Source organism: Streptomyces sp. NPDC031497 (genome assembly GCF_055580905.1).
Genome location: NZ_JBVIKO010000021.1, coordinates 57,405 through 172,747 on the forward strand (window position 1 = coordinate 57,405; position 115,343 = coordinate 172,747).

General features: G+C 72.9%; 70 protein-coding genes and 1 pseudogene (2 of these 71 cut by a window edge). 34 read left to right on the forward strand and 37 right to left on the reverse strand.

The features are described 5' to 3' along the window. The 10 genes and pseudogenes from ACZ5K7_RS34775 to ACZ5K7_RS34820 form a co-directional block, all read right to left on the reverse strand. Positions 1–3,931: pseudogene (locus ACZ5K7_RS34775) on the reverse strand (type I polyketide synthase); its annotated part reaches 1,454 nt to the left of the window's first position; the annotation flags it as partial. Between the two features lie 2 nt (positions 3,932–3,933). Next, positions 3,934–19,923: a type I polyketide synthase gene (locus tag ACZ5K7_RS34780; RefSeq protein WP_468919852.1), complete on the reverse strand. Its 15,990-nt coding sequence runs from the start codon at positions 19,921–19,923 to the stop codon at positions 3,934–3,936. Positions 19,924–19,936: 13 nt separating this feature from the next. Then, positions 19,937–30,244 carry an SDR family NAD(P)-dependent oxidoreductase gene (locus tag ACZ5K7_RS34785; protein WP_468919855.1) on the reverse strand — a complete coding sequence of 3,436 codons (10,308 nt, stop codon included), beginning with the start codon at positions 30,242–30,244 and terminating at the stop codon, positions 19,937–19,939. A gap of 12 nt (positions 30,245–30,256) precedes the next feature. Then, entirely contained in the window at positions 30,257–43,306 is a 13,050-nt protein-coding gene (locus ACZ5K7_RS34790) for an SDR family NAD(P)-dependent oxidoreductase (RefSeq protein WP_468919858.1), read from the reverse strand. A gap of 354 nt (positions 43,307–43,660) precedes the next feature. After that, entirely contained in the window at positions 43,661–44,965 is a 1,305-nt protein-coding gene (locus tag ACZ5K7_RS34795) for a cytochrome P450 (RefSeq protein ID WP_351702284.1), read from the reverse strand. A 308-nt stretch (positions 44,966–45,273) separates the two neighbouring features. Next, on the reverse strand, positions 45,274–46,143 hold the full coding sequence (locus ACZ5K7_RS34800) for a carbohydrate ABC transporter permease (protein WP_468919861.1): 870 nt from the start codon (positions 46,141–46,143) through the stop codon (positions 45,274–45,276). After that, positions 46,140–47,105, reverse strand: coding sequence for a carbohydrate ABC transporter permease (locus ACZ5K7_RS34805; protein ID WP_468919864.1), 966 nt, complete (start codon positions 47,103–47,105; stop codon positions 46,140–46,142). The genes ACZ5K7_RS34800 and ACZ5K7_RS34805 overlap by 4 nt, the downstream gene beginning before the upstream one ends. Beyond that, the gene (locus ACZ5K7_RS34810) at positions 47,099–48,415 is read right to left on the reverse strand and encodes an ABC transporter substrate-binding protein (protein ID WP_468919867.1); all 1,317 of its coding nucleotides are present in this window, start codon (positions 48,413–48,415) and stop codon (positions 47,099–47,101) included. The genes ACZ5K7_RS34805 and ACZ5K7_RS34810 overlap by 7 nt, the downstream gene beginning before the upstream one ends. Next, positions 48,412–49,395: a GNAT family N-acetyltransferase gene (locus ACZ5K7_RS34815; RefSeq protein WP_468919870.1), complete on the reverse strand. Its 984-nt coding sequence runs from the start codon at positions 49,393–49,395 to the stop codon at positions 48,412–48,414. Before ACZ5K7_RS34815 ends, ACZ5K7_RS34810 begins: the two co-directional genes overlap by 4 nt. Continuing rightward, on the reverse strand, positions 49,392–50,624 hold the full coding sequence (locus ACZ5K7_RS34820) for an exo-beta-N-acetylmuramidase NamZ family protein (protein WP_468919873.1): 1,233 nt from the start codon (positions 50,622–50,624) through the stop codon (positions 49,392–49,394). The genes ACZ5K7_RS34815 and ACZ5K7_RS34820 overlap by 4 nt, the downstream gene beginning before the upstream one ends. Positions 50,625–50,977: 353 nt before the next feature. On the opposite strand from ACZ5K7_RS34820, the gene ACZ5K7_RS34825 reads away from it, so the two are divergent. Together ACZ5K7_RS34825 and ACZ5K7_RS34830 are read left to right on the forward strand one after the other, a co-directional pair. After that, entirely contained in the window at positions 50,978–51,292 is a 315-nt protein-coding gene (locus ACZ5K7_RS34825; RefSeq protein WP_351702302.1) for a hypothetical protein, read from the forward strand. 563 nt (positions 51,293–51,855) lie between these two features. Continuing rightward, positions 51,856–53,301: a glyceraldehyde-3-phosphate dehydrogenase gene (locus ACZ5K7_RS34830; protein WP_351711098.1), complete on the forward strand. Its 1,446-nt coding sequence runs from the start codon at positions 51,856–51,858 to the stop codon at positions 53,299–53,301. Between the two features lie 226 nt (positions 53,302–53,527). Here ACZ5K7_RS34830 and ACZ5K7_RS34835 read toward each other — a convergent pair whose 3' ends face one another. Continuing rightward, complete coding sequence (locus ACZ5K7_RS34835; RefSeq protein ID WP_468919877.1) at positions 53,528–54,205, reverse strand: response regulator transcription factor; 678 nt, start codon at positions 54,203–54,205, stop codon at positions 53,528–53,530. Next, positions 54,202–55,452 (reverse strand): sensor histidine kinase, encoded by a 1,251-nt coding sequence (locus ACZ5K7_RS34840; protein ID WP_468919880.1) that lies wholly within the window; start codon positions 55,450–55,452, stop codon positions 54,202–54,204. The genes ACZ5K7_RS34835 and ACZ5K7_RS34840 overlap by 4 nt, the downstream gene beginning before the upstream one ends. Positions 55,453–55,576: 124 nt before the next feature. Here ACZ5K7_RS34840 and ACZ5K7_RS34845 point away from each other — a divergent pair, with 124 nt between their 5' ends. From ACZ5K7_RS34845 to ACZ5K7_RS34870, 6 genes are all read left to right on the forward strand, one after another. After that, positions 55,577–56,524: an ATP-binding cassette domain-containing protein gene (locus ACZ5K7_RS34845; protein ID WP_468919883.1), complete on the forward strand. Its 948-nt coding sequence runs from the start codon at positions 55,577–55,579 to the stop codon at positions 56,522–56,524. Then, positions 56,521–58,077, forward strand: coding sequence for a DUF1349 domain-containing protein (locus ACZ5K7_RS34850; protein ID WP_468919886.1), 1,557 nt, complete (start codon positions 56,521–56,523; stop codon positions 58,075–58,077). Before ACZ5K7_RS34845 ends, ACZ5K7_RS34850 begins: the two co-directional genes overlap by 4 nt. Continuing rightward, a complete protein-coding gene (locus ACZ5K7_RS34855) occupies positions 58,074–58,910 on the forward strand; it encodes an ABC-2 transporter permease (RefSeq protein ID WP_468919889.1) in 837 nt (278 codons plus the stop codon). The genes ACZ5K7_RS34850 and ACZ5K7_RS34855 overlap by 4 nt, the downstream gene beginning before the upstream one ends. A gap of 418 nt (positions 58,911–59,328) precedes the next feature. Next, on the forward strand, positions 59,329–60,852 hold the full coding sequence (locus ACZ5K7_RS34860; RefSeq protein ID WP_468919892.1) for an alpha-N-arabinofuranosidase: 1,524 nt from the start codon (positions 59,329–59,331) through the stop codon (positions 60,850–60,852). 17 nt (positions 60,853–60,869) lie between these two features. Continuing rightward, positions 60,870–62,171, forward strand: a complete 1,302-nt coding sequence (locus ACZ5K7_RS34865; RefSeq protein ID WP_468919895.1) for a glycoside hydrolase family 27 protein — start codon at positions 60,870–60,872, stop codon at positions 62,169–62,171. A gap of 2 nt (positions 62,172–62,173) precedes the next feature. After that, on the forward strand, positions 62,174–63,181 hold the full coding sequence (locus tag ACZ5K7_RS34870; protein ID WP_468919898.1) for a LacI family DNA-binding transcriptional regulator: 1,008 nt from the start codon (positions 62,174–62,176) through the stop codon (positions 63,179–63,181). A 69-nt stretch (positions 63,182–63,250) separates the two neighbouring features. Here ACZ5K7_RS34870 and ACZ5K7_RS34875 read toward each other — a convergent pair whose 3' ends face one another. From ACZ5K7_RS34875 to ACZ5K7_RS34885, 3 genes are all read right to left on the reverse strand, one after another. Continuing rightward, the gene (locus tag ACZ5K7_RS34875) at positions 63,251–63,940 is read right to left on the reverse strand and encodes a class F sortase (RefSeq protein ID WP_468919901.1); all 690 of its coding nucleotides are present in this window, start codon (positions 63,938–63,940) and stop codon (positions 63,251–63,253) included. A gap of 101 nt (positions 63,941–64,041) precedes the next feature. Further along, a complete protein-coding gene (locus ACZ5K7_RS34880) occupies positions 64,042–64,605 on the reverse strand; it encodes a hypothetical protein (protein WP_468919903.1) in 564 nt (187 codons plus the stop codon). A 236-nt stretch (positions 64,606–64,841) separates the two neighbouring features. Beyond that, complete coding sequence (locus tag ACZ5K7_RS34885) at positions 64,842–66,230, reverse strand: glycoside hydrolase family 43 protein (protein ID WP_468919905.1); 1,389 nt, start codon at positions 66,228–66,230, stop codon at positions 64,842–64,844. A 352-nt stretch (positions 66,231–66,582) separates the two neighbouring features. Between ACZ5K7_RS34885 and ACZ5K7_RS34890 the strand changes: the two genes are divergently transcribed. From ACZ5K7_RS34890 to ACZ5K7_RS34920, 7 genes are all read left to right on the forward strand, one after another. Further along, on the forward strand, positions 66,583–67,563 hold the full coding sequence (locus tag ACZ5K7_RS34890) for a Vgb family protein (RefSeq protein WP_468919907.1): 981 nt from the start codon (positions 66,583–66,585) through the stop codon (positions 67,561–67,563). A 267-nt stretch (positions 67,564–67,830) separates the two neighbouring features. Next, positions 67,831–68,298 (forward strand): hypothetical protein, encoded by a 468-nt coding sequence (locus ACZ5K7_RS34895; RefSeq protein ID WP_468919909.1) that lies wholly within the window; start codon positions 67,831–67,833, stop codon positions 68,296–68,298. A 202-nt stretch (positions 68,299–68,500) separates the two neighbouring features. After that, on the forward strand, positions 68,501–69,367 hold the full coding sequence (locus ACZ5K7_RS34900) for a fructosamine kinase family protein (protein WP_468919912.1): 867 nt from the start codon (positions 68,501–68,503) through the stop codon (positions 69,365–69,367). A 176-nt stretch (positions 69,368–69,543) separates the two neighbouring features. After that, on the forward strand, positions 69,544–69,735 hold the full coding sequence (gene tgmA, locus ACZ5K7_RS34905) for a putative ATP-grasp-modified RiPP (protein WP_351711126.1): 192 nt from the start codon (positions 69,544–69,546) through the stop codon (positions 69,733–69,735). A gap of 15 nt (positions 69,736–69,750) precedes the next feature. Continuing rightward, a complete protein-coding gene (gene tgmB / locus ACZ5K7_RS34910) occupies positions 69,751–70,734 on the forward strand; it encodes an ATP-grasp ribosomal peptide maturase (protein WP_351711128.1) in 984 nt (327 codons plus the stop codon). Positions 70,735–70,781: 47 nt separating this feature from the next. Continuing rightward, on the forward strand, positions 70,782–71,669 hold the full coding sequence (locus tag ACZ5K7_RS34915; protein ID WP_468919915.1) for a Gfo/Idh/MocA family protein: 888 nt from the start codon (positions 70,782–70,784) through the stop codon (positions 71,667–71,669). Positions 71,670–71,990: 321 nt separating this feature from the next. Further along, positions 71,991–73,088: a PP2C family protein-serine/threonine phosphatase gene (locus tag ACZ5K7_RS34920; protein WP_351711132.1), complete on the forward strand. Its 1,098-nt coding sequence runs from the start codon at positions 71,991–71,993 to the stop codon at positions 73,086–73,088. Positions 73,089–73,109: 21 nt separating this feature from the next. Here ACZ5K7_RS34920 and ACZ5K7_RS34925 read toward each other — a convergent pair whose 3' ends face one another. Together ACZ5K7_RS34925 and ACZ5K7_RS34930 are read right to left on the reverse strand one after the other, a co-directional pair. After that, entirely contained in the window at positions 73,110–73,550 is a 441-nt protein-coding gene (locus ACZ5K7_RS34925) for an Lrp/AsnC family transcriptional regulator (RefSeq protein WP_468919918.1), read from the reverse strand. 27 nt (positions 73,551–73,577) lie between these two features. Further along, positions 73,578–74,927, reverse strand: coding sequence for a transaminase (locus tag ACZ5K7_RS34930; protein ID WP_468919921.1), 1,350 nt, complete (start codon positions 74,925–74,927; stop codon positions 73,578–73,580). Between the two features lie 334 nt (positions 74,928–75,261). Here ACZ5K7_RS34930 and ACZ5K7_RS34935 point away from each other — a divergent pair, with 334 nt between their 5' ends. Further along, positions 75,262–75,729 carry a hypothetical protein gene (locus tag ACZ5K7_RS34935; RefSeq protein WP_468919924.1) on the forward strand — a complete coding sequence of 156 codons (468 nt, stop codon included), beginning with the start codon at positions 75,262–75,264 and terminating at the stop codon, positions 75,727–75,729. Between the two features lie 5 nt (positions 75,730–75,734). Here ACZ5K7_RS34935 and ACZ5K7_RS34940 read toward each other — a convergent pair whose 3' ends face one another. After that, the gene (locus ACZ5K7_RS34940) at positions 75,735–75,908 is read right to left on the reverse strand and encodes a hypothetical protein (RefSeq protein WP_351711140.1); all 174 of its coding nucleotides are present in this window, start codon (positions 75,906–75,908) and stop codon (positions 75,735–75,737) included. A gap of 223 nt (positions 75,909–76,131) precedes the next feature. Between ACZ5K7_RS34940 and ACZ5K7_RS34945 the strand changes: the two genes are divergently transcribed. The 7 genes from ACZ5K7_RS34945 (at position 76,132) to ACZ5K7_RS34975 (ending at position 82,894) form a co-directional block, all read left to right on the forward strand. Then, positions 76,132–77,379 carry a serine hydrolase domain-containing protein gene (locus tag ACZ5K7_RS34945; protein ID WP_468919927.1) on the forward strand — a complete coding sequence of 416 codons (1,248 nt, stop codon included), beginning with the start codon at positions 76,132–76,134 and terminating at the stop codon, positions 77,377–77,379. Positions 77,380–77,596: 217 nt separating this feature from the next. Further along, positions 77,597–79,069, forward strand: a complete 1,473-nt coding sequence (locus ACZ5K7_RS34950) for an ATP-binding protein (protein WP_468919929.1) — start codon at positions 77,597–77,599, stop codon at positions 79,067–79,069. Then, positions 79,066–79,488, forward strand: a complete 423-nt coding sequence (locus ACZ5K7_RS34955) for a roadblock/LC7 domain-containing protein (protein WP_468919931.1) — start codon at positions 79,066–79,068, stop codon at positions 79,486–79,488. Before ACZ5K7_RS34950 ends, ACZ5K7_RS34955 begins: the two co-directional genes overlap by 4 nt. After that, positions 79,485–79,847: a DUF742 domain-containing protein gene (locus ACZ5K7_RS34960; RefSeq protein WP_453578638.1), complete on the forward strand. Its 363-nt coding sequence runs from the start codon at positions 79,485–79,487 to the stop codon at positions 79,845–79,847. Before ACZ5K7_RS34955 ends, ACZ5K7_RS34960 begins: the two co-directional genes overlap by 4 nt. Then, complete coding sequence (locus tag ACZ5K7_RS34965) at positions 79,819–80,442, forward strand: GTP-binding protein (RefSeq protein ID WP_351711150.1); 624 nt, start codon at positions 79,819–79,821, stop codon at positions 80,440–80,442. The genes ACZ5K7_RS34960 and ACZ5K7_RS34965 overlap by 29 nt, the downstream gene beginning before the upstream one ends. Further along, on the forward strand, positions 80,439–81,665 hold the full coding sequence (locus tag ACZ5K7_RS34970) for a cytochrome P450 family protein (RefSeq protein WP_468919935.1): 1,227 nt from the start codon (positions 80,439–80,441) through the stop codon (positions 81,663–81,665). Before ACZ5K7_RS34965 ends, ACZ5K7_RS34970 begins: the two co-directional genes overlap by 4 nt. Next, entirely contained in the window at positions 81,662–82,894 is a 1,233-nt protein-coding gene (locus ACZ5K7_RS34975) for a cytochrome P450 family protein (RefSeq protein WP_468919937.1), read from the forward strand. Before ACZ5K7_RS34970 ends, ACZ5K7_RS34975 begins: the two co-directional genes overlap by 4 nt. A gap of 146 nt (positions 82,895–83,040) precedes the next feature. Here the strand turns inward: ACZ5K7_RS34975 and ACZ5K7_RS34980 are convergent, their stop codons facing one another. Beyond that, positions 83,041–84,570 carry a helix-turn-helix domain-containing protein gene (locus ACZ5K7_RS34980; protein WP_468919939.1) on the reverse strand — a complete coding sequence of 510 codons (1,530 nt, stop codon included), beginning with the start codon at positions 84,568–84,570 and terminating at the stop codon, positions 83,041–83,043. Between the two features lie 560 nt (positions 84,571–85,130). Between ACZ5K7_RS34980 and ACZ5K7_RS34985 the strand changes: the two genes are divergently transcribed. The 3 genes from ACZ5K7_RS34985 (at position 85,131) to ACZ5K7_RS34995 (ending at position 87,991) form a co-directional block, all read left to right on the forward strand. Then, positions 85,131–85,751 carry an L-threonylcarbamoyladenylate synthase gene (locus ACZ5K7_RS34985; protein WP_351711158.1) on the forward strand — a complete coding sequence of 207 codons (621 nt, stop codon included), beginning with the start codon at positions 85,131–85,133 and terminating at the stop codon, positions 85,749–85,751. Between the two features lie 114 nt (positions 85,752–85,865). Continuing rightward, on the forward strand, positions 85,866–86,621 hold the full coding sequence (locus ACZ5K7_RS34990) for a dienelactone hydrolase family protein (RefSeq protein ID WP_351711160.1): 756 nt from the start codon (positions 85,866–85,868) through the stop codon (positions 86,619–86,621). A 170-nt stretch (positions 86,622–86,791) separates the two neighbouring features. Continuing rightward, positions 86,792–87,991, forward strand: coding sequence for a glycoside hydrolase family 64 protein (locus ACZ5K7_RS34995; protein WP_351711162.1), 1,200 nt, complete (start codon positions 86,792–86,794; stop codon positions 87,989–87,991). Between the two features lie 58 nt (positions 87,992–88,049). On the opposite strand, the gene ACZ5K7_RS35000 is transcribed toward ACZ5K7_RS34995, so the two are convergent. Further along, the gene (locus ACZ5K7_RS35000) at positions 88,050–90,452 is read right to left on the reverse strand and encodes a M4 family metallopeptidase (RefSeq protein ID WP_351711164.1); all 2,403 of its coding nucleotides are present in this window, start codon (positions 90,450–90,452) and stop codon (positions 88,050–88,052) included. A gap of 258 nt (positions 90,453–90,710) precedes the next feature. After that, the gene (locus ACZ5K7_RS35005; RefSeq protein WP_468919942.1) at positions 90,711–91,154 is read right to left on the reverse strand and encodes a GNAT family N-acetyltransferase; all 444 of its coding nucleotides are present in this window, start codon (positions 91,152–91,154) and stop codon (positions 90,711–90,713) included. A gap of 171 nt (positions 91,155–91,325) precedes the next feature. Between ACZ5K7_RS35005 and ACZ5K7_RS35010 the strand changes: the two genes are divergently transcribed. From ACZ5K7_RS35010 to ACZ5K7_RS35025, 4 genes are all read left to right on the forward strand, one after another. Next, positions 91,326–91,976, forward strand: a complete 651-nt coding sequence (locus ACZ5K7_RS35010; protein ID WP_468919944.1) for an NADPH-dependent F420 reductase — start codon at positions 91,326–91,328, stop codon at positions 91,974–91,976. 175 nt (positions 91,977–92,151) lie between these two features. After that, positions 92,152–93,150 carry an MHYT domain-containing protein gene (locus tag ACZ5K7_RS35015; protein WP_468919947.1) on the forward strand — a complete coding sequence of 333 codons (999 nt, stop codon included), beginning with the start codon at positions 92,152–92,154 and terminating at the stop codon, positions 93,148–93,150. 63 nt (positions 93,151–93,213) lie between these two features. After that, the gene (locus ACZ5K7_RS35020) at positions 93,214–94,716 is read left to right on the forward strand and encodes a metallophosphoesterase family protein (protein ID WP_468919949.1); all 1,503 of its coding nucleotides are present in this window, start codon (positions 93,214–93,216) and stop codon (positions 94,714–94,716) included. Positions 94,717–94,782: 66 nt separating this feature from the next. Then, entirely contained in the window at positions 94,783–95,814 is a 1,032-nt protein-coding gene (locus ACZ5K7_RS35025; RefSeq protein ID WP_351711174.1) for an LLM class flavin-dependent oxidoreductase, read from the forward strand. A 1-nt stretch (position 95,815) separates the two neighbouring features. Here ACZ5K7_RS35025 and ACZ5K7_RS35030 read toward each other — a convergent pair whose 3' ends face one another. Next, the gene (locus ACZ5K7_RS35030; protein ID WP_468919952.1) at positions 95,816–96,790 is read right to left on the reverse strand and encodes a TauD/TfdA dioxygenase family protein; all 975 of its coding nucleotides are present in this window, start codon (positions 96,788–96,790) and stop codon (positions 95,816–95,818) included. A gap of 133 nt (positions 96,791–96,923) precedes the next feature. Between ACZ5K7_RS35030 and ACZ5K7_RS35035 the strand changes: the two genes are divergently transcribed. Both ACZ5K7_RS35035 and ACZ5K7_RS35040 read left to right on the forward strand, forming a co-directional pair. Next, complete coding sequence (locus ACZ5K7_RS35035; protein WP_468919955.1) at positions 96,924–97,904, forward strand: phosphotransferase; 981 nt, start codon at positions 96,924–96,926, stop codon at positions 97,902–97,904. 163 nt (positions 97,905–98,067) lie between these two features. Continuing rightward, positions 98,068–98,502 (forward strand): cupin domain-containing protein, encoded by a 435-nt coding sequence (locus ACZ5K7_RS35040; RefSeq protein WP_351711180.1) that lies wholly within the window; start codon positions 98,068–98,070, stop codon positions 98,500–98,502. Positions 98,503–98,507: 5 nt separating this feature from the next. Here the strand turns inward: ACZ5K7_RS35040 and ACZ5K7_RS35045 are convergent, their stop codons facing one another. From ACZ5K7_RS35045 to ACZ5K7_RS35060, 4 genes are all read right to left on the reverse strand, one after another. Next, positions 98,508–100,868 carry an ATP-binding SpoIIE family protein phosphatase gene (locus ACZ5K7_RS35045; protein ID WP_468919959.1) on the reverse strand — a complete coding sequence of 787 codons (2,361 nt, stop codon included), beginning with the start codon at positions 100,866–100,868 and terminating at the stop codon, positions 98,508–98,510. A 54-nt stretch (positions 100,869–100,922) separates the two neighbouring features. Next, positions 100,923–101,390, reverse strand: a complete 468-nt coding sequence (locus ACZ5K7_RS35050; RefSeq protein WP_351711184.1) for a peroxiredoxin — start codon at positions 101,388–101,390, stop codon at positions 100,923–100,925. Continuing rightward, entirely contained in the window at positions 101,391–101,780 is a 390-nt protein-coding gene (locus ACZ5K7_RS35055) for a DoxX family protein (protein ID WP_351711186.1), read from the reverse strand. A gap of 83 nt (positions 101,781–101,863) precedes the next feature. Next, complete coding sequence (locus ACZ5K7_RS35060) at positions 101,864–102,385, reverse strand: MarR family winged helix-turn-helix transcriptional regulator (RefSeq protein WP_351711188.1); 522 nt, start codon at positions 102,383–102,385, stop codon at positions 101,864–101,866. A gap of 91 nt (positions 102,386–102,476) precedes the next feature. Here ACZ5K7_RS35060 and ACZ5K7_RS35065 point away from each other — a divergent pair, with 91 nt between their 5' ends. Further along, complete coding sequence (locus tag ACZ5K7_RS35065) at positions 102,477–103,436, forward strand: alpha/beta hydrolase fold domain-containing protein (RefSeq protein ID WP_468919964.1); 960 nt, start codon at positions 102,477–102,479, stop codon at positions 103,434–103,436. Between the two features lie 45 nt (positions 103,437–103,481). On the opposite strand, the gene ACZ5K7_RS35070 is transcribed toward ACZ5K7_RS35065, so the two are convergent. The 5 genes from ACZ5K7_RS35070 to ACZ5K7_RS35090 form a co-directional block, all read right to left on the reverse strand. Continuing rightward, positions 103,482–104,525: an Ldh family oxidoreductase gene (locus ACZ5K7_RS35070; protein WP_468919967.1), complete on the reverse strand. Its 1,044-nt coding sequence runs from the start codon at positions 104,523–104,525 to the stop codon at positions 103,482–103,484. A 132-nt stretch (positions 104,526–104,657) separates the two neighbouring features. Further along, positions 104,658–106,358, reverse strand: a complete 1,701-nt coding sequence (locus ACZ5K7_RS35075) for a thiamine pyrophosphate-dependent enzyme (RefSeq protein ID WP_468919970.1) — start codon at positions 106,356–106,358, stop codon at positions 104,658–104,660. A gap of 13 nt (positions 106,359–106,371) precedes the next feature. Beyond that, positions 106,372–107,232 (reverse strand): amidohydrolase family protein, encoded by an 861-nt coding sequence (locus ACZ5K7_RS35080; protein WP_351711196.1) that lies wholly within the window; start codon positions 107,230–107,232, stop codon positions 106,372–106,374. A gap of 150 nt (positions 107,233–107,382) precedes the next feature. Then, positions 107,383–108,582 carry an L-2-hydroxyglutarate oxidase gene (gene lhgO / locus ACZ5K7_RS35085; protein ID WP_468919974.1) on the reverse strand — a complete coding sequence of 400 codons (1,200 nt, stop codon included), beginning with the start codon at positions 108,580–108,582 and terminating at the stop codon, positions 107,383–107,385. Between the two features lie 26 nt (positions 108,583–108,608). Beyond that, positions 108,609–110,051 (reverse strand): aldehyde dehydrogenase family protein, encoded by a 1,443-nt coding sequence (locus ACZ5K7_RS35090; protein WP_468919977.1) that lies wholly within the window; start codon positions 110,049–110,051, stop codon positions 108,609–108,611. A gap of 180 nt (positions 110,052–110,231) precedes the next feature. Here ACZ5K7_RS35090 and ACZ5K7_RS35095 point away from each other — a divergent pair, with 180 nt between their 5' ends. Further along, positions 110,232–110,519 (forward strand): putative quinol monooxygenase, encoded by a 288-nt coding sequence (locus tag ACZ5K7_RS35095; RefSeq protein ID WP_351711202.1) that lies wholly within the window; start codon positions 110,232–110,234, stop codon positions 110,517–110,519. Between the two features lie 203 nt (positions 110,520–110,722). Here the strand turns inward: ACZ5K7_RS35095 and ACZ5K7_RS35100 are convergent, their stop codons facing one another. The 6 genes in view from ACZ5K7_RS35100 to ACZ5K7_RS35125 are tightly spaced (at most 25 nt apart) and all read right to left on the reverse strand, a layout consistent with a single transcriptional unit that may run on beyond the window. After that, positions 110,723–111,727 carry a uroporphyrinogen decarboxylase/cobalamine-independent methonine synthase family protein gene (locus ACZ5K7_RS35100; RefSeq protein WP_468919979.1) on the reverse strand — a complete coding sequence of 335 codons (1,005 nt, stop codon included), beginning with the start codon at positions 111,725–111,727 and terminating at the stop codon, positions 110,723–110,725. A gap of 4 nt (positions 111,728–111,731) precedes the next feature. Then, entirely contained in the window at positions 111,732–112,196 is a 465-nt protein-coding gene (locus tag ACZ5K7_RS35105) for a GlcG/HbpS family heme-binding protein (protein ID WP_468919982.1), read from the reverse strand. Continuing rightward, positions 112,193–112,978, reverse strand: a complete 786-nt coding sequence (locus ACZ5K7_RS35110; RefSeq protein ID WP_468919985.1) for an alpha/beta fold hydrolase — start codon at positions 112,976–112,978, stop codon at positions 112,193–112,195. Before ACZ5K7_RS35110 ends, ACZ5K7_RS35105 begins: the two co-directional genes overlap by 4 nt. Positions 112,979–113,003: 25 nt before the next feature. Then, complete coding sequence (locus ACZ5K7_RS35115) at positions 113,004–113,375, reverse strand: VOC family protein (RefSeq protein ID WP_351711210.1); 372 nt, start codon at positions 113,373–113,375, stop codon at positions 113,004–113,006. Beyond that, positions 113,372–114,142 carry a fumarylacetoacetate hydrolase family protein gene (locus ACZ5K7_RS35120; protein WP_351711212.1) on the reverse strand — a complete coding sequence of 257 codons (771 nt, stop codon included), beginning with the start codon at positions 114,140–114,142 and terminating at the stop codon, positions 113,372–113,374. The genes ACZ5K7_RS35115 and ACZ5K7_RS35120 overlap by 4 nt, the downstream gene beginning before the upstream one ends. Beyond that, positions 114,139–115,343, reverse strand: the 3' portion of a protein-coding gene (locus tag ACZ5K7_RS35125) for an NAD-dependent succinate-semialdehyde dehydrogenase (protein WP_468919989.1). 244 nt of this gene lie beyond the right edge of the window; only the last 1,205 of its 1,449 coding nucleotides appear in the window; its start codon lies beyond the right edge, outside the window — the gene reads right to left on this strand; it ends in the stop codon at positions 114,139–114,141. Before ACZ5K7_RS35125 ends, ACZ5K7_RS35120 begins: the two co-directional genes overlap by 4 nt.

Consider the following 115,343-nt stretch of genomic DNA (forward strand, 5'->3'; position numbering starts at 1 on the left):
ACACGGAGGAGAACAGCACGAACGCGGTGAGCGGGGTGTCGCGGGTGAGGTCGTGCAGGTGCCGGGCGGCGGTGACCCCGGCGTTGGGTGCGGTGGTGCCGTCGAGGGCGGTCAGGGGCGCCTCGGTCAGCGGTACGGCGGTGTGCAGCACGGCGGTGACCGGCTGCCCGGCGAGCAGGTCGGCGACCGCCTCACGGTCCGTCAGATCACAGGTGGCGGTGTGTACTTCGGTGCCGAGGTCGCGCAGTTCGGTGACGAGGTCCGCGGCCACGGTGGTGTCGGGGTCGGCGGTCAGTAGCAGTGCGGGGGCGCCCGCGGCGGCCAGCCAGCGGGCCGTGGCCACGCCGACGGCGGTGTCCGCGCCGGTGACCAGGGTGGTACCGGTGGGCCGCCAGACGGTGCCCGCCGGGGCGGTCAGCGGGCTGCGGACCAGGCGGCGGGCGAACAACCCGGCGGGGCGGACGGCCAGTTGTTCCTCGCCGGTCCGCCCGGACAGGGCAGCGCACCAGCGGGTCAGCGCCCGTTCGTCGGCCCCGGCGGGCAGGTCGACGATGCCGCCGGTGAGGGCCGGGTGTTCCAGGGACACGGTGGGGGCCAGGCCCCACAGCCCGGCCCGGTCCGGATCGCCGTCCGGCTCGGCGTCCAGGGCCACCGCTTCCGTGGTGGTGAACCACAGCGGCGCCGCCACGCCCGCTTCGACGAGGGCGCGGACCAGGGTCACGGCGGCCGGCCAGGCCAACAGGGCGAGCACCCCGGCGGGCTGCGCGCCGGCCAGCGCGGTGCGCAGGGCTTCCGGGTCCGGCGGGCCGGCGGCGACCTCGACCCGGATCACCCGGGCGCCGTGCCGGGCCAGGACGTCGGCTTCCGGACCGGTGTGCCCCGGGGGTACGGCGACCAGCCAGTCCCCGGACAGCCGGGCGCTCGCCGGGTCGGGCACCGGCCGCCAGTCCAGGGTGTGACGCCAGGAGTCCACGACCGACTGCTCCCGCCGCTGCCGCCGCCACGCCGACAGCGCGGGCAGTACGGCGGCCAGCGGTGCCGTGTCCAGTTCCAGGGCGTCGCTGAGGCCGGCCAGGTCGGCTTTCTCGACCGCTTCCCAGAAGCCGGACTCCATCGGATCGGAGGTCGCCGTGGCGGCGGTGGGGTCGGGCTCCGGCCAGTAGCGCTGCCGCTGGAAGGGGTAGGTGGGCAGGTCCACCCAGGCGGTGTCCCGGCCGGCCAGGGCGGCGCCGAGGTCGACCGGGGCGCCGCGGGTGTATGCGTCGGCCGCCGAGCGCAGGAAGCGGTCCAGGCCGCCCTGGCCGCGGCGCAGCGAACCGACCGCGGCGGCATCGGCACCGGCGTCCTCGGCGATCTCCTGGACGGCGGTGACCAGCACCGGGTGCGGGCTGACCTCGACGAAGTACCGGAACCCGGCGGCCAGCAGGGTGCGTACGGCCGGGTCGAAGGCCACCGGCCGGCGGGCGTTGTCGAACCAGTACTCCGCACCCAGGGTGCCGGTGTCGGTGAAGGCGCCGGTGACGGTGGAGCAGAACGGCACGTCGGTGGCGGTGGGCCGTACGTCCGCGAACATGTCCACGATGCGGTCGTGCAGCGGGTCCACCTGGTCGCAGTGCGAGGCGACGGTGGAGGCGACCAGCCGGGCGCGCAACCCGTCGGCGGTGGCCTCGGCGACGAACCGATCGAGGCCGGCCGGCTCGCCGACCACGGTGACCGCGTTCGGGCCGTTGACCCCGCCGATGTGCAGCGCGTCGCCCTGGGCGGCCAGCCGGGCGCGGACCTGCTCCTCGGGCGCGGCCACCGACACCACCGCGCCGTTGCCGCGCAGTTCGTCGGCGAACAACTGGCTACGCAGCACCACGATCTTCAGCGCGTCGTGCAGGGACAGCGCCCCGGCCGCGCAGGCGGCGGCGATCTCGCCCTGGCTGCTGCCGACCACCGCGGCCGGGGTGAGGCCGTAGGACCACCACAGTTCGGCCAGTGACACCATCACCGCGAACAGCACCGGTTGCAGGATCTCGATGCGCTCCATGTCGGGCGCGCCGGGCGCGCCGCGCAGCACGTCGGTGAGGGACCAGTCCACGAAGGCACGGGCCGCGGTGTCGCACTCGGCGAAGTGCGCGGCGAACACCGGCGCGGAGTCGAGGAGTTCGGCGGCCATGCCGGCCCACTGGGAACCCTGGCCGGGGAACACGAACACCACCCGGTCGTCCGGCGCGGCGGTGGCGCTGACCAGGGTGTCGTGCGACCGGCCCGCGGCCAGGGCGGCCAGGCCCTCGGCGGCGGTGTCCGGGGCGGCGGCGACGACCACGGCACGGTGTTCGAGGGCGGCGCGGGAGTGCGCCAGGGCCGCCGCGAGGTCGGGCAGCGGGGTACCGCCGCGTACCAGGGGCAGCAGGCGTTCGGCCTGGGCGTGCAGGGCCTCGCGGGTGCGGGCGGAGACGGGGAGCGCAACCGGGGTGGCGGCCGGGCGCGGAAGTGGTGTGGCAGTCGCTGTGCCGCGGTCGTCGGTGGGGTACTCGCGGTCCGGCTCCGGCGCCTCGAACTCGTCGGCCTGTTCCAGCAGTACGTGGGCGTTGGTGCCGCTGATGCCGAACGCGGAGACGCCGGCGCGGCGCGGGCGGCCGGTCTCCGGCCAGGGCTGCTCCTCGGTGAGCAGCGCCACCGCGCCGGAGGCGAAGTCCGCCTCGGAGGTGGGCGCGTCCACGTGCAGGGTGCGCGGCAGCCGGTCGCCGCGCAGCGCCATCACCGTCTTGATGATGCCGCCGACCCCGGCGGCCGCGCCGGCATGGCCCAGGTTGGACTTGAGCGAGCCCAGCCACAGCGGCCGGTCGGCGGGCCGGTTGCGGCCGTAGGTGGCGAGCAGCGCGTTGGCCTCGATGGGGTCGCCCAGCGCGGTCCCGGTGCCGTGTGCCTCGACGGCGTCGATGTCGGCGGCGGCCAGGCCCGCGTCGGCGAGGGCGGCGCGGATGACCCGTTCCTGGGAGGGCCCGTTGGGCGCGGTGAGCCCGTTGGAGGCGCCGTCCTGGTTGACCGCCGAGCCGCGCACCACGGCGAGCACGCGGTGGCCGTTGCGGCGCGCGTCGGAGAGCCGCTCCACCACCAGGATCCCGGCGCCCTCGGCCCAGGCGGTGCCGTCGGCGGCCTCGGCGAACGCCTTGGCACGGCCGTCGGGGGCCAGGCCGCGCTGCCGGGACAGTTCCACGAACCCGGCCGGGGTGGACAGCACCGACGCGCCGCCGGCCAGCGCCAGCGAGCACTCGCCGCGGGCCAGTGACTGGCGGGCCAGGTGCAGGGCGACCAGGGAGGCCGAGCAGGCGGTGTCCACGGACAGCGCGGGGCCCTCCAGGCCGAGGGTGTACGACAGCCGTCCGGAGAGCACGCTGACCGCGTTGCCGGTCAGCAGGTACCCCTCCAGGTCCTCGGCGGCCTGCGCGGCGAGCATCCCGTAGTCCTGGGCGCCGCTGCCGACGAACACGCCGGTCCGGCTGCCGCGCAGGGACAGCGGGTCGATGCCGGCCCGTTCCAGCGCCTCCCAGGACGTCTCCAGGAGCAGCCGCTGCTGCGGGTCCATGGCGAGGGCCTCGCGCGGCGAGATCCCGAAGAACGTGGCGTCGAAGTCCGCCACGTCGTACAGGAACCCGCCCTCCTTGACGTAGGTGGTGCCGGGCCGGTCCGGGTCGGGGTCGAAGAGGCGGTCCAGGGGCCAGCCGCGATCGGTGGGGAAGGCCGACATCACGTCCCGCCCGGCGGCCACCACCTCCCACAGGTCCTCGGGCGAGGCGATGCCGCCGGGGAAGCGGCAGGCCATGCCGACGACGGCGACCGGCTCGGTGTCGCGCTGCTCGTAGTCGCGCAACCGCTGCCGGGTCTCGTGCAGGTCGACGGTGACCTTGCGCAGGTAGTCGCGGAGACGGTCGACATCACTCATGATCAGCTCAACTCCGAGTCGATGAACCGGAAGATCTCTTCGTCGCTGGCGGCCCCGAGCTGTTCGGTGACCGACTCGCGGTCGCCGTCGGCGCGCGGGGTCAGCCGGCCGACCAGTCCTTGCAGCCGGGTCAGCGCCCGCCGCCGGTCGTCCTCGCCGGACACGTCGGCCAGCACTCCGGCCAGCCGGTCGAGTTCCTCGTCCAGCGAGCCGACGGCGGTCGCGGCCGGCACCACCAGTTGCCTGCGCAGGTGCTCGGCGAGTCCGGCGGGGGTCGGATGGTCGAACACGGCGCTTGCCGAAAGTCGTACGCCGGTGGCCGCTCCGAGCCGGTTGCGCAGGTTGACCGCGGCCAGCGAGTCGAAGCCGAGGTCGGTGAACGGCCGCCCGGTGGGCAGCGCGTCCGGATCGCCGTGCCCGAGGACGACGGCGACCTCCCGTCGTACCAGCTCGACGAGTTCGCGCTGCTGGTCGGCCTCGGGCAGCACGGCCAGCCGGTCGGCGAGCCGGGACTCGGCCGCGTCCGGTTCACCGGTCACGGCGGTGAGCGCGTCCCGTACCTCGGGCAGGTCGCCCAGCAGCGGGCTGGGCCGGGCGGCGGTGAACGCGGGTGCGAAACCGGCCCAGTCCACGTCGGCGACGGTCACGGTGGTGTCGGCGTGCCGCACCGCGTCGGCCAGCGCGGCGAGCGCCTCCTGCGGGGGCAGCGCCAGCACGCCCCGGCGGCGCAGTTCCTCTCGGCGCCGGGCCTCGGTGCCGGCGTCCGCCGCACCGAACCCGGCGCCCTCCCAGGGGCCCCAGGCGACGGCGGTGGCGGGCAGCCCGCGGGCCTGCCGGTGCTGGGCCAGCGCGTCGAGGTAGGCGTTGGCCGCGGCGAAGGCGCCCTGTTCGCTGCCGCCCCAGGTGGCCGCGACGGAGGAGAACAGCACGAACGCGTCCAGCTCTCCGGTGAGCCGGTGCAGGTTGACCGCGCCGCGCACCTTGGCGTCGAGGGTCGCGGCGACCTCGGCGAGGTCCGTGCCGGCCAGCGGGCCGGAGCGCAGGGTGCCCGCGGTGTGGACCACGGCGGTCAGCGGTGTGTCCGCGGGGACGGCGGCGAGCAGTTCGGCGAGCGCGGTCCCGTCGGCCGGGTCGCAGGTGCTGACGGTGACCGGGATTCCGAGGTCGTCCGGTGCGGTGGCGGTCGGGTCGTCGGTGGTGAGGACCAGTGCCTGTGCGCCGTTGCCGGCCAGCCAGCGGGCCACCGGGAGCCCCATCGGGCCGAGGCCGTCGGTGACGAGCACGGTGCCGGTGGGCTGCCACGGCCGGGCCGGGGTGCGTCCGCCCAGCGGGGCGTGCGCGAGGCGCGGCACCAGCACCCCGGTGTCGCGTACGGCGGCCTGGTCCTCGGTGCCGGCCAGCAGCGCGGCCAGCCGGTCGACTCCCCGGCCCGGGTCTTCGGGCAGGTCGACGATGCCGCCGAACAGCTTCGGCTGCTCCAGCGCCAGGGTGCGGCCCAGGCCCCAGAGCATGGCCTGCTCGGGGTGGGGCAGCCGGTCGGCCGGGGTGGCGGCGACCGCGCCGGAGGTGACCAGCCACAGCGCGGTGCCGGTGTCGGCCAGGGCGCGGACCAGGTCGAGGGTGGCGGCCAGCCCGGCGGGCACGGCGGGGTGCTCCGGGTGCGGACCCGCGGCAAGGCCGAGCAGCGAGACCACCCCGGACGCCGTGCCGGCCTCGGCCGCGACGCTGTCCGGGTCGACCACGCGAACCTCGGCCCCGGCGCGGGTGAGCGCGGCGGCGCACTCCTCGGCCAGGGTCGGTAGGTCGTCCGAGCCCACCACCAGCCAGGTGCCGCTCAGCACCGCGTCGGGTGTCTCGGTGGGCCGCCAGCCCACGGTGTAGCGCCGGCTGTCGGTGGTGGCGGTCGTCTCCTGGGCGGCGCGCCAGGCGGCGAGTGCGGGCAGGACCTCGGCGAGCGGTTCGGCCGGCACGCCGAGCAGGTCGGCCAGCGCCTCGGGGTCGGCCGGGTCGACGGCCGCCCAGAACGTGCCGTCCGCCGCGTCGGTGCCGGTGTGCTCCGGGGCGGTCAGCCAGTAGCGCTGCCGTTGGAAGGCGTAGGTGGGCAGGTCCGGTGCGGCGGGCCGGGTGCCGTCGAAGGCCGCGGCCAGCCGTACCGGGAGCCCGGCGACCTGCGCCTCGGCGACGGAGAGCAGGAACCGTTCGAGGCCGCCCTCGTCACGGCGCAGCGAGCCCACGACGGTCACCTCGTCCAGCGTCTGGTCGATGCCGGGCGTCAGCACGGGGTGTGGGCTGACCTCGACGAAGCCGCGGTGGCCCTGCTCGGCCAAGGCGCGTACGGCTGCTTCGAAATGAACGGTCTGCCGGAGGTTGCGGTACCAGTACTCCGCGTCCAACGTGGCGGTATCGGCCCAGTCGGCGGTGACCGTGGAGAACATCGGCACGTCCGCCGCCCGCGGCCGCACCTCCGAGAGCGCCTCGACCAGTCGCGTCTCGATCCGCTCGACCTGCGGGGAGTGGGAGGCGTAGTCCACCGCGATACGACGGGCGCGGGTGTCCCGCTTCTCGCAGTCGGCCAGCAGCCGGTCCAGGGCCGCCGGGTCGCCGGAGACCACCGTCGAGGCGGAGCCGTTGACCGCGGCGACCGTCACACCCGGGGGCAGCAGGGCGGTCACCTCGTCGGCGGGCAGGGTCACGGAGGCCATCCCGCCGTGTCCGGCCAGTTCCCCCGCGATCAGCCCGCTCCGCACGCAGACCACCAGCGCGGCGTCGCGCAGGGACAGCGCCCCCGCCACACACGCGGCAGCGATCTCCCCCTGCGAATGCCCCACCACCGCGTCCGGCTCCACCCCGAACGACCGCCACAACGCGGCAAGCGACACCATCACCGCGAACGACACCGGCTGTACGACGTCCACGCGCTCCAGGGACGGCTGTCCGACCTCCCCCCGCAGCACACCGAGCAGCGACCAGTCCACGAACTCACCCAGCGCCGAGGCACATTCAGCCATCCGCTCCGCGAACACCGGCGAGGTATCCAGCAGTTCCACCGCCATCCCCGCCCACTGCGCACCCTGACCCGGGAACACGAACACCGTGCGGCCGGTGCTCCCGGCCGTTCCGGTGGCGATATGCGGTGCGGCGGCCCCGGCGGCCAGTGCGGTCAGCCCGGTGAGGAGTTCCTCGCGGTCGGCCGCGACCACCACGGCCCGGTGGGTCAGCGCGGAGCGCCCGGTGGTCAGGGCGGCGGCCAACTCGGCGACTCCGGCGTCCGGTTCGGCGGCCAGCCAGGTGCGCAACCGGCCCGCCTGGGCCCGTAGTGCGGTCTCGGTGTCGCCGGACAGCGGCACCGGCACCACCCGCCGGGGCGCCGGCTGCGGGGCCGGAACCTCCGGGCCCTGTTCGATGATCACGTGGGCGTTGGTGCCGCTGATCCCGAACGAGGACACCGCCGCCCGCCGCGGCCCCTCACGTTCCGGCCACGGCCGTGCCTCGGTGAGCAGCCGTACCGCACCGGCCGACCAGTCCACGTGCGTGGTCGGTTCGCCGACGTGCAGGGTGCGCGGCAGCATCCCGTGGTGCATGGCCTGTACGACCTTGATCACACCGGCGACCCCGGCGGCGGCCTGGGTGTGCCCGATGTTCGACTTCACCGACCCGAGCCACAGGGGCTGTTCGCGTTCGGAGCCGTAGGTCTCCAGCAGTGCCTGGGCCTCGATCGGGTCGCCCAGGGCGGTGCCGGTGCCGTGCGCCTCCACCAGGTCGACGTCCGCGGGAGTCAGCCGGGCGGCGGCGAGGGCGGTGCGGATGACCCGTTCCTGGGAGGGCCCGTTGGGGGCGGTGAGCCCGTTGGAGGCGCCGTCCTGGTTGACGGCCGAGCCGCGCAGCACGCCGAGGACGCGGTGGCCGTTGCGGCGCGCGTCGGAGAGCCGCTCCACCACCAGCAGGCCGACGCCCTCGGACCAGACGGTGCCGTCCGCGTCGGCGGAGAAGGCCTTCACCCGGCCGTCGGCGGCCAGTCCGCGCTGCCGGGAGAACTCGATGAAGGTGCCGGGGGTGGACATGACGGTCGCGCCGCCGGCCAGCGCCAGCGAACACTCCCCCGCGCGCAGCGCCTGTGCCGCCAGGTGCAGGGTGACCAGGGAGGAGGAGCAGGCGGTGTCGACGGTGACCGCCGGGCCCTGGAGGCCGAAGGTGTAGGCGACCCGGCCGGAGGCGACGCTGCCCGCGGTGCCGGCGCCGAGGTAGCCCTCGACGTCCTGCGGGGTGCTGGGGAGCCGGGTGGCGTAGTCGTGGTACATGACGCCGACGAACACGCCGGTGTCGGTGTCCCGCAGGGACATCGGGTCGATGCCGGTGCGTTCGAGCGCCTCCCAGGAGGTCTCCAGGAGCAGCCGCTGCTGGGGGTCCATGGCGAGGGCCTCGCGCGGTGAGATGCCGAACAGTCCTGCGTCGAACTCGGCCGCGTCGTGCAGGAATCCGCCCTTGGTGAGATAGGTGCGCCCGGCGCGGTCGGGGTCGGGGTCGTAGAGCTGTTCGGTGTGCCAGCCGCGGTCGGTGGGGAACGGCGAGATGCCGTCGCCTTCCCCGGTCACCAGGCGCCACAGGTCCTCCGGGGAGCGCACTCCGCCGGGGTAGCGGCAGGCCATGCCGATGATGGCGATCGGTTCGTCGGCCGGCCCGGAGCGGCGGGGCGCGGTGGGCGCCGGGGCGGCGGCCGCGGTGAGTCTGCGCAGCAGGTAGGCGGCGGTGGCCGCGATGCTCGGGTGGTCGAAGGCCAGGGTGGCGGGCAGCGTGAGGCCGGTGCCGGCGGCCAGCCGGTTGCGCAGTTCCACCGAGGTCAGCGAGTCGAAGCCGAGGTCGGTGAAGGCGCGCCGGTCGCCCAGTTCGGCCGTGTTGCCGTGGCCGAGGGTGGCGGCGACCGCGGTGCGTACGGTGTCGTGCACCAGCCGGCCGCGGGCGGCCTCGTCGAGCCCGGCGAACGCCGCCTGGAGCGCGCCGGTGCCGTCGGCGCGGCGGGCCGGGACGCGGACCAGGCCGCGCAGCACCGGGGCCGGCGGGACGGTGCGGGCCTGCTCGCGGAGCGCGGCCAGGTTCAGCCGGACCGGGACGGCCAGGGCGCTCTCGCCGGGTACGGCGGCGTCGAACAGCCGCATGCCCTCGGCCGGTTCGAGCGGCACCACCCCGAGGCGTTCGATGCGCTGCCGGGCGGTGCCGTCCGCCGTGTCGCCCATGCCTCCGGCCCACAGGCCCCAGGCCAGTGACACGGCGGGCAGGCCGGCCGCGCGGCGGCGGGCGGCGAGGCCGTCCAGGACGGCGTTGGCGGCGGCGTAGTTGCTCTGTCCGGGGCTGCCCAGGATTCCGGCGGCCGAGGAGAACAGCACGAACGCGGCCAGGTCCAGGCCGCGGGTCAGCTCGTCCAGGTGCAGGGCGGCGGCCGCCTTGGGCCGCAGCACCCGGTCGACGCGCTCCGGGGTCTGTGCGGCGAGCATCCCGTCGTCCAGCACCCCGGCGGCGTGCACCACGGCGGTCAGCGGGTGCGCGTCGGGGATGTCGGCCAGCAGCGCGGCCAGGGCGTCCCGGTCGGCGACGTCGCAGGCCACCACCCTGGCGGTGGCGCCGAGTTCGGCGAGATCCGCGACCAACTCGGGGGCGCCCGGGGCGTCGGGTCCACGGCGGCCGGTGAGCAGCAGGTGCCGTACGCCGTGCTCGGCCGCGAGGTGCCGGGCGAGCACCGAACCGAGGGCGCCGGTGCCGCCGGTGATCAGCACCGTGCCCTCCGGGTGCCATACGGCGGGCTCGCCGGCGTCGGCGCGGACCAGCCGGGGTACGCGCGCCACGCCGTCCCGGACGGCCAGTTGGGGCTCGCCGGTGGCCAGGGCGACGGGGTGGGGCAGGCTGCCGTCGCTGTCGAGGAGCACGATCCGGCCCGGGTTCTCCGACTGGGCGGAGCGGGCCAGGCCCCAGACGGCTGCGGCGCCCAGGTCGGTGCCGTCGACGGCTCCGGTGGTGCGCAGGGCGAGCGTGGTGCCGGCGAAGCGTTCGTCGATCAGGAACGTGCGCAGCAGGGCCAGGACGCGGTGGGTGGCGGTGGCGATGCCGGCCGGGTCGTTCGTGGTGGCGGGCACCGTGGCGAGCAGCCACTCTCCGGGGTCGGTCACCGCGGTGAGGTCGAGGTCGGCGCCGAGCTCGATGGCATCGGGGGACTCGGTGCCGGGCGCGGGGTCCGCCGCGGTGGTGCGCACCGGCGTCCAGTCGACCCCGTGCAGTGCCTCGGTCCCGGAGTCCGGGGCGCTCAGTCCGGCGGGTACCGGGCGCAGCGCGAGGCTGTCCACGGTGAGGACCGGGGCGCCGTAGTCGTCGTACGCGGCGATGGCGAAGCCGCCGTCGGCCGGGGTCAGCCGGACCCGCAGCGAGTCGGCGCCGGGCTGCCGGACGGTCACGCCGGTCCAGGCGAACGGCAGGGCGGCCGTGGTCGCTTCCGGGTCGGTGGCCAGCGCGTGCAACGCGGCGTCCAGCAGCGCCGGGTGCACCCCGAAGCCCGCAGGCCCGGCCGGCTCGGGCAGGGCGACCTCGGCGAACAGCTCGTCGCCGTGCCGCCGGATCCGGCGCAAACCCTGGAACACGGGTCCGTAGGCGAGGCCACGGTCGGCCAGCAGCTCGTACAGCCCGCCGGGCTCGTCCCACTCGGACTCGGCCGGGGGCCACTCGTCCAACGGCGGCGCGCTGTCGTCCGCCGGTTCGACGGTGCCGGTGGCGTGTCGGGTCCACGGCTCGTCGGTGGTGCCCGCTTCGGCCCGGGAGTACAGGGTCACCGTCCGGCGGCCCTGGTCGTCGGGGGTGCCGAGCACCAGCTGGAGTACGGCGCTGCCGCGCTCGGGCAGGACCAGGGGTGCGTCCAGGGTGAGTTCGGCGATCCGCCCGCAGCCGACCTCGTCCCCGGCGCGGGCGACGAGGTCGACGTACGCGGTGCCGGGCAGCACGATCCGGCCGGCCACCACGTGGTCGGCCAGCCAGGGGTGGGCGGTGGTGGAGAGCCGCCCGGTGAACAGCACCCCGGCGCCGTCCGCGAGCGTGACGGCCGCGCCGAGCAGCGGGTGCTCGACGGTGCCGAGACCGGCCGCGCCGGCGTCGGCGGCCGTTTCGCCGGTCATCCAGAACCGGCGGTGCTGGAACGGGTAGGTGGGCAGCGGAACCGGCGCCGGCGCACGGTCTTCGGTGACCGCGGCCCAGTCGGCGGAGATGCCGTGCACATGCAGCCGGGTCACCGCGTCCAGCAGGGCCGGTATCTCGTCCCGGCCGTCGCGCAGGGTGGGCAGCACGACCGTTCCGGCGGCGGGCTCGTCGGCGGACCCCGCGGCACGCGCGTCGGCGGCCCTCTCGTCGCGCTCGTTGCCGGACCCGGCGGCGGGCTCGTCGACGGACCCGCCGTCGGGTTGGGTCGCGGTCAGGCAGTCGCGGGCCATGGCGGTCAGTGCGGCGGCCGGGCCGATCTCGACGAAGGCGGTGGCCCCGGCCTCGGCCAGGGCGCGCACCGCGGGCAGGAACCGCACGCTGTCCCGGACGTTGGCCACCCAGTGCTCCGGGTCGGTGATCTCCCGCTCGGACAGCGGCGCCCCGGTCACCGTGGACACGACCGGCAGGTGTGGCGCGCTGAACGGGATACCCGTGACGATCTCCCGGTACTCGGCCAGGATGCCGTCCACGTGCGGGGAGTGCGGGGCCATGGTGACCCGCAGCTGCCGGGTACGGCGCCCTCGTTCGCGCCAGTGCGCGCCGATCTCGGCGACCGCGTCGGCGTCGCCGGACACCACCACCGCACGCGGGCCGTTGACGGCGGCCAGCCGCACCAGCCCGGCGTACTCGGCCAGCAGCGGGGCGAGTTCGGCCTCGGTGGCCTGGACGGCGACCATCGCGCCGCCCGCCGTGGCCGCCGCCATCAGCCTGCCGCGGGCGGTGACCAGCGTGGCGGCGTCGGGGAGGGTGAGCGCCCCGGCGATGTGGGCGGCGACGATCTCGCCGACGGAGTGGCCGGCCACCAGGTCGGGGCGCAGCCCCCAGCTCTCGACGAGCCGGACCAGGGCGACCTCCACGGCGAACAGGGCGGCCTGCGTGAAGTCGGTACGGTCGAGCAGGGCGGCCTCGGGGGTGCCCTCGGCGGCGAACAGCACCTCGCGCAGCGGCCGGGGCAGGTGCCGGTCGAGTTCGGCGCACACCGCGTCGAACGCCTCGGCGTAGACGGGGAACCCGGCGGCCAGTTCACGGCCGGCCCCGAGGCGCTGGGAGCCCTGGCCGGGGAAGAGGAAGGCCAGTTTCCCGGCGTCGGCGGCGAAGCCGGTGACCACGTCGGCGTCGGGGGTGCCGTCGGCGAGGGCGGCCAGTCCGGTGTGGAGCCCCCTGGCATGCGGACCGGTCAGCACCGCCGCCCGGTGCGGGTGCGCGGCGCGGGTGGTCAGCAGCGAGTGTGCCAGCGCGGCCGGTTCGACGTCCGGGTGGTCCCCGAGGTGGGTGAGTAGCCGGGCGGCCTGGGCCCGCAGGGCCGTCTCGGTGCGGGCGGAGACCACGACCGGCAGCGGCAGGGGTGTCCGGGCCCGCGGCCGCGGCGGTGCCTCGACGGGGGCCTGTTCGATGACGATGTGCGCGTTGGTGCCGCTGACGCCGAACGAGGACACCGCGGCGCGGCGGGGCCGGCCGGTCTCCGGCCAGGGCCGTGCCTTGGTGAGCAGGGACACCGCGCCGGAGGCCCAGTCCACGTGCGGGCTGGGTGCGCCGACGTGCAGGGTGCGGGGCAGCAGCCCGTCCCGCAGGGCGAGGACCATCTTGATGATCCCGGCGACACCGGAGGCGGCCTGGGTGTGCCCGATGTTGGACTTGACCGACCCGAGCCACAGCGGCTCGCCGTCCCGGCCCTGGCCGTAGGTGGCCAGCAGGGCCTGGGCCTCGATGGGGTCGCCCAGGGTGGTGCCGGTGCCGTGCGCCTCCACCGCGTCGACGTCCCCGGTGGACAGTCCGGCCGCGGCCAGCGCGGTGCGGATCACCCGCTGCTGGGACGGGCCGTTGGGGGCGGTGAGGCCGTTGGAGGCGCCGTCGGAGTTGACCGCGGAGCCGCGTACCACGGCCAGCACCGGGTGCCCGGCCGCGCGGGCGTCGGAGAGCCGCTCCACGAGCAGCATCCCGGCGCCCTCCGACCACGAGGTGCCGTCGGCGTCGGCCGAGAAGGACTTGCAGCGCCCGTCGGCGGCCAGGCCGCGCTGCCGGGAGAACTCCACGAACAGCCCGGGGGTGGCCATCACGGTGGCGCCGCCGGCCAGCGCCATGTCGCACTCGCCGCGGCGCAGCGCCTGGGCGGCCAGGTGCAGTGCCACCAGCGAGGACGAGCAGGCGGTGTCCACGGTCAGGGTGGGGCCTTCCAGGCCGAACGCGTAGGCGAGCCGGCCGGAGGCGACGCTGGCGGCGCTGCCGGTGAGCCGGTAGCCCTCCACGCCCTCGGCGGCGTGGTGCAGCATCGGGCCGTAGTCCTGGCGCATCACGCCGACGAACACCCCGGTCCGGCTGCCGCGCACGGCGGCCGGGTCGATCCCGGCGTGTTCGAAGCTCTCCCAGGAGGTCTCCAGGAGCAGCCGCTGCTGCGGGTCGGTGGCGAGCGCCTCGCGCGGGTTGATGCCGAAGAAGTCGGCGTCGAAGTCGGCGGCGGCGCGCAGGAATCCGCCGTGCCGGGTGTAGGAGGTGCCCGGCCGGTCGGGGTCGGCGTCGAACAGCGAGTCCAGGTCCCAGCCTCGGTCGGCCGGGAACTCGGTGATGCCGTCGCCGCCGTCGAGCAGGAACCGCCACAGCTGTTCCGGGGATCGGATCTCCGACGGGAACCGGCAGGCCATGCCGACGATCGCGATGGGCTCGTCGGTGCCGACGCCGGCACCGGCCGGGGTCGGCGTGGCCGTGTCCTCGGGCGTGTCCTGGCGCAGGTGTCCGGCGACCGCGGCGGGGGTCGGGTAGTCGAACACGAGGGTGGCGGGCAAGGCGGTGCCGGTGACCGCGGTGAGCCGGTTGCGCAGTTCCACCGCGGACAGCGAGTCCACGCCGAGCGCGCGGAACTCCGCCCGCGGGTCGACGGCGTCGGCTCCGGCGTGGCCGAGGACGGCGGCCGTCTCGGCACGCACCAGGGTCAGCAGTTCCTCGGCGGTGAGCTGGGCAGGCCGGGTGACCGTACCGGGCCCGGCCGCCGCGGCGGTACGACGCCGTGGGCCTCGCGTCAGGCCGCGCAGCAGGGGCGGCAGCAGCGCCGGGTCGGCGGTGTGCAACCGGATCTTGGCCGGCAGCAGCACCGGTTCGTCGACGGCCAGCGCCGTGTCGAACAGCGCCAGCCCCTCCTCGGCGGAGAGCGCCTGCACTCCGGCGCGGGCCATCCGGGCCAGGTCGGCGGCCGAGAGTTCGCCGGTGATGCCGCTGGGCGGGGCCCAGAGCCCCCAGGCCAGCGACTGGGCGGGGAGCCCGGCGGCGCGCCGCCGGCCGGCCAGTGCGTCCAGGCAGGCGTTGGCGGCGGCGTAGTTGGCCTGGCCGGGGCCGCCGAGGGTGCCGGTGGCCGAGGAGAACAGCACGAACGCGGCCAGGTCCAGGCCGCGGGTGAGCTCGTCCAGGTGCAGTGCGGCGGCTACCTTGGGCCGCAGCGCCGCGGCCAGCCGCTCCGGGGTGAGTGTGGTGAACAACCCGTCGTCGGAGACCCCGGCCGCGTGCACCACGGCGGTCAGCGGATGTTCGGCGGGCACGTCGGCCAACAACGCGGCCAGCGCGTCCCGTTCGGCGGCATCGCAGGCCACGACGCGGACGTCGGCGCCGAGTTCGGTGAGCTCGGCCTCCAGTTCGGGGGCGCTGCCACGGCGGCTGGTCAGAATCAGGTGCCGTATGCCGTGCTCGCGCACCAGATGCCGGGCGACCAGGCCGCCGAGGGTGCCGGTGCCGCCGGTGATCAGGGCGGTGCCCCGGGGGTCGAGCCGGCGGGGCAGGGTGAGCACCAGTTTGCCGGTGTGCCGCGCCTGGCTGAGGTACCGGAACGCGTCGACGGCCCGGGAGACCGGCCACACGGACGGCGGCGGTACGGTCAGCGCGCCCGCGGCGAACAGCTCCAGCACCGCGACCAGCAGCCGCTGCATCTCCCCCGGCGGCAACCGCATCAGGTCGTACGGCAGGTAGTCGATGTCCGGGAAGTCGGCCGGGTCGCGCAGATCGGTCTTGCCCATCTCCAGGAACCGCCCCCCGGGGCGCAGCAGCCCCGCCGAGGCGTCCACGAACTCGCCGGACAGCGAGTTCAGCACGACGTCGACCGGGCCGAACTTCGCGGCGAAGCCGGTGTCCCGTGAGGAGGCGATGTGCGCGTCGTCCAGGCCGAGGTCGCGCAGCACCTGCCACTTGCCCTCGCTCGCGGTGCCGTAGACCTCGGCGCCGAGGTGCCGGGCCAGCTGTACGGCGGCCGTGCCGACGCCGCCGGCCGCGGAGTGGATCAGTACCTTCTCCCCGGCCCGCAGTCCGGCGAGTTCCACCAGGCCGAGCCGGGCGGTGAGGTGGGCGATCGGCATGGCGGCGGCCTGCTCGAACGTCCAGACGTCCGGAATCGGTGCCACGGCTGCCCGCTCGGCCACCGCGACCGGGGCGAACGCGTCACCGAAGAGGCCGGTGACCCGAGTGCCCGGAGCGAGGTCGGTGACGTCGTCGGCGACCTCGGTGACCACGCCGGCACCCTCGCCGCCGAGGGCGACCTCACCGGGGTACATGCCCAGAGCGATCAGCACGTCACGGAAGTTCAGCCCGGCGGCCCGCACCGCGATGCGCACCTGGCCCGGCCGCAGCGGGGCCGCCGCGGCCGGGGCCGGTACCAGCGCGAGGTTGTCCAGGGTGCCCGGGCGGGTGACGGCCAGCCGCCAGTGCGGTTCCACGGGCGGCACCAGCTCGGGCCTGACCAGCCGGGGCGTGCGCAACAGGCCGCCACGCAGGGCAAGTTGAGGCTGCCCGATGGACGGTACGGAGGACAGTGCGCGGCGGGACTCGGCGGTGTCGTCGAGGTCGGCCAGCACGATCCGCCCGGGCTGTTCGGCCTGCGCGGCACGCAACAGCCCCCACACCGCCGCGCCTCCCGGGTCGGCCGGGGTGTCGGCGGGTTCGCCGGCGACCGCGCCGGTGGTGACCACGAGCAGCCGGGCGGGCGCCGCGTTGTCGGCCAGCCAGTCCTGCGCCTGCCGCAGCACGGCGGCGGTGACCGCTTCGGCGGGCTGCCCCACCGGAACGGCCAGCACGGTGAGGTCGGCGGCACCGTCACCCACGAGGTCGGCACCGTCACCCGCGAGGTCGGCACCGCCGGCCCTCAGGTCCGCGGCCAGGGACTCGGGCAGCGCGCCCAGCACCGCCCACCGGCCGGCGGCAGGTTCGGCGGGGGCCGGGACGGTGTCCCAGTCCAGCCGGAACAGCGAGTCCCGGGGCACCCGGCTCGGGCCCTGTCCGGTGGCGGCCCGCAGCGTCAGCGCTTCGACGGAGGCGACCGGGACACCGGTGCCGTCGAACAGGTCGAGCGCGAAGGCCCCCTCGCCGGTGGGGGCGAGCCGCACCCGCCCGGCGGCCGCTCCGGCGGCGTGCAGCCGGACACCGGCCCAGGAGAACGGCAGCCGCGCGGTGCCGGTGTCGTCGGTGAGCGCGAGCGCGTGCAGGGCGGCGTCCAGCAGCGCGGGGTGCAGCCCGAACCCGCCTGCACGGTCGCGGAGTTCATCGGGCAGGGCGATCTCGGCGAAGATCTCGTCACCGCGCCGCCAGGCCGCGCGCAGCCCCTGGAACGCCGGTCCGTAGCCGAGGCCGCGAGCGGCGAGATCTGCGTAGGCGGCGTCCACGGCCAGTGGGGCGGAGTCCGTCGGCGGCCAGACCTCCTCGGCGGCGACGGGTTCGTGCGGGCCGACGGCGAGAGTGCCGGTGGCGTGCAGCGTCCACGGCTCGTCCTCGGACTCGTCCTCGGCCAGAGAGTAGATCTCCACGGCACGACGGCCTGCGTCCTGGGCCTCACGGACGGTCAGTTGCAGCCGGACCGCACCCGTGTCGGTCAGCACCAGCGGCGCCCGCAGCACGAGTTCCTCGACCCGGTCGCAACCGACTCGGTCGGCGGCCTGCACCGCCAGCTCCACGAACGCCGCGCCGGGCAGCACGATCGCCCCCGACACACGGTGATCGGCCAGCCAGGGCTGGGACACCACCGAGAGCCGGCCGGTGAGCAGATACGCGTCCGACCCGGCCAGCGCGGTGGCCGCACCGAGCAGCGGGTTGCCGGCCGGGAGCAGTCCCGAAGCGGCGAGGTTGCCGCCGGGGGCCGACTCCAGCCAGTAGCGTCGGCGCTGGAAGGCGTAGGTGGGCAGGTCGACCGGGGACGCGGCGGGCAGATACGACGCCCAGTCGACGACGCCGCCATGCGTATGGAACCGGGCCAACCCTGCTGCAACCGACCGGACTTCGGGCTGCTCGCGACGCAGCAACGGGATGAAGGCCGCCGTCGCGTCCTGCGGCAGACAGTCCGGCCCTACGGCGGTCAGCGCGGCGTCCGGACCGACCTCCACGAACCTCGTCACCCCCTGCTCGTGCAGGTGGGCCACCGCATCGGCGAACCGGACCGTGTCCCGGACATTGCGCACCCAGTAACCGGCATCCACCGGCGCCATACCGACATCCACCGTGGAAACGAACGGAATGCTCGCAGCGGCGAAGGTGACCCCGGCAATCGCCTCCCGGAACCGGTCCAACACCGGGTCCATCAACGGCGAATGAAACGCGTGACTCACCCGCAGCCGGGTATTCCGCCAGCCCCGCTCCCGCGCCTGCGCCGCTACAGCCTCCACCGCCGACTCGACCCCGGACACGACGACCGAGCGCACTCCATTGACCGCCGCAATCCCGACCTCACCCGACAGGACCTCCGCGACCTCCGCCTCGGTGGCGTTGACCGCGAGCATCGCCCCACCCGACGGCAACTCCTGCATCAGCCCGGCACGCGCACACACCAAAGTGACCGCGTCATCCAGCGACAACACCCCAGCCACATGAGCGGCCGCCACCTCGCCCACCGAATGCCCCACCACGAAGTCCGGGACCACTCCGAAGGACTCGAGAAGCCGGAACAGCGAGACCTCGACCGCGAACAGACCGCACTGCGCGAACAACGTCTCATCCAACCGATCACCGCCATCGAGAACCACCTCCCGCACCGGCCGCCCCGACACCGACTCCAACCGCCCACACATATCCGCGAACGACTCCGCGAACACCGGATACCGCGCCGCCAACTCCCGCCCCATACCCGACCACTGCGACCCCTGCCCCGAGAACAGGAACCCGGTGCAACCCCCGTGACCGGTAACGCCGGTGACCGACCCGTCCGCCAACTCTGCGAGTCCAGCGAGCAGTTCATCCCAGTCCGCGGCCACCACCGCACCGCGATGCTCCAAAGCAGCCCGGGACAGCGCCGCCGCACGCGCCACCTCCGCAACGCCGACGCCCGGTGCGGCAAGCACGTACTCACGCAACCGACCCGCCTGAGCCCGCAACGCCTCAACACTCCGCCCGGACACCACCACCGGCACCGGCACCGGCACCGGCAACACCGGTTCACCGACCGGTACAGGCTCGACAGCCGGCGCCTCCTCAATGATCACGTGCGCGTTCGTCCCGCTCACCCCGAACGCCGACACCGCAGCCCGACGCACCTCCGTCTCCGGCCAGGGCCGTGATTCGGCGAGGAGTTCCAGCGGGCCGCCGGCCCAGTCGACGTGCGGGGTCGGTTCGTCGACGTGCAGGGTTCGGGGCAGCACCCCGTGGCGTATCGCCTCGACCATCTTGATCACGCCGGCGACACCGGCGGCGGCCTGCGTGTGCCCGATGTTCGACTTGACCGACCCCAGCCACAACGGCCGGTCGCGATCGGCGCCGTAGACGCCGTGCAGGGCCTGTGCCTCCACCGGGTCGCCCAGCGAGGTGCCGGTGCCGTGTGCCTCCACCGTGTCGATGTCCCCGGGGGACAGTGCCGCGTTGGTCAGCGCCTCGACGATGACCCGGCGCTGTGCCTGGCCGTTGGGAGCGGTGAGCCCGTTGGAGGCGCCGTCCTGGTTGACGGCGGAGCCGCGGATGACGGCGAGGACCGGGTGGTTGTTGCGCTGTGCGTCGGAGAGCCGCTCCAGCAGCAGCATGCCGACGCCCTCGGACCAGCCGGTGCCGTCGGCGTCGGCGGAGAACGCCTTGCAGCGGCCGTCACCGGCCAGGCCGCCGAGCCGGTCGAACTCCACGTAGGTGCCGGGGGTGGACATGATGGTCACGCCGCCGGCCAGGGCCAGTGTCGTCTCCCCCGAGCGCAGTGACTGCACCGCCAGGTGCAGGGTGACCAGGGAGGAGGAGCAGGCGGTGTCCACGGTGACGGCGGGGCCTTCGAAACCGAAGGTGTAGGCGACCCGGCCGGTGGCGATGCTGGCGGCGTTGCCGTTGCCGATGAACCCTTCCAGTTCCTCGGGCACGTCGTCCATCAGCGTGGCGTAGTCGTGGTACATCACGCCGGCGAAGACGCCGGTGCGGCTGCCGCGTGCGGTGAGCGGGTCGATCCCGGCGCGTTCGAACGCTTCCCAGGAGGTCTCCAGGAGCAGCCGTTGCTGCGGGTCCATGGCCAGCGCCTCGCGCGGGGAGATGCCGAAGAACCCGGGGTCGAAGTCACCGGCGTCGGCGACGAACCCGCCGAGCCCGACGGGCAGTCCGGCCAGGTCCCAGCCGCGGTCGGCGGGGAACCCGGAGATCCCGTCCCGGCCCGCGGCCAGCATCTCCCACAGCTGCTCGGGTGTAGCGACGCCACCGGGGTAGCGGCAGGCCATGCCGACGATCGCGATGGGCTCGCGCCGGGCCTGTTCGATCTCGGCGAGCCTGCGCTGCGCACTCTGCGCCTCGCTCAGCGCACGCCGGAGATAGTCCCGGAGCTTGTCCTCGTTAGCCACGCGGTTCCCTTCCTCACCCTTGGTCGGCGCCGAGGCCGTCGACGAGGCCGAACAGTTCGTCGTCGGAGGCCGACGACAGGTCGTGCTCCGGTGCGGCGCCGGACTGCTCCTCGCCGCCGTACTTGGCGAGCAGCGCGGTGAGCCGCATGCGCAGCTTCGCCTGGTCCACGGCGCCGGGTTCGGCACCGGCCAGGGCTTCTTCGAGCTGGTCCAGTCCGGCGAGCGGCAAGCCGGCCGGTGCGCCGTCGGCCGCGGGCATGGACGTGTGCAGGTGCCCGGCGAGCGCCACCGGTGTGGCGTACTCGAACACCACCGCGGCGGGCAGCCGGATGCCGGTGGACTCGGACAGCCGGTTACGCAGTTCCACCGCGGCCAGCGAGTCGACGCCGAGTTCGGCGAAGGTGCGGTGCTCGGCCACGGCTGCCGGTGAGTCGTAGGCGAGCACCCTGGCCGCTTCGGCGCGGACGAGCTCCAGGAGCGCCTTCTCCCGGTCGGGTCCGGACAGCGTGGCAAGTGCGGCGGCGGGTGCGGAGCCCGCGCCGGCTGCCGTAGCGGTGGCCGGTGTTTCCCGGACCAGGCCGCGCAGGACCGCCGGGACCGGGCCGCCGGTCCGTAGGGCCGTCCGGTCCAGGCGCATCGGAGCGAGTACCGGTTCGTCGACCGTACGGGCGAGGTCGAACAGTTCGAGCGCCTCGGGCGTGGTCAGCGGCCGCAGCCCGGTACGGGCGATGCGGGCCAGGTCGGCCTCGGACAGTTCGCCGGTGATGCCGCTGCGCTGCTCCCAGAGCCCCCAGGCCAGCGAGGTGGCCGGGAGCCCGGCGGCGTGGCGCTGCCGGGCCAGCGCGTCCAGTGCGGCGTTGGCCGCCGCGTAGGCGCTCTGCCCGGCGGCGCCGAGCACTCCGGCGGCGGAGGAGAACAGCACGAAGTCGGTGAGTTCGCGGTCGCGGGTCAGTTCGTCCAGCCAGCGTGCGCCCAGCACCTTCGGCGCCAGCACCGCCGCCAACCGCTCCTCGGTGAGGCCGGTGACCAGACCGTCGTCCACCACCCCGGCCGCATGCACCACCGCCGTCACCGCATGCGCGGCCAGCAACCCGGCCACCGCATCCCGATCAGCCACATCACACGCCACCACCGCCACCTCGGCACCCAACTCACGCAGATCGGCGACCAGTTCGGCGGCGCCCGGGGTGTCCGCGCCCCGGCGGCCGGTGAGCACCAGTTCGCGCACTCCGCAGTCACCGGCCAGATGACGGGCGAGGGCCGCACCGAGCGCGCCCAGGCCCCCGGTGATCAGCACCGGGCCGCCCGGATCCCAGGTGGCGCCGTCCCGGTCGGTGATCCTTGACAGCGGGACATGGGACAGCCGTGGTACGAGCACCGCGCCGTCGCACACCACCAGTTGCCCGCCGGGCACGTTCCAGGCGGCGGGGGGAATGCCGGTGCCGTCGGAGGCCGCGGTGGCTTCGGTACCGTCGGCGGCCTCGAAGTCGGCCAGCAGGAAGCGGTCCGGGTGTTCCTGCTGCACCGAGCGCAGCAGACCCCAGACCGCGGCGGCGGCCGGATCGGTGCGGGCGTTCCGGGTCCGCAGCGCCAGTCGGGCGCCGCTGCCGGCGAAACGGTCCTCGGCCAGCCAGGTGCGCACCGCGCCCAGCGCCCGGCCGGCCGCGGCCACCGGATCGGCCTCGGTCCCGGCCGCCAGCACCACCACCTCGGGCAGTTCCCCGTCGGGCAGTTCGGCCAGCTCGGCGCAGTCCAGCACGGTCGGCTCCGGACCGCCCGACAGGGCGGCGGGCGCCAACTCCACGGCGTACAGCGATTCATGGTGGCCGAGCTGTTCGGCCGAGATCGGCCGGACCGCCAGGGACTCGACGACCCCGACCGGGGCGCCCGTCGCGTCGGCCAGTTCGATCCGGGCCGCCTCGGCGGCGACCGGGGAGATCCGCACCCGCAGCGCGGACGCCCCGGCGCGGCGCAGCGCGATCCCGTTCCAGGCGAACGGCAGCAAGGTGCGGTCGCCCTCGTCCTCATGCAGGTAGCGCAAGGCGTGCAGCGACGCGTCCAGCAGGGCCGGGTGCAGCCCGTAGCGGCCGGCGTCGGTCAGGTCGGGCAGCTCGATTTCGGCGAGGATCTCGTCACCGCTCCGCCAGGCCGCACGCAGGCCCTGGAACGCCGGGCCGTACTCCAGCCCGGTGGCGGCGAACTCGGCGTAGGCCGAACCGACGTCCAGCGCGACGGCGTCCGGCGGCGGCCAGGCAACCGGCGCGTCCTGAGGCCCTGCCGACACCGGGCCGAGTACGGCACGGGCGTAGCAGGTCCACGGGGTGCCGTCCTCGGCCGGACGGGCGTGCACGGTCAGCGGGCGCTCTCCCGCCGCGCCCCGCGCACCGACCCTCATCTGCACCTCGACCGCACCGTCCGCGGGCAGCACCAGCGGTGCCTGGAGGGTGAGTTCGGCGACCTCCCCGGCGCCGGTCTCGGCGGCGGCGTGCAGGGCCAGTTCGGCGAACACGCTGCCGGGCACGACGGTCGCGCCGAGCACGGTGTGCTCCCCCAGCCAGGGCTGCGCCCGGGTGGCCAGCTGCCCGGACAACAGGAAGCCGTCCTCCTCGGCGAACTCCACGACCGCGTCCAGCAGCGGGTAGCCATTCCGGTGCGGCAGTTCGGCACTGTCCAGCCAGTAGCGTCGGCGTTGGAAGGCGTAGGTGGGCAGGTCGACCGGGGACGCGGCGGGCAGATACGACGCCCAGTCGACCGTACCGCCGTGTGCGTGGAACCGGGCCAACCCGGTTGCCAGCGAACGGACTTCGGGCTGGTCGCGGCGGAGCAACGGGATGAAGGCCGCGGTCGTGTCCTCCGGGAGACAGTCGGGTCCTACGGCGGTCAGCGCGGCGTCCGGGCCGATCTCCACGAACCTCGTCACACCCTGGCCGTGCAGGTGGGCCACCGCATCGGCGAAGCGGACCGTGTCGCGGACATTGCGCACCCAGTAATCGACGTCCAAGGGAGCGGTGTTGAGATCCACGGTGGACACGAAGGGGATGCTCGGCGTGGCGAAGGTGACCCCGGCGATCGCCTCCCGGAACCGGTCCAACACCGGCTCCATCAACGGCGAATGAAACGCGTGACTCACCCGCAGCCGGGTGTTCCGCCAGCCCCGCTCCCGCGCCTGCGCCGCTACAGCCTCCACCGCCGACTCGACCCCGGAGACGACGACCGAGCGCACACCATTGACCGCCGCAATCCCGACCTCACCCGACAGGACCTCCGCCACCTCCGCCTCCGTGGCGTTGACCGCGAGCATCGCCCCACCCGACGGCAACTCCTGCATCAACCCGGCACGCGCACACACCACAGTGACCGCGTCATCCAGCGACAACACCCCCGTCACATGAGCCGCCGCCACCTCACCCACCGAATGCCCCACCACAAAGTCCGCCACCACACCGAACGACTCCAGCAACCGGAACAACGCAACCTCGACCGCGAACAGACCACACTGCGCGAACAACGTCTCATCCAGCCGATCACCACCATCGAGAACCACCCCCCGCACCGGCCGCCCCAACACCGACTCCAACCGCCCACACACATCCGCGAACGACTCCGCGAACACCGGATACCGCGCGGCCAACTCCCGCCCCATACCCGACCACTGCGACCCCTGCCCCGAGAACAGGAACCCGGTGCCACCCCCGTGACCGGTAACGCCGGTGACCGACCCGTCCGCCAACTCTGCGAGTCCAGCGAGCAGTTCATCGCGGTCCGCGGCCACCACCGCACCGCGATGCTCCAAAGCAGCCCGGGACAGCGCCGCCGCACGCGCCACCTCCGCAACACCGGCGCCCGGTGCGGCAAGCACGTACTCACGCAACCGACCCACCTGAGCCCGCAACGCCCCAACACTCCGCCCGGACACCACCACCGGCACCGGCAACACCGGTTCACCGACCGGTACAGGCTCGACAGCCGGCGCCTGCTCAATGATCACGTGCGCGTTCGTCCCGCTCACCCCGAACGCCGACACCGCCGCCCGACGCACCTCCGTCTCCGGCCAGTCGATCGGCTCGGTGAGCAGCCGTACGTCACCGGCCGACCAGTCCACGTGCGGGGTCGGTTCGTCGACGTGCAGAGTGCGGGGCAGCCGCCCGTGCCGCATGGCCTGTACGACCTTGATCACGCCGGCGACACCCGCGGCGGCCTGCGTGTGCCCAATGTTCGACTTCACCGACCCCAGCCACAACGGCCGCTCGCGATCGCCGCCGTACGCGGCCAGCAGAGCCTGCGCCTCGATCGGGTCGCCGAGTGTGGTGCCCGTGCCGTGCGCCTCCACCACGTCCACGTCCGAGGGGGACAGTCCCGCCGCGTTCAGCGCGGCGCGAATGACCCGTTCCTGCGAAGGGCCGTTGGGGGCGGTGAGCCCGTTGGACGCACCGTCCTGGTTCACCGCCGAACCGCGCAGCACCGCCAGCACCTCGTGGCCGTTGGCCCGCGCGTCGGACAGCCGCTCCAGCACCAGCATGCCGACGCCCTCGGACCAGCCGGTGCCGTCGGCGTCGGCGGAGAAGGACTTGCAGCGGCCGTCGGCGGCCAGGCCGCGCTGCCGGTCGAACTCGCGGAACGGGGTGGGGCTGGACATCACCGTCACCCCGCCGGCCAGCGCCAGGGTGGACTCGCCGGAGCGCAGCGACTGGGCGGCCAGGTGCATGGCCACCAGCGAGGACGAGCAGGCGGTGTCCACCGTGACCGCGGGGCCTTCGAAACCGAAGGTGTAGGCGACCCGGCCGGTGGCGATGCTACCCAGGTTGCCGTTGCCCAGGTAGCCCTCCAGCTCCTCGGGCACATGGGCGAGCCGGGTCGCGTAGTCCTGGTACATCAGCCCGGCGAACACGCCGGTACGGCTGCCCCGGACGCCCGTGGGGTCGATCCCGGCGCGTTCCAGCGCCTCCCAGGACAGCTCCAGCAACAGCCGCTGCTGCGGGTCCATGGCCAGCGCCTCGCGCGGCGAGATGCCGAAGTGACCGGGGTCGAAGCCGGCGACGTCGGCGAGGAATCCGCCCAGTCCGACCGGGAGCGCCCCGAGGTCCCAGCCTCGGTCGGCGGGGAAGGCGGAGATGCCGTCCCGGCCCGCGGCGACCAGGTCCCACAACTGCTCGGGCGTGCCGACCCCGCCGGGATAGCGGCAGGCCATGCCCACGATCGCGATCGGCTCGTCCGCGGCGGCCGTGACCGTGGGTGCGGCGGGTTCCGGTGCGGTCTGCGGGTCACCGGCCTCGGCGAGTACGAATCCGGCCAGCGCGGCCGGGGTGGGGTGGTCGAAGACCAGGGTGGTGGGCAGCCGTAGCCCGGTGGCGGTGCCGAGACGGTTGCGCAGTTCCAGCGCGGTCAGCGAGTCCACGCCGAGGTCGGCGAAGGACTGTTCGGCGCCGACCTGTTCGGCTCCGGCGAGGTCCAGCACCCCCGCGGCCTGGGTGCGCACCAGGTCCAGGGCGGCGCGGCGGCGCTCCGGTACGGGCAGCGCCCGCAGCCGGTCGGCCCAGCCGGACTGCTGCCGGGTACGGCGCCGGCCACGGACCAGGCCGGCGAACACGGTCGGCAGCGGGTCGAGCCGGTGCAGGGCCGGGGTGCCCAGCCGCATCGGCAGTACGGCCGCCTCTCCGAGCCCCACGGCGGCGTCCAGCAGCGCCAGGGCTTCCGTGGTGGGCAGGGCCGCGACACCACCGCGGGCGATACGGGCCAGGTCGGCCTCGGACAGTTCGCCGGTGATGCCGCTGCGCTGCTCCCACAGCCCCCAGGCCAGCGAGGTCGCCGGGAGCCCGGCGGCGTGGCGCTGCCGGGCCAGCGCGTCCAGGTAGGCGTTGGCGGCGGAGTAGGCGGCCTGTCCGGCGTTGCCGAGGGTCGCGGAGGCGGAGGAGAACAGGACGAACCGGGTGAGGTCCCGATCGCGGGTCAGTTCGTCCAGCCAGCGTGCGCCCAGCACCTTCGGCGCCAGCACCGCCGCCAACCGCTCCTCGGTGAGACCGGTGACCAGGCCGTCGTCCACCACCCCGGCCGCATGCACCACCGCCGTCACCGCATGCTCGGCCAGCAACGCGGCCACCGCATCCCGATCAGCCACATCACACGCCACCACCGCCACCTCGGCACCCAACGCACGCAGCTCGGCGACCAGTTCGGCCATACCCGGCGCGTCACCGCCTCGCCGGGAAGCGAGCACCACACCACGCACCCCATGGCGCTCCACCACATGCCGCGCCACCAAGCCCCCGAGCGTCCCACTCGCGCCGGTGACCAACACAACGTCCCCAGCCGACCATGGAGCGTCCCCGACCACCTCCGACACCCGCGCCAACCGGGGTACGAACACCCGCCCCGCACGCAGCGCCAGTTGAGGTTCGTCGATGGCCAGTGCCGCGGTCAGGTCGGCGTCCGTGACGGTGGGGTCGTTCGTGTCCAGCAGCACGAACCGGTCGGGCCACTCGATCTGCGCCGAGCGCACCAGCCCCCACACCGCCGCACCGGCCGGGTCGGGCACCTCGTCGGCGGTGGCCGCGACGGCACCATGGGTGACCAGGACCAGTCGGGCGCCCTGCGGGGGCTCCTCGGCCGACCAGCCGCGCACCCGGTACAGTACGGCGGCGGTACGCTCGGCCACGGGCGTGTCCTCGACCCGGAACAGCACATCGGCGCCGGCAGGACGGGGGTGTCCGGTGCGGGCGGGCGTCCAGTCCAGCCGGTACACCGAGTCCAGCCGTGCGGGCGTGCGCAGTTCACCGGTGAGGGCACGCAGCACCACCCGCTCGACGGCGCCGACCGGGGCGCCGCCGCCGTCGGCCAGGTCCAACCGAACCGCGTCCTCCCCGACGACGGTGAGCCGGACCCGCAGCGCCGTCGCGCCCGTGTCGTACCAGCGGACCCCTCGGAAGACGAAGGGCAACCGCAGGCCGTCGTCACCGCGCAGGGCGAGCGCGTGCAGCGCCGCGTCCAGCAGCGCCGGGTGCAGACCGAACTCCCCTGCCTGGCTCCGTGGTTGGTCGGGCAGGGCGATCTCGGCGAAGATCTCGTCGCCGCGCCGCCAGGCGGCCCGCAGCCCCTGGAACGCCGGGCCGTATCCGAGGCCGGTGTCGGCGAGCCGGGGATAGAACCCGTCCAGGTCGACCGGCTCGGCGTCGGCCGGGGGCCACTGCACGAGATCCGCACCGACGACGTCGTCGCCGCTCCCGGCCAGCACACCGGTGGCGTGCCGGGTCCAAGGCGCCGTGGAGCCCTCCGGCCGGGAGTGCACCTCGATACCGCGGCTGCCGGCGTCGTCGGGTTCTGCGACGGCGACCCGCAGGGCGAGGGCGCCCTCGGCGGGCAGGACGAGCGGGACCTCCAGGGTCAGCTCGTCCAGTTGGCTGTCCCCGAGCAGTTCGGCGGCGTGCCGGGCGAGTTCGACGAACGCGGTGCCGGGCAGCAGCACCGTGCCGGTGACCTGGTGGTCGGCCAGCCAGGGCTGGGCCCGCAGGCTCAACCGCCCGGTCAGGACGGTGTCGATGGCGCCGGGCAGGGCGACCAGCGCGCCGAGCAGCGGATGCCCGGCGGGCAGCGCACCGAGCGCGGTCGGGTCGACCGGCTCGGCGTTGTCCAGCCAGTAGCGTCGGCGCTGGAAGGCGTAGGTGGGCAGGTCGACCGGGTCGGCGGCGGGCAGATAGCGGGCCCAGTCGATGCGGCCGCCATGTGCGTGGAAGCGGGCCAACCCGGTGGACAGGGTCACCGATTCCGGCTGGTCGCGGCGGAGCAGTGGGATGAAAGCCGCGGTCGCATCCTCCGGGAGACAGTCCGGCCCTACGGCGGTCAGCGCGGCGTCCGGACCGACCTCCACGAACCTCGTCACCCCCTGCTCGTGCAGGTGGGCCACCGCATCGGCGAACCGGACCGTGTCCCGGACATTGCGCACCCAGTAACCGGCATCCACGGGAGCGGCGTTGAGATCCACGGTGGACACGAACGGAATGCTCGGGGCGGCGAAGGTGACCCCGGCGATCGCCTCCCGGAACCGGTCCAGCACAGGGTCCATCAACGGCGAATGAAACGCGTGACTCACCCGCAGCCGGGTATTCCGCCAGCCCCGCTCCCGCGCCTGCGCCGCTACAGCCTCCACCGCCGACTCGACCCCGGACACGACGACCGAGCGCACACCATTGACCGCCGCAATCCCGACCTCACCCGACAGGACCTCCGCGACCTCCGCCTCCGTGGCGTTGACCGCGAGCATCGCCCCACCCGACGGCAACTCCTGCATCAACCCGGCACGCGCACACACCACAGTGACCGCGTCATCCAGCGACAACACCCCCGCCACATGAGCCGCCGCCACCTCACCCACCGAATGCCCCACCACAAAGTCCGCCACCACACCGAACGACTCCAGCAACCGGAACAACGCAACCTCGACCGCGAACAGACCACACTGCGCGAACAACGTCTCATCCAGCCGATCACCACCATCGAGAACCACCCCCCGCACCGGCCGCCCCAACACCGACTCCAACCGCCCACACACATCCGCGAACGACTCCGCGAACACCGGATACCGCGCCGCCAACTCCCGCCCCATACCCGACCACTGCGACCCCTGCCCCGAGAACACGAACCCCGTCAGCCCGCCCGGGTCCGCCACCGCACGAACAGCGCCCGGCGCGCCATCCGCCAACTCCGCCAGCCCGGCCAGCAGTTCATCCCGGTCCGCGGCCACCACCGCACCACGATGCTCCAACGCAGCCCGGGTGGTGGCGGTGGCGAACGCCAGGCGGGCGACGGTCAGTTCGGGGTCGGCCGCGACGAACTCGCGCAGGCGCGCCGCCTGGTCGGCCAGGCCGGTCGCGCCGCGGCCGGAGACCACCACCGGCATAGGGAGGGAGAGCACCGGCTGCGGGGCCACCGCTTGCTCCACGTCCTCCGGCTCGGGGGCCTCTTCCAGGATGACGTGGGCGTTGGTGCCGCTGATGCCGAACGAGGACACCGCGGCGCGGCGCGGCCGATCGCCGCGTGGCCAGGGCACCGCCTCGGTGGCCAGCGAGAGGGTGCCGGTGGACCAGTCGATGTGCCGGGACGGGGTGTCCGCGTGCAGGGTCTTCGGCACGCTCTCATGGCGCAGCGCCAGCACGGACTTGATGACGCCGGCCACCCCGGCGGCGGCGAGGGTGTGTCCGATGTTGGACTTCACCGTCCCGAGGAGCAGCGGCCGTTCGCGGTCGCCGCCGTAGGTGGCCAGCAGGGCCTGTGCCTCGATGGGGTCGCCCAGCGAGGTGCCGGTGCCGTGCGCCTCCACCACGTCGACGTCGGCGGGGGTCAGCCCGGCGGCGTTCAGGGCGGCGCGGATGACCCGTTGCTGGGAGGGGCCGTTGGGGGCGGTGAGCCCGTTGGACGCACCGTCCTGGTTCACCGCCGAGCCACGCAGCACGGCCAGCACCCGGTGGCCGTTGGCCCGCGCGTCGGACAGCCGCTCCAGCACCAGCATGCCGACGCCCTCGGCCATGCCCATGCCGTCGGCATCGGCGGAGAACGCCTTGCAACGGCCGTCGGCGGCCAGCACCCGCTGGCGGCTGAACTCGATGAGCGGTCCGGGTCCGGCCAGCACGGTGACGCCGCCCGACAGGGCCAGCGTGGACTCTCCGTTGCGCAGCGACTGTACGGCCAGGTGCAGGGTGACCAGGGAGGTGGAGCAGGCGGTGTCCACGGTGATGGCCGGGCCCTCGACGCCGAGGGTGTAGGAGATCCGGCCGGAGAGCACGCTCGGCACCACGCCGGTGACCAGGTGTCCCTCGACGCTCGCGGGGGCGTGGGCCAGTCCGGTGCCGTACTCCTGGTAGTTCTGGCCGACGAACACGCCGGTGCGGGTGCCGCGCAGTGCGGTGGGGTCGATGCCGGCCCGTTCCAGTGCCTCCCAGGAGGTCTCCAGGAGCAGCCGCTGCTGGGGGTCCATGGCCAGCGCCTCACGCGGCGAGATCCCGAAGAAGCCCGCGTCGAACGCGCCGGGGTCGTCCAGGAAGCCGCCGCGCCGTACGTAGCTGCGGCCGGAGCGCTCCGGGTCCGGGTCGTAGAGGCCGTCGACGTCCCAGCCGCGGTCGGTGGGCAGTTCGCCGGTGACGTCCCGGCCCTCGGAGAGCACCTGCCACAGGTCTTCCGGGGAGCGGACCCCGCCGGGGTAGCGGCAGGCCATGCCGACGACGGCGATGGGTTCGGTGCGGGACTGTTCGACGTCCTGCAGGCGGCGGTTGGCCTTGCGCAGGTCGACCATGACCCGGTTCAGGTAGCCGCGCAGCTTGTCTTCCTCGGACATGTGCAACCCCCTTCAGTTCGCGCCGAGTTCGCGGTCGATGAGGTCGTACATCTCCTCGTTCGACATCGGGTCGAAGTCCTCCTCGTCGCTGCTGAAGTCCCTGCTGAAGTTCCTGCTGACGTCGCTGCTGAGGTTCCTGCTGAACCGCGCGAGCATGGCCCGCAGCCGCAGTTCGACGCCGTCTCGGTCATCGTCGGCGTCCGCCCGGGACAGCCGCTCGGCGAGCCGGTCCAGTTCGGTGAGGAGGGGTGGTTCGGGGGGCGCGAGCCGGGTGCGCAGGTATGCGGCGACCGCGGCCGGGGTGGGCTGGTCGAAGACCAGGGTGGCCGGCAGCGCCAGGCCGGTCGCCTCGCCGAGCCGGTTGCGCAGCTCGATCCCGGTCAGCGAGTCGTAGCCGAGGTCGCGGAAGGCGTGGTCGGCGCCGATGGCGGCCGCGCCGGAGTGACCCAGTACGACGGCCGCCTGCTCGCGTACCAGCCGGAGCAGAGTGCTGCGGCGTTCGGTGTCCGACAGCCCGGCCAGCCGCTGTGCCCAGGGGGAGCCGGACGACTGTGACCCCGGTTCGGACGGGCCGTCCAGCACGCGCCGGGCCTCGGGGATCTCGGCGAACAGCGGCCTGCTGCGGGCCGAGGCGAACAGTGGCATGAACCTGGCCCAGTGGACGTCGGCGACCGACAGCCCGCCCTCGGCGCGTTCGAGGACGGTGCGGAGCGCGTCCAGCGCGGGTCCGGGGGCGATCAACGGCAGTCCCTGGCGGCGTAGTTGGTCGGCGTCGACCCCATCGGGGAAGCGGGCGCCGTCCCAGACGCCCCAGGCCACCGAAGTGACCGGCAGACCGGTGGCGCGGGCCTGCTCGGCGAGGGCGTCGAGTTCGGCGTTGGCGGCGGCGTAGGCGCCGTGGTCGCCGCTGCCCCACACCCCGGCGATGGAGGAGTAGAAGACCAGGGCGTCCAGTTCGGCCGGGTCGAGGAGTTCGACGAGGTGCCGGGCGCCCTGGACCTTGGCGGTGAGGACGTCGGCGTACTCGGTGAGGTCGGTGTCGGGGAGTGGGGCCAGTCGCATCAGCGCGGCGGCGTGCACCACCGTACGGACCGTCTCGCCCTGCTCGCGCAGTCCGGCCAGCAGGGCGGCCACGGCGGTCCGGTCGCCGATGTCACAGGCGCGCGCGGTCAGCCGGACGCCGAGGCCGTCGAGTTCGGCCGTCAGTTCGGCGATCCCGTCGGCGCCCGCGCCGCTGCGGCTGACCAGTACCACGTGCCGTACGCCCTGCGCGGCGAGCCAGCGGGCGACCTCCGGGCCGAGCGCGCCGGTGCCGCCGGTCACGAGCGCGGTGTCCCGGGCCCGCCATTGACCGGTCGCACCGCCGTCGAGCGGGGCGCGCACCAACCGCCGTAGCAGCGTGCCGGATCCGCGCACCGCGAGCTGGTCCTCCTCGCCCCAGCCGCCCGCGAGCGCCCCGCGCAGCTGTTCCAGCGCGGCCTCGTCGGGTTCGGCGGGCAGGTCGATGAGGCCGCCCCAGAACGCCGGGTGCTCCAGCATCGCCACCCGGCCCAGGCCCCACACCTGCGCGGCGCTCGGTTCGCGCAGCGGGTCGGTGGCGCCGGTGCTCACCGCGCCGGAGGTCACCAGCCACAGCGGGACGGCTGCGTCCAGGTCGCCGAGGGCCTGTACCAGCGCCAGGGTGGCGGCCACTCCAGCGGGCACCACCGGGTGGTCCGGGTGCGGGCGGCGGTCGGCGGCCAGCAGGGACAGCACCCCGCGCGGGGGGTGCTCGGCCAGCGCCTGGCGCAGCCGGTCGGTGAGTTCGGTGCGGTCGGCGTGCTCGGTGTCCACGGTGAGGGTCCGCACCGGAAGGCCGCCGGTGAGCGTCTTCAGCCAGTCCTGGTCGGCGCCGGAGGCGGGCACCAGCGCCAGCCACTCGCCGCCCGGTCCGGTGCGCTCCGGCGGGCCCGCGGGCCGCCACTCGACGCGGTAGCGCCAGGCGTCGGACCGGGGTCCGGCCTGCTCGGCCAGCCAGTACCAGCGGTGCTGGAAGGCGTACGTGGGCAGGTCGACCCGTCGGGCACCGGTGCCCTCGAACACCTCGGCCAGCCGTACCCCGGCCCCGCGCACCTGCGCCTCGGCCAGCGACTGGGCGAAGCGCGGCCAGCCGCCGTCGTCGCGGCGCAGTGTGGCGAGTACGGCGGCCCCCGCGCCGGCGGCGTCCACCGTCTCCTGTATGCCCGGGGCGACCACGGGATGCGGGCTGATCTCGATGAAGGTGCCGATCCCGGCGTCCAGCGCGGCGCGCACCGCGTCGGCGAACCGGACGGTCTGGCGGAGGTTGGTGTACCAGTACTCGCCGGTGAGTTCGCGGGTGTCCAGCCGCTGTCCGGTGACCGTGGAGTACAGCTCGGTGCGCGCCGCCTGCGGACTGATCCCGGCGAGCAGTTCGGCCAGGCCGTCCTTGACGGCGGTGACGTGGGTGGAGTGCGAGGCGTAGTCCACCGCGATACGGCGGGCCCGCACCCCGCGCTCCTCGCAGGCGGCCCGTAGCTCTTCCAGGGCTTCCGGGTCGCCGGAGACGACGGTGGAGGTGGGGCTGTTGACCGCGGCGACGCCCAGCCGGTCGTCGGTGAACAGGGCCCGCACCTCGTCGGCGGGCAGCGCCACCGACATCATGCCGCCCTTGCCGGAAAGTTCGGTCAGCGCGCGGCTGCGCAGGCACACCACCGCGGCGGCGTCGGCCAGGGACAGTGCCCCGGCCACGCAGGCGGCGGCGATCTCGCCCTGCGAGTGGCCGATCACCGCCTCCGGTTCCACGCCGTACGAGCGCCACAGCGCGGCCAGCGACACGTTGACCGCGAAGGTCACCGGCTGCACCACGTCCACCCGTTCCAGGGTCGGCGCGCCCGGCAGCCCGCGCAGCACGTCCAGCACCGACCAGTCGACGTGCGACTCGATCGCGGCGGCGCACTCGGCGAGCCGGGCGGCGAACACCGGTGCGGAGTCGAGGAGTTCCAGCGCCATCCCGGCCCACTGCGCGCCCTGGCCGGGGAACACGAACGCCACCCGCCGTGCCGCGTCGGCCGCGGTGCCGCGCACGACGCCGGGGATGTCCCGGCCCTCGGCCAGCGCGCCGAGCCGCTCGCCCAGTTGCTCCGGATCCGCGGCCAGGACGACCGCGCGATGCTCCAGCGCGGCCCGGCCGGCCACGCTGGACCAGCCGATGTCCCGCACCCGTTCGCCGGGGTGCTCGGCGAGATGCGACGCCAGCCGGGCGGCCTGCGCGCGCAGGGCCTCGTCGCTCTGCCCCGACACGACGACCGGCATCAGCCGAGGCTCGGTGTACGCCCGCGCCCCATCGAACCCGTCCGCCTGCCCGACCTCGACGAACCCTTCAACCCGCCCGGCCTCGGCGGACACCTCGGCCTGCCCGGCCTCGACGAACCCTGCAACCCGCCCGGCCTCCGCGAACACCTCGGCCCGCCCGACCTCACCGGCCCCGTCTGCTCTCCCGGCCCCGGCCCCGGCCCCGGCAGCCGCTTCCGGCTCCGCCTGTTCGATGACGACATGCGCGTTGGTGCCGCTGATGCCGAACGATGACACCCCGGCCCGGCGCGGACGGGCTCGTTCCGGCCACGGCCGCGCCTCCGTCAGCAGCCGTACCTCACCGGACGTCCAGTCCACGTGCGGTGAGGGCTCGTCGACGTGCAGGGTGCGGGGCAGCACCCCGTGCCGTATCGCCTGCACCATCTTGATCACACCGGCCACTCCGGCCGCGGCCTGCGCGTGCCCGATGTTGGACTTGACCGACCCCAGCCACAGCGGATCGCCGGCGCGGTCCCGCCCGTACGTGGCCAGCAGCGCCTGTGCCTCGATCGGGTCGCCCAGCGGCGTCCCGGTGCCGTGGCCCTCGACCGCGTCGACCTCCTGGGCGGAGACTCCGGCGGCGGCCAGCGCGGTACGGATCACCCGTTCCTGGGAAGGGCCGTTGGGAGCGGTCAGGCCGTTGGACGCGCCGTCCTGGTTGACGGCCGAGCCGCGCAGCACGGCCAGCACCCGGTGGCCGTTGCGGCGCGCGGCGGAGAGCGGTTCGAGCAGCAGCAGGCCGACGCCCTCGGACCAGCCGGTGCCGTCGGCGGCCCCGGCGTACGGCTTGCAGCGTCCGTCGGCGGCAAGTCCGCGCTGCCGGGAGAACGCGGTGAACGTGGTCGGCTCGGCCATCACCGTCACACCGCCCGCCAGAGCCAGCGAGCACTCACCGGAGCGCAGCGCCTGGGCCGCGAGGTGCATCGCCACCAGCGAGGAGGAGCACGCCGTGTCCACGGTGACCGCGGGCCCCTGCAGGCCGAGGGTGTAGGCGACCCGGCCGGAGGCGACGCTTCCGGCGGTGCCGGTGAGCAGGTGCCCCTCGACGCCCTCGGGCAGTTCCCGCAGCGTGGTGGCGTAGTCGTGGTACATCACGCCGGTGAACACGCCGGTCTGGCTGCCGCGTACCGAGGACGGGTCGATCCCGGCCCGCTCCAGTGCCTCCCAGGCGGTTTCGAGGAGGAGCCGCTGCTGCGGGTCCATGGCGAGGGCCTCGCGCGGCGAGATGCCGAACAGCCCGGCGTCGAACCGGCCGGCGTCGTAGAGGAAGCCGCCGTGCCGGGTGTAGGTGGTACCCGGGTGGTCCGGGTCGGGGTCGTACAGGCCGGTGACGTCCCAGCCCCGGTCGGTGGGGAAGGCGCCGACGGCGTCGACGCCGTCGGCCACCAGGTCCCACAGGTCCTCCGGGGAGTCGACCCCGCCCGGGAAGCGGCAGGCCATGCCGACGATGGCGATCGGCTCGTCGGTGGCCACCACCGGGGCGGCGGCCGGCAGGGGGCCGGCGGCAGTGGCGTCGCCGACGAGTTCGCCGTGCAGGTGTCCGGCGAGTGCGGCGGGGGTGGGGTGGTCGAACACCACGGTCGCGGGCAGTCGTACGCCGGTCGCCCGGCCCAGCCGGTTGCGCAGTTCCACCGCGGTCAGCGAGTCGAAGCCGAAGTCCTTGAACGGCCGGTCCGGTGAGAGTCCGCCGGGGTCGGAGTGGCCGAGCACCACCGCCGCCTGGGTGAGCACCAGGTCCTGGAGCACTCGCAGCGGATCTCCCTCGGCCAGTCGCCGCGGGAGCCCGTCGGCGCCGTCCGCCGCACTCTCCGTGGCGGCGGCCGGGCGCACCACCGGCACCAGTGCGCGCAGGACCGGCGACAGCACGCCCTCGGCCGCCCGCTCGCGCAGCGCCACCGGGTCCAGACGGGCGGCGAGCAGCACCGGATCGTCCAGCGCGGTGGCGGTGTCCAGCAGGTCCAGTGCGGTGGCGGAGTCCAGCGGCACCACACCGGCGCGGGCCAGCCGGGCCCGGTCCGTGTCGGCCATGCCCTCGGTCATGCCGCTGCTCTCGGCCCACAGCCCCCAGGCCACCGCGGTCGCGGGCAGTCCGGCGGCCCGGCGCTGGGCGGCCAGCCCGTCCAGCGCGGCGTTGGCCGCCGCGTAGGCGGCCTGCCCCGCGTTGCCCAGCGTCCCGGCCACCGAGGAGAACAGCACGAACGCCCTGAGTTCCGGGCCGGTGAGTTCGGCCAGATGGCGCGCGCCGTCCACCTTCGCCCGGAACACCTCGGCCACCCGTTCGGGGGTGAGCGCGGCCAGCACGCCGTCGTCGAGAACCCCGGCGGCGTGCACCACGGCCGTCACCGGGTGCTCGGCCAGCAGCGCGGCCACCGCCTCCCGCTCGGCCACGTCACACGCGACCACCGCCACCTCGGCATCCAACTCACCGAGCTCGGCGACCAGTTCCGCCATGCCCGGCGCGTCGGCGCCACGGCGGGAAGCCAGGACCAGACCACGCACCCCGTGACGTTCCGCCAAGTGCCGTGCCACCAGGCCCCCGAGCGTCCCGCTCGCCCCGGTCACCAGCACCACGTCCTCGGCCGACCAAGGAGCATCCCCGGCCGTCTCCGTCACCCGCGCCAGCCGCGGCACGAGCACCCGCCCCGCGCGCACGGCCAGTTGGGCCTCCCCGGTCGCCGCCAGTCGGGGCAGCAGCGCCTGGGAGGCGGGGTGGCCGTCCGTGTCGACCAGGACGAAACGGTCCGGGTCCTCCGTCTGCGCACTGCGCACCAGGCCCCACACCGCTGCCACATCCGGATCGACCGGCTCGCCCGGGCCTGTGGCGACCGCACCGCGCGTCAGCAGGACCAGCGTCGATGCGGCGAACCGCTCCTCGGCCGGCCAGCGCTGCGCCACCGCCAGGGCGTCGGTCACCCCGGCCACCGCGACACCCACCGCCGCGGGCACCGACCCGTCCGGGGCCAGGTCCGGCAGCCACGCCCAGGCCCCGTCCTGCGCCGGGGGCGCCAGGGGAACCCAGCCGGTGCGGTACAGGTGGTCACGGCGGCCGGCGGCGAGTTGTTCGGCGCTGACCGGCCGGAACGCCAGCGAGTCGATCGCCGCGACCGGGTTGTCCTCGGCGTCGGTCACGGTGAGGGAGACGGCTCCCCCGGCCGCGGGGCGCAGCCGCACCCGCGCCGCGGTGGCACCGGTCCGGTACAGCCGGACCCCGGTGAAGGCGAAGGGCAGCCCGGTGGCGGCCGAGTCCTCGGTCGGGACGGCCGCGTGCAGCGCCGCGTCCAGCAGTGCCGGGTGCAGTCCGTACGATCCGGCGTCCGCCGTCGCCGGTTCGGGCAGGGCGACTTCGGCGAACAGGTCCTCGCCGTGCCGCCACAGCCGGCGCAGCCCCTGGAAGACCGGTCCGTAGCCGTAGCCGAGCCGGGCCAGTGCCGGGTAGCGGTCGGCCAGGTCGACCGGGGTGGCGCCCGCCGGCAGCCAGTCGCCGGTCGCCGGCGGGGGTGCCGCCGTCGTGCCGAGCCTGCCGGTGGCGTGGTGGGTCCACTCGGGGCCGTCACCCGCCCGGGAGTACACGTCCACGGCGCGGCCGCCGTCCTCGCCGGGCGCGCCGAGCACCACCTGTACCCGTACGCCGGCGCGCTCGGGCAGGGTCAGCGGCGCGAGCACGGTCAGTTCCTCCAGCACCCGGCAGCCCGCCTCGTCCCCGGCGCGCACGGCCAGCTCGACGAAGGCCGTGCCGGGCAGTACGGCGGTGCCGAAGACGGTGTGGTCGGCCAGCCAGGGCTGCCGCTGCCGGGACAGCTCGCCGGTCAGGAGCAGCTCACCCGTGGAGGCGATCGGCGCGGCGGCCCCCAGGAACGGGTGGGCGGTGGCGTCCAGCCCGAGCCCGGCGGGGTCGGTGCCGCCCGCCGGGGTGGGCAGCCAGTAGCGCCGGCGTTGGAAGGCGTAGGTGGGCAGCTCCGCCCGGTGGCCCAGGGCCCCGAAGGCGGCGTTCCAGTCCACCCGGACCCCGCGTACCTGTACCTCGGCCAGCGACCGCAGGAACCGGCCCGGGCCGCCCTGGTCGCGGCGGAGCGAGCCGACCACCACGGCCGTGCTGCCCGCCGCCTCGACGGTGTCCTGGACGGCCGCGGTCAGGATCGGATGCGGGCTGGTCTCCACGAACACGCGGTGCCCGGCCCGGTCCAGTTCACTGATCGTTTCCTCGAACCGGACGGTCTGGCGCAGGTTCCGGTACCAGTACTCGGCGTCCAGGGCCGCCGTGTCGAGCCGTTCGCCGGTCACCGTGGAGTAGAAGGGGATCTCGGTGGTGTGCGGGTCCAGTCCGGCGAGCCGGTCCAGTAGTTCGGTCCGGATGCGTTCCACTTGTGCGGAGTGCGAGGCGTAGTCCACCGCGACCAGCCGGGCCCGCGCGCCTTCGGCGGTCAGCTCGGCTTCGAGTTCCCGAAGGGCTCCGGGTTCTCCGGAAAGGACCACCGCCGCGGGCCCGTTGACCGCGGCGACCGACAGCCGCCCGTCCCAGCGCGCCAGCCGCGGTTCCAGCTCGGCGACCGGGAGCGCCACCGACATCATCCCGCCGGCGCCGGACAGCGCCCCGAGCGCGGCGCTGCGCAGGGCGCTCACCTTGGCGGCGTCGCGCAGGGACAGCGCCCCCGCCACACACGCGGCAGCGATCTCCCCCTGCGAATGCCCCACCACCGCGTCCGGCTCCACCCCGAACGACCGCCACAACGCGGCAAGCGACACCATCACCGCGAACGACACCGGCTGCACCACATCCACCCGGTCCAGCCCCGGCTGACCCGCCTCCCCCCGCAGCACACCCAGCAGCGACCAGTCCACGAACTCACCCAGCGCCGAAGCACATTCAGCCATCCGCTCCGCGAACACCGGCGAGGAATCGAGCAGTTCCACCGCCATCCCCGCCCACTGCGCACCCTGACCCGGAAACACGAACACCGTGCGGCCGTCGATGTCGGCGACCCCGCGCACCAGGCCGGGCGTCTCCTCGTCGGCGGCGAGGGTGCGCAGGCCCCGTACCAGGTCCGTGCGGTCGGTGGCGGTGAGCACGGCGCGGTGCGGCAGCGCGGCCCGGGTGGTGGCGGCCGCGCGGGCGACGTCCGCGAGCGCCGCCCCCGGCTCGCTCTCCAGGTGTGCGGCCAGCCGTGCCGCCTGCGCCCGCAACGCGGCCGCGGTCTGCCCGGACAGCACCACCGGTACGGGACCGGACCGCAGCACCCGGTCCGGACCGGATCGCGCCGCCGGTACGGGACCGGACCGCAGCACCCGGTCCGAACCGGATCGCACCGCCGGCACCGGACCGGACGGCGGCACCGGGTCCGGTGCCGACGCGGGTTCCACCGGCACCACCTCGGGCGCCTGCTCCACGATGACATGGGCGTTGGTGCCGCTGATCCCGAACGAGGACACCCCGGCCCGGCGCGGCCGGCCGCGCTCCGGCCACGGTCGCTCCTCCGTCAGCAGCCGCACCTCGCCGGAGGCCCAGTCCACGTACGGCGAGGGTTCGTCCACGTGCAGGGTGCGCGGCAGCAGCCCGTGCCGCAGGGCCTGTACGACCTTGATCACGCCCGCGACCCCGGCGGCGGCCTGGGTGTGGCCGATGTTGGACTTCAGCGACCCCAGCCAGAGCGGCTCGCCGGCGCGGTCCCGTCCGTAGGTGGCCAGCAGCGCGTGGGCCTCGATCGGGTCGCCGAGGGTGGTCCCGGTGCCGTGGGCCTCCACCAGGTCCACGTCCGCGCCGGACAGGCCGGCGGTGGCCAGCGCGGTGCGGATCACGCCTTCCTGGGCAGGGCCGTTGGGGGCGGTCAGGCCGTTGGAGGCGCCGTCCTGGTTCACCGCCGAGCCGCGCAGCACCGCGAGCACGGGGTGGCCGTTGCGGCGTGCGTCGGACAGCCGTTCCAGGACGAGCTGGCCGGCGCCCTCCGCCCAGCCGGTGCCGTCGGCCGCCGCCGCGAACGACTTGCACCGCCCGTCGGGCGCGAGTCCGCGCTGTCGGGAGAACTCCACGAAGATGCCCGGCGTGGGCATCACCGTCACCCCGCCGGCCAGCGCCAGCGAGCACTCCCCCGACCGCAGCGCCTGGGCCGCGAGATGCACCGCCACCAGCGACGAGGAGCACGCGGTGTCCACGGTGACCGCGGGCCCGCGCAGTCCCAGGCTGTAGGCGACGCGGCCGGAGGCGACGCTGGCGGTGGTGCCGGTCAGCACGTAGCCGTCGAGGCCGTCGGCGCCCTCGTGCATCCGGGGCCCGTAGTCCTGTGCCATCACCCCGGAGAACACTCCGGTCGCGCTGTCCCGCAGGGACAACGGGTCGATCCCGGCCCGCTCCAGTGCCTCCCAGGAGGTCTCCAGGAGGAGCCGCTGCTGCGGGTCCATGGCGAGGGCCTCGCGCGGCGAGATGCCGAACAGTTCCGCGTCGAACTCGGCGGCCCCGTACAGGAATCCGCCGGTGCGCGCGTAGCTGCGGCCCGGCCGGTCCGGGTCCGCGTCGAAGAGCCCGTCCAGGTCCCAGCCGCGGTCGGTGGGAAACCCGCCGATGGCGTCGGTGCCGGCGGCCACCAGGTCCCACAGGTCCTCGGGCGAGCCGACCCCGCCGGGGAACCGGCAGGCCATCCCGACGATCGCGATCGGGTCGGTGGCGGGCGCGGGATCCGTGGGCGGCCTCTCGGGGGCGGCGTCCCGCGGTGTCCCATCGGCTAGTTCGGCGGTGAGGTGCGCGGTGATCCGTTCCGGGGTGGGGTGGTCGAGTACGGCGGTGGCGGGCAGCCGTACCCCGGTCACGTCGGCCAGCCGCTGCCCCAGCTCCACCGTCATCAGCGAGCCGAAGCCCAGGTCCTTGAACGGGCGCCGCATGTCCAGCTGTTCGGCGGAGTCCAGCTCCAGCGCCGCGGCCACCTCGGCCCGCACCAGCGCACGCACCGCCTGCTCCCGCTCGGCCGCGGGCAGTCCGGCGTGCCCCTCCTCGGGCCGGGCCGGTGTCCCGGACTCCGGTTCGGCTGACACGGCGGGTACGACGGGGGTCGCGCCGCCGGTGGCCGTCACCCCGGCGATCCAGTGCCGCCGCCGCTGGAAGGGGTAGGTGGGCAGCGGGATCCGCCGGGCCCCGGAGCCTTCGTAGAACCGCGTCCAGTCCACGGGGACGCCGCGGGTGTGCACCCGGGCCACCGCGGTGAGCAGTGAGCGCAGGTCGGGGCGTTCGCCGCCGGCCAGCGCGGAGACGAACGCCACGTCCTCGGGCGCGCTGCCCGGCCCCATGGCGCACAAGGTCCCGTCCGGGCCGAGCTCCAGGAAGGTGCGGGCGCCGTCCGCGCAGGCGGTGGCGATGGCGTCGGCGAACCGTACCGTGCCGCGGGTGTGCCGGGCCCAGAACTCCGGCCAGTCCAGGCCGGTGACGTCCAGTTCGGCGCCGGTCAGCGAGGAGATGACGGGGACGGTCGGGGTCCGCCAGTCGATGCGGGCGGCGGCCGCGCGCATTCCGTCCAGGATGCCGTCCACATACGGCGAGTGGCTGGCGATCGGGACCTGGATGCGCCGGGTGCGCCGGCCCCGCGCGGACCAGCGGCCGGCGATCGCCAGGGTGGCGTCCGCGTCCCCGGACAGCACGGTGGCGGTGGGGCTGTTGAGGGCGGCGATCGACACCAGCCCGCCGGTCGCCTCGACGTCCGGCAGCAGCTCCGCCTCGGAGGCCTCGACCAGGATCATCGCCCCGCCGGGCGGGATGTCCTGCATCAGCCGGCCGCGGGCGGCGACCAGCGCGCAGGCGTCGGCCAGGGACATCGCCCCGGCGACGTGCAGGGCCGCCAGCTCTCCGAAGGAGTGGCCGAGGACGGCGTCCGGGGTGATCCCCCAGCTCTCCACCAGCCGGTACAGCCCGACCTGGACGGCGAACAGCGCGGGCTGGGTGTAGGCCGGTTCGTCCAGCAGGGCGGCGTCCGCCGAGCCTTCCGCGGCGAAAACCACGTCGAGCAGTGGCCGTGGCAGGTGGGGGCGCAGTTCCGCGGCGATGGCGTCCACGGCGGCGGCGAACACGGGGTGACGCCGGTAGATCTCCCGGCCCATGCCCGGCCGCTGGTTGCCCTGGCCGGCGAAGAGGAACACGGTCCGCCCGTCGACGGCCGTGCCGCGCACCACCCGGGCGTTCGCCGTGTCCCCGGCCAGCGCGGCCAGCAGGCCGGGCACCTCCTCGGCGGAGTCGGCGACCAGTACCGCCCGTCGCTCCAGCGGGCTGCGCGTGGTGGCCAGCGAGTAGGCCAGGTCCACCGGGGGCGCCGTCGACTCGCCCAGCAGGCCTGCCAGTTCGGTCAGCGCCGCCGGGGCCCGTGCGGTCAGCGGTACCAGTACCGGGCCGTCGTGCTCCTCGGCCCCCTCGGTGTCGTGATCCGGGGCCGGGCGGGGGGCGGGCGGCTCGGTGAGCACCAGGTGGCAATTGGCGCCGCCCATGCCGAACGAGCTGACCCCGGCGAGCAGGGGACCCTGCGTGGCGGGCCACGGGACGGGCTCGGTGACCACCCGCAGGCCCAGCTCCGTCAGCGGGATCCGTGGGTTGGGGGTGCGGAAGTTCAGGCTGGGCACCAGTTCGCGGTGCGACAGGCACAGCACCGTCTTGAGCAGCCCGGCGATCCCGGCCGCGCCCTCCAGGTGCCCGATGTTGGTCTTCACCGAGCCGACCAGCAACGGCCGCTCCGGCGCCCGCTCGGGCCCGGCCACCGCGCCGAGCGCCGCGGCCTCGACGGGGTCACCCAACGGCGTTCCGGTGCCGTGCAGTTCGACGTAGTCGAGCTCGGCCGGGGACACGCCGGCCGCCGCGCAGGCGAGGCGCAGCACGTCCTGCTGGGCCTCCTGACGGGGGGCGGTCAGCGAGTCGCCGCCGCCGTCGTTGTTGACGGCGCCGCCCCGGATCACCGCGTGCACGGTGTCCCCGTCGGCCAGTGCCGCCGACAGCGGCTTGAGCACCAGCACCGCGCCGCCCTCGCCGCGCACGAACCCGTCGGCCCGCGCGTCGAAGGTGTGACAGCGCCCGTCCGGTGAGATCGCGCCCAGTGCCCGGGTGACGTCGTAGCCGTCCTGGGTGATGTTCAGGTTGACGCCGCCGGCCAGCGCCGTCGTGCACTCCCCCGCCGCGAGGGCCTGGCAGGCCAGATGGACGGCGAGCAGCGCGGAGGACTGCGCGCTGTCCACCACCAGGCTGGGCCCGCGCAGCCGCAGGGCGTAGGACACCCGGTTGGCGATCATCGCCCGGTTGCGTCCGGTGGCCGAGTGCGGGCTCAGGCGGGCGCCGCGCAGCGTCGCGTAGTCGTCGTAGGTGGCGCCGACGTACACCCCGGTGCCGCCCGGACGGTCGCCGTCGCCCGGGACGATCCCGGCGTCCTCGAAGGCCTCCCAGGCCAGTTCCAGGACCAGCCGCTGCTGCGGGTCCATGACGGCCGCCTCACCCGGGGAGACGCCGAAGAACCCGGCGTCGAAGGAGTCGACCTGGTCCAGGAAGCCGGCCCGTACCGGTTCGCCGGAGGGCAGCACGGGTACCGCCGGGCCGTCGGGGTGGCAGCGCCGCGGACCGGGTTCGCCCAGCGCGTCCCGTCCCTCGCGGAGCAGCCGCCAGAACTCGGCGGGGTTTCCCGCCCCCGGCAGCCGGCACGCCAGGCCGACGACCGCCACCGGTTCCTGGTCGGCGGCGTTGCCCACTCGGTCTCCCACGCCGGACTCCTCCTCCACGTCGTCTCATCGAGGACACGTCTGATCCGCCCGGCACCTGGTGTCCGGACGTCCACGGTTGCGCTGTGCCACGGGCAGGGCTGAGCGGCCCCTTTGGCCGAAGCGGCCGCCTGAACGCACCCGGCGAACACCCCCGGCGCGCTTCGGCCGGCGGGCATGCCGCAGACCCGGCCCGGGCAGCACCGGGCCGATCGGATTGCGGGCGGGCGCGGACCGGCGTCGGCACCGGTCCGCTTCAGGCTGCCGCGGTCACCACGTCGTGACCGTCGTCCCCGGACCCGCCGCACGGCGGCCGGGGTGAGGGCGTCCGCCGTACGCGGCAGGACGCGGGCCCGCTCAGGCGCGGACGAACTCCACGGGCACTCTCAGGGCCACCGTGTGCTTGCTGTTGTTGGCCCAGGGCACCGGACCGGTCAGCCGTACCTCGGCGACCTGGTCGAGCAGCACGCCGAAGAGCGTGCGCAGTTCGATACGGGCGAGGTCGACGGCGAGGCAGCTGTGCGGCCCCTGGCCGAAGGCCACGTGCGGGTTGGGGTTCCGGCGGATGTCGAAGGACATGGCGTCGTCGAACACGCTCTCGTCCCGGTTGGCCGAGGACCACCACAGGGTCACCTTGTCGCCGCGGCCGAACCGTACGCCGTTGAAGGTGAAGTCCTCGGTGGCCGTCCGCCGGTTGTACGGCGTCGGGGTGGACCAGCGCATCATCTCCTCGACCGCGCTGTCCAGCAGCGAGCGGTCCGCGCGCAGCGCCTGCCACTGTTCCGGCCGTTCGGCCAGGGCGAGCAGGCCGACCGCGATCACGTTGCGGGTGGGCTCGCTGCCGGCCAGGGTCAGCAGGTTGACGAACACCTCGCGCTCGTACTCGCGCAGGGGCGGTTCGCCCTGGCCCTCCGGGAGATCACCGGCGGCGATCACCGACAGGAAGTCCTGGGCGGGATCGGCGCGCTTCTCGGCGATCAGTTTGACGCCGTACTGGTACATGGCCAGCAGCGAGGCCTGGCTGCGGGAGGAGGCCTCGCCGGACTCGCGGTCCTCGTAGCCCATCACGACTTCGGTCCAGTCGACGAACTGCGGCCAGTCCGCGCGGGGAATGCCCATCAGCGCGGCCATGACCTCGACCGAGTACCGGCCGGCGACGTCGTTCTGGAAGTCGCAGGAGCCCTGCTTGACGACCTCGTCGATGATCGTCTCGGCGCGTTCGGTGATGGTCGGGGCCAGCGCTTCGAGGACCGGGCCGGTGACCGAGGGACTGACCAGGTCGCGCAGCAACCGGTGCCGTGGGTCGTCCATCATGTTCAGCATCGCGCCGGAGTAGGTGCCGGCGGGCAGGTCGTCGAGGTGGGTGCCGCCGCCCTCGCGGTCGCCGCCGCCCTGGGAGGACAGCAGCGGATGGGCCGCGGCTTCGACCACGTCGGCGTAGCGGGACAGGACCCAGAAGTTCTCGCCGTCGCGGGTGCGGCCCGGCGGGTGGAGCAGGATCGGTGCTTCCCGGCGGAGCCGGGCGAAGACCTCGTGCGGGAAACCGGCACCGAACCGGTCCTGGTCGCTGAGATCGAACCCGTCGAGAACGGCGGGTAACTCGCTTTGGGAAACCTCGGTGGCGCTTCGTGATAAGGGGAGGGCGGGCTGTTCCAAGGACATTAGCTCTCCATTTTTTGCACTGACGTATCGAGGGACGTCAAAAGCAACATCAGTGTCACCCGATCGTGGAATTGACGTCAAGCGGCCCTCGAAGAAGTTGGGCTGACGCTGGGGTGTCCTTTAAGCAGAACCGCCAAGTAACGTCCCTGGCCAGGACAGTTGAGACCGCTCGCCACAAGGGCGGCGCTCGAACTGTTGCATGGTGCAGGCGTACCGCAGGGCCGATGAGAGAACAAACCCCGCAGGGACAATCCGCTGTGCTACGACAAACAGCGTATCGACACCACGATCTGGGTAGGATGCGCTGTTCACTTGAGGCCGCTGAGCATCACACCACGGATGTAGTGCTTCTGCAGCAGCAGGAAGAGCACCAGGACCGGCAGGGTGCTCAGGACCAGGCCGGCCATGACGATCGGCGTCGTGCGGGTGGGGTCGACGTAGTCCTGGAGGAGCTGGATGCCGACGGGCAGGGTCATCACGTCCGGGTTGGCGGTCGAGACGAGCAGCGCCCAGATGTACTCGTTCCAGGCGTCGACGAAGGTCAGCAGTCCGAGGGTGACGAGGACCGGCCTGGTCTGCGGGACGACGATCCGCCACCACACGGTGAACTCCCCGGCCCCGTCGATGCGGGCGGCCTCCAGCACCTCGTCCGGGAGGGAGACCATGAACTGGCGCATCAGGAAGATCCCGAAGCCGCTGACGAGGAACGGCATGGCGAGCGCCGCGATGCTGACGGTCAGTCCGGCGCCGCCGCGCCCGAACAGGTCGTTGCCGCCCGCCAGCGGCCAGTGCACCAGGATCAGAAAGTGCGGGACGAGGAAGAGGAACGGCGGGAACATCATCGTCGACAGCACCAGCCGGAAGACGAAGTCCCGGCCGGGGAAGCGGAGTTTGGCGAGCGCGTAGCCGGCGAGCGAGGAGGTGACCAGCACCGAGCCGCTGATCACGGCCGTGGCGACGACGCTGTTGCGGAAGAGCACCGGCAGGTCCAGCTGGTGGACGGCCGCCCGGTAGTTGGACAGGTCGAACGCGTCGGGCAGGAACCGGTAGGGCAGCCGGCCGGCCTCGTCGGCGCCCTTGAAGGACGTCATCACCATGTCGAGGAAGGGCACCACGGTGAGCACAGCGCCGGTGACGACCAGCAGGTACGACAGCCAGGGGAAGCGCCGGCGGATCACGCGTCCTCCCCCTTGCGCCGGAAGAGCCACAACTGGACCAGCGTGACCGCGAGGACCACCGCGAACAGCACGAAGGCGGCGGCGCTGGCGGTGCCCCAGTCGCCGCAGGAGAAGGCCTGCCGGTACATCTCAAGGGCGGCCACGTCGGTCGCGTCCCCGGGTCCGCCCTTGGTCATCACGATGATCAGCGCGAACGACTGGAGGCCGGTGAGGAACTGGGTGACGCACACGAACAGCAGGGACGGCCGCAGCAGGGGCAGCGTGATCCGCCAGAAGACGGTGACGGGCCCGGCGCCGTCGAGCGCGGCGGCCTCGTAGTACGACTGGGGGACGGACTTGAGCCCGGCGGTCAGGACGAGGATCGCCGAGCCGACCGAGGCCCAGGCCTGGACGACGACGACCGCGGGCAGCGCGGTGTCCGGGTCCTGGAGGAACGCCACCGAGCCGAGTCCGAGGGCGTTGAGGACGCCGTTGACGAGGCCGCCGGGTTCGTACATGTACTTCCAGACGTTGCCGACGGCGACGACGGTGGTGACGATCGGCAGGAAGTACAGGGTGCGCCAGAGCCCCTGGAACCGGAGTTTGTCGATGCAGGTGGCGACGAGCACCGAGCCGGCCAGCGCGAGGGCCACGGTGCCGAGGGCGAACAGCAGCGTGTTGGTGAGGACCGGCGTCAGGAACGTCGCCCCGTCCGCGAAGAGGCGGGCGAAGTTGTCCGGTCCGACGGGGTCGATGTCGCCGAGGTCGAAACCCGCCCAGCGGGACATGGACAGCAGCAGCGCGAAGCCGAGCGGCAGGGCGAGGAAGACGGCGTAGAACAGCAGTGTCGGGGCCAGGAACAGGTAGGCGACGGCGGCCTGGCGGCGCCTTTGCCGGTCGCGTCCGCTGCCACGGACGCCGACCGCGGACGGATGGCGGGCCGCCCGTTCTGTCGCCTCTGTTGTCAGGGTGGCGTTCACCATGAGCGCGACACCTCCTGGTCGACCTGGCGGCGGGTGGTGCGCAGGGCCTCGTCGACGGACTGCTGACCGGTCCACAGTGCCTCGATGTTCTTGCGCAGCAGCGACTTGGCCTGCTGCGCGCCCGGCCCGTTCGGCTCCGGCACCGCGTAGGCCAGCGCGTCCAGGAACGGCCGCAGGTTCGGGTCGCCGCCGGCGCCGAGCAGGGTCCGCATGTCGTCGGCGCGGCCGGTCAGGGAACCGACCGACACCTGCAGGGCGCTCATCCGGGTGGCACCGCGCACCTTGTCGGCGTTGAGCCAGCGAAGGAACTCCCAGGCCTCGCGCGGATGTTCACTGGCGGTGTTGACGCCGAGCATGAACCCGGTGGAGAGCGTGGCGCGCCGGCCCTCCGCGTCGGGAAGGGGCACCGGCGCCACCCCGACGTCGCGGTAGGCCTCGCCCATCAGGGACTTGAGGTTCGCGGTCCACCAGCCGGCGCTGATCACCATGGCGACCTGCCCGGACGCGAACGCCTTGTAGACGTTGACGCCGGGGGCGCTCGCACCCCTGGCGACGAGGCGGTGCTCCAGGTCGAGCACGGCCCGGCCGGCCGGCGAGTCGATGGCGGTGCTCCTGCCGTCGGCGGCGACGAACCGTCCGCCGGCGGCGTTGAGCAGGGCGAGGGTCTGCCCGACGGTCGTGGAGTCGTCGTAGGTCGACAGGCCGAACCCCTGGACCAGGGTGTTGCCGTAGCCGTCCCGCCGGGCGGTGCGGTACGCCGTCTCCTCCAGCTCCCGCCAGGTGCGCGGGGGTCCGTCGACGCCGGCCTCGCGCAGCAGCCGTTTGTTGTAGTAGAGGGCGTACGTCTGTGTCTCGGTGGGGTAGCCGTAGACCCGGCCCGCCACCGACGAGGAGCCGACCGCTGCGGCGCCGTAACCGCGCCTGATCTCCGCGGCGTGCCCGGCCGGTGCCGCCCGCAGGACGCCGGCCCGGACGAGCTGGCCGTTCCACAGGCAGTACGGCTGGAGGATGTCGGCGCCCTGGCCCGCGGCCTGGCGGACCATGAACGTGGTCAGCAGGTCGGTGAACTCGACGGCCTTGGTCGCCACCTTGACCCGTTCGTGGGTGGCATTCCACTCGTCGACCGGGCTCTGGAGGGCCTTCTTGAGTTCCCCGCTGGCATAGTGCGAGAGCAGGGTGAGGACGACCGGGTCCCCGGGCCGCCCGGTGCCCCGGGACGGCGCGGCGCAGCCGGACGCGAGCAGCGCCGAGGGCAGGGCGAGCGCGAGGCGCCGGCGGCTCAGCCGGCCGGCCGGAGGGGTCGGTGTCATCGGGCGGCCGCCTCGCGGCGCAGCACGCGGAACACCCGGGTCGTGGTGAACCCGGTCTTGCGGTAGAGGTGGCCGGCCGGCGACTGGGCGCCGGTCCACAGGAACCACGCGGAGTGGGCGCGCAGGGCCCGCATCCGTTCCAGGACCAGGTGGAGGAGGACTTCACCGAGTCCGGTGCCGCGCATCTCCTCCAGCACCCCGATGGGGCCGAACCGTTCGTCCACCGAGTCGAACGCGCCGTGCATGGCCCAGCCGACCATCCGGCCGGCCGGGTCCCGGGCGACGACGATCCGGTCGAGCGGTGTGCCCGCGGCCAGACACGCCCGGATCGTGCACGCCCAGTCCGGGCCGAAGTGGCTCCCGGCGAGCGCGAGGAGATCCACCAGGTCGTCGTCGGCCGGGGTGGCGAACCGGTAGCCCCGCCCGGTGAGTTGGTCCAGGCGGTGGGTGACGTCGTCCGGGAGGCGGTAGCCGACCAGGACGCGGTCCATCGCGGCCGCCTCGTACAGCGTGCGAAAGCCCAGCGACTCCAGGAGCCCGGCCGCCTCCGGGTAGGCCTCCGCGTCCAGACCCGGGAAGACGTAGTTCGGGGTGTACGACGAGAAGTCCACCCGGGTACGGCCGTGGCCGTGCAGCCAGTCGAGGGCCTCGGTCAGCAGCCGGCGGCCGAGGCCGCGCCCGCGGGCGTCCGGGGCGACGAAGAAGAACGGGATCCAGCCCTGCTCCGGCTCCAGGTCGGTACCGGCCATCGGCGTCAGCCGCCGCACCGCGTAGGCGGCGCCGACCACACGGTCACCGTCGACGGCGACCCGCAGCCCTTCGGGATCGAAGTTGGGGTCGAGCAGCACCAGGGTGCGGAAGCGGTCCGGGGTGATGGGGTCGGCCGGTGCGCTGCGCCGCCAGGTCTCCACCACCCGGGGGCCGTCGCCCGCACGAAAGCCGCGGATCCCGGCCGAGGTTGTCGTCGTGCGGTCGGTCATCGACGGGATCGTCCTTCCGGGCAGGCCGGTTCCGCGGGATAGAGCAGTACGTCGTCTCCGGCCCACCGGCCGGGCGGGGCCGGCGGATCGCACAGCGACAGCGGGTCCTCGCCCGCGTCGACGGTCCTCCGCAGCCGGTCGGACCCCCACAGCAGGTCGACGAAGTGCCGGTGGCCGGTCCCCTCGGCGCCGCCGTCGACGGTGTGCCAGGCGAAGTCGTCCGGGTACAGCCGGCGCAGGACGGCGAGCATCGCGACGGCGGTGCGTACGGGTGCGAACGCCTTGCGGTCGGTGATGTGCAGCTGGACTCCGCGCAGCGGCCGTCCGGCGTGCTTGTGGAAGGCCGGTACGTAGCGCAGGTCGCGGAAGTGCACTCCGGGCAGGCCGAGTTCGGCGAGCGCCGGTGCGAACCGTGCGTCGAGGTAGGGGGCGCCGACGATCTCGAAGGGCTGCGTGGTGCCGCGGCCCTCGGAGAGGTTCGTCCCCTCGAACAGGCAGGTGCCGGGGTAGACGACGGCGGTCGCGGGCGTCGGGATGTTCGGCGAGGGGGCGATCCATGGCAGGCCGGTGGCCTCGGCGTCCATGGCGCGCCGCCAGCCGGCGGCCTCGATCACCGTCAACTCGACGGCACCGCCCGCCACCTGGGGCACGGCGGAGGCGTTGAAGTGCCGGGCGAGTTCGCCGCAGGTGAGGCCGTGCCGGACGGGGATCGGGGCGCGCCCGACGAAGCTGGCCCACGCCGGGTCCGGAAGCGGGCCCTCACTGGTGAGTCCGCCGAGCGGGTTCGGCCGGTCGGCGACCACGAACCGGACGCCGGTGCGGGCCGCCGAGACCATCAGGTCGAACATGGTCCACACGTAGGTGTAGAACCGGGCGCCGATGTCCTGGAGGTCGTACACCAGGGCGTCGACGCCGCTGTCGATCAACAGCTTGTCGAGGTCGCCGCCTTCGCACCGGTAGGTGTCGTACACCGGCAGGCCGGTGTCGGGGTCGGACCGGGCCGACTCGGTCTCGCCGGCCTGGCCGGTCCCGTGCAGCCCGTGTTCGGGTCCGAACAGGGCGGCCAGCGGGGCGCCGGCCGCGAGCAGCGCGGGCGCCGCCGGGCGCAGATCGGGGAGGACTCCGGCGTGGTGGGTCACCAGTCCGAACCGGCCGGGTCCGGCGAGTCCGGGCGAGCCGTGCAGTCGCGCGATCCCGGTCGTCACCGCGACACCCTCGTCCGTGCTCATCCCTTGCCCCGTCCGCCGGTGACACCTCTCGCAAGCAATGGTCGGGAATTTACTCTTATGTCCCGCATTTAGCGTCAATGAATCGCCGACGGTTCCCGCGCCTCCTCGGTAACGGGCGCACGGGTGACCGGTATCGGTCAACCACCGTCACCGGTCCCGCACTTGTCCTCGGGGCCACCGCCCGGCCGGCCGGGCCGGAGCGTCATGACACGCCGCCGGGCGTCCCCCGGACGTGGGACGTTTCCGTGTCGCCGGGGCGTACGGGTGCGGTGCCGGTGTGTGATGGCGCCGGGCCTCGGTCTCTTCCGTCGATGCCGTCGTCACCGTTTTCACCGCTCAAGAAGGACATCACGATGCGTCTCAGCCGTCCGCTCACCGCCGCTCTCGGCGGGCTCGTCCTCGCCGTCGTCACCATCGGTCCGGCCGCCGCCGCCGACGGGTCGTTCGTCTGGGTGGGGCCCCAGGGCAAGGCGTACGCCATCCAAAACCCGCCGGAGCGCAAGTGCCTCGACATGGCGCAGGAGGCGCGCGGTCCGCAGAACGCCACGAAGAAGGCGCTCGTCGTCTACAGCAAGCAGAAGTGCAAGGGCACCGCGCTCCGGGTCCCTGCCGGGCACTCGGCGCCCAGCAGCGTCCACTTCGCGAGTGTGGTCTTCAACCCTCGCTAGGGCCTGTCTGACAATTCCCGTCTGCCTCGCGACGCCATGCACGCACTCTCGCCGCACCGGGCGCAGACCCAAGTACGTCCAGTACGAGGGCCTACGCCCGGCACGCCGAGAGCACGCACCTGACGCCGCGAGGCCGCCCTCCGGGCAACGACGGGAATTGTCAGACAGGCCCTAGACGCTTCGCCGCAAGCGGCGTGACGTGCCGCCGTCCGGCTGCGGCCCCGTCGCGGCGAGGCCGCATCGCGGTGCGGCCCCGCACCCCTTCGACGCGCTGCCGAGCCGCAGCCGACGCCGTCCGAGCCGCTTGGGCCACGTGCCGTCCAGCCCCCGACCGGTGGCGCCGATCACGACACAGTGATCGGCGCCACCGGTCTTTTCCGCGCAGAAGGCACCCGGGCGCAGGGTTGCGCGGTCCACCGCCATGACCTGGGCCCGCACCGGTTCAGAGTCCCGCGACCGACGTCACACCAGGACGGCCCACATCACACCGGGACCCCCTTGATCGATCATTGACCGGCCGGTTTAGCATATGAGCGCCACCTAGCTCGATCGAGAGTAGATCTGTGACTGTCAACGACGACTCGTTCACCAACTGGAAGAACCGCGAGGAGATCGCGGAGTCGATGATCCCGATCATCGGGAAGCTGCACCGGGAGCGGGACGTGACCGTCCTCCTCCACAGCCGCTCCTTGGTGAACAAGTCGGTGGTCAGCATCCTCAAGACGCACCGGTTCGCCCGCCAGATAGCCGGCGCCGAGCTCTCCGTCACCGAGACGATGCCCTTCCTGCGGGCGCTCACCACGCTCGACCTCGGTCCCTCCCAGATCGACATCGGCATGCTCGCCGCGACCTACAAGGCCGATGACCGGGGCCTGGACGTCGAGGCGTTCACCGCGGAGGCGGTCGCCGGGGCCACCGGCGCCAACAAGATCGAGCAGCGCGAGCCGCGCGATGTCGTCCTGTACGGCTTCGGCCGCATCGGCCGCCTGGTCGCCCGGCTGCTCATCGAGAAGTCCGGCTCCGGCAACGGGCTGCGCCTGCGGGCCATCGTGGTGCGCGGCAGCGGGGCCCAGGACATCGTGAAGCGCGCCTCACTGCTGCGCCGCGACTCCATCCACGGCCAGTTCCAGGGCACGATCACCGTCGACGAGGAGAACAGCACGATCCTCGCCAACGGCAACGAGATCAAGGTGATCTACGCCGACGACCCGTCCCAGGTGGACTACACGGCGTACGGCATCCGGGACGCGATCCTCATCGACAACACGGGCAAGTGGCGGGACCGCGAGGGCCTGTCGACGCACCTGCGGCCCGGTATCGAGAAGGTCGTACTGACCGCGCCGGGCAAGGGCGACGTCCCGAACATCGTGCACGGCGTCAACCACGACACCATCAAGCCGGACGAGCAGATCCTGTCCTGCGCGTCCTGCACCACCAACGCGATCGTGCCGCCGCTGAAGGCCATGGCCGACGAGTACGGGGTGCTGCGCGGGCACGTGGAGACCGTCCACTCGTTCACCAACGACCAGAACCTGCTGGACAACTACCACAAGTCGGAGCGTCGCGGCCGGTCCGCGCCGCTCAACATGGTCATCACCGAGACGGGTGCCGCGTCCGCCGTCGCGAAGGCGCTGCCCGACCTCAAGGCGCGGATCACCGGCAGCTCGATCCGGGTCCCGGTGCCGGACGTGTCGATCGCGATCCTCAACCTGCAGCTGGCCCGCGAGGCATCCCGCGAGGAGGTCCTGGACTACCTCCGCGAGGTGTCGCTGACCTCCCCGCTGAAGCGCCAGATCGACTTCATCACCGCCCCGGACGCCGTCTCCAGCGACTTCATCGGCTCGCGCCACGCGTCGATCGTGGACGCGGGCGCCCTGAAGGTGGAGGGCGACAACGCGATCCTCTACCTCTGGTACGACAACGAGTTCGGCTACTCCTGCCAGGTGGTCCGGGTCGTCCAGCACGTCTCCGGCGTCGAGTACCCGACATTCCCGGCGACGGCGGTCTGACGCCCCTCGCTCCGGACGGCTCACCTCCCTCGCGAGCGCGAGGGAGGTGAGCCGTTCGTCATTCCCGGGGTGGGACCGGAATACGAGCGAGGTCCGGGGTCGTGAGCGACGACTTCGAGCGCGTGCAATCGCATGTGTCAGTCTCCGACGTAGGCTGCGCGGACGATTGGAGTCGGGTGCACTGAGCACGGCCTCCGCTCGCGGGCAGCCGGCCCCTGCCGGCTGCTCAGTCGGGTGGGACGGCCGGGTCGGTGATCCGATACCCCACGCCGGGTGTGGTGGCGATGACCGGGGGGTCGCCGAGTTTGCGGCGCAGGCGGCTGATGGTCACCGTGACGGTGTTGGTGAACGGGTCCGCGTGTTCGTCCCAGACCTGTTCGAGGAGACCCTCCGTGCTGAGGAACGCGGGGCTCGCGTTCAGGAGGGCTTCGAGTACCGCGAACTCCTTGACGGAGAGGTCGAGTCGGCGGCCGTCGCGGCTGGCGGTGCGGCGCATCGGGTCGAGTTCGATGCCCGCCGTGCGCAGGGTGCGGGATCGGGCGGCGGGGCGGCGGCGGGCCAGGGCGCGGACGCGCAGGACGAGTTCGGGAAAGTGGAAGGGCTTGGCGAGGTAGTCGTCGGCGCCCAGGGTCAGGCCGCTGACGCGGTCGCCGGGTGAGTCGGCGGCGGTCAGCATCAGGACCATCGCGCGGCCGTCCCGCTCGGTGATCATCTGGCAGAGGGTGTCGCCGTGGATGCCTGGCAGGTCGCGGTCGAGCACGACGACGTCATACGCGTTGACGTCCAGTTTGGCCGCGGCGTCGAGCCCGTCGTGGGCCACGTCCACGGCCATGCCCTGGTCGCGCAGTCCCTCGGCAATGACTTCGGCGAGGGGGCGGGCGTCCTCGACCACCAGGATTCTCAACGCGCCACGCCCGTCCCTGTGTGGGGAGCTTTCGCAGTCGCCCTGCCGTCCGCACGGGGGAGGGTGATGGTGACCCGCAGGCCGCCGTCGGGGCGGGCGCGCAGGTCCAGGGTGCCGTGGTGGGCCTGGGTGATGGCGGCGACGATGGAGAGGCCGAGGCCGCTGCCCTGGCCGGTGCCGGTCCGGTCGGCGCCGAGGCGGCGGAAGGGCCGCGTGAGGTCCGCCACCCGCTGCTGGTCGAGGACCGGTCCGCTGGACTCGACGACGAGGGACACCGCGCCTGCGTCGTCTTCGTCAGCCCGTACCGCGACGCTGATCCAGCCCCCGGGGTCGTTGTGCGCGATCGCGTTGTCGACCACGTTGTCGGCCATGCGGCGCAGCAGCGTCTGGCTGCCGCACACCCACGTGGAGCCGTCGATCCGGTTTTCGCGCACGGTCAGGCCCTTGGCCGCGATGTCCTGCGCCCGTCCGGTCAGGGCGGTCAGCGCGAGTTGGCCGAGGGCGAGGCGCGCCCGGTCGGTGAACTCGCCGTGCTGGGTGCGAGCCAGGACGAGGAAACTCCCCAGCAGCCGGTCCACCTGGTCGAGTTCGGCGCGCATCCGGTTGGCCAGCGTGATCGTGGTCTCGGGTACCGGGCCCGGCTTGGCGAGCACCACGTCCAGGGAGGCCCGCATCGTGGTGAGTGGGGTACGCAGTTCGTGGGAGGCGTTGGCGACGAAGAGGCGCTGGGCGTCGAAGGAGCCCTCCAGGCGGCCGAGTAGGTCGTCGATGGTGTCGGCGAGGTCCTTCACCTCGTCACCGGGGCCGCCGATGGCCAGGCGTTCGTGCAGGCTGTCGGCGGTGATCCGGCGAGTGGCCGCTGTCATCACGCGCAGCGGGCGCAACACCCGGCCGGCGACGAACCAGCCGAGGCCGACCGAGATCACCGCCATGACGCCGAGGGCGATGGCGGAGCCGATCAGGATCTGCTGGGACTGGGTGCCGTGCGCCTGAGCCAGCTGTTGCTCCAGGTCATCGATGCGGCCCTGGGCCTGTGCCGCCGTGGCGGGCTGAGTGCCGCCATCGGGGACGGTCTGGCTGGAGCGCGATCCGCCGGATGCCACCACGGCCGCGATCGCGAGCAGCGCCGTTCCCGACAGCAGGAACAGAGTCACGTACAAGGCGGTGAAGCGGGTGCGGGCGGTGCCACGGTGCAGGCCGAGCCGGGCGGTCAGGCCCGCGAGCCGTCGGGGCGAACCCCATTCCATCCGCATGCTCCCCTCTCGCCACCGCACCCAGACGCGTACCAGGCCAGGCTAAGCCGAGGCGCCTAACAGCGAGGTGACAGCGGCCGTTCGGCCCCTGTAACTCGCTGCATCACAGGGTGTGCCCATGAACAGGGAGAGTACGAAGGCGACCATCGAGGTCATCGCTCTGCGTAAACGCTTCGGGTCACAGCTGGCTCTGGACGGGATGACGTTCACCGTACGGCCCGGACGGGTGACCGGCTTCGTCGGCCCGAACGGGGCGGGCAAGTCCACCACCATGCGCGTGATCCTGGGCCTTGACGCGGCTGAGGAGGGCAAGGCTCTGGTCGCAGGGGTGCCGTACCGCACCCTGCGCCGCCCGCTTCGGCACCTGGGGGCCCTGCTCGACGCCTCCGCGCTGCAGCCGAGCCGCACCGCCCGTAACCACCTGCTGTGGCTGGCCCACTCACAGGGCGTGCCGGCCCCCCGGGTGGACGAGGTCATCGAACAGGCCGGCCTGGGCACGGCGGCCCGGCGCAAGGCCGGCGGCTTCTCGCTGGGCATGCGCCAGCGCCTGGGGATCGCGGCGGCGCTGCTCGGCGACCCGCCGATCGTCATGCTGGACGAGCCGTTCAACGGCCTCGACCCCGACGGCATCGTGTGGATGCGCGGCTTCCTGTCGTCGCTGGCCCGGCAGGGGCGCGCCGTCCTGGTCTCCAGTCACCTGATGGGCGAACTCGAAGACACCGCGGACCACCTCGTGGTGATCGGCCGCGGCCGGGTCGTCGCGGACACCAGCGTGTCCGAACTGCTCGCCGCGGCGTCCGGCGGCCGGGTCACCCTGCGTACCTCCGCGCCTCCGCGCGCCGCCCAGGTCCTGCACGGCGCGGGCGCCACCGTTCTCGCCACCGGTCCCGACACCCTCGCCGTCACGGGTCTGCCCGACGAGGAGATCGTGGCCCTGCTCGCCCGCAACGAGGTGCCGTTCTCCCAGGTGTCCGCGCACCGGGCGACGCTCGAAGAGGCGTACATGGAGCTCACCCGGGACGCGGTGGAGTACCGGGGCATCCCGGCGGGGGAGGCCACGCGATGACCGCCACCCTCGCCCCTCGCCCCCCGGCCACGAGGCGCGCCGAGCGGGGCGGGTTCCTCAGGACGCTGCACGCCGAGTGGACGAAGTTCCGTACGGTACGCGGCTGGGTCCTCGCCATGGCGGGGGCGCTCCTGGTGACGACCGTGGTCGGCCTGCTCGGCACGGCCGCCCCCGGCGGTCGCGGCGCCGCCTCCGCCTCGTACCCGAAGGGCCCCGGCGGCGAGGCCGTCAACGACAGCTTCTACTTCGTCCGCAAGACGCTCACCGGCGACGGCACCCTGACCGTTCCCCTGCGGTCGCTGACTGGTGTGGCCGACACCGGGACCGGCAAGACAGCCCGGAGCGCCCAACCCTGGGCGAAGGCCGGGATCATCGTGAAGGAAAGCCTCACCCAGGGATCCCCGTACGCGGCGGTCATGGCCACCGGCGGCCACGGCGTGCGCATGCAGTACGACTACACGCACGACACGGCGGGCCCTTCCGGCCATGTCTCCCAGGAGTCCCCGCGCTGGCTGCGCCTGGTCCGCTCCGGTGACAGGCTCACCGGTTCCACCTCCACCGACGGCTCCCACTGGACCAGGGTCGGCCACGCGAAGCTGCCGGGGCTCGCGCGCACCGTGCAGGCCGGGCTCTTCGCCACGTCACCGGAGGCGAAGCAGGACACCGCGGCGGGCACGGGCTTCAGCCCCGCCGTGGCCACCGGCACCTTCGGCCGTCCCGGCCTCACCGGCAGCTGGTCCCGGAGCGCGTGGAGCGGCACACAGGTGGGCGGCGACGCGGGCACCTCCGGCAGCTACCCGAACACCACCAAGGGCGGCTTCACCCGGACCGACGGCGGCGGGTTCACCGTGACCGGGGCCGGTGACATCGCACCGGTCGTCGGCGGGCCCGTCATGGGCGTCGGCTTCTCCGTCGAGAACTTCCTCGTCGGTACCTTCGCCGGGCTGATCGTGGTGATCGCCGTGGGCACCGTGTTCATCACCGGCGAGTACCGGCGCGGTCTGCTGCGTACGACCATGGCGGCAACTCCCCTGCGGGGCCGCGTGCTTGGTGCCAAGGCGCTGGTGGCCGGGGGCGTCGCGTCCGCCATCGGCCTGGTGGCCGCCGCGATCACCGTTCCCCTTGGGGAACGCGGCGCGCGGGGCAGGGGCTTCCATGTCTTCCCCGTCGCGTCGGCGACCGAGTTGCGCGTCATGGTCGGCACCGGCCTGCTCTGCGCGGCGGCCGCCGTGCTCGCTCTCGGCGTCGGTGCCCTGCTGCGGCGCAGCGGCACGGCGGTCGCCCTGGTCATCGCGTCGATCGTGCTGCCCTTCCTGCTTGCCACCTCCGGCGTACTGCCCCCGGTCGTATCGGAGTGGCTGCTGCGGGTGACCCCGGCCGCGGGCTTCGCCATCCAGCAGACCCTGCCGCGGTACGCGCAGGTGCTCAGCGTGTACGAGCCGTCGACCGGCTACTACCCGCTGGCGCCATGGGCCGGCCTCGCGGTGCTGTGCGGATACGCCGCGCTCGCCTTTGGTCTGGCCGTGGTGCGGCTGCGCGGGAGGGACGTATGAGTCTCCTGAGCGGTGCGCGACTCACGAGCACGGCGGACGGCGCGTGGCGCGGGGGCTTCGGCCGTGCCCTGCGCGCGGAGTGGACGAAGCTGCGCACCGCAGGGGAAATGGGGAGGTTGCTCCTGCTGGCCGTCACGCTGACCGTGGCCGTCGGCTGCGGTACCGCCAAGGCCGTGAAGTGCCCCGACGCGGGGTGCGGCCAGGACGCCGTCAAGCTCGCCCTGACCGGCGTCACCGTCGGGCAGGCGGTCATCGCCGTCTTCGCGGTGCTGGCCGTCAGCGGCGAGTACGGCACCGGGATGATCCGCACCACGCTCACGGCGGTGCCGAACCGGCTCACCGTCCTCACCGCCAAGGCGACGGTCCTCACGACGGTCGTCCTGGCCTCCGGGGCGGCTGCCGTTCTGGCCTCCCTCCTTGTCGGCCGCTACATCCTGCCCGGCAACGGATTCACCGAGGCGCACGGCTATGCCCCGCTGTCCCTGGCCGACGGCCCGACCCTGCGCGCGGCCGTGGGCTCGGTCCTCTACCTCGTCCTGATCGCCCTGATCGGCCTCGGCGTGGCGACGGCGGTACGGGAGGCGGCGACCGCCATCGGGATCGTGCTCGGGCTGCTCTACCTCTTCCCGGTCGTCACCCAGGTGGTCAGGGACCCGGAGTGGCAGCGCCGCCTCCAGGAGATCTCGCCCATGACCGCCGGCCTCGCGGTCCAAGCCACCGTCCGTCTGCACGAGCTGCCCATCGGTCCATGGGCCGGCCTGGGCGTGCTCGCGGCGTGGGCCGCGGCCGCGCTGCTGGTCGGCAGCCTGCTGCTGCACAGGCGCGACGCGTAGCCGAACCGAGCCGACCGCGAGCGCGGAGGCTTCGGGCCCCGGCGACTCCGGGAACGACCGACATCAGGTATGCGACGGCCGCCCCGGCTCCCTGCACCGCCACCCCTTCGGGTAGCGGTGCAGGGAGGTCTTGGGGATTCCGGTCCTGACGCTGATCTCCCCGTAGCCGGCGCCTTGGCCTTGGAGCAGACGCGCATACATGACATGCCGGAGGCGTCACTTCGGGCAACCCGCGCCCACGTCCACCAGCGGTGAAACAAGGACGTGGCACGTGCCGCTCGTATGCCGACCCACCCCTTCCCGCCCCGTGCACCACCCTTGACGCACCCACGCCCCGATGGCAGCTTTTATCGATACAAACAATTCCGAACACCGTTCGGTATATCGACCAGACGGCCTCCCGGACAGGAGTACCCGCGTGCCCACCGCCACCGCGATCATCAACCTCGACATCGCAGGCCCGATCATCAGCCGCCACCTCTACGGTCACTTCGCCGAACACCTCGGTCGCTGTATCTACGGCGGCTTCTGGGTCGGCGAGGACTCCCCGCTCCCCCACGAGGGCGGCATCCGCCTGGACGTCGTCGAGGCCCTGCGCGCCCTGGACATCCCCAACCTCCGCTGGCCCGGCGGCTGTTTCGCCGACGAATACCACTGGCGGGACGGCATCGGTCCGCGCGAGCAGCGGCCCCGGATGGTCAACACGCACTGGGGCAACGTCGAGGAGAACAACCACTTCGGCACCCACGAGTTCATGGCCCTGTGCGAACTCCTCGGCGCCGAGCCCTACATCAGCGGCAACGTCGGGTCGGGCACGGTCCGCGAGATGAGCGAGTGGGTCGAGTACCTCACCCGGGACGGCGACAGCCCGATGGTGCGGCTGCGCAAGGAGAACGGCCGCGAGGAGCCCTGGCGGGTCAGGTTCTGGGGCATCGGCAACGAGACCTGGGGCTGCGGCGGCAACATGCGCGCCGAGTACTCGGCCGACCTGGCCCGCCAGTACGCCACATACTGCCGCGACCACGGTGACAACAAGCTCTACCGCATCGCCTCGGGCGCCTCCGACGCCGACTACAAGTGGACCGAGACCCTGATGCAGCAGATCAGCTGCTTCGGCTGCGAGGCCACCCCGAAGACCTTCTTCCAGGGCCTGTCCGTGCACTACTACACGCTCTCCGGCCCCTGGGAGGCCAAGGGCAGTGCCACCGAGTTCACCACCGACGACTACTACCGCACGATGCTGTCGGCCCGCCGTATCGACCGCATCCTCACCGGCCACTCCACGGTGATGGACGTCTACGACCCGGGCCGCACGGTCGGCCTGGTCCTCGACGAGTGGGGCACCTGGTGGGACGTGGAGCCCGGCACCGACCCGGGCTTCCTCTTCCAGCAGAACACCCTGCGGGACGCGCTGGTGGCGAGCACCCACTTCGACATCTTCCACCGGCATGCCGCCCGCCTGCACATGGCCAACATCGCCCAGACCGTCAACGTGCTCCAGGCCATGCTCCTGACCGACGGCGACGCCCTGGTCCTGACCCCGACCTACCACGTCTTCGAGATGAACAAGGGCCACCAGGACGCGACGTCGCTTCCGGTGCACCTGAGCGGCGAGGGCACCCGGCGCCGGGTCGGGGACGCCGAACTCGACACCCTCTCCGCCTCCGCCAGCGTCAAGGACGGCACGGTCCTGATCTCGCTGAGCAACCTCGACGCCGAGGAACCCGCGGACGTCACCCTCGACCTGCGCGGCGGCACCCTGGGCGAGCCGACCGCCCGTGTCCTCACGGCCGACAAGCTCCAGGCCCACAACTCACCGGAGGCCGCAACAGCGGTCGCTCCTCGGGAGTTCGACGGGCTCGCGGTGACCGGTCACGGCCTGCGGCTCACCCTCCCCCCGCACTCGTTCGTCACCGTCCAGGCCCCGCTGAACCAGCGCTGACCCTCAGGAGTGCGCACATGACCCGATCCCCACGCCCGCTGCCCCCGCGCCACCTGCGGCCCCCGACGGGCTGGAACAGCTGGGACTGCTACGGCACCACCGTCACCGAGGAGGAGGTCCTCGCCAACGCGGAGTTCATGCGCGAGCACCTGCTGCCGCACGGCTGGGACACCGTGGTCGTGGACATCCAGTGGTACGAGCCCACCGCCCGGTCCCACGGCTACAACCCGGACGCCCCGCTCGTCCTCGACGCCCACGGCCGTCAGCTCCCCGCACCGAACAGGTTTCCCTCCGCCGCCGCCGGAGCCGGGTTCGGTCCGCTGGCCGAGCGCGTGCACGGCATGGGCCTGCGGTTCGGGCTGCACATCATGCGGGGCATCCCCCGGCGAGCGGTCGAGGCGAAACTCCCGGTGCTCGGGACGGAGTTCACGGCCGCCGACGTCGCCGACACCGACTCCGTGTGCCCCTGGAACTCCGACAACTACGGCCTCGACCACGACCACCCCGGCGCCCAGGCCTACTACGACGCCCAGGTGGCCCAATTCGCCGCGTGGGGCGTCGACTTCGTCAAGGCCGACGACATGCTCTTCCCGTATCACGAGCGGGAGATCGCCGCCTACGCCCGGGCCGTCGAGCGCAGCGGGCGGCCCATCGAGCTGAGCCTCTCCCCCGGTACGGACATGTCCCTCGCGCGCCTCGACCACCTGCGGGAGCACGCCACCATGTGGCGGGTCTGCGACGACCTGTGGGACCGCTGGGAGGATGTCGAGGCACAGTTCGCGCGGATGGCCCGCTGGGCCCCCTGGCAGGGCCGACAGGGCTGGGCCGACGCCGACATGCTGCCGCTGGGCCACATCGGCATCCGCGCGGAACGCGGCGCGGACCGCCAGTCCGCTCTCACCCACGCCGAGCAGACCAGCCTGCTCACCCTCTGGCTGATCTCCCGGTCACCGCTGATGATGGGTGGCGACCTGCCCACCAGCCCGTCCGAGACCATCGAACTGCTCACCAACGACGAGGCCCTCGACGTCCTGTGGCACAGCACCGGCAACCGGGAGGTGCTGCGGGAGCGGGACCTGGTGCTGTGGACCGCCCGGGACACCGACGGGCACACCCGGTACGCGGCGGTGTTCTCGCTGGCGGACGAGGAGCGCCGCTTCGAGGTGCCGCTGGGGTCGATCGGGGCCGGGCCCCGCGACCGGGTCCGGGAGGTCTGGACCCGCACCGACACCGCCCACGACGAGCGGCGGCTGACCGTCGAACTGCCCGCCCACGGCGCGGCCCTCTATCGTCTTGCCGAGGACGGCAGGCGGGAGTGAGCGTGGCGACGATCCAGGACGTGGCGAAGGCGGCCGGCGTGTCGGCGATGACCGTCTCCAACGTGATCAACGGCCACCCCAACGTCCGCCCCGCCACCCGCGACCGCGTCCTGGAGGCGATGACCCGGCTCGACTACCGGGTCAACGTCGCCGCCCGCAATCTGCGCAAGGGCCGTACCGGGACGATCTGCCTGGCGGTCCCCGAGATCAACCGTCCGTACTACGGGCGGCTGGCCGCGTCGATCATCGCGGCGGCCGACCGGCACGGCCTCGGGGTGAGCATCGAGCAGACCGGCGCCCGCCGGGAGAACGAACTGGCGGCCATCGCCCTGTCCCGCAACCGGCTCTACGACGGCCTCATCCTCAGCACCGTCGGGATGGGGGCGGCCGATGCCGAGGCGCTGGAGGTCGACCATCCGGTGGTGATCCTGGGCGAGCGGCTCTTCGGCGGGCCCGTCGACCATGTCGCCATGCCGAACGAGGCGGCCTCGGAGGCGGCGACCCGCCATCTCGTCGAGCGGGGCTGCCGGCGGATCGCCCTCGTGTGCGGGCACCTGGGCAGCGAGGCCGACGTGTCGAGCCTGCGGCACGCCGGATATCTGCGGGCGCTGGCCGCCGCGGGACTGCCGGCCGACCCGGAACTGGTGGTGACCACCGAGTCGCTCACCATGCGGGAGGCCGCCCGCCGCATCCGGGAGGAGGTGGCCGGCGGCCTCGATCTCGACGGCGTGTTCTGTGTGACGGACACGGTGGCCATGGGCGTGCTGCGCGCTCTCGCCGACGCCGGACTCCGGGTGCCGGAACAGGTCAAGGTGATCGGCTTCGACAACGTCGACGAGAGCGCCTACCTCGTCCCCTCCCTGTCCACCGTCGACCCGGACCACGACCTGATGGCCGAACGCGCGGTCGCCCTGCTGGCGGCACGCATCGACCCGGCCGGACCCGGGCCGGAGCGGGAGGAGTTCATCGGCCCCTTCCGCCTGGTGGTACGGGAGTCGACGGGCGGTTGAACCGCTCAGCCGCCCACGGACGCCCCCCTGGGCATGGGAGGGAGGTGACGCAAGCGTCACGAGTCCCCATCAGACGAGGTGGCCGAAGACGACCAGATTCTCCGTGTAGTCCTTCACGTCGTGGTCGTAGTCGCCGGCGCAGGTGATCAGGCGCACCTCCGGGCGGGAGGTGTCCGCGTAGACGCGTTCGCTGGGGAAGTCGTCCTTGGCGAAGGTGTCGGCGCTGTCGACCACGAAGTCCACCTGCGTGCCGTCGGCCCGGAGCACCGAGAAGTGGTCGCCGGGCTCCAGTTCGTCCAGCCGGACGAAGACGGCCGCCGAGACCTTGGTGTCGACGTGCCCGGCGATGATCGCGGTGCCCGCCTCGCCGGGCGCCGGGCCCTCGGCGTACCAGCCGACGAGGTTGGTGTCGGCGGCGGGCGGCGGCTGGAGCTGGCCCGAGGGGGCGAGGGTGAGGGTGGTGAAGGGGGCGTCGACAGCGATCTTCGGGATGAGCAGGCGGGTCGGCGCGGACCGGGGCAGCGCCTCGCCGGCCCGGCGCGCATCGCCCGAGGGGGCGGCGTCCGCGCTCTCGGCCCGCGTGCCGCCCGAGGCGTCGGAGGCGTTGCCGTGTCCACCCAGCAGCGCCACGGCCAGGAGCAGGACGGCCACGGCCCACACGGGCAGCCGTCCGGCGCGCCGGGTGCCGTCCGGGTTCCCGGGATCCGCGGCGTCGGGTGTGGGGGCCTCGGGGTTCGAGGAAGAGGGGCCAGCTGCCATCACAGGTCACCTTTCTGGGGCACGGCAGCGGGAGGGGCGGAACGGGGCCGCGGCCGCGCCTGTGACGGTCGGCGGCCGCGGCTCCCGTATGCGTAACCCCGTCAGGACACGGACCCGACGGCCTTCCTGCGCCGCAGCGCGTAGGCACCGGCGGCCGCCACACCGAGGACGGCCAGCCCGCCGGCCGTCACCCCGGGCGTCGCGAGGCCGCCGCCGCCGGTGTGCATACCGCCGTGCGGCTTCTCACTGTCCTCGTCGTCGCCCCACGAACCGCCCTCGTCCCGGCCTTCACCGCTCCCCTTGTCGCCCTTGCCGCCACTGTCGTCCTTGCCCCCCTGACTGTCCCCCTTGCCGCCGCTGTCGTCCTTGCCCCCCTGGCCGTCGCCCTTGTCCTTGTAGGTCTCGGGGTCGAACTTGCTGTCGTTGCCGCTGTCCGAGTCCCATGCGTCGCTCAGCTTGGCCACGGCGAGTACACCGCCGCCCGTGTGCATCCCGCCACGCGGCCCTTCGTGGCTGCTGTCGTCGTTGTGCTCCTTGCTGTAGGAAGAGTCGTCACGGCCTCCGTTGTCCCAGTCGCCCGCGACCGCGGCCTGAGCGCCGGGTGCCGCGAAGGCGAGGGCTGCGGTGGCGGCCGTCGTCGCGAGGATCATGCGGGCAGAACGCATCTCGATGTCCTTTCGCCGTGGCCGGGCAGCGGATACTCCATCGGCTGAAACGACCCGGCCCCGACATGAACCACCGTCAGCCAGCCCCAGGCCGGGCACCATCCAGGCCGCCCATCCGTGGTGACGACACGCCCAACACCGCCCGGCTGGGTCAATCCCGCCCGGCGGCATACGGCCATTAGGGGGCACTTGGACCCGTCGTCGGCGTGTCGCCGCACGACGGGCCCGCCGCGGTGTCAGTAGCCGACGTGGAAGGTGGCGTCGGCCTGCTCCGCGCTGGTGGAGACGGGGTCGATCCGCAGCACGTAGTCGGAGTGGCGGATGTAGCGCGTCGGGTAGTTGTACGACCGGAACGACGACCAGGAGGAGTCGGCGAGTCCGGCCGTCCGGTAGAACGTGGCGTCCTGGGCGAACGTCGTCGTGCCGTCGTTCTCGTCGAGCCGCAGCTGGTAGTTGTAGTGGCGCAGGTAGCGGGTCGGGTAGTTGACCGACTGGAAGGACACGCCACCGCTGTCGGCGAGGCCCGGGACCAGCTTCCACATCCCGTCGGTGTACGGGTCGAAGGCGTACTCGTCGATCCGGCCGACGAAGTTGCTGTGCCGGACGTACCGGGCCGGGTAGTTGTAGGACTTCAGCCGGTTCCAGGCGGGGGTGCCCCACGTGGCGACGAGGTTGTTGTACTCGGTCGAGGTGATGGGCTGGATGCCGCAGTGCTTGGAGTTGAGCGGCTGGGTGTAGGTCTTCTGGTCGAGGGCCGTCCAGGTGCCGGCGGACAGGGCACTGGTCCCCCAGGCGTAGAAGACGCCGTTGGGGTCCCAGGTGTCGCCCCAGAGGTACCAGGTCGAGCTGGACGTCAGTGACTTGACGAGGGTCGGGGCCTCGGTGCCGTTGTGCGAGACGGCCGTGCTGAACTCGGTGAAGCTGCCCGGGTCCAGCGAGGCGGAGCGGGCGCCGACCAGCGTCGAGTTCTTCTTGAAGTACAGGTAGTTGACGCCGTTCACGCCGACCGCCAGGTCCCCGTCGATGACGTCGTAGCCGGGGTCGAAGAAGACCTGGGGGTCGCCGGCGGTCACGAAGTCACCGGTGTAGTTGATCATGATGACGTTGTGGCCGCTGTCGTTCACGGCGGAGTAGATGACGCCGTACGTACCGCGTCCCGCGTCCCAGAAGGCCTCCGGCGCCCAGGCGTGGGTGTCCATGTCGTGCAGCTTCATCCGCCGGTAGCCGGTGAAGCTGCGCAGGTCGGTGGAGTCCCAGACGTGGATGTACTGGCTGACGTAGCTCCAGTCGGTGCCGTACAGGTCGGTGGCGAGGACGACGAAGGTGCCGTCCTGCTTGCGCAGGATGAACGGGTCGCGCAGACCGAGCGAGCCGGCGGTGGGGGTCGCGACGGGGTTGTTCTGGTTGAGCGGGGTCCACTGGAGACCGTCGGTGCTGACCGCCAGGTGCAGGCCGTAGTTGGCGGCCAGCATGTCCGGGGACTCGGTGAAGTAGCACATCACATAGGCCGAGTTGGTGGCGGCCCGGGCGGTTCCGGCGCCGAGGGCGAGGGCGCCGGTGGCGGCGAGGGGGACGGTCGCGGCCGCGCCGAGGAAGTGACGGCGCGACAGGGGGATGCCGTTCATGTGCGCTCCAGACGAAGGGGGATTGTCCGAGACTTCGAACGCGGTTCGGAGAGGCGATCAGAAACTAGAGGGGCGCGTGGGGCGCGTCAATCCTTGCGTAACAAGGGAGTTACTCGGATTTCGCTCTCTCCACCGGGCGCGGGGGGTCGCGGGGCGCAGTCCGGAGCCATCACTGTGAGGGTCATGTGACCTGGCTGTTCATCGACCGGCAGCAGCGGGACCGCGGCGAGCGGGAAGGGGCGCACCCGGCAACGACACTTCCCTCCCCCGTCCGGACCGGTCGGGTCGTACGGTCGCGCGGCCGCGTCTAGCCTCGATCCGAAAGTCCGTCTGACGAGGATCAGGACCCCGTATGCCCGGCCGACTCCCCCGACGTGCGCTCGCTCTCCTGCTCGGCGCCCTCACCGGCGTGACCGCCGTCGCGGCCCCCGCCCGCGCCGCTGGCGGCGGTGATGTCACGGAGTTTCCGATCACCACCACCGCCGACAGCCTCCCCGCCGGGATCGCCGCCGGGCCGGACGGGGCGCTGTGGTTCACCCAGTCCGGCGCCGCCCGGATCGGGCGCATCGCGGCGGACGGCACCGTCACCGACCGCCGCACCCCGACCCCGGGCAGCGCGCCCTTCGCCATCACCCCGGGGCCGGACCATGCCCTCTGGTTCACCGAGCAGGCGGCCGGACGCATCGGACGGATCACCACCTCCGGCACCGTCACCGAGTTCGCCCTGCCCCGGGTCGCGAGCGCGCCCGCCGGCATCACCCGCGGACCCGACGGCGCCCTGTGGTTCACCGAACCGGGCACCAACCGGATCGGCCGGATCACGACCGCGGGCGACATCAGCGAGTACCCGGTGCCGACGGCCGCCGCCCTCCCGTACGGCATCGCCGTCGGCGCCGGTGGTGCCCTCTGGTTCACCGAACTGGCCGGCGGCAGGATCGGGCGGATCGAGACCACCGGCCGGATCACCGAGTTCCCGCTGCCGAGCCGCGCCGACTTCCCCGAGGACATCGTCGCCGGGCCCGGCGGGATGTGGTTCACCGCGTCCGGGTCGGACTCCGTCGACCGGATCGACGGCACCGGCCGTGTCACCCGGTTCCGGCTGCCCGGAGCGGACGGCGACCCCGGCGGGATCGCCGCGGGGCCGGACGGCCGGGTGTGGTTCACCGACCGGTCCGGCCGCATCGGCCGGGTGGCGGCGGACGGCGGGATCACCGTCGTACCGGTGCCGGCCGGTCCCGACAAGTCGCCCTTCCGGCTCACGGCCGGCCCGCACGGCACGGTGTGGTTCACCGAACTGCTGGGCAACGCGATCGGCCGGATCGAGCCGGCCTGAGACAAGCCCAGCTGGAGAAGCACCCGACTGGCGTGGGTGCTGCCAGGTCACCGGCAGCCGCTCCGGGATGCGCTTCACGAAGCCCCCGGACGTACAACAGCTCGGCTCCGCTCGCCAGTGGGTGGTTACCCACCGGGTCTGGCCGGAACCTGTCGTAGCAATGGTGGAAGTCCCGTGGAAAAACGGGTGCTTTCAGGCCCGGTAGGTGGGATCCTCCTCTACTGTCCGATGAATACCGCAGGGGGAGGTATCACCGTAGTGAACCGCATGCGCACTTCCTTGGGTGTCCTGGCTGCCGCCGGCGTCGTCACCGCCGCCCAACTGGGCCTCGCCACCGGCGCTTCCGCGCAGGCCGGGGCGGCGCGGAGCACCGGCTGCCCGGTCGACATCGTCTATCCGAGCCGCTTCTACGTGAACTCAAGCGGCTGGGTCACCAACGGCGGCCTGTACTTCGCGGTGAAGAACACCAGCGCGAGCAAGAGCTTCAAGAAGGTCACGTTCACCGTGACGGACGTGAAGAACATCCGCTTCGGCAGCGCCACGGCCAAGGGCGGCAAGGTCAGCCACAAGACGTCGAAGACGGTGTCGGTGTACACGACGACGCTGAAGAAGAAGGCCAGTCTCGGGGTGAAGGTGCAGACCCATCTGCTGAACACCCATACCTACAAGGTGAAGTTCGCCCTGCACGGCACGGGGTGGAACTGCGCCGTGGACCAGGGCACCTGGGGGTCCTGAGCCTGGGCGGCCCCTAGGGCCTGTCTGACAATTCCCGTCTGCCTCACGACGCCATGCACGAACTCTCGCCGCACCGGGCGCAGACCCAAGTACGTCCAGTACGAGGGCCTACGCCCGGCCCGCCGAGAGCACGCACCTGACGCCGCGAGGCCGCCCTCCGGGCGACGACGGGAATTGTCAGACAGCCCCTAGTCTGGTGGCCGTGGTCGACGGCGGCGAAGGTCCTGACGCGGCGGCCGCCCGGCTCACCGGGCGGCCTGTCTCGGCCGTGCGGGCCCGGTCGGGCGGCCTGGCTGAGGTAACGCTCGCGGGCGGGCGCGCGGTGATGGTCAAGCGCGGCGAGGACCCCGGCGCGGTAGCGGCCGAGGCGGCCGGGCTGCGCTGGCTGACCGCCGCCGGAGCGGTCGCGGTACCCGAGGTGCTGGGGCACGACGAGCGGTGGCTGGTGACCGAACTGGTCGCCGCCGGACACCCGGGCGCCGAGGCGGCGACACGTTTCGGCCAGGCGCTCGCCGCTCTGCACGCCGCCGGGGCCCGGGCTTTCGGGGCCGCGCCGCCGGGCGGCCCGGACGACGCCTGGATCGGCCGCGCCCCGATGCGCAACGAGCCGGGCACCGACTGGCCGCACTGGTACGCCGAGCACCGCGTGCTGCCGTATCTGCGCATGGCGGTCGACCGGGGAGCCCTGCGGCCCGGCGAGGCCGCAGTGATCGAGCGGGTCTGCGAGCGGCTCCCGGAGGTGGCGGGGCCACCCGAGCCGCCCGCCCGGCTGCACGGAGATCTGTGGAACGGCAATGTCCTGTGGGGCGCCGACGGCACGGTCCGGCTGATCGACCCGGCCGCGCACGGCGGGCACCGCGAGACCGACCTCGCGATGCTCCGCCTCTTCGGCTGCCCGTACCTTGACCTGATTCTGGAGGGGTACCAGGAGGTGGCCCCCCTGGCCGCGGGCTGGACGGAGCGTGTGGCGGTGCATCAGTTGTTTCCGCTGCTGGTGCATACCGTGCTCTTCGGACGGGGCTACGCCGAACGGACCCTGGAGACATCCCGGACCATCGCGGGCATCTGACGCCGTCACATGCCGGACGGGCATGTGAAATCGGCCACGGGCGGGAACGATTCGCCGCTGATTTCCGGATGGTTCCTTAACAAGCCCTTAATTAGGGCTGAGATTACGCAGAGTAAGGAAACCAACCACGCGTTCGAATCGTATAAGTGCATGGAAGAACGAAACAGGGAGAGACCATGCAACCGTTCGCGCTCAACTACGCACGCCCCGCAGTGCAGTTGGACGTCACCACTCCGTACGCGTATGACTCCGGACTGCAGTTGAACGTTCTCCTCGATGGCCGGATCGCAGCCACCGATCACGCAATGCTCAGAGCCCTGGGGACCACGACCTCCACGGCGGGCTCCAAGACGCACTTCGACGACTGAGCGCGGACCCCGACGATGACTGTGCTCATCCTGACCAGTGACGAGGACGTGACGGCGGACATGGTGGTCCTCCGGCTGCACGAGACCGGAGTACCCGTCGTCCGCCTCGATCCTGCCGATCTGACCAGCGGTGTGGCCCTGTCGGGCGAGTACGTGCAGGGTGCCAGTCGCGGGCATCTGTCCGTGAACGGGCGCCTGGTGAGCATGAACGGTCTCCGCGCCATCTGGGTGCGCAGACCGGGAGTGGCGGCCGCCCGGGCCACCCAGCCGTCCACCTGGCTGACCGAGGAGTCCGAACAGGCGTTGTACGGCATGCTGCGCGGGACCGACGCGCGCTGGATGAACCATCCGGACGCGGCCCGCCGGGCCCGCCACAAGCCGTGGCAGCTGCGGCTGGCGCAGCGCAGCGGGCTCGCCGTGCCCGCGACACTGATCACCACGTTCCCGCAGGCGGCCAGGGAGTTCGCGGAGCGCTTCCCGGACCTGGTGGTCAAGCCGGTGTCGGGCGCGCATCCGCAGGAGCCGCCGCGGGCGGTGCCGACCAGCCGGGTGGCACCGGACACCGACTTCGCGGCGGTGGCGTTCGGGCCGACGCTGTTGCAGCGACGGGTGGCCAAACGGGCCGACATCCGGCTGACGGTGGTCGGCGAGCGGCTGCTGGCCGCCCGCAAGCCGGTGAGCCCGGACGCGCATCCCGACGACGTGGACGTCCGGTTCGCCCCGTCCGTCTCTCCCTGGCAGGCGGCGGAGGTGCCGCCGCGAGTCGCCGAGACCGTTCACACGTATATGAAGGACGCCGAGCTGGCCTATGGTGCCTTCGACTTCGCGGAGGACGCCGACGGCATCTGGTGGTTCCTGGAGTGCAACCAGTCGGGCCAGTTCGGTTTCGTCGAGATGGACACCGGTCAACCGATCGCCGAGACCATCGCCGGCTGGCTGGCGCACGGCACGGAGCAGTACCGGCCGTACGTCAACGGCGGGCGGAGCACGACGCCTTGACGGTCCGGGCGACGCGGTGGGACCGGGCACGGAGAAAGGAACGAGAGATGCGCATCGGACTGCTGGGGACGGGCCCCTGGGCACGGGCGGCCTACGCCCCCGCGCTCGCGGAGCACCGGTCGCTGGACTTCACCGGGGTGTGGGGCCGCCGCCCGGAGGCCGCGGCGGCGCTGGCCGAGGAGTACGGGGTCCGGGCGTACGACGACGTGGACGCGCTGTTCGCCGATGTCGACGCGGTGGCGGTGGCACTGCCGCCGGCCGTCCAGGCGGAACTGGCGGTGCGGGCCGCGACGGCCGGCCGGCATCTGCTGCTGGACAAGCCCCTCGCCCTCGGCGTCGCCGAGGGGCGGGCGGTGGTGGAGGCGGCCGAGCGGGCCGGGGTCGCCTCGGTGGTCTTCTTCACCACCCGCTTCCAGAGCGAACCGGAGGCGTGGATCGGCGACCAGGCCGGCACGGCGGGCTGGTTCACGGCGCGGGCGCAGTGGCTGGGGTCGGTGTTCACCGACGAGAGCCCGTTCGCCGCGTCGCCGTGGCGGCGGGAGAAGGGCGCCCTGTGGGACGTGGGCCCGCACGCCCTGTCCGTGCTGCTGCCGGTTCTGGGCGACGTACGGCGGGTGGCGGCCGCCGTGCACGGCCCCGCGGACACCGTCCATCTCGTCCTCGACCATGTCGCCGGTGCGTCGAGCACGGTGACCCTGAGCCTCACGGCTCCCCCGGCGGCGGCCGGGGCCGATGTGGAGCTGCGGGGCGAGGCGGGGGTGACGCTGCTGCCGAGGAGTACGGAAGGAGCCGTGCCCGCCCTGTCCCGGGCCGCCGACGCCCTGGTGACCGCCGCCCGCACGGGCCGTCCGCACCCCTGCGACGCCGCGTTCGCCCTGCGGGTCACCGAGATCCTCACAGAGGCGGAGACCCTGCTGGGCAAGGACATCGGCTGACGATCTCCAAAAGGGGCAGCCTCTCAGCCGGCGGCCAGCAGGCGGCGCGGGCGGCGGGCGGGCGCGGGCGACAGGCGGGGCGGGCGCGGGCGGCAGGCGGCGCGGGCGGCTGTCGGGTCGGCTGCGGCCTGTCGTGGCCGGGGGACGGGAGGGGGCGCGGGATGAGTGAGGTGGACATCACACTCGCCTCCTTCCGTCCGGTCCTGGGCCTACGGCCCGCACGGCACAGGCCCCGGTCGGGACCCGGCCACGGAATGCGCCGCCAGGGCATTTCAAGATCCACACGGGGCCGGTGTCCGGGCACGGGCGTAGCTTAGGGATGTGACTTCGGTGCGCGGCTGGTCGTCGCGTGACTACCGTGACGGGCGTGGCTGGCTGCAGGGTGCACCGCCGCCGCGCTGGGTACGGGTGCTGCCCGTGCTGCTGCTCGCGGTCGTGACCGCGGCGACACTGATCAGTCCCGACGGACACGACTTCGGCTTCCTGCTCGGGGCCATCCCGCCGCTGGCCGTGCTGTCCTACGGCCCGCTGGCGACGGCCGTGCTCAGCTGCCTGGTCGTGGTCCTGCTGAACGTGCCCGCCACCCATCTGAACCATCCCGGCGACACCGACCTGCTCACGGTCACCTTCGTCGCACTACTGAGCGTGTTCGTGTCGTACGTGCGCAGTCACCGGGACGCGCAGCTGGTCACCGAGCGGGCGGTGGGCGAGGCGGTGCAGCGGGCCGTGCTGCCGCCGCTGCCGGAGCGGGTGGGGGCGGTGGGGTGCGCCGGGCTGTACCGGGCCGCACAGCACGGCACGCTGGTCGGCGGGGACTTCTTCGACGTGCGGGAGGGACCCTTCGGCGTGCGGGCGGTGATGGGGGACGTCCGCGGGCACGGGCTGGCGGCCGTCTCCACGGTGGTGTCGCTGCTCGGCGCGTTCCGGGAGGCGGTCCTCGACCAGCCGGACCTGGAGTCGGTGGCGGCCCGGATGGACCGCCGGCTGGCGGTGGACTCGGCCGACGTACCGCACGCGGAGCTGTTCGCGACGGCCCTGCTGGTGGAGTTCTCCGCCGACCTGCGGTCGGTGCGGCTGGTGGCCTGCGGTCATCCGGCGCCGGTGCTGCTGCGCGACGGACGTGCCCAGGAACTGGCCGTCGCGCCGGGGGCACCGGTGGGACTCGGTCTGGTGGGGGTGGAACCGCCGAAGGAGGTCACGGTCGAGCTGGGGCCCGACGACCGGCTGTTCATCGCCTCGGACGGCGTCTGGGAGGCACGTGACCAGGCCGGGCGCTTCTATCCGCTCCCGGAGCGGCTGGCCCGGTTCGCCGGCGCGGAGGCGGCCGAGCTCACCGAACTGGTGTGGTCCGACCTGTCCCGGCGCTGTGAGGTGCGGGACGACGCCACCATGCTCGTCCTGGCGCCCGGCATCACCTGAGGCCCCGGCCCACGTCCCGGCTCAGCCCACGTCCCACAGGAAGCGGTGGGTGTGGATGCCGAAGTACGGGAACGAGCGGACCTCACGCACGCCCTCGATCGGCCGGACGACGTCGTTGACGAAGTCGAGCAGTTCCTTCGGACCGGGGGTGACCACTTCGGCGAACAGATCGAAGCCGCCCGAGGTGAACACCGAGTAGACCACTTCGGGGTGGACGGCGAGGGCGTCGGCGACGGCGCGGGGGTCGCCGTCCACGCCGATGCCGAGCAGCGCCATCGCCTGGCCGCCCATGGCCATCGGATCGGTGACGCCGACGACCTGCACGGCCCGGGAGTCCAGCAGGCGCTGCAGCCGCTGCCGGGCAGCGGAGGCGGACAGGCCGACCCGGGGCCCGAGGTCGGCATAGGCGATCCGGCCGTCGTTCTGCAGCTCGCGCAGGATGGCCCGGTCGATGTCGTCCATGTGCGTCCCCACTCCTCTTCCTCGTCCTCAGCCGACGAGTTCGAGCAGGGCGGCGCCGAACACCGCGGTGTGGGTGTCGACGTCCTGCTCGGTGGTGTCGGGGCACATCAGGGCCATGTTGTGGAACGGGGTCAGGAGGATGCCCCGGTTGGCGAGGTAGAGGTGCAGGAAGTCCTCCAGCTCGGGGTCGGCGGCGGCCGCGGACTCGGTCCCGGTGCGCGGGGCCGGGTCGGCGAAGCGGTACTCGGTGCGGGCCCCGAGCCGGCTGACCGACCAGGGCAGGGCGTGCGCTTCCACCGCCTGCCGGACGCCGGTCTCGAAGCGTTCGGAGAGCCGTGCCATGCGGGCGAACGCCTCGTCGGTGAGCACGTGCTCCAGGGTGGCCCGGGTGGCCGCGACCGAGAGCGCGTTGCCGGCGAGGGTGCCGCCGACCCCGCCCATGTCGACCAGGTCCAGGTCGGCACGGGCCAGCAGGCGCTCGGCGAGGTCCGCGGAGAGGCCGTAGGCACCGGCCGGGATGCCGCCGCCGATGGCCTTGCCGATGGTCAGCAGATCCGGCTCCAGGTCCCAGGCGGCGGTGCAGCCGCCGGGTCCCGCGGAGAAGGTGTGCGTCTCGTCGTTGATCAGCAGCGTGCCGTACTGCCTGGTCAGGGCGCGCACGCCGGCCAGGTAGCCGGGTTCCGGCAGGACGATGCCGATGTTGGTGAGGGCGGGTTCCATGAGGACGGCGGCCACGTCGCCGTGGGCGAGTTCGCGCTCCAGCTGCGCCAGGTCGTTGAACTCGGCGACCCGGCTGGTCAGGGTGACGTCACAGGGCGCGCCGACGTTTCCGGGGCGGGGTGCGCCCTTGCCGTCGGGGCCCACGACGATGAGGGACTCGTCGACGCTGCCGTGGTAGCTGTAGCTGTTCACCAGGATCTTCGGGCGGCCGGTGACGGCCCGGGCGAGCCGGATCGCCCACCGGTTGGCGTCCGTCGCGGTGAGCGAGAAGCTCCAGCGGGCGAGCCCGAAGCGGCGGGTCAGCTCCGCGCCCACCCACTCCGCGTCCTCCGTCGGCAGCATCGCGGTGGCCCCGCCCAATTCGGCGAACCTGCGCTGCACCGCCTCCGTCACGACGGCCGGCGAGTGACCGGCCATCGCGCCGGTGTCGCCGAGGCAGAAGTCGATGTACGTGTGCCCGTCGAGGTCGGTGACCCGGGCGCCGCGCGCGGTCGCCAGGTAGCGGGGGAAGGCACCGGCGGTCTTGTTCATCCAGGTCATCGGGACTCGGCCGAAGAGATGGCCGGCGTCGGCATATGCCGCTCGGGAACGGGGATTTCGCCGCTCGGCCTCGGCGCTCTCCCGGGCCAGCAGGGCGTGCAGTCGGGTGCGGTCCATGGAGTACCCCTGGTTCGGAGCGGTGGCGACGGAATACCGGGAGCGTACGACCGATACCAGCGCCTGTTCAAGATCTGACGCTCGAATCATTTGCGAAGACGATGGATTCGAGTGTGGCTGCGCCCGAGAGTCGTCCCGCGCGCCGTTCGACAAGCGCACTGACGCCCAGTGTTCGAACATTCGCCCCAAAACGCCAGGGTTCGCCACCCCTTCCGCCACATAGAAATATCTACCAGCATGCATATGCCGGGTTGGCGTGCGAACGCGCCGAGTGCCCGGCGTCGGTCGTTCCCTGCGTCCGAAACAGGCGAGCGGTGATCCCCCGGAGCAGTGCATGACGAACGCGATGTGGATGCAGGGTGTGGAATGGCTCGCGGCGGCCTCGGCGGACCCCCGGGCGTGCAAGCGGGAGTGGGACCACGGGGAGGGCGTCGCCCTGCTGGAGGCGGGCCGCTTCTGGGACGTGCTGAGCGTCCCGGAACGGCTCGGTCTGCTCACACTGGACCTGCTGTGGCGGCCGCCGCTGCCGGTGCCCGGGCCGACCCTGGTGGACAGCGCGGCGGGCCGGGTCGGCTTCTTCCTGCCGCCCGATCCGTCCGGCGGCTGGATCGGCTCCGGATTGCGCTGTGCGACCAAGGGCGCCTGGGTCGCCGTACCGCCGCCGTACCGGCCGGCGCGGTATCTGGAGTGGCTGGTGCCGCCGGACGGCAGTGGTGCGCTGCATGCGCCGGGCACGCTGGAACTGGCCCTGCGGGAGGCCAACGGGACGCTGTCGGTGCTGGCCCCGATGTGCGGGGAGTAGCGAGGTCAGCGGCGGGGCGGCGGGACGAACACGACGGCGCGCCGGCCCTCGGGTTCGGCCGGCACGGTACGGCCCTGGTCCCGCCACTCCTGCCGGAGCTGGGCGTAGATCGGCTCGCTGGAGCGGAGGGCGCGCGGCTCCCGGGCCGGGCGCCAGGGCGTGGGTGAGGATCCGTCCATGCCGGAGCAACGCCCGGAAACACGCCGGTGGTACGCGCCGTCCCACGCGCTCACCGGGTCGGGTGAGCGCAGCCCCCCGATCGGACCCGGCCACCTGTCCTACAAGCATTCCGGAGTCCCCCGGTCGACAGGCACCGTCGGACGCGCACTCGTATCCTGTGAAGTCAGGGTTCTGACGTCCGACCCCCACCGCACGTCCCTCTCACGTGCTGGGAGTCAGCCCATGTCGCACACCTTCGCCATGCTGCGCGGCGGCGCCGCGATCGCCGTCGTGCTGGGGACACTGACGGTACCGCCGGCCGGCGGGGCGGTCGCTTCCGTACCAGCCGCGATCGCCGCGCCCTCGCCCGCCCCGTCACCGTCCGGCAGCCCGGACGTCCGGGACATGACCCCGGCCGTGGCCAGGCAACTCGACGCGGCCGTGCGGAAGGTCATGCGCGAGGCCGACGTACCCGGGGTGACCGTCGGGGTCTGGACACCCGGCCGGCCCGACTACGTTCGCTCGTTCGGGGTCGCGAACAAGGACACCGGGCAGCCGATGTCACCCGACCTGTACATGCGGATCGGCAGCGAGACCAAGATGTTCACCGTGACGGCCGTGCTGCAACTGGTCGACCAGGGCAAGGTGGGCCTGGACGACCCCATCGGCAGGTACCTCGACGGGGTGCCGAACGGCGACCGGATCACCCTGCGGGACCTGGCCGGGATGCGCAGCGGGCTGTTCAACTACTCCGAGGACAACGGCTTCTTCAGGGCGCTCACCTCGGATCCACAACGCCCGTTCACCCCTCGGCAGTTGCTCGCCTACTCCTTCAGGCACCCGGTGCTGTTCCAGCCGGGGCGGAAGTTCTCCTACTCCAACACCAACCTGATCCTGCTCGGCCTGCTCGTCGAGAAGGAGAGCGGACAGCGGCTCGGCGACTACCTCCGGGAACACGTCCTCGCTCCGGCCGGCATGAGCCACACGGTGTTCCCGGCCGGGAACGAGTTCCCCACCCCGCACGCGCAGGGCTACACCGACCAGACGGCGACCGGAAAGGTCGAGGAGACCGCCGGCTGGAATCCCTCCTGGGCCTGGGCGGCCGGCGCGATGATCTCCGACCTGGACGACCTGCACACCTGGGCGCGTACGGCGGCCACCGGGGTCTTCCCCGACGGCACGGCCATGGTCGGCCCGGCCGTCCAGAAGCAGCGGCTGACGACCCCGTCGACGGGGATACCGGGCGCCGGGTACGGCCTCGGCGTCTTCGACGTCCAGAGCTGGATCGGGCACAACGGCTCACTGCCGGGCTACGAGGCCCTGACCGTCTGTCTGCCGTCGACGCGGACGACCGTGGTCGTCCTGCTGAACACCGACATCAGCTACCGGGGGAACATCGAGCCCAGCACCCTGTTCGGCCGGGCGATCACCCACATCATCTCGCCCGCCCACGTCTTCGACCTGCCGGCGCCGGCCGCCGCCACGCGCTGACGGCGCGCGCCGCACACGGCTCCAACTTGCCTTCTGCGCAAGGCATTTCCGACAGTTGACACAGAAGCGAACACTCACCGAGCAGATTCGAAGTGATGTAACGATTCACCGTGCGGGGCCGGTCGATGACGGTGTGTACTGTGCTGCGAGCGCCACATGGGAGAGCCCTGGGCTCCCCGTGCCCACTGCTGCCCTACTCCCCCTGGAAACCGATTCCATGATCGAATTGCCGGAACTGGTGGCCGGTGGTCTCGCCGCCGGAACGCTCTCCGCGCTCGCCCTCGGCGGCAGCCTGCTGCGGGCCCGGCGCCAGAAGGCGGCACTGCGGGCCGAGGTGCAGGAGCTTCGTACACACCTGGCGGGCGCCGAGGGCACGTTCATCTCCGAGGTCGAGCATCTGGCCGCCCGCCGGATGCCCGCGGCCGCCGCGCAGCTCACGCATCCGCACCTCAAGGTGCCGGGTCCGGCCGGGCAGAACACGCCCGGGACTCCCACGGGGATCGCGCTGGAGTACGTACTCACCGCGCTGCGCGAGGAGTTGACCGCACAGCGCACCCGGATCGACGCGGCCGCGCAGGCCGGTCTGCGGGGCGCCACCCGGGAGATCCAGGCCGCCCTGTACCGCCTGCAGGACGCCCTGCGCGGACTCCAGCAGCGCTATGACGATCCGGAGTTGGCGCAGACGCTGTTCGCGCTGGACCACGAGAACGAGCAGTCGCTGCGGCGGGCGCAGGTGGCCGCGGTGGTGTGCGGGGCCTGGGTGGGGCTGGCCCGCGAGGAGTCCCACGTGGTGGACGCCGTGACCGGTGGCCAGGCCCGGCTCGCCGGCTACCACCGGGTCACGGTCCACAACCACCTGGAGCCGGGCACCGCCCTGGTCTCCCACGCGGTCGAGCCGGTCGCCATCATCGTCGCCGAACTGCTCGACAACGCGCTGCGCCACTCGGCACCGGACACCGACGTCGTGGTCAATCTGGAGCACGTCCACCACGGGGTGTGCGTCACCGTCGACGACGCCGGCGTCGGCATGACGCAGGACGAACGGGCCCGCGGCCAGCGGCTGGTGGCGGGCAGCGACCCGATCCTGCTGACCGACCTCGGCGATCCGCCGCGCATGGGCCTGGCCGCGGTCGGCCAGCTCACCCGCCAGTTCGACCTGAGCGTCGACGTCTCCTCCCCGTCGCCCTACGGCGGGGTGCGCGCGGTGCTGCGGGTCGACAGCCATCTGCTCGGCCGGATCGACCCGGGCGTACGGCCGCCGTCGGCCAGCGCGCCGCGCTCGACGCGCGAGCGCACGGTGGTGCGCCGGGAGCCGGCGCGTGAACCGGCCGCGCACGAGACGCCGTCGGGCCGGCCCGCCGTGGACGGGACGCCGTCGGCCGAGCCCCCGGCTCCCCCGGCCCCCGCACCCTCGGCTCCGGCACCCGCCGCGGCCGTCCCCGGAGCCGAGCACGAACGCGCCCCCGGCCACCAGGAGCCGGGCGACCTGGGCGGTCTGCCGCAGCGGCGACGTCGTACCCGTCCCGACAGCCCCGGCGTACCGCAGCAGCAGCCGGCCGCCCGGCGCCCCGAGGAGGCGGCCGCCGCGCTCGCGGCCCTGCAGTACGGCACCGCGGCGGCGCGGACCCCCAAGCGGGCCGGCGCGCCCGATCCCCAACGGACCGACGACGAAGGAGGAGCGGCCAGATGACCAGCCGCGATGCGGGCGAGACGGCATGGGTACTGGATCCGATCCTGCAGGTACCGCATGTACTGGCCGCCGTCCTGCTCACCCGGGACGGCCTGGCGACCGGGTACACCGACGCCCTGTCCCAGGCGACCGCCGACCGGGTGGCCGCGATCACCAGTACCGTGCAGGGCGCCTGCCGGGCCGCGGCCGCCGCGTTCGCGGACCGGGACCGGGCCGAGGTGCGCCAGGTGGTCATCGAGTCGGACCACGGGTACGTGCTGATCGTGCCGACCGACCACGGCACCTGTGTGGCGGCCTACGGCGACCCGGAGGTGCGGCTCGACCTGCTGGCGCACCGGGTGCACTCGCAGGTGGCCCGGCTGGGCGAGAAGGCGATGGCGGCGGCGCCCAGAGGCTCCGACGGCGGCGCACCGGCATGACCGGCCGCCGTGGCGGCCGTCCCCTGGTCCCCGCGTATCTGTCGACCGGCGGGGTGGCCCGGCCCAGCCGTCCGCATCTGGAACGGCTGACCGTGCTCACCCGCGACGCCACCCCCCTGCCCGCCGGTCTGCCCGCGGCCGAACAGGCCCTGCTGGAGCTGCTGTCCGGTGGCGCGCTGACGCTGGTGGAGGCGGCGGCGCTGCTGCGGCTGCCGGTCTCCGCCGTCCGGGTGCTGGCCGCCGACCTCGTCGACCGGGACCTGGTCCAGGCCCGCGCGCCGATCCCGCCCGCCGAACGGTTCGACCCCGACCTGCTGAAGAGAGTGGCCGATGGCCTCCGCGCCCTCAAGCACCGGTGAGCTGCCCCGCGCGGGCGGCCCCCATCTCCCCGACACCGCCCGTGACTTGGTGAAGATCCTGGTCACCGGGCCGTTCGGGGTGGGCAAGACGACCCTGATCGACGCGGTGTCGGAGATCCGCCCGCTGCACACCGAGGAGCACCTCACCGAGGCCTCCGCCCATGTCGACGAGCTCGACGGGGTGCGGGACAAGGAGACGACGACCGTCGCGATCGACTTCGGGCGGATCAGCCTGGCCGGCGGCATCGTGCTCTATCTGTTCGGGACGCCGGGACAGCAGCGGTTCCGGACACTGTGGGACGACATCTCCTACGGGGCGCTCGGCGCCCTGGTCCTGGTGGACAGTCGGCGGATCGACGCCTCCTTCGACGTGCTGGGCCTGGTGGAGGAGGCGGGGCTGCCGTACGCGGTCGCCTTCAACGCGTTTCCCGACGCGCCCAGTCACCATACGAGCGACCAGCTGCGGGCCGCCCTGGACCTGGAGCCGGGCACCCCGATGGTGACCTGTGACGCCCGGGACCCGCGCTCCTCGATCGACGCGCTGCTCGCCCTCGTACAGCATCTGATCGACGACCGGCCGGTGGAGGCCCGATGACCGTGCAGCAGTCCTTCACCGTCTCCGGACCGGTGCGCCTGTGGGAGGACGGCTTCGCCCGGAACCCGCACGGCTACTACGCGGCGCTGCGCGCCCAGGGCCCGGTCGGCTGGGCGGAGCTGGCGCCGGGCACGCCCGCGTACGTGATCACCGAGCGGCGCGCCGCCCTCGACGTACTGCGGGACGTGGAGACCTTCTCGCACGACCCGCGGGGCTGGGAGGCCACCGTCCCCGAGGACTCCCCGCTGCTCGGCATGATGCGCTGGCGGCCCAACGCCCTGTTCTCCGACGCCGACGCCCACATCCGCTACCGCACCAGCCTCATCGACGTGTTCGACCTGATCGAGCCGCACGATCTGCGCGCGCTGGTGCACCGCGCGGTACGGGTGCTGGTGGACCGTTTCGGGCCGCGCGGCGAGGCGGATCTCGTCGCCGACTTCACCCGGCCGCTGATGGCGCTGGTGTTCAACAACCTGTTCGGGCTGCCGGACAGCCAGGGCGACCGGCTCAACGAGGGCCTCCTGAAGATGATGGAGGGCGGTGCGCAGGCGGTCGAGGGCGAGGCGGAGTTCGCCGACTACGTGCTGCGACTGGTCGCCGCCAAGGTCGCCGAGCGTGGCGAGGACCTGCCGAGCATGCTCCTGGACCACCCGGCCGGGCTGACCCCGGAGGAGGTCACCTGGCAGGTCTTCCTCACCCTCGGCGCGGGGTACGAGCCGACCACGAACCTGGTGTCCAACGCGCTGTCCCGGATCCTCGGCAACTCCCTCTACTACTCCACGCTGACCAGCGGCGCCCGCCCGGTCATGGACGCGGTGATCGAAGTACTGCACCACGAGACCCCGTTGGCCAACTACGGCATCTACTACGCCCGCCGGCCCGTCTCCTTCCACGGGGCGTGGGTCAGGCCGGCGATCCCGGTGGTGGTCTCCTTCGGTGCCGTGGGGCTGTTCGCCGAGCGGGAGGTCACCAACGGCCGACAGGCCGGGGACGCCTCGCACCTGTCGTGGGGCGCGGGCCCGCACGCCTGCCCGGTGCGGCACCACGCGCTGCTCATCGCGACCGAGGCGATCGAGCGGCTCACCCTGTGGCTGCCCGACCTCGACCCGGTCCTGCCCCGCGAACGGCTCAGCTGGCGGCCCGGCCCGTTCCACCGCTCGCTGACATCCCTGCCCGTCCGGTTCAGCCCCCGCTCCCCCGACCAGCCTGGAGAGTCGTCGTGACCGTCACCGACCGCATCGCTCTCGACCCGTTCGGCTCCGACATCCCGGCGGAGAGCGCACGGTTACGCGCCCTCGGCCCCGTCGTGCCCGTCGAACTGCCCGGCGGCATACCCGCCTGGGCGCCCACCGGCTACGACGTCCTCAAGGAGCTGATCCTCGATCCCCGGGTCAGCAAGGATCCCCGCAAGCACTGGCGGTTGTGGCCGGAGATCGGCGAACACCCCTCCTGGGGCTGGGTGGTCAGCTGGATCGGCGTGGTCAACATGCTCTCCGCCTACGGCCCCGACCACACGCGGCTGCGCAAGCTGGTGGCGCCGAGTTTCACGCACCGGCGCACCGAGGCGATGCTGCCGCGCGTCACGGCCATCGCCGCGGGGCTGCTCGACACGGTGGCCGCCGCGGGCGCCGACGGCTCGGTGGTGGACCTCCGTGCCGAGCTGGCGCATCCGCTGCCCATGCGGATGATCTGCGAACTGTTCGGGGTGCCCGAGGAGATGCGGGCGGACACCGGTGAGCTGATCGCGGCCATCATGGACACCTCCGACCCGACCCCGGAGCACGCCGTGTTCGTGCAGGAGCGCATCGGCACGGTCCTCGGCGGGCTGATCGCGTACAAGGCCGACCACCCCGGCGACGACATGACCACGGAGCTGATCCGGGTCCGCGACGAGGACGGTGACCGGCTCAGCGACGAGGAACTGCTGTACACGCTGCTGCTGGTGATCGGCGCCGGGTTCGAGACCACGGTCAACCTGATCGGCAACGCGACGGTGGCGCTGCTGACGCATCCGGTGCAGTTGGCGGCGGTGCGCGCCGGGACGGTCGGCTGGGACGCGGTGATCGACGAGACGCTGCGGCTGCATCCGTCGATCGCCTCGCTGCCGCTGCGGTTCGCGGTGACCGACCTGAAGGTCGGGGACGTCACCGTTCCGGCCGGGGACGCGATCATCACGACGTACGCGGCGGCGGGGCTGGACCCGGAGCGCTACGGGGCGGACGCGGACGTGTTCGACGCGGCGCGCGGGGCCGACGACCATCTCTCGTTCGGGCTCGGGGTGCACCGCTGCATCGGCGCGCCGCTGGCCCGGGCGGAGGCGCTCGCCGCGTTGCCCGCCCTGTTCGACCGCTTCCCGGGACTGCGGCTGGCGGTCGGGGCGGAGGAACTGCGGCAGGTGCCGTCGTTCATCGCCTTCGGCTGGCAGGAGATCCCGGTACGGCTGGGGGTGTGAGCCCGGCGCGCGCGGGGACCTGAGTCCAGGGGTCGCGGGGGCGGCGACCGGTCCCCCGTTCCGGTCGTGCCCCCGCGGAACGTGAAGATACGTGCGGATCCGGCCGTTGGGTACCGCAGCGATGCCCGATCGGGCACCTGGAGGACTCACCCGTGCACAGGTGAGTCCGGTTGGCCCGGATTCGCACCGAGCAGGGCGGGCGCGGTGAGGTCCCCGAGGGCGAGGTGGGCCAGGACGACCTCGTACAGGTCGGTGCCGGCGGCCAGCAGCTGACGCTCCAGGACGGGTTCGGCGCCCCGGACGTGTTCGCGGACGGTCTGGGCGTGGACCCCCAGGTCCTGGGCGGCGCGTTCGGCGTTGCCGTCGGCGGCGATCCAGGCCCGCAGGGTACCGCGCAGGTCACGGCCGTCCCGGGTCAGCCGGTCCAGCAGGTCGTGCGCCCAGGCGCGCAGCCCGGGTCCGGCCAGCAGGTCCCCGAGCCGCGCGCCGGACGCCTGCGGTGCCGTACCGCCGAGGTCCTCCGTCCGGGCCGCCTGGGTGTTCAGGGCCAGATGGGCGGTGGCGCGCACGGCGAGGTCGGAGAAATCGGCGCCCAGGAGGGCCTCGACGCGGTCCATGCGGGCGCGGACGGTGTTGCGGCTGACGCCGAGGACCTTGGCCGCGCTGACGGCGGTGAACTCCAGGCCGAGGCGGGTGGTGGCGAGGAGTTCCGCGCGGGTGTGGTGGGGCAGGGTGTCCAGCGGCCGGAGCACGCTCGTGGACCAGGTGTGCAGCGCGACGGGGTCCATCAGCCGTTCCGGGTGGGTGCGTTCGGCGTAGACGGCGGTCTGGTCGGGGCGGAAGCGGGCGACGGCCAGGGCGCTGATGGCCTGGCCGTAGGCGGTGGCGGTGCGGGCGAGGCTCTGCCGGACGCTGCCGCCGAGGAAGGTGCCGGGGCGGCCGTCGACCAGCGAGCGCAGCCACCGGCCCGCCGTGGGCGCGGGGCTGACGACGATGACGTGGCCGTCGACCGCGGGGCAGCGCACGACCAGGGCCTGGCCGCGGGTGATGTCGAGGCAGTCCTCGGCGAGCCCGTCGCGTTCCGCCGGATGCCCCTCGACGACGTACACGCTGGCGCTGTCGGTGTCGAGGAGGCCGGGCCACAGACCGGCGGCGACCCGCCGGGCGGAGACGGTGTCCTCCACCATCAGCAGTTGCAGGATGGCCAGGCGCAGATCGGCGGTGGCCCGCCGGAGCCGGCGCCCGGCGGCCGTCGACTCGCGCTCGCGCAGCAGGAGTTCGACGATGCCGGCGGTATGGGTGACGATCTCGGCGGCGCGCCGGTCGAAGGGGGTGGCGCGGGCCACGGCGAGCAGGGAGGTGGCCGCCGGGCGCGCGTCGGGGGCACGGACGGCGACCAGCCGCAGATGCCGGTCGCCGTCCTGGACGGCGGCGGCGGAGATCCGGCCGGTGACCACCTCGGCGACGAGGTGGTCGTCGAGGGACAGCGGCTCCCCGGCGAGCAGGGTGCCGTCGGCGTTCTGGAGGCAGACCGTAGCCTGCACCGCGCGGGCGAGCCAGGCGACCACGCGGCGCGGGTCGCGGGCGCCGGGGCGCAGATGGTCGAGGAGCTGCGTGGCCCAGGTGTCGCCGTGGGGTGTCGGGGGGTGCGGGCCCTTGCCTTCCCGGCCTGCCATCTCGCCCTGCTCCTCGTCCCTGTCGTCCGCCTCGGCCTTCGGACGTTACCCGATGAACCCGGGGCCGGTCCCGCCGCCGGGTACACCTCCGTCGGCGGCCCTCGGGGGAAGGGCCGCCGACGGAGAACGCCTCACCCGGGGCCGGGGGGGAGGGCCCTCGGGCGGCTGAAGAAGCGGGTGCCCGGAAACCCCGCGGGTATGCACACGAATTCCGAAGACGCGGACCGGGCCGCACCGGCGCCGTCGGCCTCCGGGAAAACCGGCACCCGCCTCCGGGAAACGCCTCCCCCGTTCGGAGCCGGTCATCGCACCGCCCCGGGGCCGTACCGCCCCGCCGCATCCACCACAGCCCAGGACCGAACCCGCCCCGCCGCATCCACCACAGCCCAGAGCCACACCCGCTCGGCCGCTTTCCCGACAACCCACAACCACACCCGCCCCGCCGCATCCCCGACAACCCACAACCACACCCGCCCCGCCGCATCCCCGACAACCCACAACCACACCCGCCCCGCCGGGTCCGCGCGGCCGGCCCGGCCCGTACGGCATAAGCTCGTCGAATGGCGAAGTACTTCGACGTGCACCCCGACAACCCGCAGCCGCGCAGCATCTCCCAGATCGCCGACGCGGTGCGCTCGGGGTCACTCATCGCATACCCGACCGACTCCTGCTACGCGCTGGGCTGCCAGCTCGGCAGCCGCGACGGCATCGACCGGATCCGCGGCATCCGGCACCTGGACGACCGGCACCACTTCACACTGATGTGCCGCGACTTCGCCCAGCTCGGCCAGTTCGTGCGCGTCGACAACGACGTGTTCCGGGCCGTCAAGGCATCGACCCCCGGCAGCTACACCTTCATCCTGCCGGCGACCCGGGAGGTGCCGCGCAAGCTGCTGCACCCGAAGAAGAAGACCGTCGGGGTGCGCATCCCCGACCATGTGGTCACCCAGGCGCTGCTGGCGGAGCTGGGCGAGCCGCTGCTGTCCAGCACCCTGCTGCTGCCGGACGAGAAGGAGCCGCTGACCCAGGGCTGGGAGATCAAGGACCGGCTCGACCACCAGGTGGACGCGGTGGTCGACTCCGGGGAGTGCGGCACCGAGCCGACCACGGTCATCGACTTCTCCGGCGGGGAGGCCGAGATCGTCCGCCGGGGCGCGGGCGACACCTCCCGGTTCGAGTGAACTCGAGGATCCCCCGTCCACTGCTCGCTCACCCCGGCGTGCCACGATGATCAGGACATGCCGCGCCGGGTGTCCCCCACCCCGACGCCGACTCCACAGAGAGGCACTTGCGCCATGACCGCCGTACAGGGAACCGACGTGGACATCACCACCGCGGACGGCGTCGCCGACGCCTACCTGGCCCACCCCGCCGACGGACTCCCGCACCCCGGCGTGCTCTTCTACCAGGACGCCTACGGCATCCGCCCGCACCTGAAGTCGATGGCGGACCGGCTCGCCGGCGCGGGCTACACGGTGCTGGTCCCCAACGTCTTCTACCGCAGTGGCCGCACGCCGGTCATCGACCTCCCCGAGTTCATCGACCCCTCGGCGGACCCGACGATCTGGCAGCGGATCATGCCGATCCTGCAGTCGCTGACGCCCGAGCGCGTCAAGCGGGACGCCGACGCCTACCTGAACTGGCTGGCCGACAGCCCGCTGGTGGCCGACGGACCGGTCGGCATCACCGGTTACTGCATGGGTGCCCGGCTGGCCGTGGGGACCGCCGCCGTCTTCCCGGAGCGGGTCGCCGCGGCGGCCGGCTTCCACGGCGGCGGACTGGTCAACGACACCCCGGACAGCCCGCACCTGATGGTCGGCCCCATCACCGCGGAGCTGTACTTCGGCTTCGCCGACCAGGACCACTCGATGACCGCGGAGCAGATCCGCACCTTCCAGGAGGCACTCGACGCCGCCGGCATCCGCAACACCTGCGAGGTCTACCCGGGTGCCGCGCACGGCTATACGCAGGCCGACACCCCGGCGTACTCCGCCGAGGCCGCCGAGCGCCACTGGGCCGCGCTGCTCGACCTGCTGAAGCGCGCTCTCTGATCCACCGACGTCACCGAACCAGACGTCACCGCAAGAAGGGGCCCGTCGACCGGGCCCCTTCTTTCGTCCTACGCATTGACATGAACCCGCCTCGCCGCCACCCTGAGAGCGCTCTCAAAATTGGTCCGGACCAATTTCGTACCAACCCCGACCCCACACGGAGGTGGAGAGTGCGCACAGGACTCGCACGCCGGACGCTGCCCCTGGCGGCCGCTGCGGCACTGATCGGCGGGGTGCTCACGCTGGGCACCCCGCACCCGGCCGACGCGGCGGTGCCGGACACGATCCCGCTCAAGATCACCAACAACTCCGGCCGCGGCGACCAGGTGTACGTCTACGACCTCGGCACCCAGCTCTCCACCGGTCGGCAGGGCTGGGCCGACGCCAACGGCACCTTCCACGCCTGGCCGGCCGGCGGCAACCCGCCGACCCCGGCACCGGACGCCTCGATCACGGGCCCGGCGGCGGGCCAGTCGAAGACGATCCGGATCCCGAAGTTCTCGGGCCGGATCTACTTCTCCTACGGCCAGAAGCTCGACTTCAGGCTGACCACCGGCGGTCTGGTGCAGCCCGCCGTGCAGAACCCGAGCGACCCCAACCGCAACATCCTCTTCAACTGGTCCGAGTACACGCTCAATGACTCGGGTCTGTGGATCAACAGCACCCAGGTGGACATGTTCTCGGTGCCCTACGCGGTCGGAGTACAGCGCTCAGACGGCAGCACGGCCAGCACCGGGCACCTCAAGTCGGGCGGCTACAACGGGTTCTTCAGCGCCCTGCGCGGGCAGCCCGGCGGCTGGGCGAACCTGATCCAGACCCGGTCTGACGGCACGGTCCTGCGGGCGCTCTCCCCGCTGTACGGCGTGGAGACCGGGGCGCTGCCGTCGACCGTCATGGACGACTACGTCAACCGTGTCTGGTCGAAGTACGCGACGTCGACCCTGACCGTCACGCCGTTCGCCGACCAGCCGAACACCAAGTACTACGGCCGGGTCTCGGGGAACGTCATGAACTTCACCAACTCCGCCGGAGCGGTGGTGACGAGCTTCCAGAAGCCGGACGCGAACAGCATCTTCGGGTGCCACAACCTGCTCGACGCGCCCAACGACCAGGTGCGCGGACCGATTTCGCGCACACTCTGCGCGGGCTTCAACCGGTCGACGCTGCTGACCAGTGCGAACCAGCCGGACACCAACCCGGCCGACTTCTACCTGGACACGGTCACCAACCACTACGCGCGCAAGATCCACGCCCAGATGGCCGACGGCAAGGCGTACGCCTTCGCGTTCGACGACGTCGGCAACCAGGAGTCGCTGGTCAACGACGGCAGTCCGCAGCAGGCGTACCTCACGCTGGACCCGCTGAGCTGACACGGCCGAGCGTCCCGCACCCGGAGTCCGGGTGCGGGACGCTCACCTTTCCCGTACGTCAGCCGGTCGTCACGGCGGTGTCGTCGACGACGAAGCTGGTCTGGAGCGAGGAATCCTCGACACCGGAGAACTTCAGGGCCACGGTGCTGCCCGCGAAGGAACCGAGGCTGAAGGACTTCTGCACGTACCCGGAGGCCGCGTTGAGGTTGGAGTACGTGGCCAGGGTGGTGGAACCGGCGGTGACCGTCAGCTTGTCGTACTGGGTGCTGGTGGTGGTCTCGGCGGTGTCGATGTGCAGGTAGAACGTGAACGTGGTGCTGGTGCAGCCGCTCGGGATCGTCACCGACTGGGAGAGCGTGTCGGTGTGGGTCGAGCCGTAGCCGTCCAGCCAGGCCTTGTACGAGCCCGCGTGTGCCGCCTGGCCGGTGTCGTTGGTGATGACCCCGCTGGTGGCGGTCCAGGTGGTGTTGCCGGACTCGAAGCCCGCGTTGCCGAGGAGCTGTGTGGCGGTGCAACTGCCGCCGCCCCCACTGGAACTGACGGTCCAGGTGAAGGAGGCGGTGCCGGTGGCGCCCGTGGAGTCGGTCACCGTGACGGTCGTGCTGTAGGTGCCCGCCGTCGTGGGTGTGCCGGTGATGGCGCCGGTCGAGCTGCTGATCGACAGGCCGGTCGGCAGTCCGGTCGCCGCGTAGGTCAGCGAGCCGCTGTTGGTGCTGCTCGCCGAGACCTGCAGGCTGACCGCGGTACCCACCGTCGAGGACTGGCTGCCCGGGTTGGTGACCGTCACCCCCGAGGTCGGCGGGGTGACGTGGCTGCCGACGTTGATGCCCGCGAAGGCGTTGGCCACACCCGCGTACTGGGTGGAGCTCGCGCCGTACAGAGCCGTCGCGGCGTTGAGCGCGGCGGTCCGGGCGGCCGCGTAGTTGGTGCTGGACGTCATGTACGACGTCAGCGCCTTGTACCAGATCTGCAGGGCCGCGGCCCGGCCGATGCCGGCTACGGCGACGCCGTCGGAGGTCGTGCTGTTGTAGGTGACGCCGTTGATGGTCTTGGTGCCGCTGCCCTCGGAGAGCAGGTAGAACATGTGGTTCGCGGGGCCGGAGGAGTAGTGCACGTCGAGGTTGCCGACGCCGGAGTACCAGCTGTCCGCGGATCCGCCGTCCTTGCTCGGCTTGTCCATGTAGCGCAGCGGGGTGCCGTCGCCGTTGATGTCGATCTTCTCGCCGATGAGGTAGTCACCGACGTCGGAGGAGTTGTTGGCGTAGAACTCCACGCCGGTGCCGAAGATGTCCGAGGTCGCCTCGTTCAACCCGCCGGACTCGCCGGTGTAGTTGAGGCCCGCGGTGTTGGAGGTGACGCCGTGGCTCATCTCGTGGCCGGCCACGTCGAGCGAGGTGAGGGCGTGCGTGCTGCTCGTGCCGTCGCCGTAGGTCATGCAGAAGCAGGAGTCGTCCCAGAAGGCGTTGACGTACGCCGTGCTGTAGTGGACGCGGGAGTACGCGGCGACGCCGTCGTTCTTGATGCCGCTGCGCCCGAAGGTGTTCTTGTAGAAGTCCCAGGTCGTCTGGGCGCCGTAGGCCGCGTCGGCGCCGGCGGTCTGGGTGTTGGAGCCGGATCCGGTGCCCCAGACGTCGTCGGTGTCGGTCATCAGGGTGCCGGTGCCCGACGTCGCGTTGTTGAGGCTGTACGTCTTGTGGCCGCCGCGCGTGGTGTCGTACAGCTGGTACGTCGAACCCGACAGGGTCGTGTTCAGCGTCACCGTGCCGCTGTACTGGGTGTTGCCGGTACCGGACTTGACCGCCTGGTAGCGGTACAGCTCCGCGCCGGTCGTGGCGTCCGTGATGACGTGCAGCTGGCTGGGGGTGCCGTCGTCCTGGAAGCCGCCGACCACGGTCTCCCACGCGAGCTTCGGGGTGCCGTTGCCGGCCCAGATCACCTTGCGGGCGCTGTCGGCGGCGGGCTTCTCGGCGTCGAGGGCCTTGGCGGTCTTGAGCGCCTTGGCCTGGGCGGCCGACTTGGTGAAGGCCGCCGTCGTGGAGGCGACCTTGATGGTGCGCTTGTTGTTGAAGGTGGTGCTGACCGTGCCGGCCGCCAGCGAAGCGGGCGGGGTGTGCACGACCAGGTCGCCGCCGAGGACCGGCAGGCCGGCGTAGGTGCGCTCGTAACGGGTGTGCAGGGTGCCGTCGTTGTCCTTGGCGACATCCTTGACGACGAGCTTCTCCTTGGCGCCGAGGCCGATGGTACGGGCGGTCGCGGCGGTCTGCTGCTGGGCGCTCTTGATCAGCGCCGTGTGCTGGGCGGGGCTGAGCTTGGCCTCCAGGCCGCCGGCGCGAAGGGGGCTGGGGTGGGGGGCGGCGGGCTTGGCGTTCGCCGGAACCGACTGGATGCCGACGGCGAGAAACGCCACGGTGGAGACCAGGGCGGCTCCTACCGTGGCGCGTCTGTGGGGAAGACGTCTCACTCGTACTCCTCCTGCTGCGGCCGCCGGGTCGCGGCCGGTGACAGACCGGGCAGACGGGGATGTGCTGTCCGGGACGAGCTGAGCTGTGCGGGGACCGGGATCGGGAGGACCGGGACACGGGGTCCGTGATCCATGGACACGCCATGGAGAAAGCGTGTGCTGAGCGAGGATTCCAGTCTTGACCCGCTCATGTCAGTAATGTCGAGGTCAATCAAGGGTTTTCCCTATGCCGGGTGAGGCGGTCGGGGCCGGGCGGGGCTACGTGGACGGCGTGCGCACCATGAACACGTCCACCGGATCCTCGGTCTCGACGGTGAACCCGTGCCGCTCGTACAGCCGCCTGGCCGCGCTGCCCCGCAGGACGTTCAGCCGTACGCGCACGCCGTCGCGGTCGCACCGCTCCAGCAGCTCGCGCAGCACGCCCGAACCGATGCCGGCGCCCTGGACGTCCGGGGCCAGATAGAAGTGTTCCAGCCAGTGGGCGTCGGCGGCCGGCCGCAGCGCGACACAGCCGGCGAAGGCGCCGCCCGCCTCGATCACCCAGGTGTGGGCCGCGTCGAACCCGTCCCGCAGCCGCTGCCGGACGCGCCGCGGGTCGTACCGCCCGAGCCGCTCCAGATCGTCGCGCAGCACGACGGCGCGCAGCTCGGCCACTGCCTCGACGTCCGCCGGCGACGCCGGCCGCATCCCCCAGTCCCCCATGACGGGCCAGGCTACCCAGCGGTCCGGCGCTCCTCCTCGGCACCCTGCCCGTACGGAACGCCCTCCCCGGCGTGACGGCGAAACACCTCGCACCCAGCCCGAGTCGCGACGAGTTTGCCGATTCATCCTGTTTATTCTGATTCACCTCCACCCCACGGAAAGGGCTCACCCATGCGGGTCTTCATCGTCGGCACAGGCAACATGGCGGGCGGTATCGCCACCCGGGCCCTGGCGGGCGGGCACACGGTCCGGCTGGTCGGCACCGATCCGGCGAAGGCCGCCAACCTCGCCGACGCCCTGGGCGAGCGGACGGCCGACGCCGATGTGGCACCCGCCGTGCCGGACGCGATCGGATCGGCCGACGTGGTGGTACTGGCCGTGCCGTTCGACGTGGCCAGGCAGGTGGTGACCGAGTACGGGGACCATCTCGCCGGGAAGACGGTCGTCGACATCTCCAACCCGGTGGACTTCGCCACCTTCGACCGGCTCACCGTGCCTCCGGACAGCTCCGGCGCCCAGCAGATCGCGGAGGCCGCCGCGCCGGGCACCCGGGTGGTGAAGGCCTTCAACACCACGTTCGCGGGCGCGCTGGTCGCGGGCGAGGTCGGCGGGCTGCCGCTGGACGTGTTCATCGCGGGTGACGACGCGGCGGCCCGCGACCAGGTGGCCGAGCTGGTCTCCTCCGGCGGGCTCAACCCGGTGGTCGTCGGCGGACTGCGCCACGCCCGCGAACTGGAGGGCATCCAGTTGCTGCACATGGCTCTGCAGACCCGCCCCGAGGGGCACGGCTGGATGAGCGCGATCAAGATCGTCGCGCCCTGAGCCGGTGCCGCACCCTGAGCCACGGCCGTGCCCGGACCGAGAACGGCTTGTGGAGAGGCCGTGCCGATCCGTGGCGTCCGAGCGGCAGCCGAAGTCCCGGTGAACGCCGGGGCGCACGCCCCCGGCACGTAGTACCTTCCCCTCAACAGCCGTGACTCTGGGGGGAGTTGCATTTATGCACGGCACGACAAGCGGGTTCCACTACGGCGCGGTCACTCCGGTGGCGGCCTATCTGATGGCCTGTCTCGGCGGAGCCCTGGGGCTGCGCTGCATCGTCCGGTCGCTCTACCACAACGGGCAGTCGTGGAAGCCCGGCTGGCTCGCCCTGGGGGCGGCCTCCATCGGCTGCGGCATCTGGACGATGCACTTCATCGCGATGATCGGCTTCCATGTCCAGGAGACCACGATCCGCTACGACGTGGCCCTGACCCTGCTCAGTCTGGTGGTGGCGATCCTGGTGGTCGGCATCGGCGTCTTCGCGGTCGGCTACCGGGGCGCGACCGCCGGAACGCTCTCGACGGCGGGCGTCATCACCGGTCTCGGCGTGGCGGCCATGCACTACCTGGGCATGGCCGCGCTCCGCCTTGACGGAACGATTCACTACGACCCGGTCACGGTCGCCCTCTCGATCCTGATCGCGATCGCGGCGGCGACGGCCGCCCTGTGGGCCGCGGTGTCGGTCCGGGGCTTCATGGCGAGCCTGGGCGCCAGCCTGGTGATGGGCCTGGCGGTGTTCGGCATGCACTTCACCGCCATGACGGCCGTGAGCGTCGAGGTGCACCCGGCGTCCGCCACCTCCTGGTCGAGCGCGTCACCGACCTCACTGCTGCTGCCCATGCTGCTGGGCCCGGCCGTCTTCCTGCTGCTGGCCGGGGTGGTGGTGATGTTCGACCCGCTGCTGGTCCTGGGCGAAGGCGACTGGAACCGGCAGGCGGCTGCCGGGAAGGACCGGCCGGTGACCCCGCCCCGGGCGGCCCGGTCACGGCCACCGGGACCGGACGGCGGACGCACACCCGGGAGGCGGCACGGCCGTCCCGCCCGCCCGGCACCGGGCGGCGGCGCGGCACAGCCGGGCACGGCGGCGCGCACCGCACCGGCCGCCCCGGACCGGTACGGCACCCCCGCCCGTCCCGAGGACCCGTACGGCGCCCCGTCGAACCCCTACGAATGGTGACGGCCCCGCAGGACACCAACCCCTCCGCCTCACCGGTTCGTTGATCGTTGCTACGGTGCCCGCGTGTCTGACTCCTCACGCGAAACAGCAGAAGGCGCCGGCTGGGGCGAGGCCGAGCGCGGTGCATATCGCCGGCTGATGCCGGGCCATGTCGAGAAGCTCTTCTGGTTCAACCCCAGGACCATGTGGGCCGCCCGCAACGGCGTGCTGGCGTCCTGGTTCGGCGACCCGACCGGCCGTACCCGAAGCCGCTGGGTGGCACAGCGGGCGGCCGCCGGGGCAGCCGCCGACAAGGTGATCCGGCGTGCTGAGGGGGACCGGTTCTCGTTCATGGTGATCGGCGACACCGGTGAGGGCGACGACTCCCAGTACGCCGTCGTGCCGGGGTTCCTGAAGGTGAGTCAGGACACCGACTTCGCGGTGATCGCGAGCGACGTGATCTATCCGGTCGGCGCCACCGACGACTACGGCACCAAGTTCTTCCGCCCGTACCAGGACTATCCGGCGCCGATATACGCGATACCCGGCAACCACGACTGGTACGAGGACCTCGGCGCGTTCATGCGCGTCTTCTGCGAGGACGCCCCGCCGCTCCCGCCCGAGCCGAAGCCCCGCCCCCTCTCCCACGCCTGGTGGCGCACCCTGCTGTGGCACCGGCCGGGCCCGGCCGACGAGCAACTCCTGGCGGAGGCCCGGACGTTGCGCCCGACGCCGGAGCAGCACGCCGTACAGCCCGGCCCCTACTGGGCCATCGACGCCGGCCCCGTCCGGATCGTCGGCATCGACACCGGTCTGCTCGGCACGGTCGACGCCGAACAGGGCGCGTGGCTGCGGGAGGTGTCGCAGGGGCCGCGCCCGAAGATCCTGGTCACCGGCTCCCCGCTGTACGTGGACGGCGAGCACCATCCCTGCCCGATCGACGGCGGCGGCACGGTCGATGACATCGTCCGCGACCCGGCCCACCACTATGTGGCGGCGATCGGCGGTGACATCCACAACTACCAGCGCTACCCGGTCGACGTGGCCGGCCGCACCATCCAGTACGTGGTCGCGGGCGGCGGCGGTGCCTTCATGCACGCCACCCACACCATCCCGCGGGTCTCCATAGCGAACGTCACCGAGGACGACTTCCGCTGCTACCCGCTGCGCGGCGACTCCCTGGCCTTCTACAGCCGGCTGTACGGCCGCCGGCTGCGCCTGCCCCGGTTCTTCACGCTCACCGCGGAGGAAGCGACGGCGGTGATCGCCGAACGCCTCGGCATCAAGCCCAGCCGTACGCCCGGCCCGGACACCCGGGTCACCCGCCGCACCCGGCTGGTGGCGAGCCTGCTCGGCGCCGGCGGTCGCCCGGACCGCACCTCCCGCTTCCGGCTGCCGGTGAAGAAGATCTACACCCAGCTGTTCTCCCCCGGCTCGGCCACCTACACCCCGCCCTTCTTCAAGTGCTTCCTGCGCCTGGACGTCAGCCCGGAGGCGGTACGGCTGCGCTGCTTCGCCGCGACCGGGAACCGTACGCAGGAGCTGGATCCACCGGTCGAGGACGAGATCATCATCCCGCTCGTCTGATCACACTCCCGCAATGTTCGGGTGTCACAATCGGGGCAGAACTGACGTACGACCGCTGGAGGACCCGTGCCGTCCACCCCCCGCCCACTGCGCAGACTGGGCTTCCTCACCATCGGCCTGTTCGACGGGGCGGATCCGGGCAAGGGGCACGAGTCCACGCTGGAGATCATCGAGCTGGGCGAACGACTGGGCTTCGACAGCGCGTGGGTGCGGCACCGGCACCTCCAGTACGGCATCTCGTCCCCCGTGGCCGTCCTCGCGGCGGCCTCGCAGCGCACCAGCCGCATCGAACTGGGCACCGCGGTGATCCCGCTGGGCTGGGAGAACCCGCTGCGGCTCGCCGAGGACCTGGCGACCGTCGACATCCTGTCCGGCGGCCGCCTCAACCCCGGCGTGAGCGTGGGCCCGCCCATGCACTACGACCAGGTCAGGGAGGCCCTCTACCCGGACACGGCCGATGCCGAGGACTTCAGCTACGAGCGGGTACAGCGGCTACTGGACCACGTCCGGGGCAAACCCGCCACCGACTTCAGCGGGGTCGAGGGCTTCGAGGTGTTCTCGGACGTGGTCCAGCCGCACTCCCCCGGTCTCGGGCACCGGCTCTGGTACGGCGGCGGCAGCCTGAGCTCGGCGCGCTGGGCGGGCGAGCACGGCATGAACTTCCTGACCAGCAGTGTCGTGCGGGCCGGGGACCCGAAGGACGCGTACGACTTCGCGGAGATCCAGCTCTCGCACATCCGCGAGTTCCGCGCCCACCACCCGGACGGCGACGCGGCCCGGGTCTCGCAGGGCCTGGTCGTCATCCCCACCGACTCCGCCACGCCCGAGCAGCGCGCCAAGTACGAGGCGTACGCGGCCAAGCGGCTGCCCCGCACCACGGCCCCGCAGGGTCCGGCGCGGCTGCTGTTCGCACCGGACCTGGTGGGCACCTCGGCCGAGATCGCCGAACAGCTGCACGCGCATGCGGCGTTCCGGGAGGTCGACGAGGTGGCTTTCGCGCTGCCGTTCACGTTCGACCACGAGGACTACGTGCAGATCCTGACCGACATGGCGACCCGGCTGGGCCCGGCACTGGGCCGTCCGCAGCCGGGCGTCTGAGTCACCAGCGGCCCGCCTCCGTGCCGGTCACCGGCTCCGACGGCCTGCCGTCCACGCCGACCGGCACCTCGCCGTGCAGCATCACCCGGTGCATGACGCGGGGGTGGCCGAGGTGGGCGTTGTCGCTCGGCGCGAGATGGATGGTGGCCCGGTTGTCCCAGAAGGCGACGCTGCCGGGCTCCCAGCGGAAGCGGACCGTGTACTCGGGCCGTACCGCCTGTTCGAGCAGCATCTCCAGGAGCGCGGCGCTCTCCGGTCGCGAGACGTCGGTGATCTGCTCGACGTAGTAGCCGTTGACGTACAGCACCCGCTCGCCGGTCTCCGGGTGGACGCGCACCAGCGGGTGCACCGAGGCGACCTGATGGTCGAGGAGATGGCGGAGGTAGGAGTCGTCGCCGGGCCGGGGCTGGTAGCCGACGCCCAGGCGGTGCTCGGCGCGCAGTCCGTCGACGAAGGCGCGCACGGGTGCGGAGAGCCCCGCGTAGGCGGCGGCCAGGTTGGCCCAGGTGGTGTCGCCGCCGTACGGCGGAACGGTCTCGGCGCGCAGGATGGTCGCGGCGGGCGGGTCGATCCGGGCGCCGTGGTCGCAGTGCCAGCCGCGCAGCAGGGTGTGCCGGCGCCGCTGGAGCCACTCCTCGTGCTCCATGCCGAACCGTCCGCCCAGCTCCAGCCGGTCGGCGGTGGTCTCCACCTCGGGAAAGCCGGCGGGCGAGGCGCTGCCCCGGCGCCCGAGCACGACCGGCTCACCGAACCTCCGGGCGAAGGCGACATGGCCGGCGTGGTCCAGCCGCTGTTCCCGGAAGAACACGACCTTCCAGCGCAGCACCGCCTCCCGGATGAGCGCGACCACCTTGCCGTCGAGGTCCCCGGCGAGGTCGACGCCGGTGATCTCGGCCCCGATGTGCCCGGCGACAGGCCGCACCTCGGCCCCCGCGACGCGCTTCGCCTGCTCCGCCGTGCCCCTGTCCGTCGTCATGCGTGCTCCGATGGTCGTCGGTACCGGTCCACTGAAGATCGTGACAAGACGCCGCCCGCAACAAAAGACATTGCGAAAAGCGTCGGCCGCGCCATGATCGCAGGGCAGCGGACCCGTACCGGAGGAGCAACACATGCATGACACGGCCGATCTCATCGCCGAGGCCTACGGACTCGGCCCGGGACCCTGGACGTTGACGCCCGTCACCCGTGGCGCGCTGGGCCGGATCTGGAAACTGACGGGAGCGGACGGCACCGCCCGGGCGGTCAAGGAACTCCTCTTCGGCTGCGACGACAAAGACGTCGAGCGGGAGGCCTCCTTACGGCTCGCGGCCGAGCGACTCGGCATCGCCTCGCCGCGGCTCTTCGCCAACCGCCACGGCGCACACGTCACCCGCGTCCCGACCGCCGCCGGTGTGTCCCCTGTGAAGCTGTACGACTGGATCGACGGCAGCCCGGCGGACATCTCCGAGCCGGGGATCCTGGACTGGTTCGGCCGGACCATGGGCCTGCTCCACCGCGCGGGTGAGGGCGCGGTGGAGGCGCCGGACCGGTGGTACGAGCGGTGCCCCGAGGCCGGCGACTGGAAGGACCTGCACGAGAAGGCGACCGCGGCCGGTGTCCCCTGGGCGGACGAACTGGGCCGGTTCATCAGCACGTCGGCCGTGGAGCTGGCCCGCTGGGTGACCCCCTCCGACGCCGGCGACCGGGTGACCTCCCACCTCGATCTGCAGCCCCAGAACGTCCTGGTCGGCCCGTCCGGGCCGGTCCTGCTCGACTGGGACAACGCCGGGCCCGTCTCCGCGGGACGGGAGTTCGCCCAGGCCCTGTACGTGTGGGCGGGCGGCAACCGGGCGGACCCGGCCGCGGCCCGTCGCCTGGCCAGCGCCTACCGGCGGGCGGGCGGCCCGGCCACCGTCCACGGTCCGGAGTCCTTCGCCATGCTCTTCGCGACCTCGCTGAACTACATCCACGTCCAGGCAGCGGCCGCGGTCGACCCCGAACTCTCGCCCGAGCAGCGCGAGTTCGCGAACAGCCAGGTCGCCGCCCGGCTGTCCGAGGTACCCGACCCGGCGGCCGTGTCCCGTCTGGCCGCGGCCGTCAGGGACGCGTAGCAGAAGAGTCTGATACCGGCGCCAGGGGCGTCCGGTCGGGGGCCGTCTCCGACCGGCCCAGCGGTGCGGAGTGCGCGTGGATTCGGCGGTTCCGGCCCGGAGGGGGCTCGCGGCGGCCTATGTTCACGTCGGTACTCGATCTTCGGCACAGGAGGCCCTCCGTATGCGCACCGCGCTCCGTACCGCCCTGGCCGGGGCTGTCGCCGCCGGCACTCTGCTGACCTGCGGCACCGCCTACGCCACTCCCGCCGGGCCCGGTGTGACCGGCCGGCTGATCAGTCAGACCACCGTCGGCGGCACGGACTACGTGCTGCGGGAGATCACCGTCCCGCCCGGGCAGACCACCGGCTGGCACTTCCACGACGGCCCGGTCTACGGATACGTCCAGAAGGGCACGCTGAGCCACTTCCACTCGGACTGCGAGGGGGACGGGGTCTACCGGCAGGGCGGCACGGTGTACGAGCCGGGCGGGGCGGGCGATGTGCATCTGGGCGCGAACCTGGGCGACACCGACCTCGTTCTGGACGTGCTGTACATCCTCCCGCACGGCTCGCCGTACTCCGAGTCGGTGCCGAACCCGGGCTGCGACTTCGAGTAACCCGGTCACTCCTGGTTGGCCGGCAACGGCCCTTCGGGCAGCGGCTGTTCGGCCCAGATGGTCTTGCCGCTGTCGGTCTGGCGACTGCCCCAGCGCTGGGTGAGCTGGGCGACGAGGAGCAGGCCGCGGCCGCCCTCGTCGTAGGCGTGCGCGCGACGCAGATGCGGTGAGGTCGAACTGCCGTCGGAGACCTCGCAGATGAGCGCGCGGTCGCGGATGAGGCGCAGTTGGATGGGCGGTTCGCCGTAGCGGATGGCGTTGGTGACGAGTTCGCTGACGACGAGTTCGGTGACGAAGGCGGCCTCGTCCAGCCCCCAGTCGGTGAGGCGTTCGGTGGCCGCCTGCCTGAAGTACGCGACCTCTGCGGGGTCCGGCGGGACGTCCCAGGTGGCGACCCGGTCGGCTCCCAGGGCGCGGGTGCGCACCAGCAGCAGGGCGACGTCGTCGGAGGGCTGTTCCGGCAGGACCGCCTTGAGCACGTTGTCGCTGAGGTCCTGCAGCGAGTCGGCCGGCGCGCTCAGCGCCCGGCACATCTCCTCGGTGGCGCGGTCCACGTCCCGGTCCCGGTCCTCGATCAGGCCGTCCGTGTAGAGGGCGACGACGGCGCCCTCGGGCAGGTCCAGCTCCACCGCCTCGAAGGGCAGACCCCCGACACCGAGCGGCGGTCCCGCGGTCATCGGGACCAGCTCGGCCTCGCCACCGGGCAGCACCACGGCGGGCGCCGGGTGTCCCGCGGCGGCGAGGGCGAGGTGGCGCGAGACCGGGTCGTAGACCGCGTACAGGCAGGTGGCGCCCAGTTCGGCGACCTCCTCGCCGTTGCCGTCCGCGGCCAGGTGGATGACCAGGTCGTCGAGGTGGGTGAGGAGCTCGTCGGGGGGCAGGTCCACGTCCGCGAGGGTGCGTACGGCCGTCCGCAGCCGGCCCATGGTGGCGGAGGAGCGGATGCCGTGGCCGACGACGTCGCCGACGACCAGGCCGACCCGGCTGCCGGAGAGCGGGATCACGTCGAACCAGTCGCCGCCGATGCCGGCCAGTGAACCGCAGGGCAGATAGCGGTGCGCCACCTCGACGGCGGCCTGACCGGGCAGGCCGCTGGGCAGCAGGCTGTGCTGGAGGGTGAGGGCGGTGGAGCGCTCGCGGGCGAAGCGGCGGGCGTTGTCGATGCAGACGGCGGCACGGCTGCCGAGCTCCTCGGCGAACACGGTGTCGTCGATGGCGTAGTCGTCGGGGTGGCGCATGCGCACGCCGACGACGACGCCGAGCAGGATGCCCCGGGCCCGCAGGGGTACGGCGACCATGGAGTGGACGCCCTGACGGTACTTGCGGCCCTGGGGCGCACGGGCGTTGCGCTCCGCGACCCAGCGGTGAAACTCCGGTTCGCCGGCCTGGCTGACCACCGCGCGCCCCTCGCGCAGCGCCCGGGCCGGCGGTGACGACGCCAGATGCACCTCCGTCTCACCCAGCCGTACGGCCGCCTCGGGGGTGCCCTCGTTCGCCGAGCCGTGGGCGACGCGCCGCAGTTCGATGTCCCCCTCCGGGATGGTGGGCAGCTCCTCGGCCGAGAGGACCCAGTCGAGCAGGTCGACGCTGGCGAAGTCGGCGTAGCGCGGGACGATGAGCTCGACGACCTCCTCTGCGGTACGCACCACGTCCAGGGTGGTGCCGATGGAGGTGGCCGCCTCGTTGAGCAGGGCGAGCCGCAGCCGGGCCAGGTACTGCTCGGTGCTGTCGAAGGCGGCGAGGGCGACCGCGGTCAGCTCGCCGCCCCGGTCGTGCAGGGGCCACATCTCGATGCTCCAGGCGTGGTCCCGGTCCAGGGCCGGGGCGGCGGTGAAGCTCTCGTAGCGGGTGGGCCGGCCGGTCTCGACGACCTGGCGCAGATGGCTCAGGAAGCCCTGGCTGTGCGGGACGTCCTCGATGGTGTCCATGAAGAAGCGGCCGCGCAGGGCCTCCTCGGAGGCGCCCATGACCTGGCAGGCCTCGTCGTTGGCGCGGAGGTAGCGCTGGCGGACGTCGAAGACCGACATGGACATGGAGGCCTGCTGGAAGGCCCGTTCGGCCAGGGTGGGCTCGGCCTGCGGGGGCGGGTCGGCGGTGAGGACGTATCCGGTGGTCTGGCCGTCGGGGCCGAGGACCGGGCAGGCGGTCAGGGCGATCTCCGTCCGGCGTCCGTCGGCGTGACGCAGGGCGACGGTCCCGGAGCGGGCGGCGAGCGCCGCCGCGGGTACCGCCTCGGCGAGCAGGTCGGCGGCGGGCCGGCCCACGACCTGCTCCGCCGGGCGTCCGGTGAGTACCCGCGCGCCTTCGCTCCACCCCGTCACCCTGCCCAGGGCGTCAATGATCGCCGCGGCCGCGACACGCTCCATACGCCCCAGGATGGGACCTATGCCCCACCGCATCAAGCGCGGGGACGGGCCGTCTCAGCCCTGCCGGCCGCGCAGTGCGGCGAGCGCCCGGTCGGCGTGCGTGTTCATGCGCAGTTCGCTGCGGACGACCTCCAGGACGGTGCGGTCCTGGGCGATGACGAAGGTGGCCCGCTTGGTGGGGGCGATTGCGATGCCGCGTTTGACGCCGAACCGCTCGCGGACCGTGCCGTCGGCGTCGGAGAGCAGCGGCATGCCGAGCGTGTGCTTCCCGGCGAACTCCTGCTGCCGCTCGACGCTGTCCCCGCTGATCCCGACCGGCCGGGCGCCGGCGGCGGCGAACTCGGTCGCCAGGTCCCGGAAGTGGCAGGCCTCGGTCGTGCAGCCCGGCGACAGGGCGGCCGGATAGAAGAAGAGGACGACCGGCCCGTCGGCCAGCAGTTCCGTGAGCGTTCGCGTGGTACCGGTCTCGTCCGGCAGCGCGAAGTCCTCGATCTTGCTTCCGACCTCTACGGTTCCCGCCATCTATCGGCCCTCCTCGTTGTGCGCGACGTTGCGTGCGACACCGCGCGCCCACAGCACCAGGGGAATCTGGAGCGGCAGGCGGGCGAGGGCCGCGGTCCTGAGCGGTTCCGGCCGCTGCTGCCAGTCGACGGCCATCTGCACGTTGGCCGGGAAGACGCCGACGAAGAACGCGGCGGCAGCACGGGCCGCCGCCTTGCGGGTGCGCGGCAGGGCGATCCCGGCCGCCAGTGCCAGTTCCACGGCCCCGCTCCCGTACGTCCAGGCCCTGGGTGAGCCCGGCAGCGCCTTGGGGATCGTGGCGTCGTACGACTTCGGCGCCGCGAAGTGAGTCACTCCGGCGGCTGCCAGCAGCCCCGCCAACAGCAGGGCTGAACGTTCGGACCGGGCCACGACGCCTCCTCTGACGACCTGCCGCCGGATATTACCGGGTGGTACCGGCCCGCTCCCCGCCGGGGCGTGCGCACACCGTCGCCTCACACGGTGCCGGCCGAGGGCACCGACTCGCCGGCCTCGTCCTCGACCGCGTAGGCGAGAAAGTCGTCGACCATGCGGTGGAAGAGCGTGGCCAGGTGCCGCAGTTCCTCGGGCGTCCAGTCGTCCAGGGCCAGCTGCATGCCGCGCGCCCCGGCGTCCCGGACACGGTGGACGGCGTCCCGGCCCGCGTCGGTGAGCTCGATCCGCTGGGCGCGGCGGTCGTCGGGGTCGGGGACCCGGGTGACGTACCCCGACCTCTGGAGCTGCTGGACCGTGCGCGTCACGTGCGAGGCCTCCACGCCGAGCCGCTGCGCCAGCTCCCCCGGGCGTTGCGGCTCGGAGTCGGCGACCTGGCGGAGCAGGGCCACCGCGGCCCGGTCCAGCGGAACGCCGGCGAGGGCCATCAACCGTTCGTGCTGGCGGGCCCGGGTGCTCAGATAGGTGATGCGTGTCAGGGCGCGCTCGATCTCGACGACCTCCGGGGAGGCGGCGGGCACGGCTGGCAGCGGTTCTGTGGACATACCAGCCAGTTTACCATATCGTTGCGTAACTCAAGTAAGTTACTGCGCAGGTTTACGCACGCCGCTGCCCAGAGTCCACGATCGGAGCCGAATGTCCCTCCTGGCCCGCCCTTCGGTCGCCGCCCTCGGCGCGAGGACCCTGCAGCGGCTCACCCTCCTGGCGAGCAGGCGCCGGAGCGGTCCCGGCTCCGACGCCGCCTCGCACGCCCGGCTTCCCGAGTTCCCGCGCAGGACAAGGGAGCTGACCGTCCCGACGGCCATCGCCCCGGCCCGCGCCACGGTGTATGTGCCGCCGTCCGGGGACGCGCCACCCCCGGTGCACGTCAACTTCCACGGTGGCGGCTACGTCATGGCGCTCACCGAACTCGACGACCCGCTGTGCCGGTTCCTCGCGGCCGAGGCCGGGGTGGCCGTGGTGAACGTGGACTACGTCGTCGCCCCGCAGCATCCCTTCCCGGCCCCGCCCCGCCAGGCCTACGAGGTGGTCCGCTGGGTCGCCGAGCACGCGGCCGAGCAGGGCTGGGACGGCTCCCGGCTGACCGTCGGCGGACAGAGCGCCGGCGGCGGGCTCGCCGCGGCGGTGGCCCGGCAGGCGCTGACGGCGGGCGGCCCCTCGATCGCGCTCCAGGTGCTCCACTATCCGCCACTGGACCTGGCGACGAACGCGGCGGACAAGCACGCCTCGATCACCAGACCGATGCTGCGGCCCTGGATGGCGGAGGTCTTCGACACGTCCTACGTCCCGGACCCGAAGCGGCGCAGCGACCCGCTGGTCTCCCCCGCCCACCCGTCCGACACCGCCGACCTGACCGGGATCGCCCCGGCGCTGGTGATCACCGCGGAGTACGACCTGCTCAGAGCGGAGGGCGAACGGTACGCGGAGCGGTTGCGGGCGGCGGGGGCGTTGGCCGGGTACCACGAGGTGGCGGGGGCCGACCACGGGTACGACGGCAAGGACGACGCGAAGGCCCGGGAGGTCTACGCGCTCATCGCGCGCCAGGTGCGGATTGCGACCCGGGGTAAGGACGCCGCGGGGCCGCCGGCGCGCTGAGCGCCGGCGCGGCCCGGCAGGTGCTCGGCGCCGGCCGGGAGAGTGTCAGACGGGCAGCGCCACGCCCAGCCTCTCGGCGTGCCCGGTCAGCTCCCGCCAGACCTTGGGAGCCACCGGGATGCCCGTCCGTCCCCGCTCCTCCGCGACGGCCGCGCTGCGCTCCCCCGGGTAGAACACCCCGTCGGCACCGTCGGCGGCCGGAAGGCCCTTCAGGGTGCCGAGCGTGTCGTCCACCGCGCCGACGAAGGCCTCCGGGTCGCCGAAGGCAGCCGGGTCCAGGGCGATGAGCAGGGCGTTCTGGCGGTGCTCGCGGTCACCGGCGTGGAAGGACGCGAAGATCGGGGCTCCGACCAGCACGCTGGTCAGGAGTTCGAAGGCCAGGGACATGCCGGAGCCCTTCGCGCCGCCCAGCGGCAGCGGCATGACCGCCTGTTCCGGGTCGGTCGTAGGGGTGCCGTCCGCCGTCGCGGCCGCGCCCTCGGGCAGCGGCGTGCCGCTCGCCTTCGCCTGGCGGATCTTGCCGAGGGCGATGGTGGCGGTGGCCATGTCCAGCAGCAGCGGGGCGTGTTCGCGGGCCGGTACGGCGATGGCGAGGGGGCTGGTGGCGACGGCCGCGCCCTTGACTCCGGTGTAGCCCATGTTGGGCATGCCGGCCACGAACCCGAGCCCGACCAGGCCCTGGTCGGCGATCCGGGACACGTAGTAGCCGATGGCGCCGGTGTGGACCGTGCGGCGGACTCCCACCGAGGCGATGCCGGTCTCGCGGGCCCGCCGTACCGCCTCGTCGGCGGCGGCGGTCAGGGCGACCGGGCCGGGGGCACGGTCGGCGTCGAGGACGGCGGCGGCCGGCGCCGTGGACTCGACGGTGAGCCGCGGGCCGGGGTTGGCGACGCCCTTGGCGAGCAGGTCCAGGTAGGCGGGGACGCGCGCGGTGCCGTGCGAGTCGACGCCGCGCTGCGCGGCCCAGACGAACACGTCGGCGGTGGTACGGGCGTGCTCGGCGCTCAGACCGCCCTTCTCCAGCAGGGCGGCGGAGAAGGTGCGCAGGTCCTCGGCGGGCACCAGGATCTTGGGGGGTGTGTCGGACATGGCGGCGGAAGCCTCCTGGGCTACAGCGCCCCGTCGGGGGCGCGGGGCTGCGTCGATCCGCGGCTACCGCCGCGCGGGCGCGACCGGCCACGGACAGCCGGCGGATTTGGAACGGCGTGTACGGCGGAGCGCTCAGCGGGTGACGAGGACGTCGACCACGGCGGTCGTCCCCTCGGCCGCCGCCTTCAGCGCGCGCTCCAGTGCGGGCGCGAGCGCCTCCACCGTGTCCACGGTCTCGGTGTGCATGCCGAACGGTTCGGCGAACGCGGCGAGCCGGGGCAGCCGGTGCAGGTCGGTGCCCAGCCACTCGCCGGTGTCGGCGGCCGCCCCTTCGGGGTAGAACCGGCGATGGTTGAGGTTCATCGACTTGTACACGCGGTTGTTGAACACCACGATCAGCAAGGGCAGTTCGTACGACTTCGAGGCGTCGTACGACGGGATCACCGGGTTGTAGGTGAAGGCGCCGTCGCCGACGGTGAGGACCACCGGCCTTTCCCTCGCGGCGAGTTTGACGCCGAGGGCGACGGCGATGCCCTGGCCGAGTCCGCCCTGGACATAGAAGTAGGAGTCGGGGCCGGTGACTTGGAGGTGGCGCCTGACCACCCGGCTATGGGTGATCGTCTCGTCCACGACGATCGCGTCCTGCCCGTGCAGCAGCCCCCGCAGGGTGGCGGCGACCAGCACCGGGTCGACGCCGTCGGCCCCCTCGGCCCTGGCCTCGGCCGCTGCGATCGCCGACCGCTCGGCGGCGTGCCGCTCCGCCTGCGCCGCCCGGCGGACCTCGACCGCACGTTCGTCGAGATCCTTCGCCCGCTTGGCCAGCTGCCGCAGCGTGTTGGCGACGTTGCCCTCCAGGTACCTGTCGGCGAACAGCACCTGGTAGACCACGTGCGGGCGCTGCGGGACCTCGTCGATGACGACGACCTGCGCCTTGGCGGGACGGCGGGACGGCGGGTAGAAGGGGGCCCGGCAGTTGACCAGGAGGATGAGGTCGGCCTCGTCCATCCACGGCCCGATGTCACTGCCGGCGTGCAGCGGATGGGTGCGCGGGAAGTTGCCGCACACCGCCGAGTCCGGCTCGACGACCGGGATGTTCCAGGCCTCGGCGAAGGCGACCAGGGCCTCGAAGCCGCCCGCCTCGCGCCCCGCCGTCTCCGTGACGATCACCGGGTTGGCCGCCTCGCGGATCAACTGGGCGACGGGGTCGACCTCTTCGGGCGAGCTGTGCGTGGAGCCCGGTGCGACGAGGGGCTTGGCCTCGCGGCCGTCCCACTCCTCGAGCAGGATCTCCAGCGGGATGTTCAGGTACGCCGGTCCGGCCGGTGCCCGCCAGGCCAGCTCGGCCGCCCGGGTGATCATGGTCGGCAGCGTGTGCACACTGGCCGCCTCGGTCGACCACTTGGTGAACGGCTGGGCGATGCCGTGCGGGCCGCCCACGATCGAGAGATTGCGGTACCACTGGCCGCCCGGGTCATGCCCGGGAGCGTCGCCGTAGGTCGTCGACTCCGAGGAGGCGACGACCATGGGCACGCCGGCCAGCAGCGCCCCGTGCACGGCCATCGAGCCCTGCAGCAGGCCCGGCGCCGCGTGCAGCAGCACGCCCTGCGGACGGCGCCTGATCAGCCCGTAGCCGGTGGCCATGCCGGCGGCGACGGTCTCGTGCGTGAGGTCGAGGTACTCCGGCGCGGGTTCGCCGTCGCGGTGGCGGCGGGCCAGCGCCTCCCACACCGGGGCCCACTCGGACCCCGAGGAGCAGAAGAGGTAGTCGGCGCCGACGGCGTCGAAGGCGGCGACGAGGGCGTCACCGCCGTCGGTTCCTGGAGTGTTGGTCATCTCCGGTGTTCCCTCAGCCCTCGATCGGCCAGTTCAGGACCTCGGAGATACCGCGGCCCAGGATCCATTCAAGCTCCTCGGGCGTGAAGTCCCAGTGCTTGGTGAACTGCTCGATCGTGTCGGTGTAGGTGATGCCGTGACCGAGCAGCCGGGTGATGTCGGTGCCGTAGAAGCAGCGCTGCGGGCCCATCTTGTCGACCATCTCGCGCACGTACTTCTGGATGTTGTTGTTCGGGAAGGGCTGCGTGGAGTAGCCCGGCAGCGCGGACACCTTGACGTAGATGTTCGGGTGGACGTGCAGGTCGGCGGTCTCCTGGACCCAGTAGCCGATCGCGTCGTCGACACAGCGGGCCATGATGCCCATGTGGTCGATGATGATCTTCAGCTCGGGGTGCTTGGCGGCGATCTCGCCGAGCTCACGCTTCCAGATCGGGGCGTGCACCATGGTCGGGATGCGCAGCTCTTCGGCGACCGGCCAGTACCAGTCGTTGGTGCCGTCGATCATCCAGTTGCGGTCCTGCGGCCGGTGGAAGGTGAGCCGGGTGCCCTTGACGTGCGGGTTCTGCGCAAAGTCCTTGAGCATGGCCTTGCCCTCTTCGGGCTTGTTCTGCGGGATGCGGGCCATGATGCCGAACCGGTCCGGGTGGGCCTCGCAGGCCTCCAGGGCGTAGTCGATGCGGTCGCCCTCCCAGGACGGCGGCAGGATCAGCGCCCGGTTCACGCCGGCCTCGTCCATCAGCTCCAGCGCCTCCTCGTAGGAGAAGGGGTCCTCGCGGTGGCCGTTGAGCCGGATCCGCTCGCGGGCGCCGGGCACCCAGGGGCGGTCCGGGGTCTCTTCCTTCCAGATGTGGATCTGCGTGTCGACGACGAACATGGCGCGAACTCTTTCTCTCGGAGGGGGCTTGAGGTGCTGTGGAAGGAACGCTAGGCGGCCCGTGAGCTCTTGCGGAGATCCCGGAGCGCAAGCTGTTGTTGCGCGGAAGTGCGCTGTTCGCGGCGCATTCCAGGTGCCGGAACGGATCGTTCAGGAGTCGCCGAACACAGCCGCGGTGATGTGCTCGGCGATCGCCATGGAGGCCGTGGCGGCCGGCGAGGGGGCGTTGCGTACGGCCGTGATCCGGCCGACCCGATGGATGCGGAAGTCGTCGACGAGCGTGCCGTCGCGGTCCAGGGCCTGGGCGCGTACGCCCGCCCCGCCGCGCACCACGTCACGGACGCCGACCTCCGGGACGTACCGCCGGGCGTCCTTCATGAAGGCGGCGGCGGAGAAGGAGCCGCGGTACTCCTTGACGCCGGTACGCCAGTGCTCGGCGGCCATCTTCCAGACCCCGGGGTAGGCGGCGAGCCCGAGAAGGTCCCGGGGCGAGACCCTGCTGCGCCGGTATCCCTCCTTGGCGAGGGCGAGGACGGCGTTGGGGCCGACCTCCACGGAACCGTCGACACGCGGGGTGAAGTGCACGCCGAGGAAGGGATAACGGGGGTCGGGTACCGGGTAGATGAGGCCACGCACCAGATCCGTCCGGTCCGACTTCAGCAGCATGTACTCGCCGCGGAACGGGACGATCCGGGGTTCCTGCCTGTCCTGGGCGAGCCGGGCGACGGAGTCGGACTGGAGGCCGGCGCAGAGGATCAGCCGGTCCACGCGGACGCGGTCCTGCGCGGACGCGACCTCGACACCGCGAGGCACGGTGGTGATCGAGGTGACCGGGAAGCCCAGCCGTACCTCGCCGCCGGAGTCGACGACGTCCTTCGCGAAGGCCCCGGCGACCGCCGGGTAGTCGGTGATCGCGGTGCGCGGGGAGTGCAGAGCCGCGATGCCGCCGGCGTGCGGCTCCAGTTCCTTGATCTCCTCGCGGGAGATCCTCCGCAGCTCCGGCACGTGGTTGTTCCTGGCCCGCTGGTAGAGGTTCTCCATCCGGCCCAGCTCGTCCTCGCGGACGGCCACCACCAGCTTGCCGATCTCCTGGTACGGCAGCTCCCGGTCCTGGCAGTACTCGCGCAGCAGCGCCACGCCCCGCACGCACAGGTCGGCCTTGAGGCTGCCCGGTGTGTAGTAGATGCCCGCGTGCACCACACCGGAGTTGTGGCCGGTCTGGTGCCGGGAGACCTCCCGCTCCTTCTCGAACACCACGACCCGGGTGCCGGGGCGGCGCAGGGCGATCTCACGGGCCGTGGCGAGGCCCACGATGCCGGCGCCGACCACGCCGATCGTCTCGTCAGCCATCGGCGTCCTCCTCTCTCGTACGGTGCTCACGCGCCGAAGTGGACGGCCACCGTCTTGACGCGCGTGGAGAACCTCAGGACTTCCTCGCCCTGCTCCTTGTAGCCCGTGCCGGAGTCGTGGAATCCGCCGAACGGCAGGTGGACGTCCCAGCCGGTGGTGGTCGTGTTGACGGCGACCTGCCCGCACTCGGCCTCGTCGGCGAAGCGGTACGCCGAGGAGAGGTCCCGGGTGAACACGGCGGCGGCGAGGCCGAAGGCGGAGTCGTTGACCGCGTCGACGGCCGCGTCGAAGTCGTCGACCGCGCGGACGGCGAGGACCGGCCCGAAGACCTCCTCGCGCCAGACGGCCAACTCGGGGGTGACACCCGCGAGGACGGTGGGCTGCACGTAGCAGCCGTGGGGCCGCTCGGTGTCCGCCCGGCCGCCGGTGAGGACAGTCGCGCCCTGCTCGACCGCCCTGCCCAGGTCGGCGAGGACGCTGTCGCGCTGCTTCGGGCTCGACAGCGGGCACAGGGTGGTCGCCGGGTCGCTGCCCGGGCCGACCGTCAGGGCCGCCACCTCCGCGACCAGCAGCGCGACGAACCCGTCGTACACCGGTCGTTCGACGATCACCCGGCTGGTGGCGGTGCAGCGCTGCCCGGCCTGGCCGAAGGAAGCGGCGACGACCGCCTTCGCGGCGGCCGGGAGATCGGCGTCGCGCAGCACCACCGAGGCGTTCTTGCCGCCGAGTTCGCCCTGGAAACGGACGTTGCGGTCGGCCAGGCGGCGCCGGATGCGGTTGCCTACGGCGTTGGAGCCGGTGAAGGTGATGCCGGCGATCCGGGGGTCGTCGAGGAGCGCCTCCTCGATCTCGGCGGTCCGGCCGGTGACGACGTTGAGGACCCCGGCGGGCAGGCCCGCGTCGTGCAGGGCGCGGGCGAAGTGCAGGCCCGACAACGGTGTCTCGGTGGCCGGCTTGAACACGGCGGCATTGCCTGCGGCCAGCAGCGGGGCGAGCTTGCGGGCCGGGGTGATCAGCGGGTCGTTCCAGGGGCTGATCACCAGGATCACGCCGATCGGCTCGCGCTGGGTGTGCGTACGGTGCTGCGGGCGCACGTCGTGCAGGAGGGTGCCGTAGCCCTGGCGCGCGAGGCCCGCGTAGTACTCCAGGAAGTCGGCGGCCTTCAGGGTCTCGCCGGTCGCCTCGGCGAGGGTCTTGCCGTTCTCCGCGGTGACGTCGGCGGCGATCTCCCCGGCCCGCTCCCTGATCAGGCGGGCCGCCTCGGTGAGGACCCGGGCCCGCTCGAAGGGGCTGGTGCGCTTCCAGCCGGTGAAACCGCGCTCGGCGTGGTCGTAGGCGCGGGTGACGTCCTTGGCGGACAGGGCCGGGACCCGGGCGAGCGGGGTACGGACGTCGGCGGGGTCGTGGACGTCGATCCATTCGCCGGTCCTCGTCCACTCTCCGCCGGAGAGGGTTTCCAGGGTGCGCATGGAGATCACTTCCTTCGTCGTCCGCGGCGCCGCCGGTGCGGGCCGGATGTGACAACACACCATGTGGGAGGGGGTCCACCAGCCCCGTGAGGGCAGGCATTGCTTGCGCCGTGCGCGGGTCGGCGGGCGCATGATCCGTGCTGGAATCGGCGGGCCGGACACGATCCTTGGAGGAACCGCATGGCATACGCAGTCGTCGCCCGTTACCGCTGCGCACCCGCCGACGAGGCGACGGTGCGGGCCGCGCTGTTGAAGGCGCGGGAGGCCACCCGCACGGAGCCCGCGAACCTGATGTACGAGGTGCACGTGGTGGAGGGCGAGCCGGGTGGGTTTCTGCTGTACGAGCGGTATGTCGACCGGGAGGGGTTCGAGGCGCACAAGGCGGCCGAGCACTTCAAGGAGGTCGTTGTGGGGGTGGTGTGGCCGTTGCTCGTGGAGCGCACGGTGACTTTTGCCGAGGTGATTTAGCGCCTGCCGGGCTGGTGTGGAGGGAGAGGGCGCGGGTGGACTGTGGTTGCTCGCGCCCACGCGGCGGTAGCCGCACATCGACCACCGCCCCGCGCCCCTGAAGAGGCGCTCGTGCAGCGCCTCTTTCTTCTAGGGGCACGGGGAACTGCGCGACCGGCCACGACGGCGCCGCAGACGGCGGATCGCGGCACACAGCGGAGCGGTCAGAACTCGTTGCCCCAGCAGTACCGGGCGATGGTCTCGACCAGCACCAGCTTGCGGCGCTGGTCCTCTGCGGTCAGCAGTGGCCTCGACGCCACGTCCGCGAAGCCCCGTGACGGCGATACGGCCCCGTCCTCCAGGTCCTTGAACTCTCCGACCGCGTCGATACGGGACATCACGGTGTCGATGTCCTCCAGCTCAGGCACCGTCGCGTCGACCACGCCCAGGCAGAAGTCCCTGTCGTCCGGGAGTGCCGTGACGAGGTCGAGTTCGGCCTGCGTGCCCTGGTCGAACGGGAGGATCCAGCGGTCGGCGCCGACTGCGGCGTACAGCTCCTCCGCCCGTGCCCGGTCCACCTCGGCCGGGGCCGACCAGCCGGGGGCCACGCCGATCCGTACGCCCTCGGGACGCTCGTCCAGGCGTACCGCGAGCGTGTCGACGGCAAGCGCGTCCTCGAAGGACAGTGCGCCGGGGTCCCCCGGGTCGGTGCTCAACTGGTCGAGCAGGAGCGGGTTGTCGAGCTGGATCAGGCGGACGCCCTTCGACACCAGCAGCTCGATCTCGGCCCGGACGATCTCCGCGAGGGCCTCGCCCAGCTCGCGCGCCGAGGAGACGCCGAGGCCCGGCCGGAACGTGGTGGCCGCCAGGTACGCCGGGGAGGGCAGCGTGGCCTTCGGGGCGATCACCGTCAGTTCGGCGAGTTGGGCGGCCCGGTCCGCGAGCAGCGGGCCGGTGGCCTTGGGCAGGGATTCGGCGACCCAGTGGACCAGGCCGTCCGGGGCCGCCCCGTCGGTACGGCGGAACCCCGACACGCCGTCGAGGACCGCGCTACGGAAGTCCTCGCGCGGGAAGTCGCCGTCGGTGACGACGGTGGAGCGCAGCTTGCGCTGGTAGGCGACCGCCTCCCGGACCGCCGCGTCGACGGCCTCCGGGTCGGCGGTGGACAGGCCTGCCGGGCGGACCAGGCTGCCGTGGTGGTCGATGCGGTAGTTGAACGTATCCGCCATGGTGTCAGTCCTTTCCGCCGGCGCCGGTGACGCCCCACGCGGCGAACTCCAGCTCGTAGCCGAGGTCCTTCAGGACCTCCTCGGCGATCCGCTGGTCCTCGTCCGCGGTGCCGCCGGCGATGCCGAGCCCGCCGATGATCTCACCGTCCTTCTTGATGGTGACGCTGCCCTCGGCGGCCATGATGGGAAGGGCGGCGCCCGGGAGCTGGGAGAGCTGGGCGAAGAAGACGGGCTGGCTCTCCTGCCACTTCTTCAGCATGGGTCCTGGGCGCTGCATGACGGCGGCGGTGTAGGCCTTGGCGCGGGCGATGTCGGGGGTGAGGGGGCGGGCCCCGTCGGGGCGGCGGATGGCGACCGGGAAGCCGCCGGCGTCCACGACGGCGACGCTCACCGCCTTGCCGATCTCCCGGGCGCGCCGGTGGGCGGCGTCGATGATCTCCTCGGCGGCGGCCAGGGTGAGGCTGCTCATGCTGCTTCCTTCGGTGCGGTGAGGGTGCGGCGGAGCCGGGCGACGGCCGCGTTGTACGGCTGGGGCGTCTCCCAGTACATGGAATGCGGGGCGTCCGGGACGATCTCCAGGTCGGAGCCGGGCAGCAGTTCGTGGGCGCGGGTGACGGTCTTGACGCTGAGGACGGCGTCCTTCTCGCCCGCGAGGAAGGCGACCTTGACGCCGGAGGCCTGGATCTCCTCCAGGGAGGGGCCGTCGGTGTCGAGGTTGCGCAGGTCCTGCATTCTGGCGACGTTGAACGTGCCCATCTGCTGGAACAGGAAGGTGAGATCGGCCCGCTCACGCTGGAACGTTCTGGTGAGCAGCCGGTCGATCACCGGCAGCTTCACGGCCTCGGCCCGGTCGGCGGCGGCCAGTTCCTTCAGCTCGGGGTGGCTGATACCGCCGAGGGAGTGGCCGAGGACGACCGAGGACACCCGCTCGGGGCGCAGCAGGCCGGCGCGTAGCGCGGCGACGGACCCGATGGACTGGCCGACCAGCATGGCGTCGGTGAGGTCCTCCCGGTCGAGGACGGCTACGACGTCGCCGGGGAAGTCCTGGCCGTCGAACTCCGCCATGGACGAGTCGGACTTGCCGAAGCCGCGCAGGTCCACGGTGACGACCGTGAACTCCTCGCGCAGTGCGGCCACCTGCTGCCACCAGGCGGCGTGGTGACCGCCGCTGCCGTGCACGAACAGGATCGCCGGGCCGCTGCCGTGGCGCTCGTAGTAGATGGAGGTGCCGTCGGAGTCGGCGAAGGGCATGGGGTTAACTCCCGTACTGGAGCGGCTAGTTGGGGCGGCGAGCGTGGTAGACCAGCTCGATCATGGTGTGGTCGGGGTCGTGGATGTAGCAGAACTTGGACTGGTTCTCCGGGCGTTCGATCGGCCGGGTGTGCCGGATGCCCAGCTCCTTGAGGTGGGCGAGGAACTCGTCCCAGTCGTCGACCTCGACGGCGAAGTGGTAGGGCGCCATGCGCTCCATCTCTTCGACAGGGGTGAAGTGCAGGTCGAAGGTGCCCCGGGTCATCAGCACCACGCGGGTGTTGGACTTGGGCATGATGCGCTTCATCCCGAAGACCTTGGTGTACCAGGCGGCGGTCCGGTCGGGGTCGGTGGTGGGGAAGTTGACGTGGTGGATGTAACGGGGTTCCGCGCTCATGAGTGGTTCCCTTCCAGGTGTACGGGGTTGGACAGCACGCCGATGCCGCTGATCTCGATGTCCACGGTGTCGCCGGGCTCGATCTGGCAGGTGGACTCGGCGCCCATCCACAGCACGTCACCGGGGTGCAGGGTGATGTGTCTGGTGATCTCGACGATGTGGTCGTAGGGGTCGAAGACCATGTCTCCGGTCGGGAACGCGGCGCGGACCTCTCCGTTGACGCGCAGGGTGGTGGTCTGGGCGAGGGCGTCGACGTCGGTCTCGATCCAGGGGCCCATGGGCTTGAACGTGTCGCTGTTCTTGCTGCGCCAGAAGGTGCGGTCCTGGTGCTGCCAGGTGCGGGCGCTGACGTCGTTGCCGATGGTCCAGCCGAAGACCGACTTCCGGGCGTCGTCCTGGGTCGCGTACCGGACCGTACGGCCGATGACGGCGACCAGTTCGGGCTCGGCCTCGAACCGCCCGGTCACGTCGGCCGGCCTGACGATCGGCGAACGGTGGCCGGTGAGCGCGTTGTTGGCCCGGTAGCCGACCTCGGGCCGGTCGGGTGTCGAGGCGCCGGCGTGCTCGATGTGCCGTGGGTAGTTGTAGCCGACGGCGTAGAACACACCGGGTACGACGGGCGGCAGCCAGACGGCCTCGGCGACCGGGACCGTGCCGAGGACATCGGGGTCGGCAGCCAGTGGTGAGCCGGAGAGGAGTTCGACGTCCGTCTCCGCCACCCGGCCCCACACCGCCCGGCCGTCGACGGACACGCGTGCGTACCTCATGGCGTCAGCAGGTGGGAGACGCGCTTGGTGACCAGGTAGGCGTCCAGCGCCTCCGGCCCGCCCTCCCGGCCGTACCCGCTGTCCTTGACCCCGCCGGAGGGTGCCTCGTGCACCGAGCCGCCGCAGTGGTTGAGGGAGAGGATTCCGGCCTCGAAGCCGTCCGACAGTTTCTCGGCGGTCGCGGCCGACCTGGTGAAGCCGTAGGCGGCCAGGCCGTAGGGCAGTGAGTTGGCGATGGCCAGGGCGTCGTCCAGGTCGGCGAAGGGCACGATCGGCGCGACGGGCCCGAACGGCTCCTCGGACATCAGCTCCGCGTCCGGGGTCACGTCGGTGAGGACGGTCGGCGCGAAGAAGTACCCGGGGCGGTCCGGGCGTTCGCCGCCGGTGAGCACCGTCGCGCCCTTGCGCACCGCGTCCGCGGTCAGCCGCTCGACCGACCGCAGCCGGCGCTCGTTGGCGAGCGGGCCCATGGTGGTGCCCTGGGCCAGGCCGTCGCCGACGACGACCGACTCGGCGGCCTTCACGAACTCGGCGGTGAAGTCCTCGACCAGGGACTCGTGGACGAGGAAACGGCTGGGCGAGGTGCACACCTGGCCCGCGTTGAAGAACTTGGCCTGCGCGGCGCGCCGGGCGGCCTGGCCGGGGTCGGCGTCGGCGCAGACGATCACCGGGGCATGGCCGCCGAGTTCCATCAGGGTGGGCTTCATGACCCTTCCGGTCTCGGCGGCGAGGAGCTTGCCGACGGGCACCGAGCCGGTGAAGGCGATCATCCGGGTGACCGGGGAGGCGATGAGGTGCGCGGAGACCTCGGCCGGCTCGCCGAAGACGAGGTTGAGCACCCCGGCCGGCAGGCCCGCGTCCGCATAGCACTCCACGAGCGCGGCGGCCGTCGCCGGAGTCTCCTCGGAGGCCTTGATGATGAGCGAGCAGCCCGCCGACAGCGCCGAGGAGATCTTGCGGTTGGGGCCGCCGACCGGGAAGTTCCACGGCACGAAGGCGGCGACGGGGCCGATGGGTTCGCGGCGGACGGTGAGGACCGTGCCGGGCGCGGACGGGATGATACGGCCGTACGCGCGGCGGGCGTCCTCGGTGTGCCAGCGCAGCGTCTCGGCGGTGCGCCTGGCCTCGCCGGTGGACTCGGCGAGGGTCTTGCCCTGCTCCAGGGTCATCACCCGGCCGATCTCGGCGGCGCGTTCGGCGA

What these genes read in the sequence shown, in the direction of transcription:
- ACZ5K7_RS35050 (WP_351711184.1), bottom strand. Translation starts at nt 101,390, where the DNA reads ATGGCGGGAACCGTAGAGGTCGGAAGCAAGATCGAGGACTTCGCGCTG.
- ACZ5K7_RS35065 (WP_468919964.1), top strand. Translation starts at nt 102,477, where the DNA reads ATGTCCCTCCTGGCCCGCCCTTCGGTCGCCGCCCTCGGCGCGAGGACC.
- ACZ5K7_RS34810 (WP_468919867.1), bottom strand. Translation starts at nt 48,415, where the DNA reads ATGACACCGACCCCTCCGGCCGGCCGGCTGAGCCGCCGGCGCCTCGCG.
- ACZ5K7_RS34785 (WP_468919855.1), bottom strand. Translation starts at nt 30,244, where the DNA reads ATGTCCGAGGAAGACAAGCTGCGCGGCTACCTGAACCGGGTCATGGTC.
- ACZ5K7_RS34855 (WP_468919889.1), top strand. Translation starts at nt 58,074, where the DNA reads ATGAGTCTCCTGAGCGGTGCGCGACTCACGAGCACGGCGGACGGCGCG.
- ACZ5K7_RS34960 (WP_453578638.1), top strand. Translation starts at nt 79,485, where the DNA reads ATGACCGGCCGCCGTGGCGGCCGTCCCCTGGTCCCCGCGTATCTGTCG.
- ACZ5K7_RS35100 (WP_468919979.1), bottom strand. Translation starts at nt 111,727, where the DNA reads ATGGCGGATACGTTCAACTACCGCATCGACCACCACGGCAGCCTGGTC.
- ACZ5K7_RS34850 (WP_468919886.1), top strand. Translation starts at nt 56,521, where the DNA reads ATGACCGCCACCCTCGCCCCTCGCCCCCCGGCCACGAGGCGCGCCGAG.
- ACZ5K7_RS34915 (WP_468919915.1), top strand. Translation starts at nt 70,782, where the DNA reads ATGCGCATCGGACTGCTGGGGACGGGCCCCTGGGCACGGGCGGCCTAC.
- ACZ5K7_RS34795 (WP_351702284.1), bottom strand. Translation starts at nt 44,965, where the DNA reads ATGTCCTTGGAACAGCCCGCCCTCCCCTTATCACGAAGCGCCACCGAG.
- ACZ5K7_RS35060 (WP_351711188.1), bottom strand. Translation starts at nt 102,385, where the DNA reads ATGTCCACAGAACCGCTGCCAGCCGTGCCCGCCGCCTCCCCGGAGGTC.
- ACZ5K7_RS34935 (WP_468919924.1), top strand. Translation starts at nt 75,262, where the DNA reads ATGACGAACGCGATGTGGATGCAGGGTGTGGAATGGCTCGCGGCGGCC.
- lhgO (WP_468919974.1), bottom strand. Translation starts at nt 108,582, where the DNA reads ATGGCTGACGAGACGATCGGCGTGGTCGGCGCCGGCATCGTGGGCCTC.
- ACZ5K7_RS34955 (WP_468919931.1), top strand. Translation starts at nt 79,066, where the DNA reads ATGACCAGCCGCGATGCGGGCGAGACGGCATGGGTACTGGATCCGATC.
- ACZ5K7_RS34970 (WP_468919935.1), top strand. Translation starts at nt 80,439, where the DNA reads ATGACCGTGCAGCAGTCCTTCACCGTCTCCGGACCGGTGCGCCTGTGG.
- ACZ5K7_RS35010 (WP_468919944.1), top strand. Translation starts at nt 91,326, where the DNA reads ATGCGGGTCTTCATCGTCGGCACAGGCAACATGGCGGGCGGTATCGCC.
- ACZ5K7_RS35095 (WP_351711202.1), top strand. Translation starts at nt 110,232, where the DNA reads ATGGCATACGCAGTCGTCGCCCGTTACCGCTGCGCACCCGCCGACGAG.
- ACZ5K7_RS35015 (WP_468919947.1), top strand. Translation starts at nt 92,152, where the DNA reads ATGCACGGCACGACAAGCGGGTTCCACTACGGCGCGGTCACTCCGGTG.
- ACZ5K7_RS34895 (WP_468919909.1), top strand. Translation starts at nt 67,831, where the DNA reads ATGCGCACTTCCTTGGGTGTCCTGGCTGCCGCCGGCGTCGTCACCGCC.
- ACZ5K7_RS34815 (WP_468919870.1), bottom strand. Translation starts at nt 49,395, where the DNA reads ATGACCGACCGCACGACGACAACCTCGGCCGGGATCCGCGGCTTTCGT.
- ACZ5K7_RS35040 (WP_351711180.1), top strand. Translation starts at nt 98,068, where the DNA reads ATGCGCACCGCGCTCCGTACCGCCCTGGCCGGGGCTGTCGCCGCCGGC.
- ACZ5K7_RS34825 (WP_351702302.1), top strand. Translation starts at nt 50,978, where the DNA reads ATGCGTCTCAGCCGTCCGCTCACCGCCGCTCTCGGCGGGCTCGTCCTC.
- ACZ5K7_RS35090 (WP_468919977.1), bottom strand. Translation starts at nt 110,051, where the DNA reads ATGCGCACCCTGGAAACCCTCTCCGGCGGAGAGTGGACGAGGACCGGC.
- ACZ5K7_RS34965 (WP_351711150.1), top strand. Translation starts at nt 79,819, where the DNA reads ATGGCCTCCGCGCCCTCAAGCACCGGTGAGCTGCCCCGCGCGGGCGGC.
- ACZ5K7_RS34805 (WP_468919864.1), bottom strand. Translation starts at nt 47,105, where the DNA reads ATGGTGAACGCCACCCTGACAACAGAGGCGACAGAACGGGCGGCCCGC.
- ACZ5K7_RS34980 (WP_468919939.1), bottom strand. Translation starts at nt 84,570, where the DNA reads ATGGCAGGCCGGGAAGGCAAGGGCCCGCACCCCCCGACACCCCACGGC.
- ACZ5K7_RS35110 (WP_468919985.1), bottom strand. Translation starts at nt 112,978, where the DNA reads ATGCCCTTCGCCGACTCCGACGGCACCTCCATCTACTACGAGCGCCAC.
- ACZ5K7_RS35005 (WP_468919942.1), bottom strand. Translation starts at nt 91,154, where the DNA reads ATGGGGGACTGGGGGATGCGGCCGGCGTCGCCGGCGGACGTCGAGGCA.
- ACZ5K7_RS34945 (WP_468919927.1), top strand. Translation starts at nt 76,132, where the DNA reads ATGTCGCACACCTTCGCCATGCTGCGCGGCGGCGCCGCGATCGCCGTC.
- ACZ5K7_RS35045 (WP_468919959.1), bottom strand. Translation starts at nt 100,868, where the DNA reads ATGGAGCGTGTCGCGGCCGCGGCGATCATTGACGCCCTGGGCAGGGTG.
- ACZ5K7_RS34950 (WP_468919929.1), top strand. Translation starts at nt 77,597, where the DNA reads ATGATCGAATTGCCGGAACTGGTGGCCGGTGGTCTCGCCGCCGGAACG.
- tgmA (WP_351711126.1), top strand. Translation starts at nt 69,544, where the DNA reads ATGCAACCGTTCGCGCTCAACTACGCACGCCCCGCAGTGCAGTTGGAC.
- ACZ5K7_RS34890 (WP_468919907.1), top strand. Translation starts at nt 66,583, where the DNA reads ATGCCCGGCCGACTCCCCCGACGTGCGCTCGCTCTCCTGCTCGGCGCC.
- ACZ5K7_RS34875 (WP_468919901.1), bottom strand. Translation starts at nt 63,940, where the DNA reads ATGGCAGCTGGCCCCTCTTCCTCGAACCCCGAGGCCCCCACACCCGAC.
- tgmB (WP_351711128.1), top strand. Translation starts at nt 69,751, where the DNA reads ATGACTGTGCTCATCCTGACCAGTGACGAGGACGTGACGGCGGACATG.
- ACZ5K7_RS35115 (WP_351711210.1), bottom strand. Translation starts at nt 113,375, where the DNA reads ATGAGCGCGGAACCCCGTTACATCCACCACGTCAACTTCCCCACCACC.
- ACZ5K7_RS35075 (WP_468919970.1), bottom strand. Translation starts at nt 106,358, where the DNA reads ATGACCAACACTCCAGGAACCGACGGCGGTGACGCCCTCGTCGCCGCC.
- ACZ5K7_RS34845 (WP_468919883.1), top strand. Translation starts at nt 55,577, where the DNA reads ATGAACAGGGAGAGTACGAAGGCGACCATCGAGGTCATCGCTCTGCGT.
- ACZ5K7_RS34885 (WP_468919905.1), bottom strand. Translation starts at nt 66,230, where the DNA reads ATGAACGGCATCCCCCTGTCGCGCCGTCACTTCCTCGGCGCGGCCGCG.
- ACZ5K7_RS34865 (WP_468919895.1), top strand. Translation starts at nt 60,870, where the DNA reads ATGACCCGATCCCCACGCCCGCTGCCCCCGCGCCACCTGCGGCCCCCG.
- ACZ5K7_RS35030 (WP_468919952.1), bottom strand. Translation starts at nt 96,790, where the DNA reads ATGACGACGGACAGGGGCACGGCGGAGCAGGCGAAGCGCGTCGCGGGG.
- ACZ5K7_RS34940 (WP_351711140.1), bottom strand. Translation starts at nt 75,908, where the DNA reads ATGGACGGATCCTCACCCACGCCCTGGCGCCCGGCCCGGGAGCCGCGC.
- ACZ5K7_RS34925 (WP_468919918.1), bottom strand. Translation starts at nt 73,550, where the DNA reads ATGGACGACATCGACCGGGCCATCCTGCGCGAGCTGCAGAACGACGGC.
- ACZ5K7_RS35120 (WP_351711212.1), bottom strand. Translation starts at nt 114,142, where the DNA reads ATGAGGTACGCACGCGTGTCCGTCGACGGCCGGGCGGTGTGGGGCCGG.
- ACZ5K7_RS35105 (WP_468919982.1), bottom strand. Translation starts at nt 112,196, where the DNA reads ATGAGCAGCCTCACCCTGGCCGCCGCCGAGGAGATCATCGACGCCGCC.
- ACZ5K7_RS34880 (WP_468919903.1), bottom strand. Translation starts at nt 64,605, where the DNA reads ATGCGTTCTGCCCGCATGATCCTCGCGACGACGGCCGCCACCGCAGCC.
- ACZ5K7_RS34930 (WP_468919921.1), bottom strand. Translation starts at nt 74,927, where the DNA reads ATGGACCGCACCCGACTGCACGCCCTGCTGGCCCGGGAGAGCGCCGAG.
- ACZ5K7_RS34990 (WP_351711160.1), top strand. Translation starts at nt 85,866, where the DNA reads ATGACCGCCGTACAGGGAACCGACGTGGACATCACCACCGCGGACGGC.
- ACZ5K7_RS34820 (WP_468919873.1), bottom strand. Translation starts at nt 50,624, where the DNA reads ATGAGCACGGACGAGGGTGTCGCGGTGACGACCGGGATCGCGCGACTG.
- ACZ5K7_RS34840 (WP_468919880.1), bottom strand. Translation starts at nt 55,452, where the DNA reads ATGGAATGGGGTTCGCCCCGACGGCTCGCGGGCCTGACCGCCCGGCTC.
- ACZ5K7_RS35080 (WP_351711196.1), bottom strand. Translation starts at nt 107,232, where the DNA reads ATGTTCGTCGTCGACACGCAGATCCACATCTGGAAGGAAGAGACCCCG.
- ACZ5K7_RS34985 (WP_351711158.1), top strand. Translation starts at nt 85,131, where the DNA reads ATGGCGAAGTACTTCGACGTGCACCCCGACAACCCGCAGCCGCGCAGC.
- ACZ5K7_RS35035 (WP_468919955.1), top strand. Translation starts at nt 96,924, where the DNA reads ATGCATGACACGGCCGATCTCATCGCCGAGGCCTACGGACTCGGCCCG.
- ACZ5K7_RS35070 (WP_468919967.1), bottom strand. Translation starts at nt 104,525, where the DNA reads ATGTCCGACACACCCCCCAAGATCCTGGTGCCCGCCGAGGACCTGCGC.